111 protein-coding genes, 2 tRNA genes, 2 pseudogenes and 1 riboswitch (1 of these 116 running past the window's edge) are annotated in these 110405 nt (G+C 58.6%); of the genes and pseudogenes, 62 read left to right on the top strand and 53 right to left on the bottom strand.

Annotation, left to right across the window (positions count from 1 at the left end; all coding sequences use genetic code 11):
* Positions 1-956 carry the 3' portion of a SpoIID/LytB domain-containing protein gene (locus tag ACVWZ1_RS04185; RefSeq protein ID WP_457502601.1) on the top strand. The gene continues 724 nt to the left of window position 1, outside the view, so the window shows 956 of its 1680 coding nt (coding positions 725-1680); its start codon lies beyond the left edge, outside the window; it ends in the stop codon at positions 954-956.
* 85 nt (positions 957-1041) lie between these two features.
* Here the strand turns inward: ACVWZ1_RS04185 and ACVWZ1_RS04180 are convergent.
* Both ACVWZ1_RS04180 and ACVWZ1_RS04175 read right to left on the bottom strand, forming a co-directional pair.
* A pseudogene (locus tag ACVWZ1_RS04180) lies at positions 1042-1137 on the bottom strand (IS5-like element ISSoc13 family transposase); the annotation flags it as partial.
* 12 nt (positions 1138-1149) lie between these two features.
* Positions 1150-2427, bottom strand: coding sequence for a cysteine desulfurase (locus tag ACVWZ1_RS04175; RefSeq protein ID WP_457502600.1), 1278 nt, complete (start codon positions 2425-2427; stop codon positions 1150-1152).
* Between the two features lie 184 nt (positions 2428-2611).
* On the opposite strand from ACVWZ1_RS04175, the gene ACVWZ1_RS04170 reads away from it, so the two are divergent.
* Both ACVWZ1_RS04170 and psb35 read left to right on the top strand, forming a co-directional pair.
* Complete coding sequence (locus ACVWZ1_RS04170; protein ID WP_414374672.1) at positions 2612-2830, top strand: hypothetical protein; 219 nt, start codon at positions 2612-2614, stop codon at positions 2828-2830.
* A 137-nt stretch (positions 2831-2967) separates the two neighbouring features.
* A complete protein-coding gene (gene psb35, locus ACVWZ1_RS04165) occupies positions 2968-3276 on the top strand; it encodes a photosystem II assembly protein Psb35 (RefSeq protein WP_457466180.1) in 309 nt (102 codons plus the stop codon).
* A gap of 1146 nt (positions 3277-4422) precedes the next feature.
* On the opposite strand, the gene ACVWZ1_RS04160 is transcribed toward psb35, so the two are convergent.
* Positions 4423-5097 carry a response regulator transcription factor gene (locus ACVWZ1_RS04160; RefSeq protein WP_011433588.1) on the bottom strand — a complete coding sequence of 225 codons (675 nt, stop codon included), beginning with the start codon at positions 5095-5097 and terminating at the stop codon, positions 4423-4425.
* Between the two features lie 207 nt (positions 5098-5304).
* Between ACVWZ1_RS04160 and ACVWZ1_RS04155 the strand changes: the two genes are divergently transcribed.
* Positions 5305-6051: a rhomboid family intramembrane serine protease gene (locus tag ACVWZ1_RS04155; RefSeq protein ID WP_457466176.1), complete on the top strand. Its 747-nt coding sequence runs from the start codon at positions 5305-5307 to the stop codon at positions 6049-6051.
* A gap of 65 nt (positions 6052-6116) precedes the next feature.
* A complete protein-coding gene (locus tag ACVWZ1_RS04150; protein ID WP_457502599.1) occupies positions 6117-6713 on the top strand; it encodes a Uma2 family endonuclease in 597 nt (198 codons plus the stop codon).
* Between the two features lie 56 nt (positions 6714-6769).
* On the opposite strand, the gene ACVWZ1_RS04145 is transcribed toward ACVWZ1_RS04150, so the two are convergent.
* A complete protein-coding gene (locus ACVWZ1_RS04145) occupies positions 6770-8374 on the bottom strand; it encodes an NAD(P)H-quinone oxidoreductase subunit 4 (RefSeq protein WP_414331642.1) in 1605 nt (534 codons plus the stop codon).
* A gap of 234 nt (positions 8375-8608) precedes the next feature.
* Here ACVWZ1_RS04145 and ACVWZ1_RS04140 point away from each other — a divergent pair, with 234 nt between their 5' ends.
* The 3 genes from ACVWZ1_RS04140 to ACVWZ1_RS04130 all read left to right on the top strand — a co-directional run bounded on the left by ACVWZ1_RS04140 (position 8609) and on the right by ACVWZ1_RS04130 (position 11645).
* A complete protein-coding gene (locus tag ACVWZ1_RS04140; protein WP_414521817.1) occupies positions 8609-9487 on the top strand; it encodes an isoaspartyl peptidase/L-asparaginase in 879 nt (292 codons plus the stop codon).
* A gap of 127 nt (positions 9488-9614) precedes the next feature.
* Positions 9615-10649 carry an amidohydrolase family protein gene (locus ACVWZ1_RS04135; RefSeq protein WP_414357521.1) on the top strand — a complete coding sequence of 345 codons (1035 nt, stop codon included), beginning with the start codon at positions 9615-9617 and terminating at the stop codon, positions 10647-10649.
* A gap of 192 nt (positions 10650-10841) precedes the next feature.
* Positions 10842-11645, top strand: coding sequence for a M55 family metallopeptidase (locus ACVWZ1_RS04130; protein WP_457466172.1), 804 nt, complete (start codon positions 10842-10844; stop codon positions 11643-11645).
* Here ACVWZ1_RS04130 and mnmH read toward each other — a convergent pair.
* Positions 11638-12702: a tRNA 2-selenouridine(34) synthase MnmH gene (gene mnmH / locus ACVWZ1_RS04125; RefSeq protein ID WP_457466170.1), complete on the bottom strand. Its 1065-nt coding sequence runs from the start codon at positions 12700-12702 to the stop codon at positions 11638-11640. The two genes, ACVWZ1_RS04130 and mnmH, sit on opposite strands and share 8 nt — an antisense overlap.
* 191 nt (positions 12703-12893) lie before the next feature.
* Here mnmH and biuH point away from each other — a divergent pair, with 191 nt between their 5' ends.
* A complete protein-coding gene (gene biuH / locus ACVWZ1_RS04120) occupies positions 12894-13589 on the top strand; it encodes a biuret amidohydrolase (RefSeq protein WP_011430738.1) in 696 nt (231 codons plus the stop codon).
* A 59-nt stretch (positions 13590-13648) separates the two neighbouring features.
* Complete coding sequence (locus ACVWZ1_RS04115; RefSeq protein WP_414357519.1) at positions 13649-15193, top strand: ABC transporter ATP-binding protein; 1545 nt, start codon at positions 13649-13651, stop codon at positions 15191-15193.
* 51 nt (positions 15194-15244) lie between these two features.
* Here the strand turns inward: ACVWZ1_RS04115 and urtE are convergent, their stop codons facing one another.
* The 5 genes from urtE to urtA form a co-directional block, all read right to left on the bottom strand.
* Positions 15245-16009, bottom strand: a complete 765-nt coding sequence (urtE, locus tag ACVWZ1_RS04110; RefSeq protein ID WP_457502598.1) for an urea ABC transporter ATP-binding subunit UrtE — start codon at positions 16007-16009, stop codon at positions 15245-15247.
* Positions 16010-16043: 34 nt separating this feature from the next.
* Positions 16044-16811, bottom strand: coding sequence for an urea ABC transporter ATP-binding protein UrtD (urtD, locus tag ACVWZ1_RS04105; protein WP_414389525.1), 768 nt, complete (start codon positions 16809-16811; stop codon positions 16044-16046).
* Between the two features lie 170 nt (positions 16812-16981).
* Positions 16982-18190 (bottom strand): urea ABC transporter permease subunit UrtC, encoded by a 1209-nt coding sequence (urtC, locus tag ACVWZ1_RS04100; RefSeq protein WP_457502597.1) that lies wholly within the window; start codon positions 18188-18190, stop codon positions 16982-16984.
* 3 nt (positions 18191-18193) lie between these two features.
* Positions 18194-19351, bottom strand: coding sequence for an urea ABC transporter permease subunit UrtB (gene urtB, locus ACVWZ1_RS04095; RefSeq protein ID WP_457502596.1), 1158 nt, complete (start codon positions 19349-19351; stop codon positions 18194-18196).
* A gap of 104 nt (positions 19352-19455) precedes the next feature.
* A complete protein-coding gene (gene urtA, locus ACVWZ1_RS04090) occupies positions 19456-20730 on the bottom strand; it encodes an urea ABC transporter substrate-binding protein (RefSeq protein WP_457443472.1) in 1275 nt (424 codons plus the stop codon).
* Between the two features lie 397 nt (positions 20731-21127).
* On the opposite strand from urtA, the gene ACVWZ1_RS04085 reads away from it, so the two are divergent.
* Positions 21128-23056 (top strand): S9 family peptidase, encoded by a 1929-nt coding sequence (locus ACVWZ1_RS04085; RefSeq protein WP_457502595.1) that lies wholly within the window; start codon positions 21128-21130, stop codon positions 23054-23056.
* Positions 23057-23536: 480 nt separating this feature from the next.
* Positions 23537-24241: a Uma2 family endonuclease gene (locus tag ACVWZ1_RS04080; RefSeq protein WP_414342399.1), complete on the top strand. Its 705-nt coding sequence runs from the start codon at positions 23537-23539 to the stop codon at positions 24239-24241.
* A 43-nt stretch (positions 24242-24284) separates the two neighbouring features.
* Here the strand turns inward: ACVWZ1_RS04080 and ACVWZ1_RS04075 are convergent, their stop codons facing one another.
* Together ACVWZ1_RS04075 and ACVWZ1_RS04070 are read right to left on the bottom strand one after the other, a co-directional pair.
* On the bottom strand, positions 24285-24761 hold the full coding sequence (locus tag ACVWZ1_RS04075) for an urease accessory protein UreE (protein ID WP_457502594.1): 477 nt from the start codon (positions 24759-24761) through the stop codon (positions 24285-24287).
* The gene (locus tag ACVWZ1_RS04070; protein WP_011433606.1) at positions 24758-25096 is read right to left on the bottom strand and encodes a hypothetical protein; all 339 of its coding nucleotides are present in this window, start codon (positions 25094-25096) and stop codon (positions 24758-24760) included. The genes ACVWZ1_RS04075 and ACVWZ1_RS04070 overlap by 4 nt, the downstream gene beginning before the upstream one ends.
* Positions 25097-25138: 42 nt before the next feature.
* Here ACVWZ1_RS04070 and ACVWZ1_RS04065 point away from each other — a divergent pair, with 42 nt between their 5' ends.
* From ACVWZ1_RS04065 to ACVWZ1_RS04055, 3 genes are all read left to right on the top strand, one after another.
* On the top strand, positions 25139-25465 hold the full coding sequence (locus ACVWZ1_RS04065) for a phasin family protein (protein WP_011433607.1): 327 nt from the start codon (positions 25139-25141) through the stop codon (positions 25463-25465).
* A gap of 142 nt (positions 25466-25607) precedes the next feature.
* Positions 25608-26210: a 3-isopropylmalate dehydratase small subunit gene (gene leuD / locus ACVWZ1_RS04060; protein ID WP_457502593.1), complete on the top strand. Its 603-nt coding sequence runs from the start codon at positions 25608-25610 to the stop codon at positions 26208-26210.
* Positions 26207-27262, top strand: a complete 1056-nt coding sequence (locus ACVWZ1_RS04055) for an SAM-dependent methyltransferase (RefSeq protein WP_457502591.1) — start codon at positions 26207-26209, stop codon at positions 27260-27262. Before leuD ends, ACVWZ1_RS04055 begins: the two co-directional genes overlap by 4 nt.
* On the opposite strand, the gene ACVWZ1_RS04050 is transcribed toward ACVWZ1_RS04055, so the two are convergent.
* Positions 27259-27453 carry a hypothetical protein gene (locus ACVWZ1_RS04050; protein WP_011433610.1) on the bottom strand — a complete coding sequence of 65 codons (195 nt, stop codon included), beginning with the start codon at positions 27451-27453 and terminating at the stop codon, positions 27259-27261. The two genes, ACVWZ1_RS04055 and ACVWZ1_RS04050, sit on opposite strands and share 4 nt — an antisense overlap.
* 139 nt (positions 27454-27592) lie before the next feature.
* Between ACVWZ1_RS04050 and ACVWZ1_RS04045 the strand changes: the two genes are divergently transcribed.
* The 3 genes from ACVWZ1_RS04045 to ACVWZ1_RS04035 all read left to right on the top strand — a co-directional run bounded on the left by ACVWZ1_RS04045 (position 27593) and on the right by ACVWZ1_RS04035 (position 28508).
* Complete coding sequence (locus tag ACVWZ1_RS04045) at positions 27593-27832, top strand: hypothetical protein (RefSeq protein WP_011433611.1); 240 nt, start codon at positions 27593-27595, stop codon at positions 27830-27832.
* A 90-nt stretch (positions 27833-27922) separates the two neighbouring features.
* Positions 27923-28336 carry an NfeD family protein gene (locus tag ACVWZ1_RS04040; RefSeq protein ID WP_414346738.1) on the top strand — a complete coding sequence of 138 codons (414 nt, stop codon included), beginning with the start codon at positions 27923-27925 and terminating at the stop codon, positions 28334-28336.
* A 98-nt stretch (positions 28337-28434) separates the two neighbouring features.
* A tRNA-Pro gene (locus tag ACVWZ1_RS04035) sits at positions 28435-28508 on the top strand.
* Positions 28509-28677: 169 nt separating this feature from the next.
* Here ACVWZ1_RS04035 and ACVWZ1_RS04030 read toward each other — a convergent pair.
* The 3 genes from ACVWZ1_RS04030 to ACVWZ1_RS04020 all read right to left on the bottom strand — a co-directional run bounded on the left by ACVWZ1_RS04030 (position 28678) and on the right by ACVWZ1_RS04020 (position 31005).
* Positions 28678-28917, bottom strand: coding sequence for a hypothetical protein (locus ACVWZ1_RS04030; protein WP_457502589.1), 240 nt, complete (start codon positions 28915-28917; stop codon positions 28678-28680).
* 90 nt (positions 28918-29007) lie between these two features.
* Complete coding sequence (locus ACVWZ1_RS04025) at positions 29008-30666, bottom strand: TM0106 family RecB-like putative nuclease (RefSeq protein WP_457502587.1); 1659 nt, start codon at positions 30664-30666, stop codon at positions 29008-29010.
* Positions 30667-30726: 60 nt separating this feature from the next.
* Positions 30727-31005, bottom strand: a complete 279-nt coding sequence (locus ACVWZ1_RS04020) for a hypothetical protein (protein ID WP_457502586.1) — start codon at positions 31003-31005, stop codon at positions 30727-30729.
* Positions 31006-31469: 464 nt separating this feature from the next.
* On the opposite strand from ACVWZ1_RS04020, the gene ACVWZ1_RS04015 reads away from it, so the two are divergent.
* Positions 31470-32306 (top strand): ABC transporter ATP-binding protein, encoded by an 837-nt coding sequence (locus ACVWZ1_RS04015; RefSeq protein ID WP_187147284.1) that lies wholly within the window; start codon positions 31470-31472, stop codon positions 32304-32306.
* Positions 32307-32362: 56 nt separating this feature from the next.
* On the opposite strand, the gene ACVWZ1_RS04010 is transcribed toward ACVWZ1_RS04015, so the two are convergent.
* Positions 32363-33082 (bottom strand): response regulator transcription factor, encoded by a 720-nt coding sequence (locus ACVWZ1_RS04010; RefSeq protein ID WP_457502585.1) that lies wholly within the window; start codon positions 33080-33082, stop codon positions 32363-32365.
* Between the two features lie 458 nt (positions 33083-33540).
* Here ACVWZ1_RS04010 and ACVWZ1_RS04005 point away from each other — a divergent pair, with 458 nt between their 5' ends.
* The 11 genes from ACVWZ1_RS04005 to ACVWZ1_RS03955 all read left to right on the top strand — a co-directional run bounded on the left by ACVWZ1_RS04005 (position 33541) and on the right by ACVWZ1_RS03955 (position 43025).
* Entirely contained in the window at positions 33541-33921 is a 381-nt protein-coding gene (locus ACVWZ1_RS04005) for a hypothetical protein (protein WP_414342412.1), read from the top strand.
* Positions 33922-34147: 226 nt separating this feature from the next.
* On the top strand, positions 34148-34918 hold the full coding sequence (locus tag ACVWZ1_RS04000; protein WP_457502583.1) for an SH3 domain-containing protein: 771 nt from the start codon (positions 34148-34150) through the stop codon (positions 34916-34918).
* 299 nt (positions 34919-35217) lie between these two features.
* Positions 35218-36015: a DUF4382 domain-containing protein gene (locus ACVWZ1_RS03995; RefSeq protein ID WP_457502582.1), complete on the top strand. Its 798-nt coding sequence runs from the start codon at positions 35218-35220 to the stop codon at positions 36013-36015.
* 151 nt (positions 36016-36166) lie between these two features.
* Positions 36167-36676 (top strand): hypothetical protein, encoded by a 510-nt coding sequence (locus ACVWZ1_RS03990; RefSeq protein ID WP_457502580.1) that lies wholly within the window; start codon positions 36167-36169, stop codon positions 36674-36676.
* Positions 36677-36684: 8 nt separating this feature from the next.
* Complete coding sequence (gene cbiM, locus ACVWZ1_RS03985) at positions 36685-37362, top strand: cobalt transporter CbiM (RefSeq protein WP_414388354.1); 678 nt, start codon at positions 36685-36687, stop codon at positions 37360-37362.
* Complete coding sequence (gene cbiQ / locus ACVWZ1_RS03980; RefSeq protein ID WP_457502578.1) at positions 37349-38179, top strand: cobalt ECF transporter T component CbiQ; 831 nt, start codon at positions 37349-37351, stop codon at positions 38177-38179. Before cbiM ends, cbiQ begins: the two co-directional genes overlap by 14 nt.
* On the top strand, positions 38163-39647 hold the full coding sequence (gene rimO, locus ACVWZ1_RS03975) for a 30S ribosomal protein S12 methylthiotransferase RimO (RefSeq protein WP_457502577.1): 1485 nt from the start codon (positions 38163-38165) through the stop codon (positions 39645-39647). The genes cbiQ and rimO overlap by 17 nt, the downstream gene beginning before the upstream one ends.
* A 50-nt stretch (positions 39648-39697) precedes the next feature.
* Positions 39698-40414: a ribose 5-phosphate isomerase A gene (rpiA, locus tag ACVWZ1_RS03970; RefSeq protein WP_414342421.1), complete on the top strand. Its 717-nt coding sequence runs from the start codon at positions 39698-39700 to the stop codon at positions 40412-40414.
* A gap of 320 nt (positions 40415-40734) precedes the next feature.
* Positions 40735-42072, top strand: coding sequence for a UDP-N-acetylmuramoyl-tripeptide--D-alanyl-D-alanine ligase (locus ACVWZ1_RS03965; protein WP_457502576.1), 1338 nt, complete (start codon positions 40735-40737; stop codon positions 42070-42072).
* Between the two features lie 107 nt (positions 42073-42179).
* Complete coding sequence (locus ACVWZ1_RS03960; RefSeq protein WP_011433626.1) at positions 42180-42404, top strand: DUF3134 family protein; 225 nt, start codon at positions 42180-42182, stop codon at positions 42402-42404.
* Between the two features lie 288 nt (positions 42405-42692).
* Positions 42693-43025, top strand: coding sequence for a fasciclin domain-containing protein (locus tag ACVWZ1_RS03955; RefSeq protein ID WP_011433627.1), 333 nt, complete (start codon positions 42693-42695; stop codon positions 43023-43025).
* 132 nt (positions 43026-43157) lie between these two features.
* Here ACVWZ1_RS03955 and ACVWZ1_RS03950 read toward each other — a convergent pair whose 3' ends face one another.
* The gene (locus tag ACVWZ1_RS03950; protein ID WP_414357385.1) at positions 43158-43400 is read right to left on the bottom strand and encodes a hypothetical protein; all 243 of its coding nucleotides are present in this window, start codon (positions 43398-43400) and stop codon (positions 43158-43160) included.
* Between the two features lie 176 nt (positions 43401-43576).
* Between ACVWZ1_RS03950 and ACVWZ1_RS03945 the strand changes: the two genes are divergently transcribed.
* Both ACVWZ1_RS03945 and menD read left to right on the top strand, forming a co-directional pair.
* On the top strand, positions 43577-44485 hold the full coding sequence (locus tag ACVWZ1_RS03945) for a cyanophycinase (RefSeq protein WP_148202746.1): 909 nt from the start codon (positions 43577-43579) through the stop codon (positions 44483-44485).
* 10 nt (positions 44486-44495) lie between these two features.
* A complete protein-coding gene (gene menD / locus ACVWZ1_RS03940) occupies positions 44496-46307 on the top strand; it encodes a 2-succinyl-5-enolpyruvyl-6-hydroxy-3-cyclohexene-1-carboxylic-acid synthase (protein ID WP_457466131.1) in 1812 nt (603 codons plus the stop codon).
* On the opposite strand, the gene miaA is transcribed toward menD, so the two are convergent.
* Positions 46231-47295 (bottom strand): tRNA (adenosine(37)-N6)-dimethylallyltransferase MiaA, encoded by a 1065-nt coding sequence (gene miaA, locus ACVWZ1_RS03935; RefSeq protein WP_457502574.1) that lies wholly within the window; start codon positions 47293-47295, stop codon positions 46231-46233. The genes menD and miaA overlap by 77 nt on opposite strands.
* A gap of 265 nt (positions 47296-47560) precedes the next feature.
* Between miaA and ACVWZ1_RS03930 the strand changes: the two genes are divergently transcribed.
* Entirely contained in the window at positions 47561-48340 is a 780-nt protein-coding gene (locus ACVWZ1_RS03930) for a hypothetical protein (protein ID WP_457502572.1), read from the top strand.
* A gap of 149 nt (positions 48341-48489) precedes the next feature.
* On the opposite strand, the gene rpe is transcribed toward ACVWZ1_RS03930, so the two are convergent.
* A complete protein-coding gene (gene rpe / locus ACVWZ1_RS03925) occupies positions 48490-49200 on the bottom strand; it encodes a ribulose-phosphate 3-epimerase (protein ID WP_011433633.1) in 711 nt (236 codons plus the stop codon).
* Positions 49201-49305: 105 nt separating this feature from the next.
* On the bottom strand, positions 49306-49617 hold the full coding sequence (locus ACVWZ1_RS03920) for a hypothetical protein (RefSeq protein WP_457502570.1): 312 nt from the start codon (positions 49615-49617) through the stop codon (positions 49306-49308).
* A gap of 150 nt (positions 49618-49767) precedes the next feature.
* On the opposite strand from ACVWZ1_RS03920, the gene ACVWZ1_RS03915 reads away from it, so the two are divergent.
* Both ACVWZ1_RS03915 and ACVWZ1_RS03910 read left to right on the top strand, forming a co-directional pair.
* The gene (locus ACVWZ1_RS03915) at positions 49768-50178 is read left to right on the top strand and encodes a VOC family protein (RefSeq protein WP_414418673.1); all 411 of its coding nucleotides are present in this window, start codon (positions 49768-49770) and stop codon (positions 50176-50178) included.
* A 2-nt stretch (positions 50179-50180) separates the two neighbouring features.
* Positions 50181-51818, top strand: a complete 1638-nt coding sequence (locus ACVWZ1_RS03910; RefSeq protein ID WP_457502569.1) for an NAD(P)H-hydrate dehydratase — start codon at positions 50181-50183, stop codon at positions 51816-51818.
* A 23-nt stretch (positions 51819-51841) separates the two neighbouring features.
* On the opposite strand, the gene ACVWZ1_RS03905 is transcribed toward ACVWZ1_RS03910, so the two are convergent.
* From ACVWZ1_RS03905 to ACVWZ1_RS03885, 5 genes are all read right to left on the bottom strand, one after another.
* On the bottom strand, positions 51842-52684 hold the full coding sequence (locus ACVWZ1_RS03905; RefSeq protein WP_457502567.1) for an undecaprenyl-diphosphate phosphatase: 843 nt from the start codon (positions 52682-52684) through the stop codon (positions 51842-51844).
* Positions 52685-52906: 222 nt separating this feature from the next.
* Complete coding sequence (locus ACVWZ1_RS03900; RefSeq protein ID WP_457502566.1) at positions 52907-53425, bottom strand: DUF2808 domain-containing protein; 519 nt, start codon at positions 53423-53425, stop codon at positions 52907-52909.
* A 336-nt stretch (positions 53426-53761) separates the two neighbouring features.
* Positions 53762-53947 carry a photosystem II reaction center protein PsbZ gene (psbZ, locus tag ACVWZ1_RS03895; RefSeq protein WP_011433643.1) on the bottom strand — a complete coding sequence of 62 codons (186 nt, stop codon included), beginning with the start codon at positions 53945-53947 and terminating at the stop codon, positions 53762-53764.
* Positions 53948-54089: 142 nt separating this feature from the next.
* On the bottom strand, positions 54090-54782 hold the full coding sequence (locus ACVWZ1_RS03890) for a queuosine precursor transporter (protein ID WP_414522381.1): 693 nt from the start codon (positions 54780-54782) through the stop codon (positions 54090-54092).
* On the bottom strand, positions 54782-55438 hold the full coding sequence (locus ACVWZ1_RS03885) for a response regulator (RefSeq protein ID WP_457384811.1): 657 nt from the start codon (positions 55436-55438) through the stop codon (positions 54782-54784). The genes ACVWZ1_RS03890 and ACVWZ1_RS03885 overlap by 1 nt, the downstream gene beginning before the upstream one ends.
* A gap of 261 nt (positions 55439-55699) precedes the next feature.
* On the opposite strand from ACVWZ1_RS03885, the gene ACVWZ1_RS03880 reads away from it, so the two are divergent.
* The 13 genes from ACVWZ1_RS03880 (at position 55700) to ribB (ending at position 69065) form a co-directional block, all read left to right on the top strand.
* Positions 55700-56818 carry a class I SAM-dependent methyltransferase gene (locus ACVWZ1_RS03880; RefSeq protein WP_457502565.1) on the top strand — a complete coding sequence of 373 codons (1119 nt, stop codon included), beginning with the start codon at positions 55700-55702 and terminating at the stop codon, positions 56816-56818.
* 155 nt (positions 56819-56973) lie between these two features.
* Positions 56974-57435 carry a hypothetical protein gene (locus tag ACVWZ1_RS03875; protein WP_457387611.1) on the top strand — a complete coding sequence of 154 codons (462 nt, stop codon included), beginning with the start codon at positions 56974-56976 and terminating at the stop codon, positions 57433-57435.
* Positions 57436-57508: 73 nt separating this feature from the next.
* On the top strand, positions 57509-57853 hold the full coding sequence (locus tag ACVWZ1_RS03870; protein WP_414329330.1) for an MgPME-cyclase complex family protein: 345 nt from the start codon (positions 57509-57511) through the stop codon (positions 57851-57853).
* Positions 57854-58000: 147 nt separating this feature from the next.
* Positions 58001-59548 (top strand): MFS transporter, encoded by a 1548-nt coding sequence (locus ACVWZ1_RS03865; RefSeq protein WP_457502564.1) that lies wholly within the window; start codon positions 58001-58003, stop codon positions 59546-59548.
* A 139-nt stretch (positions 59549-59687) separates the two neighbouring features.
* Positions 59688-60857 (top strand): glycosyltransferase family 4 protein, encoded by a 1170-nt coding sequence (locus tag ACVWZ1_RS03860; RefSeq protein ID WP_414374574.1) that lies wholly within the window; start codon positions 59688-59690, stop codon positions 60855-60857.
* A gap of 96 nt (positions 60858-60953) precedes the next feature.
* Positions 60954-62669, top strand: coding sequence for a PP2C family protein-serine/threonine phosphatase (locus tag ACVWZ1_RS03855; protein ID WP_457502563.1), 1716 nt, complete (start codon positions 60954-60956; stop codon positions 62667-62669).
* Between the two features lie 471 nt (positions 62670-63140).
* On the top strand, positions 63141-63359 hold the full coding sequence (locus tag ACVWZ1_RS03850; RefSeq protein ID WP_414356446.1) for a hypothetical protein: 219 nt from the start codon (positions 63141-63143) through the stop codon (positions 63357-63359).
* A 153-nt stretch (positions 63360-63512) separates the two neighbouring features.
* The gene (argH, locus tag ACVWZ1_RS03845) at positions 63513-64946 is read left to right on the top strand and encodes an argininosuccinate lyase (RefSeq protein ID WP_457466105.1); all 1434 of its coding nucleotides are present in this window, start codon (positions 63513-63515) and stop codon (positions 64944-64946) included.
* A 119-nt stretch (positions 64947-65065) separates the two neighbouring features.
* Positions 65066-65362, top strand: coding sequence for a DUF6464 family protein (locus ACVWZ1_RS03840; protein ID WP_414329336.1), 297 nt, complete (start codon positions 65066-65068; stop codon positions 65360-65362).
* Positions 65363-65523: 161 nt separating this feature from the next.
* Complete coding sequence (locus ACVWZ1_RS03835) at positions 65524-66012, top strand: M67 family metallopeptidase (protein WP_457466103.1); 489 nt, start codon at positions 65524-65526, stop codon at positions 66010-66012.
* A 247-nt stretch (positions 66013-66259) separates the two neighbouring features.
* On the top strand, positions 66260-66541 hold the full coding sequence (locus tag ACVWZ1_RS03830; RefSeq protein WP_457466101.1) for a MoaD/ThiS family protein: 282 nt from the start codon (positions 66260-66262) through the stop codon (positions 66539-66541).
* A 2-nt stretch (positions 66542-66543) separates the two neighbouring features.
* A complete protein-coding gene (moeB, locus tag ACVWZ1_RS03825) occupies positions 66544-67713 on the top strand; it encodes a molybdopterin-synthase adenylyltransferase MoeB (protein WP_414374571.1) in 1170 nt (389 codons plus the stop codon).
* A 98-nt stretch (positions 67714-67811) separates the two neighbouring features.
* A complete protein-coding gene (gene ribB / locus ACVWZ1_RS03820) occupies positions 67812-69065 on the top strand; it encodes a 3,4-dihydroxy-2-butanone-4-phosphate synthase (RefSeq protein WP_457466099.1) in 1254 nt (417 codons plus the stop codon).
* Here the strand turns inward: ribB and ACVWZ1_RS03815 are convergent.
* From ACVWZ1_RS03815 to ACVWZ1_RS03805, 3 genes are all read right to left on the bottom strand, one after another.
* Positions 69054-69536, bottom strand: coding sequence for a hypothetical protein (locus tag ACVWZ1_RS03815; protein ID WP_457466097.1), 483 nt, complete (start codon positions 69534-69536; stop codon positions 69054-69056). The two genes, ribB and ACVWZ1_RS03815, sit on opposite strands and share 12 nt — an antisense overlap.
* 114 nt (positions 69537-69650) lie before the next feature.
* Positions 69651-70718: a GntR family transcriptional regulator gene (locus ACVWZ1_RS03810; RefSeq protein ID WP_457466201.1), complete on the bottom strand. Its 1068-nt coding sequence runs from the start codon at positions 70716-70718 to the stop codon at positions 69651-69653.
* 155 nt (positions 70719-70873) lie between these two features.
* Positions 70874-71965, bottom strand: coding sequence for an ABC transporter ATP-binding protein (locus tag ACVWZ1_RS03805; protein WP_457466095.1), 1092 nt, complete (start codon positions 71963-71965; stop codon positions 70874-70876).
* 301 nt (positions 71966-72266) lie between these two features.
* On the opposite strand from ACVWZ1_RS03805, the gene ACVWZ1_RS03800 reads away from it, so the two are divergent.
* Positions 72267-72845: a DoxX family protein gene (locus ACVWZ1_RS03800; protein WP_049749590.1), complete on the top strand. Its 579-nt coding sequence runs from the start codon at positions 72267-72269 to the stop codon at positions 72843-72845.
* A gap of 80 nt (positions 72846-72925) precedes the next feature.
* On the opposite strand, the gene ppk1 is transcribed toward ACVWZ1_RS03800, so the two are convergent.
* From ppk1 to ACVWZ1_RS03785, 3 genes are read right to left on the bottom strand one after another with little or no spacing between them, the layout of a single operon-like run.
* Positions 72926-75100, bottom strand: coding sequence for a polyphosphate kinase 1 (gene ppk1 / locus ACVWZ1_RS03795; protein WP_457502604.1), 2175 nt, complete (start codon positions 75098-75100; stop codon positions 72926-72928).
* Positions 75101-75158: 58 nt separating this feature from the next.
* Positions 75159-76118 (bottom strand): branched-chain amino acid ABC transporter permease, encoded by a 960-nt coding sequence (locus ACVWZ1_RS03790; protein WP_457502562.1) that lies wholly within the window; start codon positions 76116-76118, stop codon positions 75159-75161.
* On the bottom strand, positions 76118-76987 hold the full coding sequence (locus ACVWZ1_RS03785) for a branched-chain amino acid ABC transporter permease (RefSeq protein ID WP_457502561.1): 870 nt from the start codon (positions 76985-76987) through the stop codon (positions 76118-76120). Before ACVWZ1_RS03785 ends, ACVWZ1_RS03790 begins: the two co-directional genes overlap by 1 nt.
* 155 nt (positions 76988-77142) lie before the next feature.
* Here ACVWZ1_RS03785 and lptC point away from each other — a divergent pair, with 155 nt between their 5' ends.
* Positions 77143-78108 (top strand): LPS export ABC transporter periplasmic protein LptC, encoded by a 966-nt coding sequence (gene lptC, locus ACVWZ1_RS03780; RefSeq protein ID WP_457502560.1) that lies wholly within the window; start codon positions 77143-77145, stop codon positions 78106-78108.
* 83 nt (positions 78109-78191) lie between these two features.
* Complete coding sequence (locus ACVWZ1_RS03775; RefSeq protein ID WP_457502559.1) at positions 78192-79952, top strand: sulfatase; 1761 nt, start codon at positions 78192-78194, stop codon at positions 79950-79952.
* Positions 79953-79964: 12 nt separating this feature from the next.
* Here the strand turns inward: ACVWZ1_RS03775 and ACVWZ1_RS03770 are convergent, their stop codons facing one another.
* The gene (locus ACVWZ1_RS03770) at positions 79965-80459 is read right to left on the bottom strand and encodes a DUF3531 family protein (RefSeq protein WP_414331319.1); all 495 of its coding nucleotides are present in this window, start codon (positions 80457-80459) and stop codon (positions 79965-79967) included.
* Positions 80460-80780: 321 nt separating this feature from the next.
* On the opposite strand from ACVWZ1_RS03770, the gene fabG reads away from it, so the two are divergent.
* Positions 80781-81542 (top strand): 3-oxoacyl-[acyl-carrier-protein] reductase, encoded by a 762-nt coding sequence (fabG, locus tag ACVWZ1_RS03765; RefSeq protein ID WP_011433672.1) that lies wholly within the window; start codon positions 80781-80783, stop codon positions 81540-81542.
* 5 nt (positions 81543-81547) lie between these two features.
* Here the strand turns inward: fabG and ACVWZ1_RS03760 are convergent, their stop codons facing one another.
* The 6 genes from ACVWZ1_RS03760 to ssuE all read right to left on the bottom strand — a co-directional run bounded on the left by ACVWZ1_RS03760 (position 81548) and on the right by ssuE (position 86320).
* On the bottom strand, positions 81548-83191 hold the full coding sequence (locus ACVWZ1_RS03760; protein ID WP_457502558.1) for a gamma-glutamyltransferase family protein: 1644 nt from the start codon (positions 83189-83191) through the stop codon (positions 81548-81550).
* A 37-nt stretch (positions 83192-83228) separates the two neighbouring features.
* On the bottom strand, positions 83229-83921 hold the full coding sequence (locus ACVWZ1_RS03755; RefSeq protein ID WP_414350024.1) for an HAD family hydrolase: 693 nt from the start codon (positions 83919-83921) through the stop codon (positions 83229-83231).
* A gap of 100 nt (positions 83922-84021) precedes the next feature.
* On the bottom strand, positions 84022-84684 hold the full coding sequence (locus tag ACVWZ1_RS03750; RefSeq protein WP_414388296.1) for a YqiA/YcfP family alpha/beta fold hydrolase: 663 nt from the start codon (positions 84682-84684) through the stop codon (positions 84022-84024).
* Between the two features lie 12 nt (positions 84685-84696).
* Positions 84697-84936 (bottom strand): preprotein translocase subunit SecG, encoded by a 240-nt coding sequence (gene secG / locus ACVWZ1_RS03745; RefSeq protein ID WP_011433676.1) that lies wholly within the window; start codon positions 84934-84936, stop codon positions 84697-84699.
* A gap of 289 nt (positions 84937-85225) precedes the next feature.
* On the bottom strand, positions 85226-85399 hold the full coding sequence (locus tag ACVWZ1_RS03740) for a DUF4278 domain-containing protein (RefSeq protein ID WP_414350022.1): 174 nt from the start codon (positions 85397-85399) through the stop codon (positions 85226-85228).
* A gap of 79 nt (positions 85400-85478) precedes the next feature.
* A riboswitch (Glutamine riboswitch) is annotated at positions 85479-85560 on the bottom strand.
* Positions 85561-85792: 232 nt separating this feature from the next.
* Positions 85793-86320: an NADPH-dependent FMN reductase gene (ssuE, locus tag ACVWZ1_RS03735; RefSeq protein WP_414331394.1), complete on the bottom strand. Its 528-nt coding sequence runs from the start codon at positions 86318-86320 to the stop codon at positions 85793-85795.
* 233 nt (positions 86321-86553) lie between these two features.
* Between ssuE and ACVWZ1_RS03730 the strand changes: the two genes are divergently transcribed.
* Both ACVWZ1_RS03730 and ACVWZ1_RS03725 read left to right on the top strand, forming a co-directional pair.
* Positions 86554-86625, top strand: a tRNA-Gly gene (locus ACVWZ1_RS03730).
* A gap of 143 nt (positions 86626-86768) precedes the next feature.
* The gene (locus ACVWZ1_RS03725) at positions 86769-87212 is read left to right on the top strand and encodes a DUF29 domain-containing protein (RefSeq protein WP_414331397.1); all 444 of its coding nucleotides are present in this window, start codon (positions 86769-86771) and stop codon (positions 87210-87212) included.
* A gap of 5 nt (positions 87213-87217) precedes the next feature.
* Here ACVWZ1_RS03725 and nusB read toward each other — a convergent pair whose 3' ends face one another.
* From nusB to ACVWZ1_RS03705, 4 genes are all read right to left on the bottom strand, one after another.
* Positions 87218-88093 (bottom strand): transcription antitermination factor NusB, encoded by an 876-nt coding sequence (gene nusB / locus ACVWZ1_RS03720; protein WP_457502557.1) that lies wholly within the window; start codon positions 88091-88093, stop codon positions 87218-87220.
* A 41-nt stretch (positions 88094-88134) separates the two neighbouring features.
* The gene (locus ACVWZ1_RS03715; protein WP_457502556.1) at positions 88135-89328 is read right to left on the bottom strand and encodes an RNA-guided endonuclease InsQ/TnpB family protein; all 1194 of its coding nucleotides are present in this window, start codon (positions 89326-89328) and stop codon (positions 88135-88137) included.
* 173 nt (positions 89329-89501) lie between these two features.
* On the bottom strand, positions 89502-91661 hold the full coding sequence (locus ACVWZ1_RS03710) for an ATP-dependent helicase (RefSeq protein WP_457502555.1): 2160 nt from the start codon (positions 91659-91661) through the stop codon (positions 89502-89504).
* Positions 91662-91672: 11 nt separating this feature from the next.
* Positions 91673-92533 carry a Cof-type HAD-IIB family hydrolase gene (locus ACVWZ1_RS03705; RefSeq protein WP_414412972.1) on the bottom strand — a complete coding sequence of 287 codons (861 nt, stop codon included), beginning with the start codon at positions 92531-92533 and terminating at the stop codon, positions 91673-91675.
* Between the two features lie 201 nt (positions 92534-92734).
* On the opposite strand from ACVWZ1_RS03705, the gene ACVWZ1_RS03700 reads away from it, so the two are divergent.
* The 4 genes from ACVWZ1_RS03700 (at position 92735) to ACVWZ1_RS03685 (ending at position 96205) form a co-directional block, all read left to right on the top strand.
* On the top strand, positions 92735-93688 hold the full coding sequence (locus ACVWZ1_RS03700) for a DUF1517 domain-containing protein (protein ID WP_238376757.1): 954 nt from the start codon (positions 92735-92737) through the stop codon (positions 93686-93688).
* An 82-nt stretch (positions 93689-93770) separates the two neighbouring features.
* A complete protein-coding gene (locus ACVWZ1_RS03695; protein WP_457502554.1) occupies positions 93771-94526 on the top strand; it encodes a hypothetical protein in 756 nt (251 codons plus the stop codon).
* 76 nt (positions 94527-94602) lie between these two features.
* Positions 94603-95373, top strand: coding sequence for a peptidylprolyl isomerase (locus ACVWZ1_RS03690; protein WP_011433685.1), 771 nt, complete (start codon positions 94603-94605; stop codon positions 95371-95373).
* A 106-nt stretch (positions 95374-95479) separates the two neighbouring features.
* Positions 95480-96205, top strand: a complete 726-nt coding sequence (locus ACVWZ1_RS03685) for a HEAT repeat domain-containing protein (RefSeq protein ID WP_414418200.1) — start codon at positions 95480-95482, stop codon at positions 96203-96205.
* A gap of 422 nt (positions 96206-96627) precedes the next feature.
* Here the strand turns inward: ACVWZ1_RS03685 and bchM are convergent, their stop codons facing one another.
* The gene (gene bchM, locus ACVWZ1_RS03680) at positions 96628-97293 is read right to left on the bottom strand and encodes a magnesium protoporphyrin IX methyltransferase (RefSeq protein WP_457404286.1); all 666 of its coding nucleotides are present in this window, start codon (positions 97291-97293) and stop codon (positions 96628-96630) included.
* A 243-nt stretch (positions 97294-97536) separates the two neighbouring features.
* On the opposite strand from bchM, the gene ACVWZ1_RS03675 reads away from it, so the two are divergent.
* Complete coding sequence (locus ACVWZ1_RS03675) at positions 97537-97953, top strand: hypothetical protein (RefSeq protein WP_457502553.1); 417 nt, start codon at positions 97537-97539, stop codon at positions 97951-97953.
* Between the two features lie 42 nt (positions 97954-97995).
* Here the strand turns inward: ACVWZ1_RS03675 and ACVWZ1_RS03670 are convergent, their stop codons facing one another.
* The 3 genes from ACVWZ1_RS03670 to ACVWZ1_RS03660 form a co-directional block, all read right to left on the bottom strand.
* A complete protein-coding gene (locus tag ACVWZ1_RS03670) occupies positions 97996-98973 on the bottom strand; it encodes a D-alanine--D-alanine ligase family protein (RefSeq protein ID WP_414343651.1) in 978 nt (325 codons plus the stop codon).
* 69 nt (positions 98974-99042) lie between these two features.
* A complete protein-coding gene (ftsZ, locus tag ACVWZ1_RS03665; RefSeq protein ID WP_457502552.1) occupies positions 99043-100326 on the bottom strand; it encodes a cell division protein FtsZ in 1284 nt (427 codons plus the stop codon).
* A gap of 626 nt (positions 100327-100952) precedes the next feature.
* On the bottom strand, positions 100953-101528 hold the full coding sequence (locus ACVWZ1_RS03660; protein WP_414374622.1) for an ureidoglycolate lyase: 576 nt from the start codon (positions 101526-101528) through the stop codon (positions 100953-100955).
* Between the two features lie 202 nt (positions 101529-101730).
* On the opposite strand from ACVWZ1_RS03660, the gene ACVWZ1_RS03655 reads away from it, so the two are divergent.
* Positions 101731-101988: a TMEM14 family protein gene (locus ACVWZ1_RS03655; RefSeq protein ID WP_414356331.1), complete on the top strand. Its 258-nt coding sequence runs from the start codon at positions 101731-101733 to the stop codon at positions 101986-101988.
* On the opposite strand, the gene hypA is transcribed toward ACVWZ1_RS03655, so the two are convergent.
* The 3 genes and pseudogenes from hypA to argJ all read right to left on the bottom strand — a co-directional run bounded on the left by hypA (position 101985) and on the right by argJ (position 104240).
* Positions 101985-102368 (bottom strand): hydrogenase maturation nickel metallochaperone HypA, encoded by a 384-nt coding sequence (gene hypA / locus ACVWZ1_RS03650; protein WP_457502551.1) that lies wholly within the window; start codon positions 102366-102368, stop codon positions 101985-101987. The genes ACVWZ1_RS03655 and hypA overlap by 4 nt on opposite strands.
* Positions 102369-102371: 3 nt before the next feature.
* Positions 102372-102896, bottom strand: a pseudogene (locus ACVWZ1_RS03645) (arginase family protein); the annotation flags it as partial.
* Positions 102897-103022: 126 nt separating this feature from the next.
* A complete protein-coding gene (argJ, locus tag ACVWZ1_RS03640) occupies positions 103023-104240 on the bottom strand; it encodes a bifunctional glutamate N-acetyltransferase/amino-acid acetyltransferase ArgJ (protein ID WP_457502602.1) in 1218 nt (405 codons plus the stop codon).
* Between the two features lie 196 nt (positions 104241-104436).
* Here argJ and ACVWZ1_RS03635 point away from each other — a divergent pair, with 196 nt between their 5' ends.
* Together ACVWZ1_RS03635 and ACVWZ1_RS03630 are read left to right on the top strand one after the other, a co-directional pair.
* A complete protein-coding gene (locus ACVWZ1_RS03635) occupies positions 104437-105258 on the top strand; it encodes an ABC transporter ATP-binding protein (protein WP_457502550.1) in 822 nt (273 codons plus the stop codon).
* A gap of 266 nt (positions 105259-105524) precedes the next feature.
* Complete coding sequence (locus tag ACVWZ1_RS03630; RefSeq protein WP_457404989.1) at positions 105525-106322, top strand: ABC transporter permease; 798 nt, start codon at positions 105525-105527, stop codon at positions 106320-106322.
* Positions 106323-106580: 258 nt separating this feature from the next.
* Here the strand turns inward: ACVWZ1_RS03630 and ACVWZ1_RS03625 are convergent, their stop codons facing one another.
* The 3 genes from ACVWZ1_RS03625 to ACVWZ1_RS03615 all read right to left on the bottom strand — a co-directional run.
* Positions 106581-107594, bottom strand: a complete 1014-nt coding sequence (locus ACVWZ1_RS03625; RefSeq protein ID WP_457502549.1) for a phosphate ABC transporter substrate-binding protein — start codon at positions 107592-107594, stop codon at positions 106581-106583.
* A gap of 103 nt (positions 107595-107697) precedes the next feature.
* On the bottom strand, positions 107698-109758 hold the full coding sequence (locus ACVWZ1_RS03620; protein WP_457502548.1) for a ribonuclease catalytic domain-containing protein: 2061 nt from the start codon (positions 109756-109758) through the stop codon (positions 107698-107700).
* 283 nt (positions 109759-110041) lie between these two features.
* Positions 110042-110405, bottom strand: a 364-nt coding sequence (locus ACVWZ1_RS03615; RefSeq protein ID WP_457502547.1) for a transposase, incomplete at its 5' end; no start/stop codon positions are given.

Here is a 110405-nt window from a genome sequence, read left to right as displayed (position 1 = left end):
GCTACACTGTGGTCAATGCCGTGCCTCTGGAAACCTATTTGCGGGGGGTAGTTCCCCACGAGGTGGGGCCAGGGGCCCCTTTTGCCGCGATGGCCGCCCAGGCGATTTTGGCGCGCACCTACGCCCTCAAGAACCTCCACCGCTTTCAGGTTGACGATTATCAGCTCTGCGCCAATACCCATTGCCAGGTTTACAAGGGGTTGACCGGAACTCACCCACGGGCAGACGAAGCCATTCGCCAAACCAGTGGCCTGGTGCTCACCTACAATGGCGAGCTGGTGGATGCTGTCTATTCCTCTACCAATGGCGGCATCTCGGCGGCCTTTGAAGATGTTTGGGAGGGGGATCCGCGCCCCTACCTGCGCCGGCAAGCGGATATTGCCCATCAACCGGGTAAGCCCTTGGATTTGCGGCAGGAGAGCAGCTTCCAGGCGTTTTTGGCCCAACGAGAGGGCTTCAACGAAGCAGGGGTATCCCGCCTATTCCGCTGGGAGTTCTCCCTATCTCTGGAGGAGCTGAACACCCAGTTGCGCGCCGGCCAAGACTACCTGGGGATCCCCATGCCCACTTGGAGCAGCATCGCGGGAATGCAGATCCTGGAGCGCTCCGCCAGTGGCCGGGTGCAGGCGATGCAATTGGACTTGCAGACGGCAGAAGGGATCCACTCCATTCTTTTGCGCAAAGATCAGGTGCGCTTGGCTTTTCCCCGCCTGTACAGCACCCTGTTTCGGATAGAGCCTCTCAAACAAGGGGAGCGATTGGCGGGCTATCGCTTTATCGGCGGCGGCTTCGGCCATGGGGTGGGCTTGAGCCAGTACGGCTCCTATACCCTGGCTCGGCAGGGGTTTAACGCGGCGCAAATCCTCGCTTTTTACTACCCCGGCACCACCTTGGCCCCGCTGGGATCCCTCTCCCTGCAGTTGCCTGCCGTCTCAGCAGCCTACTCCGTCCGCTAGAGATTCAGCTAGAAGCCACAGGAGCCCTGCCCTCTGCCCACAGGGCGAGGGTCGGGAGGAATGCAAGGTTGTGTTGATCTTTATACTTGAGCCAAAAGAGAGCACTGACGAGATAGAGAAAACTCAAGAAGTTTCTTGCCAATTTGTCAAAACGAGAAAATAGATGTCGGTACTGCTTTAAGATCAACACGACCTAGCTTAGGGCAACGCTGAAGAACTCCACCGCTTCTGCCAACACGTCTAAAAAGCGATCCACCTCCGCCAACGTGTTGTACAGGTAAACACTGGCTCGGGCAGTGGATTGTACTCCCAAATAGCGATGGAGGGGTTGAGTGCAGTGGTGCCCCGCTCGAACGGCAATGCCTTGCTCATCCAGCAAAGTAGACAGGTCGTGAGGATGGACGGCCTCCACCGAAAAGCTAACCAGCCCTGCCCGTCGCGCCGGATCCTTGGGGCCATAAACCCTAATACCCGCTATGCGCTGGATCCCGTCCAACAGGTGGGCAATCAACCTTTGTTCATGGGCATGAACCCGCTCCAGACCGATCTGGCTCAAGTAATCTACGGCTGCCCCCAGCCCCACCGCCTGGGCAATCGCCGGCGTACCGGCTTCAAATTTGTGGGGGATATCCGCATAGGTGGCGTGATCCCAGTCCACATCGGCGATCATCTCTCCCCCGCCCAAAAAGGGAGGCATCGCTCGCAGCAGCTCCCGCCTGCCGTAGAGGACGCCAATCCCCGTCGGGCCACACATCTTGTGCCCCGAAAAGGCCAACCAATCGCAATCCAGCGCCTGGACATCCACAGGCATGTGGGGCACGCTCTGGCAGGCATCCAGCAAAACCTTGGCTCCGTAACGATGGGCCAGTTCAGTAATCTCCTGGACGGGATTGATGGATCCCAGCATGTTGGAGACCTGGGTTACCGCCACCAAGCGGGTGCGGTCGCTGAGCAAAGATTGGTAGTGCTCCAGATCCAACTCTCCCTCTGGCGTGATCTGGATGAACTTGAGGTGGGCTCCCGTCTTCTGGGCCACCCATTGCCACGGGATTAGGTTGCTGTGGTGCTCCATCACCGAGAGGACGATCTCATCCCCCCGCTCCAGATGGCTCAAGCCCCAACTGTAGGCCACCAGATTGATGGCTTCGCTGGCATTGCGGGTGTAAATGATCTCCTGAGGAGAAGGCGCGTTCACAAAACGAGCGATCTTTTCCCGCGCCCCCTCATAGGCATCTGTGGCTTCGTTGCTCAGCGTATGCACCCCGCGATGCACGTTGGCATTGCAGTGTCGATAGTAATGATCCATCGCCTGCAGGACTGCCAGTGGCTTTTGAGAAGTGGCAGCGTTGTCAAAGTAGATCAGCGGGTGGCCGTTGATCTGGCGCTGCAAAATCGGAAAATCTGACCGCACCTGGGCAGCCAGGTCGAAAGAATGATCAAGCTTGAAAGAAGAAAGGGGGGATACCGCCATGGTCTGCGCAAAAAGCCTGCTTCCCTCAGTATGACATCGCTTCCGGCCAGCCCTCGGCCAACCCCTCTGCCCAAACCGTTGCAACGGCCAGGGATCCCTTCCTCCCTGACCTGAAAGCGAAGCTTGTCACAAAATGTAACCTGATGTTAAGATTAGTTACAGCAATCGATATGAGGTATTGACAATGCAATCTTCTCCCAGGATCCCTTCTCGCTTGGACTCCGCTTCTGTTGCCCAGTACTACGACACCACCAACGACTGGATCCCAGGCTGGACAGAGCAAGCGGAGCGTTGGAATGGACGCTTGGCCATGTTGGGCTTGGTGATCAGCATCGCTACGGAAGCGGCGTTGGGCCACAGTGTTTTTGCCAGCACTCTCGCCCAGTGGCTAGGTCTGCAATAACCTGCAATAATTTGTCGAAGAACTTTTCGGTAGAGCCACATTGGACATCTCACAGACTTTCTCTTCGGCTTTGAGATGTTACAGCTCTACCCTTTTTGGGAGCTTTTTCACCCTTCAATCCCTATCTCGACAGTCCGATGATGCTTGACAATCCCTTCCTCCCCTACATTGCCGTCATGGTGGCCGGGCTGGTGGCCGCTGTTGTGATTGGCTCGATGGCTTTCTTCAACTCCAAGCGCCCTGCTGGCTGGGAAGGCGCTGGTCGCCCGCGGTACGTGCCGCAGTACGGTCAAGACGGCGATACCCCGCCGGAGTGGGAGATTGGCTGGACGGAGAAGGCCGAGCGATGGAACGGACGGCTGGCCATGCTGGGGTTTGCCATCAGTGTTTTGGTAGAGGCCATAGTGGGCCACAGCGTGTTTGCCTCTGCACTGGGGATCCGCTGATCCCAGTTGAAAGCTGTCCGGCGCCCAGTCGTCTCGAGGAAATAAAGGCGGAAGCTATGGAAGCCTGCTTTTTCCTCATGCGTGCTCTTTGTCTTTGCCGTGCAGTACTACCTTGCTTATCTCCTGGAAAGGCTGTACCCAAAGATCGGTGCCTCCTCCATTCGGTTGGTGTCTAGCCATCTGTTGCCTGTCTAATATGATTCTCTAATATGATTCTCAAAGGTGAGACGTGCTGGAAGCTCAGAAAGGTTCATAGGGATACCCACAAGCTTGAGTGTCTTAAAAAATAGATGGAGGTTATCTACCTTGTCACAGCGGAAGTAACAATCAGAGCTCTTTGTTGACCTAGACCCTGAGATAAACTCCAGGCGGAATACGTAACCATCCTCACTATCAATGCACAGCTTAATCTCTTTGATAGCCTGGATCCTAAATAACAATCGCTCTGAAGAACCGAAATCCTTGACTCTAACGTACTCCCTACTTATGGCAACGCATCCAAATGAAACCTCTTGTCCACGCTCAATTGCTTCTCTCATGCCTTTCCAGCGCGTGGAGCAAATGTAGCTGGCTACATACCTCATCAAAGGCAAAGACGGGGAAGATATAGATACGACAGGATTTCCTTGGCAATTGATGTAGTAGCTGTAGTATGGGTAGCATTCTGATTTGACAAAACCGACACTCTTCTTACTGAAGTCCACGTTCACAATGAAGCCATTGCTCAAAATAACAACCCTAGATTTATAGGGTTGATTTGAGTACCAATAGTACTAAAGAAGCATCGATAAACCACCCAACAATCCAGAAAAAGCCATAGCAATAGGAGGTATGCCACTGGCCAAAGTGCTAGGGATCCATGTCACTAAGGCAGAAAGTATTGCCGATAGAACTGCGAAGATAGGAAGTCCAATAAGTAGCAATGTAGATAAAGATACCGACACAACACGCATCAGCAAAGTAAAAGGGCTCCATTTCTCGATTGGCGTTTCTTCTGTTGCTACGAGGTATCCCAGTGACTTATCCCGTACCAGCTTTGTCTCGGCCTCTAATAACATCACTTATCCCCCCTCACTTCTTGGATAAGCTCCATTGGCAATCTATGCCAAAGTAGTGTTTAGAGACAAACTCATAATCTATTCTGTTTCACCACTGGATAATCTTTTTCTGAACGGCTGTCATACACATGGCAACGCGGGCGTTGATCTCATCCTCAGAGCCGAAAATATCTAGCTTTTCTTTGAGCCTTTGGATACAGTTTTGTACGGTCTTCTTGCTGGTGTGAATGCGATCGGCAATGGCTTGGTCGGTGAGGGCTTCTTTGCAGAGCAAATTCAAGACCTCAATTTCTCGTTCCGTCAGCTTCGTAAGACCGCGCAACTCCCGCGGCATGCGCAATTCTCCATTGAGGGCGCTTTTGGCCCCCTCCAGAAACACGGTGCGCCGTTCCATTTTGTTGACCGCGGCAAACCCACCCTGGTGTTTGCTGATCAGGCCCACCAATGGAGTTAGCAGCAGCGGCTCGCTGGAATAGGCCATCACATTTAGGGTGGGGTAGTTCTCAAAGATATGACGCAGGAACTCTAGGCCAGGCTCGGCAGACTGCTCCCCGCTGGTTTGACCGTAGAGCAGATCGGCTACAACCAAGTCCGGTTGTTCCCGCTGCAAGCGCAGGATGGCGTCCATAGGGTTGGTGACCGTAATGCACTGAGCATCGGCTGCAATCCGTTGCAGCCACTCACAGTTGTTCTGGGCCACCTCTGGATGATCTTCGACGATCAAAAACTTGAGCGGGGCAGTGGGGCTTTCAACCTCGGACATCAATCCACTCCTCTAAATCCTTATCTTGTAGTCCATTCTCTGCCGAGCGAGCTTGGCCGAGATGCGTTCGTCGGCAAGGGATCCGTCTGCAAGCATAGCTCCCAGCCGACTACCCCAGTGTAGCCTCAGGTAGGGGCTTAGAGGTGAGCCTGGGGGGGTGGGAAAGGACAGGTTAGGCTAGAGGGTGACGTCAACCGGATCTGAACTGTGGTACCCCTGCAAGATCGCAACCCAACCACCCGCACAGCCTATGTCACTTATGCCCTGGTGATCGTTAACATCTTAATTTTTCTGTACCAGCTAACCCTGTCGCCACAAGAGCTGGCAGCTTTTTTCCGGGAGTGGGCAGTGGTACCGACAGAGTTGACGGCCAGTTTTCGAGGGGAGCTCACCTCTTCGTCGCGTCCGGAATGGATAACCCTATTCACCTCACAATTTCTGCATGGGGGCTTTCTCCACATTGGCGGGAACATGCTTTTTTTGTGGGTTTTCGGCAACAACGTTGAGGATCGCTTGGGCCATGTGCGCTACCTCATCTTTTACCTGGCTTGCGGAGCTTTGGCTGCATTAACGCAGTGGTTTTTCGACATGGGATCCCCCATTCCTTCACTGGGGGCAAGCGGCGCTATTGCTGGCGTATTGGGAGCGTATATTTTGCGTTTTCCACGGGCCGAGATTCTGACCCTGGTGCCCTTGGGTATTTTCATCACAACCCTCTACGTTCCGGCTTGGGTGTTCCTAGGCTTTTGGTTCATCCAGCAAGCCTTCTACGGCATTGCCAGCCTACAGACGCCTACTAACATCGGTATGCAGGGTGGGGGGATTGCCTATTGGGCCCATGCGGGCGGTTTTGTGTTTGGGGCCATTTTGGGGCCGCTGATGGGGTTGTTTTCCGGCAAAAGCCCTTATGACCGCCAAATGACTTGGCAACAACGTGACAGGGATCTGTTTTGATTTGATCAGCTTTGATACTTTCTCAGTCTATTGTTAATCGGATAGCAGCGTGATGGGAGAAAGCCATGGTCAGTCTATCTGCCAAGCCTCTAACTCTGGAAGACTTTCTACAACAGCCGGAAACTCAGCCCGCCAGCGAGTTCATCAAAGGAGAAATTATCCAGAAGCCCATGCCACAGGGAAAACACAGCCGTCTCCAACTAAAACTGGGTAGCTTCATTAACGAGATGTTGGAGCCTTCTCAACTGGGAATGGCATTTCCAGAGCTGCGCTGCACCTTCGCCGGATACGCGATTGTGCCCGATATTTCTGTGATCCCCTGGGATCGGATCCCTGTAGATGAAGATGGCACCATTCAAAATCTCATCCCCTTTTGCCCGGATTGGATGATCGAGATTTTCTCTCCCAATCAAAATCAAATGAAGCTGGTCAAAAAAATCCTGATCGGTTTGGCCCACGGCTGCCAAATGGGGTGGGTGGTGGATCCCGAAGAAAGGGTTGTTTTCGCCTACCCTGCCGGGCAGCAGCCGACAGTACATGAGGATCCCCAAGAGGTGATCCCCACTCCTGCGTTTGCCCAAGGGATCCAACTGACAATTGCAACTTTGTTTGGCTGGATGCAAGTTCAAGCTGGTGAGGGCCGCAAGCCCAATAGGGGATAGAAAGGGAGTGGATCCCTTTCCGACCCTCAGTTCTCATCTCAATTCAACATTATTATTCAGTTGTTGTAGAGGGCAGGGGCTTGGGCAACCGTCTCACCAGTTTGAGGCAGCTCCTGCCGCAGCAGCGCCACCAAGGCGTTGGTGGATTGGTCGTAGAGGCTGGTCACCAGCTTGGGATAGAGGCCAATGCCGATGATTGGGATCAACAGGCAGGCGATGATGAACACCTCGCGTGGCTCGGCATCCACCAACTCTTCGTGTTCGGTGAGCTCTTTGTTCTCTGGGCCAAAGAAAATCTGCCGCAACATCGACAGCAGGTAGATGGGGGTCAGGATCACCCCAACTGCTGCCAGGAAAACCACCACCAGCCGGAAGGGGAGAGAGTAAGCATCGGTGGTGGCCATGCCGATAAACACCATGATCTCGGCCACAAAGCCGCTCATGCCGGGTAGGGCTAGCGAAGCCAGGGAGCAGGCGGTGAACATGGAGAAGATCTTGGGCATCTTCAGGCCAACGCCGCCCATTTCCTCCAGCTCCAGCGTATGGGTGCGGTCGTAGGTGGCCCCCACCAAGAAGAACAGGCTGGCCCCGATCAGCCCGTGGGAGATCATCTGCAGCATGGCGCCGCTCATGCCGATCTCCGTCAGGGATCCGATACCGATGAGCACGAAGCCCATGTGGCTGATGGAAGAGTAGGCGATCTTCCGCTTCAGGTTGCGCTGGGCGAAAGAGGTGAGGGCCGCAAAGATGATGTTCACCACCCCCAGCACGATCAGCACCGGCGCAAAGTAAAGATGGGCATCCGGCAGCATGCCCGCATTCATGCGCATCAGGGCATAGCCCCCCATCTTGAGCAGGATCCCGGCCAGCAACATGTGCACCGGCGCGGTGGCTTCTCCGTGGGCATCGGGCAGCCAGGTGTGCAAGGGGAAAATGGGCAGCTTCACCCCATAGGCAATGAGGAAGGCCCCGTACATCAGCAGTTGGAAGGTGAGCGGATAGGTCTTGTGGGCCAGATCCGTCATGTCAAAGCTGATGGGATCCCCGTAGAAGGCCATGGCCAGACCTGCCACCAAGATAAACAGGGAGCTGAGGGCCGTGTAGAGGATGAACTTGGTGGCCGCATAGAGGCGGTTTGCCCCACCCCAAATGGAGAGGAGCAAGTACACCGGGATCAGCTCCAATTCCCACATCAGGAAGAAAAGCAACATGTCCTGCACGGCAAACACCCCGATCTGCCCGCCATACATGGCCAGCATCAAAAAGTAGAAGAGGCGAGGCTTGAGGGTGACCGGCCAAGCGGCCAAGATGGCTAGGGTAGTGATAAACGCCGTGAGCAGGATCAGGGGCATGGAGAGGCCATCAGCTCCCACCGACCAACTCAAGCCCACTTGGGGTACCCAGGTGTAGCGCTCCAGCAGTTGCAAGCCCGTCTGGCCGGGATCGTAGCCGACATAGAAGCCGGCCAGCAGAATCAGCAGATCCGTGACCGCGATGAACAAAGCAAACCAGCGGATCCGCTCGGCCAACTTTTGTGCGTAGGCGCGGGTACTGGGATCCCCAGCCGGTGCTGGGATCAGGGGAATAAATAGGGCGGCCAACACAGGGTAAGCGATGACCGTGGTCAGCCAAGGAAACTCGTGCAAGCTGGGCAGCGCCATAGATGTAACCTCGCTTGTGCCATACCATCAGGGGGATCCCTGCCGGCTGCAATCCGACAGCCCTTTACCAGAATCGCCCTTGAGTATCTATGCTTAGCAAATCTACAGGATTATCTTAAGGCTCCCTCTCCCTTTGCGTTGGGATCCCTGGGATGGAGCAGATGCATTGGTGAATGTTGTACCCGAAAATCAAAAATAATCTCCCACTGTCCTCCCAAGGTAACCAATCTCATCATGCCTCAACCCAAACTGATCATCCACGGCGGAGCCGGCAGCGCCCTGGAAGGGGAAAGCAGCCTGGAAAAAGTGAGGGGATCCCTGCGGCAGGTGGTGGAGAGCACCTACGAGCTGCTGTTGGCTGGGCAGAGTGCCGAGGCGGCGGTGATGCATGCCTGCCAGTTGCTGGAGGATGATCCGCTCTACAATGCCGGGACGGGGTCGGTCTTGCAATCGGATGGGCAAATCCGCATGAGCGCCGCTCTCATGAACGGGGCCACCCAGTCTTTTAGCGGGGTGATCAACGTCAGCCGGGTTCAGCATCCCATCCTCATGGCCCAGGCTCTGCAATCAAGCCCGGATCGCGTGGTGGCCGAACAAGGGGCAGCAGAGCTGGCGCGGGAGCTGCAGTTGCCGGTCTATGATCCGGCCACTCTCAAGCGGGTTCAAGAGTGGGTGCAGTTGCGTCAAACCCATCCCCCGACCAGGGTTCTCACTGCTCTGGCCATGGGCACGGTGGGGGCGGTGGCCCTGGATCAACAGGGGCAAATCTGTGCCGGCACCTCCACCGGCGGGCGGGGGTTTGAACGGGTGGGGCGAGTAAGCGATTCGGCCACTCCAGCGGGAACCTATGCCAGTGCGGCGGCGGGGGTCAGTTGTACTGGTGTCGGGGAAGATATTTTGGATGAGAGCTTGGCGGCGCGGATTGTGATTCGAGTGGAAGATGGCCTCAGCCTGAAGGCTGCCATGGCCAAGTCTTTTCAAGAGGCCCGCCAACGTCGCCGCTCCTTTGGGGCCATTGCTCTATCGCGCTCGGGCGAGATTGCTTGGGATACCACCACCGACCTACTGCTGGCCGCCTATCACGATGGGCAGGGGATCGGCTTGACGATCTAAACTTCTAGCCGGGCTTGCGGGATTAGACCTGGACAAGCCTGAGGCGGTTGGATAAGAGTAGGATAAGAGTAGAAATAGTACTTAAACAAACCAAGTCTGCCCCCTGGCGGGCCACTGTAGAGCGTTTATGGCACTTCACGCGGAGTTGCACCGTCATTTGGGCGGTTCGGTTGTCCCCCGAATTCTGTGGCGCTACTTTCATCGCCAGGGATCCCCTTTGGCAGAGCGCTTTCCCACCTATGCCGAGTTTGAGGAGTTCTACACCCGCCCGCGCAACACCCTCGAGGATTACCTGGAGCTGCACACGCTGGTGGAACAGGTGCAGACCCTGGAAACCCTGCCCTATTTTATCTACCGCCTGCTGCGGGGAGCCTACATCTTTGAGGATCTGGCCTACCTAGAGATTCGCTACACCCCCTACCTGCGCACGGATCCCAGCCTGGATGAGGCGGAGCGCCTCAAGCAGATGCGCCAGGTAATCGAGACGGTGGGGCAGGCCAGCCAGCAGCGGGAGTATCCCATCGTCACCACCCAGATCGTCTGTTTGCATTCACGCCTGCCCAGCCACATCAACCGGGCCATGGTGGAAGCTGCCGCTGAGTCGGAGTATGTGTGTGCCATCGACCTGGCCGGGGGAGACAAGCCCTACGGCGAACGGATGGACGAGTGGATTGAGCTGTTCAAGTATGCGCTGGCCCGCGGCCTGAAAACCACTGCCCACCTGTACGAAACTTTGGATGGCTGCTACCCACAGTTGCTGCCCTATGTCTCGCGGATCGGCCACGGCATTCAGATCCCCCTCCACTATCCAGAATTGCTGCCGGAGCTGGCACGGCGAGGACAATGCCTAGAAGTTTGTCCCACCACCTATCTAAAAACGGGAACCCTGCCCAGTTTGGAGCCCCTCAAGATTGTCTTTGACCGCTGCTTTGAGGCGGGGGTGGATATCGCCATCTGCACCGACAACGCCGGCTTGCACAATGTGCGGCTGCCGTTTGAGTACGAAAACCTGCTAACCCACGACATTATCGATTTCGAGCAGCTCAAACACTGCCAGGAAGCAGCCTTTCGTCACGCTTTTGCCTGGCCCTACAAGGGGCGTCCGGCCTCATTGTTGTCGGAGTTACAGCAGGGGGTATCTGCTTCTTTGGTGGCTCTCTGATCCCCTCAGCGGGACGGAGTCTTTATTCTTCATCCGAGCTTCTTGAGAATAGGGAAGGGATCCGTAACAGAGACAGGGGCAGCTTTCGCAAGGGAAATAACCGCTTGGATCCCTTGCCCAGAGCGATGTTGAGCGGCATCTGAGGGTGGATAGAGCCCGACAGAATCCAATGCTGAGTCTACTGAGCCAAACATGAAGGTTTATATCAGCGCCGATATCGAGGGGATTGCCGGCATCAGCCATTGGGATGAGGCCACCATCGGCCAGCCGGGTTACGAGCCATTCCGAGAGCAGATGACCCGAGAAGTGATCGCGGCTTGTGAGGGATCCCTGGCTGCCGGAGCCATGCAGATCACAGTCAAAGATGCCCATGACTCCGGGCGGAACCTCATCCCCGAACGGTTGCCGGAGCCGGTGCAACTCATCCGCGGCTGGAGCGGCCACCCCTACTGTATGGTGCAAGAGTTGGATCGCAGTTACGATGCCCTGCTCCTAATCGGCTATCATGCCCGCGCCGGATCTGCTGCCAACCCCCTCGCCCACACCTACACCACCGAAGTTAGCCAAATCCGGCTGAACGGCCAGGCCATCGCCGAGTTTCACCTGGTCAGCCTCACGGCTGCCTATGAGGGAGTCCCAGTTGTGTTTGTAGCCGGAGATGCGGAGGTGTGTGCCGCAGCGAAAGCTTATGACGCCCAAATCGAGACGGTGGTCACCCACAAAGGGATAGGCCAGTCGGTCATTACGCCACATCCGCAGCAGGTTCTACAGGCCATCCGCCAAGGTGTAGAGGGATCCCTGAGGCGGCTGCCGGCCTACCGGCCTCGCCCACTGCCGGATCACTTTCAATTGGAAGTGGACTACAAGGATCCCGCTCGCGCCTACCGCAAGTCTTTTTATCCCGGCTGCCGGTGGGTTGCCGATTCCACGGTTCGGCTGGAAGTTTCCGACTGGTTTGAGGTGTTGCGGGCTTTGGAGTTTATTGTGCTCACCTAGCCAGGGATCCAAGCGGCATCTCGATGAGGCGAGCGGCGGCTTCCCTGAGGCTGGTCTCGGAAAGGTCAGACAGCTCAATCCGGGCCCGAAGGCGATTGAAGTTTTGCTGCAGCCCGTGTCGATAGGTGGGGTCGTAGTGCTGCTCCAGCAACTCCTGCACAAACTGCGGCCACTCTTGGGCGTCGATCAGCTCAAACCAACGCTGCAGGCGGGCCTGGCCAAGACGGGACTTCAGAGGCAGCAATTTTTCCTTCAGCGCTTGGGGGTGAGCAATCCAGTGGGGATAATGGGCGATCAGCCCCTTCACCCGCTCCTCTAGAGGCAACTGCACTTCGACACAGTCGGCTTGGGTGAGGGCTTGCCAAAGGGCAGGCGGCAGATGGAGCTGGCCCACTTTGGCACTCTCAGCCTCCACCCAGACTGGCTTGGCGGGATCCCACTGGAGAAAAACCTGCACCAGTTGACTTTCAAAGCTCTTCTGACTGGGCTGCGGCACCCCCCACTCGGCCCCCAGAAGGGATCCCCGGTGACAGGCCAGCTTTTCCAGATCGAGAACTTGGGATCCCTGTTGGCGCAGATGGTGAAGCAACTGGGTTTTGCCACTCCCTGTTGGTCCGCAGAGCACTCGGTAGGTAAATTCCTGGGGCAAGATCTGCAGCTGTCGGCGCACCCAGGCCCGGTAGGTTTTGTAGCCACCTTGCAAAACCGTAACCTGCCAGCCCACCTGGGACAACACCAATGCCAAGCTGGCAGAGCGCTGCCCTCCCCGCCAGCAGTAGATTAGGGGCCGGTAATCGCGATCTTTATCGGCAAAATGGGTTTGCAAGTGGCGACTGATGTTCTGGGCCACCAAGCTTGCCCCTCGTTTGCGGGCTGTAAAGGGATCCACCTGCTTGTAGAGCGTGCCCACCTCTGCCCGTTCTGTATCGTAGAGTACAGGCAAGTTGATGGCTCCCGGCCAATGATCCTCTGCGAACTCTGCCGGAGAGCGCACATCGATAATTTCGCTGTAGGTGTGCAGCCAGGGCTCTGCAGTGAAGTGAATCGGAGGAGACACAAACCTGCGGATAGAAATGGCAAGCTGTGTTCTATCTTGGCAGGGTTCTGGCCAAGGCTCACCGCCCCAGCTTTAACTTGGGAGAGCCGAGGTCAAGCGCAGGGTGACCCGAAGGCTTGGGTTGGATATCCCTCTTGATTGGGCTTTTGCTCTTTCTTTGCTCTTTATTGAATTGATTTGCCAGAGGTGCTATGGGATCCTATATTGCGGCAGAACCTTACCCCTATCCCTACAACGGTGACTTACGGCCTGAGAACACCGCCCTGATCGTCATCGATATGCAGACCGATTTCTGCGGGGTAGGTGGCTATGTAGACAAAATGGGCTACGACATTTCCCTCACCCGTGCCCCCATAGAGCCGATCCGACGGGTTTTGGCGGCAATGCGAGCCCTGGGTTTTTTCATCGTGCATACCCGCGAAGGCCATCGCCCCGATCTATCAGATTTGCCGGAAAACAAGCGCTGGCGCAGTCAACGCATTGGGGCAGGCATTGGGGATCCCGGTCCCTGTGGGCGCATCCTGGTGCGAGGAGAACCCGGCTGGGAAATTATCCCGGAACTGGCTCCTCTGCCAGGGGAGGTGATCATCGACAAGCCGGGCAAAGGCGCTTTCTATGCCACCGATCTGGACTTAATCCTGAGGCGCAAAGGCATCCAAAACCTGATCTTGACGGGCATCACCACCGATGTATGCGTCCACACCACCATGCGAGAAGCCAACGACCGGGGCTATGAATGTTTGTTGCTATCCGATTGCACAGGTGCCACAGACTACGGAAATTATCTCGCTGCTCTGAAGATGATCCAGATGCAAGGGGGGGTTTTCGGGGCAGTTGCCGATTCAGGTGCCCTGATAGCAGTACTTCAGGAACTCAAAACCGACTAGACCTCGTTTCTTTACGTGTCTTTACGTGAGACACCCAAACCAGGAGATCTTGACCAACCATGACTACCACTGCCCAAACTGAAATCTCAACAGCACGGAAAGCCCCCCCGGAACTGGAGGTCGTCAACCTCACCAAGCGATTTGGATCCCTGTTGGCCCTAGACCACGTCTCGATGAAACTCAAGCCGGGATCCCTTCATGCCTTACTTGGGGAAAACGGAGCCGGGAAAAGCACCCTCGTCAAGTGCGTGATGGGCTTTTATCATGCTGACTCTGGCGATGTTTGCATTGATAAACGAGCTCGTGCCATCCACAGCCCACGGGATGCCTATCACTACGGCATTGGCATGGTGTACCAACATTTCACCTCTGTACTCGCCATGACTGTGGCGGAAAACTTGGTCTTGGCCCGCCCAGATTTGCCTTTGGTGATTGACTGGAAAGAAGAGGAAAAAAAGCTGGCAGATTTTATGGAAACAGCCCCTTTCCAAGTCAACTTGCGGGCTTTTGTTTCCGAACTATCGGCAGGAGAAAAGCAGAAGGTCGAGATCCTCAAGCAGCTTTATTTGAACACCAAGATCCTGATCTTGGACGAGCCTACTTCTGTGCTCACGCCAGAGGAAGCCGACGAAGTCTTGGGCCTTGTGCGTCGTTCGGTGGAAGCTGGCGACCTGAGTGTATTGCTCATTACCCACAAGTTTCGCGAGGTGAATGCCTTTGCCGATGAGGTGACGGTGTTGCGACGTGGGAAGCTGGCCGGCCATGGACAAGTGAAAGATTTATCCACAGCAGAAATGGCCGAAATGATGCTGGGCCGGCAACAGGTGCAGATCCAGTTGGAGAAAGCCTTGGTCAAAGGGGGATCCCCTCTGCTGGAAATTGAAGGGATCCAGGCTGACAAGGACAATGGCTTGCCCGCTGTGCGGGGGGTGACCCTGACTGTTCATGGAGGTGAGATTGTGGGAATTGCCGGCGTTTCCGGCAACGGCCAGCGGGAGTTGATGGAAGTCTTGGCCGGGCAGCGGATGGCTACAGCCGGGCAGATCAAGATCAACGGGCAACTGTACAGGGCCACCCGCGCAGAAATGGTGCGCCACCGGGTTTGCTGTTTGCCGGAGGAACCTCTGAGAAATGCCTCGATCCCCAACATGAGCGTTGGCGAAAACTTGGCCCTGCGTCGTTATGACCGGGATCCTATGGCCAAAGGTTGGATGTTGATCTGGCAAGAGATTTGGCGCTCTGCCCGCGCGTTAATCGAGCAATTTAAGGTGAAAACGCCTGCAGCCCAAACTCCCATCAGCCACCTGTCGGGGGGTAATGTCCAGCGAGCCATTTTGGCACGGGAACTCGCCGGAGATCCACAAATTTTGATCGCCGCCAATCCTTGTTTTGGTCTGGACTTTGCGGCAGTAGATTACATTCACTCGCAGATTGTGGATGCTCGTAACCGAGGAGTTGCCGTCTTGCTGATCAGCGAAGATCTGGACGAGCTTCTCAAGCTCTCCGATCGTTTGCTGGTGATGGCGGGCGGTCGGATCGTCTATGAAAGTCCTATCAGCAGCGTGGATCTCAAAGAAGTTGGCCACAAGATGGGCGGACATTAAGCATTAAGTGATTTGGTAAGTAATCAGCAGTGAATATGACATGGCTTCCCCTCAAATGGAGAGGTGAGCCCGAACTTTTTCTTCGTCCATTTGGTCAGTCGGCCCCTCCATGATAAGGGATCCATTTTCCATAAGATAAAAGTAATCGGCCAGACTTTGGGCAAACTCAAAATACTGCTCCACCAGCAACACCGAAACGCCCCGCTCCTTTTGAATACGGGTGATGGCTTCTTCAATCTCGATGATGATGGAGGGTTGGATCCCTTCTGTAGGCTCATCCAGGAGCAAAAGTTTGGGCTCTGCCACCAAAGCTCTGGCGATGGCCAGTTGCTGCTGCTGCCCACCGCTCAAATCCCCACCCAGCCGTTTAAGAAAAGAACGCAGAATTGGGAATAGGTCATAGACAAACTCAGGTATGATCCGTTCTCTGTCCGGTGCCGCTTCTAGCCCCACCAGCAGGTTTTCCTCAACCGTTAGGCGGGGAAATATCTCTCGACCTTGGGGTACATAGCCGATACCGGCGCGGGCTCGCCAATTGGGAGGGTAATGGTTGATAGGACGGCCCTCAAAAGCAATTTTGCCTGTGCAGTCTTTCAGAAGTCCCATCAGGGCTTTAAGCGTGGTGGTTTTGCCCATGCCATTGCGACCCAGAAGGCAGACCGCTTGGCCGGGAAAGATCTTAAAAGAGAGATCCTTCACAATTAAACTCTGACCATAGTAAACCCTCAAGTTGGAGACCTCCAGGAGAGGCCCGGATCCATCTCGGGATAAGTTTTGTGTTGCGGTCGCGTTTTCCGTATTCATAGACCTGCGCATGAGTCGATTAGATACAGAACTATAGCCTCTTTGCTTAGTTTTTCCCCTTGTGGGATCCGAGATAGACCTCAATCACTCGCGGGTCGTTTTTCACATCCTCAAAGGTACCTTCGCACAGCACCGAGCCTTGGTGTAAAACAGTAACCTTACGGGCAATTTGCCGGACAAATACCATGTCATGTTCAATCACCAAAATGGTGTGGCTTTGGGCTAAGGATTGAATTAACTCTCCTGTAGCTTCTGTTTCTTTATCTGTCATCCCGGCTACGCATTCATCGAGCAGCAGCAAATCCGGATCTTGAGCGATCACCATGCCGATCTCCAGCCATTGCTTTTCTCCGTGGGAAAGCAGCCCTGCCGGAACCCGATCCTTACGGCTGAGGCCAATGGTTTCCAAAAGAGCATCCGTTTTTTCTCGCAGATGCTTTTTGCCCAATAGGGTGGAAAAAACCCTTTTGTCAGGGTTGAGGGATAGCTCCAAGTTTTCTCGCACGCTCAAGTTTTGATAGACCCGCGGCGTCTGAAACTTGCGCCCAACACCCAAAATCGAGATCTCGTGTTCCTTGAGCTTGGTCAGATCTTTTCCTTTAAACAGCACCCGGCCTCGAGTAGGCTTAACCTTGCCCGTCAGCACATCGAGAAACGTAGTCTTGCCTGCCCCATTGGGACCGATGACCACCCGCAGCTCCCCTTCCTCCAGAGAGAAGTTCAACCCATCTAAAGCCTTAAAGCCGTCGAAGCTGACGGTGAGATCCTGAGTTTGTAAAATTTGTCGGGTGGCGGTGGGAGCTGCAGTGAGCATAGGGATCACATCCAAGAACGGAAAGGCCAAAGGTCAAACCGGATTCTCAACCCATCAAATAAACCCATCAAATAGGAGAGGAAACTTGGCATCGCTGGCTCACCCATGGGATCCTCTTACCTTAAACTTATATCTTGCACATAACTGACATCCTCAAGAGAAAGCCAGATTTAGGCTGGAGAAGTATTTGCCAAACGCCTGCGCCAAAGCTGAACGGTGACCCAAAGTTGCCTGCCTTGGGTGCGCACCCAACCCACCAGTCCATCCGGCAGCACCAGCACCACCAACAGGAACAATCCCCCCTGGAAAAACAGCCAAATCTCCGGAAAATTTTCGCTCAGCAAGCTCTTGGCAAAGTTGACCAACAGAGCCCCCAGCACTGCCCCCACCAAACTGGCCCGACCGCCCACCGCCACCCAGATCACCATTTCAATGGAAAAGGGAACGGCCATCGCATTGGGAGAGATGATCCCGGTTTGCAAGGTAAACAAAGCTCCGGCAATGCCTGCCAGGGCAGCAGACACGGCAAACATCAGCACTTTAAAGCCGGTGGGATCGTAGCCGGAAAAACGAACCCGTGGCTCGTCATCTCGAATGGCTACCAGGATCCGACCGAATAAGCCGCTGGTGAGCCAACGACAGAGAAGGTAAGCCAAAACCACCGCCAGAACTGTAGTGACATAGACAGCAAAGCGCATTTCGGACGAGTTGACATCTAGGCCAAACAAAGTCTGGAAGTTGGTCAGGCCGTTGGTGCCGTTGATTAAGCGCTGTTGGCCGTTGAAGAAGTTAAAGAAAATGATCGTGGTGGCCTGAGTTAAAATGGAAAAATAAACCCCTCGGATGCGATTTCTCACCACCAAATACCCCAGGGCTGCCGCCACCAAAGCCGGGATCAAGACCACAGCAACAGCCGTAAACGGAAATGAATAAAAGGGATACCAAAACCAGGGCAATTCCGTTACCCCGTAGAGGCTGAAAAACTCCGGTATCTGACCTTCCGGCAATTGCAATTTCAGGTGCATCCCCAGAGCGTAGCCCCCCAAGGCAAAGAACACCCCATGCCCCAGGCTGAGCATGCCGGTATAGCCCCAGATGAGGTCGATTCCCAAAGCTACAATGCTGAGGGCCAGAAACCGCCCCAACAAGTTGAGCCGAAAGCCAGACAGCACAGTTGGGGCCACAAAGATCAAGGCCAGCACCAAAACGATGAGGATCCCGGCCTCCCACAGAAGCTTGCGAGAAGAATTGGGATCCCCACCCGCGGCGGGAGCAGCCACTTCATGATCAGCACGGGGGGAATGAACCAGTTTCATGGGCTTTGTGAGGGAGTAGAAGATGGAGAGTCTGGTCCTAGAGTTTTCGCCAAGCGAGATCATTCCCTAGGCATCTACCATACGACCTTTTTCGGGGAAAAGGCCCCGAGGTCGCACCTGCAAAAAGGCCACGATCAAAGCAAAGACCATCACCTTGGCCATGCTCGTGGTGGCAAAAAAGTTGAGGGTATCGGTCAGGATGGGCACGTTGGGAAAAATCAAAGCCAGCGTCCCTGAGCCGATGACAAAGTTGGCAATCCCGATCCCAAGCGCCGCCACAATACTGCCCAAAAGCTTACCGACACCCCCCACCACGACCACCATAAAGGTATCCACGATGTAGTTTTGGCCGGTGTTCGGCCCCACGGATCCCAGCAGGCTGACCGCTACGCCGGCCACTCCCGCCAGACCCGAGCCGACGGCAAAGGTAAGGGCATCCACCTTTTGCGTAGGGATCCCTACACAGGCACTCATGGCCCGATTCTGGGTAACCGCCCGGATGCGCAGCCCCCAGCGGGTGCGCTGCAAGAAGAAGTACAGCCCTAGGATGCAGAAGACAGTGAGGGCGATGATAAACAGGCGGGTATTGGGCAAAAACAGGCTGCCCACCGGGATCCCACCCCCCAGCCAACGAGGAGCGGTCACATCTTTGTTCTGGGCTCCAAACCAGGGTTGAGTGACTGCTAAAGCATAGGTTTGCGCCAGCACCCGCCCCCCCACCGCTGCAATTGCCGTGGAAAGCACCAGTAGCAGCGCCAGCGTCCACCCTTTGAGGCGCGGCCAATCCGTTCGCCTGGCCAAGAGCCACCAGCCGCCAAAAAAGAGCACCGCGAAGGCCCCCAAGCGGAAAGCCAGCACCCAATTGACGCTGCGCACAAACTGCTGCAGGATCAGGCTCACGCCCCAGGTGGCCAAAAGGGTCTCCAAGGGTCGGCCATACAAAAAGCGAATCACCCCCCGCTCCAGGGCTAGTCCCACCAGAGCCGTGACGGCAAAGGCAGCTACCAAAGCTGGAAAGATGTACAGATCCCGCCAGGGATCCCCCAGTGGCCGGAAAGCATTTTGCACGACGAAGGTGGTGTAGGCCCCCAACATCATCAGCTCCCCATGGGCCATGTTGATGACCCCCATGAGGCCGAAAACAATAGCCAAGCCCAGAGCGGCTATCAGCAAGACGGTGCCGATGCTAAGGCCGTTAAACAAGCTATCCAAGAGCAAGGTCATCGGCAGGGGATCCTCCTTCCAACTTGACCGGGGAAGCTTCTTAAGCGGCAGAGCGGGATCCCCGACCCTATCCAAACGGCAAGGGATCCCAGCCCTGGCCAGGACTAGCTGACTTTGTAGCGACCGCCCTTGGCCGGATCTGACCAATCGCAGGCAAAGCCCTTGGTCTCTGCCACAAACTGGTTCCAGGGCTGTGGTTCCACGGCATCCGTAGAAAAGATGACATCAAACAAGCCATCGGAGCGCACCTGGCCGATCCGCACATATTTGGTCAGGTGGTGGTTGGTGTTCATGGTTACCAAGCCTTCAGGGGCATCGAAGGTCTGGCCGTAGGCTGCCTGCCGCACGGCGTCGATCTCCACCGTTCCCGCTTTTTCTGCCGCCTGCTTCCAGATGTAAACCATGATGTAGGCGGCTTCCATCGGGTCGTTGGTGACGCGGTTTTGGCCGTATTCTGCCTTGAAAGCTTCCACAAACTTCTTGTTGGCAGGCGTATCCACCGTCATAAAGTAGTTCCAGGCGGCGAAGTGCCCTTCCAAGAATTCGGGGCCGATGGCCTGTACCTCTTCTTCGGCAATGCTGACGGACATGGAAGGATAGCGATCTGGCCCCAGCCCTGCCCCTTCCAGTTGTTTGAAAAAGGCCACGTTGCTGTCGCCGTTCAAGCTGTTGTAGATCACACCGCCATTGGGAAGAGCGGCCCGGATCTTGCTGATGATGGGGGTAACTTCTGTGCTGCCCAAAGGCAGATAGTCTTCACCCACCACCTTGCCCCCCAGGGCTTCCAACTGGGCCTTGATGATGGTGTTGGCCGTGCGGGGGAACACATAGTCGGATCCCACCAGGAAGAACTCTTTGCCCTTGTTCTTGAGCAGCCATTCCACCGAAGGCTCGATCTGCTGGTTGGGGGCAGCGCCGGTGTAGAAGATGTTTTTGGAGCACTCTTGTCCTTCGTACTGCACGGGATACCAGAGCAGGTGCTGCTTGGATTCAAACACCGGCAAAACCGCTTTGCGACTGGCCGAAGTCCAGCAGCCGAATACCGTTGCCACCTTGTCCACATCGATCAATTTGGTGGCTTTCTCGGCAAAGGTTGGCCAATCGGAAGCCCCATCCTCGATAATCGGCTCGATCTGCTTGCCCAAAACCCCACCGGCGGCATTGATCTCTTTGATGGCCAGCTTTTCCGCATCCACCACGCTGGTTTCCGAAATGGCCATGGTGCCGCTAAGGGAGTGCAAAATGCCAACGCGGATGGTCTCTCCCTGGGCGTAGGCGGGCACGGATCGCTTCACCCAGATCTGCGGCCCTAGGGCAGCCCCGGCTCCGGCCAGAGCGCCCATTTTCAGCACTTGACGACGATTAAAAGATAGAGCCATCGGTGATCTCCGAAACGAAGTGAGTGCAAAGGGTATTAAGAAGTCCAGTTGTTGCAGCAGCCCGGCCAACAGAGGGAAGCACTTAGCTCATCACCTCGCCCATGTGTTAAATTTGCCCAACTGCAGTCGGCTGAGGCTTTCACCGAATGCCTTCCCAACATCAACAGAGGAAAAGGCTAATCCTGCAGTCGAGAAAGCGTCGTGCGTCCCTGTTGCCTTAACGTGTTCCATCAAACCCATTCAGCCCGGAGAGAATTGTATCGCGGGATACCTTTTCCCAGAATCCGAGCTTGTTCTCGGCTCCCTTTCCCCACAGGCTGTAGGCAAAGGCAGGGATCCCTTGCTGCCGGCATAATAGGGGTTCTGGGGTCGAGAATTAGTTGAGAGTTAACAGCTTATGGTGCAACAGGCCGGCTATGGATCTTGGCGATCCCCGATTACCGCTGACCTGGTGGTGACGGGATCCCTGCGCTTGGGACAGATGGTTTGGGATCAGGGGGATCTCTACTGGACGGAGGGCCGCCCGCAAGAAAAAGGGCGCAATGTGTTGATGCGGCGCTCTGCCGACGGGATCCTGGTGGAGCTGACACCGGCACCTTTCAATGTGCGGACACGGGTGCATGAGTATGGGGGTGGAGCTTATTGGGTGTCGGCAGGGGTAGTGTATTTTTGCAACTTCGCTGACCAACGGCTCTACCGCCTGCTGCCGGGTTCGGATCCCCAGCCCCTGACAGAAGCAGGCCCCTATCGCTACGCCGACGGGGTGGTGGATCGGGCGCGTGGACGCATCCTCTGTGTGCGGGAGGATCACAGCCGCCAGGGAGAGCCGGAAAACAGCCTTGTCTCGATTGACTTAGCAAGTGGATCCCAGCAGATTTTGGCTTCTGGGCACGACTTCTACGCCAGCCCGCGCCTCAGTCCAGACGGCCAGACCTTGGTATGGCTGACCTGGGATCACCCCCAAATGCCCTGGGACGGCACAGAGCTGTGGCGGTCTGAGGTGAACCCTGACGGCAGCTTGGGAGAACCTCAAAAGCTAGCCGGTGGCCCTGCCGAGTCGATCTTCCAGCCCCAGTGGTCACCGCAAGGGGATCTCTACTTTGTTTCCGATTGCAGCGGCTGGTGGAACCTCTATCGCTGGGATCCCCAGGGCCCCATTCCCCTCTGCCCTATGGAAGCGGAGTTTGGAGAGCCGCAGTGGGTGTTTGGCCTGAGCACCTACGGCTTCTGTGGCGATGGGCGCATCCTGGCCTGTTATGAACAAGACGGGCTGTCTCATCTGGCTTATCTGGATCCCCATTCAGGACAGTTGGCAGGGATCCCCTTGCCCTACACCCAGATCAGCGGTTTGCAGGTGAGTGGGGAAAAAGCCGCTTTCCTGGCCGGATCCCCGACGGAAGCCACTGCCTTGGTCTGCCTAGACTTACCCTCCAGCCAAGTGGAGGTGGTGGCCCGTTCCAGCAGCGTGGCGGTGGATCCCGACTATCTGTCGATCCCAGAGCCCATTGTTTTTCCCACCGGTGGCGGCAAGGAAGTGGCCTACGCCTTCTTCTATCCCCCCAAAAACCGAGACTTTGTTGCCCCTGCTGGCGAAAAGCCACCCCTGCTGGTGAAAAGCCACGGCGGGCCCACCGGGGCGACGGCAGCCGTGCTCAACCTGGGGATCCAATACTGGACCAGTCGGGGGATTGCCGTTTTGGATGTGAACTACCGTGGCAGCAGCGGCTATGGGCGGGCCTATCGGGATGCCCTCAAAGGCCGGTGGGGCCTGGTGGATGTGGAAGATTGCATTGCCGGATCCCAATTTTTGGCAGAACAGGGCAAGGTGGATGGGGAACGGCTGCTCATTCAAGGGGGCAGCGCTGGCGGCTATACCACGTTGGCGGCCTTGACCTTCCACAGGGTCTTCCGGGCGGGTGCCAGCTACTACGGGGTGAGCGATCTAGAAGCCCTGGCCCAGGAGACCCACAAGTTCGAGTCTCGCTACTTGGACAGCCTCATTGGCCCCTACCCAGAGCGGCGGGATCTCTACCGGGAGCGTTCCCCCATTCATCACCTGGAGGGCCTCAATTGTCCGGTTATCTTCTTCCAAGGGTTGGAAGACGCCATCGTGCCCCCCAATCAGGCGGAGAGGATGGTGGCAGCGCTGCGGGCCAAAGGGATCCCAGTGGCCTATGTGCCCTTCGAGGGAGAGCAACATGGCTTTCGCCAGGCGGCCAACATCAAACGGGCCTTGGAGGCAGAGCTTTACTTTTATGCCCAGGTGCTGGGGTTTCCGCTGGCAGAACCTCTTGAGCCGGTTCGGATCGAGAACTTGGACACCTGATGATGACTGCTCAATGGGTCGAATAGAAAGGGATCCCGTCCCATCTATGGCCCATTGTTGCTCCACAACGCTGTCGCGACAGAGCAGCCCCTCTATGATGGACTTACCAGCCAACCCGGATGGAGCATGACTCTAGTCAATAATAAGCTCAACTATACTGAAAATAATGTATAATATGTTCAGTACGGATTACTACCAGTTGATCTTTCTGTTTACTTTCGAGTCTGCCAACATGGTAGCCAAAGCAAAGCAGAAAATTGGTAGTAAGACGACACGGAAACTGCGCTTTGGGTATTCTACTCAAAGCTTTGCGGGATACCGCCATTCTGTTTGGACTCCGTCCCGCTAACGCGAATGGAAACAAACAGAATGCTATCGCTGCATAGTTGAACAGTGATGTTCAGCAGTGTTCAGCGTAAATGTATCAGTCATCGATATTGCTCCGCAACACTGTCGCGACTGCTGGTAAGAGAGCTGGTCATGAGCGTCAGTAGCCCTTCCTTCCGTGAACTGCCCATCTTAGAAAGCGGCGATCGTCTCACCCGCGATGAGTTTGAACGGCGCTATCAAGCCATGCCTCAGCTCAAAAAAGCCGAGCTGATTGAGGGAATTGTTTACGTGGCATCTCCCCTCAGATATCGCCGACATGGCAGACCACACAGCCACATCATGGCCTGGCTGGGAGTTTATGAAGCAGCAACGCCGGGGGTTGAGTCGGCGGGCAATCCAACCGTTCGCCTGGACTTGGACAATGAGCCGCAGCCAGATGCCATATTGCGGATGCACGAATCTTGTGGGGGACAGTCCCGCATTAGCGAGGATGACTACATTGAGGGTGCACCGGAGCTGATTGTGGAGATTGCCGCCAGCACAGCTTCCTACGACCTGCATGATAAGCTGCGGGCCTACCGGCGCAACGGCGTGCGGGAATATCTGGTCTGGCTAACCCAAGAGCAAGCCTTTCGCTGGTATGTCTTCCAGAATGGAGAGTACGTGCTGCAACAGCCCAATGAGTCGGGCGTCTTGTACAGTCGAGTGTTTCCGGGGTTGTGGTTAGCCGTGGACGCGCTGCTGACGGGCAACATGCAGCAGGTGTTGGGTGTGCTGCAAAGGGGAATTGAGTCGGAGGAACACCGAGAGTTTGCAGCGCGGTTGGTAACCAGAGGAGCAGAGGGTGGGGCCTAGGCCATAGGTCTGAGGGACGGGTTTGTGCTCAGAAAGGCCCAGGTTAATGGCTGTGGGCCAACAGGTTGGGCTCGAAGACAGCTATCTCCAACCGAAACGGGATCCCCATGTGGGCCAGCCAGTCCTGCAGGGGATCATCGGCCAGCGCCAGGATCTGCCCTTGGGGGGAAACGTGGGCCGGGCGGTGCCAGTTGCCCAGTTGATGAATCACTTGGCCCATCTGGATGGGGTTTTCAGGTTGAATCAAGAGCACCGGTTCGGGTTGGGCTCTGACCCGAATGTGTCGCTGCGCATCCGCATAGAGCAGATCCCCATCGTGAAGATGGGTGCCGCGGGGCAGCATCAGCTGGATCTCGGTGCCCCAGTCGCTCACCAGCCGTTGCCGGGATCGCTGGCGGTCGTGCCAAGTGAGGGCAACCACTTCCAAGTGGCCGGGGATCCCCTCTGGCGGCTTGTCCAGCAGTTGCGTCACCGTAATGGCCGCGGGCTCCTCCCCCGCAGCATGGGCATCTTCGCTCATGTTAGGGACTCCAGATACTGGCTGAGGTCTTCTTGAAGGCGAGAGAACTCCACTTCGGTGGAAAGGCGCAGCACCTTGGTTTTCAGAGTCACCAGCACCTTGGCTGCGTGGGGGCCAGCCCAGATGTTGGGGTTGCAGAACATCTCCAAGCTGAAATCTTCAGTAGGGTAACGAAACTCAACCGGCTCCTGAGGCTGCTGTCGGGAACGGATCTTGAGTCGCTCCAAGAGGATTTGCAGAGCCTTGTGCCATTGTTGTGCCGCCTCAGGCGAAAGGGAGAAACTGGCCGAGCCGGTTGCGAAGTTGAGGGCAAACTGAGGAAAATGGGTAGTCATGGAGGCCCGTACCGTTCGCGAAGCGTCCTTTGGAGGGCAGCATTGGACAACAACAGTATCTTACGTCAGCTCTTGCTAATGGGCGTGGGCACAACCACTCTGCTGGCAGAACAGTTGAGAAAGGCTGCCGACGACTTGGTGCAGAAGGGGCAGCTCAACCCAGAAGAGGCATCCAATGTCATCAACAACCTGCTCAACCAGGTGAAGGCCGAGCAGAGTAACTTTGAATCCTACGTTCAGCGGCAGGTGCGCAACGTCCTGCAGGATCTGGGCGTGCCCCGCCAATCGGAAATGGACGAGCTGCGGGGGCGGCTGGATCGGCTGGAGCGGCAGGTGCGCAATTTGGAAAATCAGGTTTACCGCCGGTAGCCGAGCTGAGCCTTCCCCTTTTGTCGTTGAGGCTGGCCCATCTGCAGCCGGGCAGGGTTTTGCCGAGCATTCCAGTCCCCTGAAGCCGATCTCCAGATAGATCAAGTCCAAAGATCGAGTTCAGAAGTTCATCGAAGTTCCCATGCCAAGCGAAGTTTTGACCGTCACAGGCCGAGGGATCCCCCTGCTGGGCAACGACATCGACACCGACCGAATTATTCCGGCCCGCTTTTTGAAGTGCGTCACCTTCGACGGCTTGGGCCAGCACGTGTTTGCCGACGACCGCGCCCAGGATCCCGGCCAGCACCCCTTCGATCAACCCCAGCACCAGGGAGCCCAGATCCTCTTGGTCAATGCCAATTTTGGCTGTGGCTCCAGTCGGGAGCATGCCCCCCAAGCGCTGGCCAAATGGGGGATCCGCGCCCTCATTGGCGAAAGCTTTGCCGAGATCTTCTTCGGCAACTGCTTGGCTCTAGGGATCCCTTGTGTTACGGCACCCCCGGCTGTGATTCAAGCCCTGCAGAAGGCGGTGGCGGAAAATCCCCAGCTCCAGTTGACGCTGGATCTGCCCAACAAACAGGTGCGCTGGGAGGCAAATACCGCTGCTGTGGAGATCCCCCAGGGAGCCTGGCAAATGCTGGTGCAGGGCACCTGGGACGCCACAGGACAACTGCTGGCCGCCCAAGCCCAGATTCAGCAAGTAGCCGCTTCTTTACCCTACGTGCGTTGGCAGCGAGCCCGTTGAGCAATCCTCTCCCCCCTGATACCCATACATGGCTGGGCAGTGCTGACCCAGATTTTCTGGATTTGGCGATCCGGGAGATAGAAGCTGCGGATCCAGAGGCTGCCGTGCAGCGGCTAAAGGAAGCACCTGGCTTGGTGTGGGTATGCAGCCAACGCTCATTTGCCGACCTGGCTGGGGCTTGGCAAGCTGACCCGCCCATTTTTTTGCGCCACATCTGCCCCATTCACCAAGAACGGCGGCTATCTGGGGGATCCCCAGTTGAATTGCGCCTTGATGGGGAAATGTTGGCAGCCATTGACCCCGCCCTCAGCTTTTCGGTTCAGACGCGCCTGTTTGGAGAGCCGGCTCTCAAGCCCTTCCAGGTCAATGAAACCCTGGCCGAACAGGTGATGGCAGCGGTGGGATCCCCCCTGGAGGTCAAAGACCCACAGCAGGTGATCTCGGTGGTGATCCTGGCTCAACCGATGGGCATTCGCGCTTGGCTGGGCCTATCCTTGGCTGCCCAGAACCTCTCCAACTGGGCCGGTGGGATCCATCGCTTTCGGCGGGATCCAGAGCAAATCAGCCGCTCCGAGTTTAAGCTGCTGGAGGCCATCCAGGTGTTTCAGATTCCCTTGGTGCCGGGGGGACAGGCTCTGGATCTGGGGGCAGCGCCGGGGGGATGGTCGCGCATTTTGCGTCTATATGGCCAGCAGGTCACGGCAGTGGATCCGGGGGACTTGCACGAGCGCCTCAGCCAAGATCCGGGGATCTGCCACCATCGCCTCAGCGCCCAAGCCTACTTGGCCCGTGGCCCAGGCCGGTTTCACCTGATCCTCAACGACATGCGCATGGATGGCCCGGCTTCCGCCCACCTGATGGTGGCTTTTGCTCCCCATCTGGAGCCACAGGGGAGAGCTGTGATGACCCTGAAGTTACCTCGCCAACACCGCCTGCGGGTGCTGCGGCAAAGTCTGGAGATTTTGGGTAGTGCCTTCCCCCTGGTGAGAGCCCGCCACCTGTTTCACAACCGCAGCGAAGTCACCCTCTACTTGGGGATCCCTGCCCCTTAATCTGCCGTTTCCACCACCTGAATCTCCCGACGGAGCACCATTTCGCGAATGGACTCCAGCAAGCCTATCTCTTCGGGGGAGATTTTGCCGTCCGACCGGATGGCGTTGACGATTTGATCCACCTCTGTGCGGGTGAGCTTTTTGTCTTCCAGCGCTCGATCCACCAGCGCTTGCAATTGCGAAAACTCCATAAGGCTCCTCTTGCTTGAACAGGTCTTGTCGCCTCATCTCCTCATCCAAGCTACCCGCCCTGACCCAAATCTCCTGCAAGCGCAAGATTCTCTTCAGGTATCCTAAAGAAAACGTGAAACCCACCGAGAGGAAGACATCATGGCTGGCCCGGATCCCAGGAGCACTGCGCACGATTGCGCCACCCTCTGTCGAGATGGCTGTGTCTTGGGAGAGGACTGCCCCCACCGAGAGGCAGCTCGCCAAGCCGTGGCCTTTGTCATGAGCACCGACTGGGAGACCTTGATGCGGATCGCCGAATCCAAGAACCTACCCAAAAGCTCCCCTCAGGAAGAGATGGATCCCCTGCAGTTTTTGGAGAATTACCGCTTGGGCGGGTAAGCCCCAACCAGTCTCCCTAAGGACAAGGGATCCCTGCTGAGGATCCAGGGGTTTTGAGCCATACTGAGTTAGGTGGGATCCCTGGATTCTATGGTTTGGCCTTGGATCATCATCGGGTTAGTCCTAATTTCTGCCGAATTGTTTTTGCCAGAATTGGTTGCCGGCTCGGTGGGGCTGGCGGCGCTCTTGGCGGGGCTTTTGGCTTATTTGGGGCTGCCGATCTGGGTACAATTTGCCAGCTGGATTGGGGCATCGGTGGTGTTGATTATCCTCAGCCGCCGTCTGGTGCCCCATGGATCGGTTCAGGTAGAGGAATCTCGCGAGGCGCGGGCAATCACCCCCATTCCCCCAGGCGAACGGGGGCGGGTTTCTTATCTGGGTTCCACCTGGAACGCCAAGTGCAGCATTCCCAACCTGGAAATCCAAGCCGGGCAGGAGCTCTACGTGGTGGAGCGACAGGGGAATACCCTCATTGTCATGCCGGCCAAGATGCTCAAGTCCTGACCTGGACAAATGTTTGTTTCCCTTGTTGCCTTGAGCGAGGGATCCCTGCTTGGGTGTGCATCGGAGGCGGGGATCTGGCATAATCACAAAAGTTAAGCCGGGATGTAGCGCAGCTTGGTAGCGCATCTGCTTTGGGAGCAGAGGGCCGCAGGTTCAAATCCTGTCATCCCGATCCTGACTGCGACGGGAATTGAGCCGTTTACGCTATTGACCGAGAGTTTCCCACCTATCCAGAGCCCCGCAGCCAAAACCCGCATCTATCGGCAGGGGTGCAGTCTTTGTCTTGAAGGCGCAAGAAGCAAACTCTTCGATTCTTCGATGCCATGAAAGAAATGGGCGGATCAGGCAGCCAAGCGGGATCCCTCGTAGCCAGGCTGAGGGAAAAAAGAAGCAAGCACAAAAAAGGCAGGGTTGACTTGCCCCTGCCGAGAAGATCGAGAGCTGAGAGCCTGCTCTCCTTGTCGCAATCGTTGCATCAAGGCGCGGTTCCGTTTGTCCAGTTGGCGCTTGCGTGCCGATCCCCCACGACCGCGACGGTTTCTGCCCTGCTGGCGAGGAGATTCATGAGATTTCAACAGCATGGGATTCCCCTGATAAACTAAACAGTCCTGCCTGATTCTAAACGAAACCTCAGCAACTGGCCACAAGACTGGCGGCGCAAGCTGCGGCATTCATGGCTGGGGACAGACCACCTTCGTCAACTCATTCGGATGGAGAACTCCACTTTGGGACAACCAGTCTTTTAGCCGATGGGTAGCTCGACAATCATCCTCGTTGTAGATGAGCGAGTGCTCCAAATATCTGCGCTCCCGAGTTTCCAGCCATTGGCTATACCAATAAATGGACTGGGCGCCATTGGCATCAGGCAGACGCCACTGAAACCCCAACCAGCGGGCGATGTTTTTCAGGGAATAGCTCTCGATCGGCAGCACCACCGAGCGTTGCACCCAGGCCTGTAAATCCACAAAGCGCTGCAACAACTGCCTCAGCTGTCGGGGATCCGTGCGGTACTGCTCCCCCAGCCGTCGGCAGGTCTGCACCTCAAAGCCGTGAAAGTGATAGATGGGAGCGTCGGGATAGCGTTGTGCCAGTTGCAAGAATTGCTCCCAAGCTTGCCTTTCTTCCCGCGGCTCGGCGGCCAGGCAACTGTGATAGCTCGCAACCTTTTTCCCCTCGGCTTGCTCCACCACCAGCAGGCCCAGCAGATAGGCGACGTTGTGGCGGGGATCCGCCTCGATATCGAAGTACAGCTCTACGGGTGTGGTGGGCAGGGTTTCCGGGGGGGATTGAATCCAGAGAGGCTGCCGGCTGAGGGTGGCACGGGCTTGCAGCTGCAGTTGCAGGGCCACGCCGGATCCCAACTTGGGAATGGCTTGCAACCTATCCAACTGAGCGTTGGCCAGGGCTTCAATCGAGTGGATCCCCGCCTCTTGCAAAAGGGGATAGCGGGATCCCGTTACGCCCGGCAGCAGGCTGAGGGGTTGAGCGGCGGCGTTCAACTGGCGACAATGCTCCCGCCAGTGGCAAAGATGGCAGCGGCTGCGGGCCATGAACACCTGGGGCGGTTCCGGCTGGTTGAGGGAGTGCAGGTACTCCTGCAGCAATTGCCGCACCTGTGCTCGTCGGCGGCTCAGGTGGACGGGGTGCCACTTCCCATCTTTCAGGATCAAAATGCCCCGCTTGGGAACGTTTCCCTGCAGGGATCCGAGCAACTCTGCCTGCAAAGCCAGCAACAATTCGTATTCCGGTTTGGGGCGTTTGCCGATACGAATATGAACCGGCAGGTAAGAGGATCGGGCGGCGTGGCGACTTCTGCCAACGAGAGCGGGATCCCGAATCAGCAGATCCAGGGAGCTGCTCACCCAAACTGAACGTCTCTCTGGAACAGCTTCAGGCGGCAACGCAAGAGCGGGCACCATCTCGTAGTCTTCTGGGGCAGGGATGGGATCCCTTGGAGAGGAGGAGTGAGGGACAGGTTCAGAAGCAAGCTGCAACAGCTCTGCCTCAGCAGTACAGTTGAGATCTTCCTGCGGTTGCCAAAACAGCTCTGCGGCAATCCGTCCGCCGTAGATCCGCTCCGCCCCGTCGGCCATGGCTGCCAAGAGAGCTTCATTGCCCGGCGCAACCCGTTCTCCGGGGAATCGCTCAAACACAGCGGCTGCCAGGGCTTGGCGATCCCGCCGCCATTGCTCCAGCAGGTTGTCCGGCGGCAGCTTGGCCTCTTGAGGGCCAAAGCGATCCAGGTAAGGCAAGCGTCGGCAACGAAAGAAAGCAAGCAGCTCCTCAGCCTCAACAGAACCCTGTCCTGCTGCTGCAACCTGGCACTCCAACGGTGGACAACCTCAGCTCTGCTGCCATTGTGGCACGCCCCCAGGTTGCTCTCTGATCCTTCAAGACTTGGGATCCTGAGCGGGCAGGAGATGGGCGATGATCCGCTCAATCGTCTCAGATTGGCGACGAGCTGTATCGGCTTGCTGTTGACATATCGTCTTTAACTCTCCCAGCCAGGTGTTGTGCTCCTGGGATATCAGCACCTGTTGTTGAACAATGGCTTTCAGATGGGTCAGGTCATCCTTGACGAAGCTGACGGTCTCGGCCAGGGTCAACACAGCCCCAACCAGGCGATCCAGCCGGAACTCAATTTGGTCGAATCGGTCTTTGCTCTGCATTTTGCTTAGATTTGTCGGTAGAAGCTATCGGCCAATGCTAAAGGGGAGTCGCTTCGCCCAGGGAAGGCCCCCCGCCGAACAGCTAGCCCCCTCAAGCTTGTGTCTTTATTGTTACCCATACGTACAGATACGTACAGATATGCCATGAGCTATCCAGCCCAATTTCCCCTTCCAGAGTCTGTACAGGTGTTGTCTTGGGAGTGCGGTTCACCCTTCAGACGCAATGTGTACTATTTTGCAAGATCCAGAGAAAAACCACAGGGAACGAGATCACAGCCACGGAAGACTTGAAGGGATAGCATAAACTACTGCCAAGGGCAGGGATCCCTGATAAGACCTGCAGCTTGCTGACACGGCTGGCGTATGCTGGAGAATAAAGGTTTCTTTACACTTTACCGGAGCGGACTGTGACAGCTCTTTCGACGGCCCCAACCTTGTCCCAAACCAAGACGGCGGCGGTGGAAATGCAGGGGGTGTGGAAACGCTTTGGGCAGCAGGTTGCCGTTCAAGATTTGAGCCTGCAGATCCCCCAGGGGGAAGTGTTTGCCCTGTTGGGGCCCAACGGCGCCGGCAAATCCACCACCATCCGCATGCTTACTAGCCTTACCCGACCCAGCCAGGGATCCATCCGGGTGGGGGGGTATGACGTGGTGCGGGATCCGGTGGCGGTGCGGCAGCAAATTGGCGTAGTTCTGCAGCCTATCACCCTAGAGGCAGAGCTGACCGTTTGGGAAAACCTGGAGTTCCACGGGCGTATGCACCACATCCCCAACCCAGAGCGGCAACGGCGCATCGATGAATGGCTGGAGTATGTGCGGCTGGCGGATCGCCGGCAAGACAAAGTGAAAACCCTCTCAGGGGGAATGAAACGACGCTTGCAGGTGGCCAGGGCGTTACTGCATCGCCCCCAGATTTTGTTTTTGGACGAGCCCACCGTCGGGTTGGATCCCCAGGCGCGGCGGCTGTTGTGGGAGATCTTGCGGGATCTCAATCGGCAGGGCATGACCTTGCTGATTACCACCCACTACATGGAGGAGGCAGAAGAGCTGTGCGACCGCATCGGCATCATGGATGGGGGAAGGTTAATCGAGTTGGGCAGCACCGAGCAACTGCGGGCCAAGTATGGAGAGGCCCTGCTGGTGCGATCCTGTCCTGGCCGGGAGGTGGAGTACACCTTTTTCCCCAGCTTGGCGGAAGCTCAGCGGCAGTTGGAAGCTGAACCTGACAAAACCGGCCTCATGGTGCGCCCGGCCAACTTAGAAGACATTTTTGTGCGTTTGACAGGCCGCCGCTTGGATTAACGGGCCCTCACCCCTGGCCCCTCTCCCAACGTGAAGAGGGGAGAGTTATTTGGGGGTTAAGGTTTTTCCTCTCCCCATTCCTCTTTCGGAGCGGGGGGCTCAAACTTGTAGCCAACTCCACGCACGGTGCGGATCAACTCCGGTTGGCTGGTATCAGTCTCTAGTTTCTTGCGAATTTGGCCGATGTGGACATCGACCACCCGTTCATCTCCCTCGTGGTTAAAATCCCACACCTCTTGAATCAGCTCAGCCCGTCGCCAAACCCGCCCCGGATGTCGAGCCATAGCATAGAGCAAATCGAACTCCAGTGCTGTTAAGTTGATCAGGCGCTGCTCGCGGATGACTGCTCGGGTTTCCGGGTCGATTACCAAAGAGGCAAAGGTCAAGACCGGTGCGCTGGCAACTTCGGTCTTCATACGTTGCCGCCGCAGGATGGCCTGCACTCGCGCCTGTAACTCCGGCAGGCTGAAGGGCTTGGTCAGGTAGTCATCTGCCCCCAACTGGAATCCGTGCAACTTATCAGCAGGGCTGACGCGGCTGGTCAACATCAACACGTACACGCCGGTCTCTTTTTGCATTTGCTGGCAGAGATCGTAGCCGCTCACATCCGGCAAGTTCAGATCCAAAATTACCAAGGCCGGCTGAAAAGCGCGCAACTGCTGTAAGCCCTCGGCCCCCGTCATCGCCACCTCAACCGAATACCCCTGCCGCTGCAAGTACCGCTGCAGTAGAGCACAAATGCTGGGATCATCATCGATGATGAGGATGCGTGACATGGCAGCTTGGCACTCTCGAAGTCAGCAGGAGACAAGGTTGCAGGGCGTTGGGGTGCGGGGATCCCTTCGGCAGCTCATGGGCAACAATCGTGCAGAGGCGATGGGCCCTCGGCTCGCGGGTGAATAAAGAGCCCTCTCAACAAGGCAAGCTTGACCCCAACTCGGCTGGAAAGGGCCACAGGCGCAGGCAATTCATGAGTGATTGAACACTTAAATCTTATTTCAAGTCTTTACGTGTGGGGTCGCGCGGGGAGTTTATCCTTGCCGAGGCCGCCCTCCTGTGCGTAAATCAACGGAGGCTTATCCAAGAATCTTGGGCATTATCTTACTGAGTTGCCTGAATGGCAGAGGAAATCCGTCAAGCAGATCCTTGCACCTGGAGTTAATCTGGAAGCCGTGGCGCTTCCGTTCCTGTCTCGAGGTCTGGCCTTAGTGTGGGCGGTTTATCCCGGAGGCTTATGTACACCAATCCCGATGAAGTCTTCCGCAAAGATGTCTGGTTGGCCCTCTTCACGTGGGGGATCCTAGAGTTGGCTTGTTTCGTGATTATCCCCTTTACCGGAGCCTACGCATTCTCGCAAGTGGAGGCTTGGCTGTGGCCCTCTTTGGTTTTGGGGCCGGTGGGGGCGGTGGTGGTGGCTTTTTGTTCTAAAGTGGTGCTGGCTGCCAACAACATCCCGGATCCCAGGAGAAAACAAGCCCAGCGGCAAGTGGCTCAGGTGGTCAGTCTTTTTGGCTTTCTGGGCTTGGCATTGCCCCTCCTTCTGGCAGGATGGGTATTTGGCCGAGAGATTTTGACGACCGACTGGCAGAATAAGTTCACCAACACCAATAAGTAGAAGCTAATCTCCGACGCCCTTGCCCTCTGGGGTCGCGTCGCCCCGTCAGCGTTGCGGTTCCTCTGCACAGGCCTAGCAAGAGCGCTGCGGAACACGATACATTGGGATGCAATCACGTCAGCGTTGCGCAGCAGTCGTGCTCTGGCTTTCGTAAATCCCCGGTTTTGACGGGGATCCCATCTTCTCTGCGGATTCTTGCCTGCAGCATTGCGGGAAGGTATTTCGGATGGCTAACTACCCGATGCGAGGCCGTTCTTCTCCTGCTTCTGGCGGTTTTCCCTTGGGCACCTTGGTGGTGGTGAGTGTCTCGGTTGGGGCTCTGGCCGCCTTGGCTTGGCAGTTGTGGCAGCTCGTCGCCCCCATGTTGGCCCCCCCTGCCCCGCCTCAATTTCCGCAGGCGGTGCGCTTGGATCCCTTGCCCCGCCCAGCCAGTTTTCCCTCTCCCCCCTCTGGCCCTGCTGCAGGCACTGTTGACCCTGAGGGATTTCCCCCCGGCAGCCGTGGGCGGGTGATCGAGCCCATTGGCCTGGCCATCCGCAGCCAGCCCTCTGTTGATGGAGCCTACCAAGGGGGAATTGTGGTGGGGGAAACGGTGACGGTGTTGGAGTACAGCGCCGATGGTCGTTGGCAACGGGTGCGGCGGGAGCTGAACGGACAAGAGGGCTGGGTGCGCGCCGGCAATTTGGGCCCTGTGGATGGTGCTTCAGCTTCAACTTCTACAGCTCCCACGGCTGAACCCAACCCTGAATCAACTCCTTTGCCGACTCAACCCCCCACGGCAGCAGTGGTTTCCCCAGGTGAGCGGGGACGGGTGATCGAGCCCATTGGCCTGGCGCTGCGGGCCACTCCAGAGCGGGAGGGAACCTACATTGGCGGTGTGCCCATGAACGAGGTGGTGACGGTGCTGGGCCTCAGCGAAGATGGCCGTTGGCAGCGCATTCGCCGTCAGAATGGGCAGGAAGGTTGGGTGCGGGCGGGGAATCTGGCGCAGGAGTAGCCCTTGCCATAGGCATAGCCCTACAGATGCCCTGGTGGGGGATTGTAACACCAGGGAAGCCTGTGTTTCGGTAGAGCAGTGCCGTTTGCGTCATCGGGACCGAGTCCTTGGCAGGGGAACTGGTGAAACACACTCCATTTCGGCTTGGTGCTTCAACAAGGGATCCCTGGGGCAAGGGGTTAGCTTTACCCTTTCTGGCCCTTGGGTTGGCCTTCTCTCTAGGCGCCTGCCGACCGGCTTCTAACGCTGGAGCGGAAAAGGTCAGGCAGGAAGCACCCCTAGCCCAAGCAAAGGCAGAGATGGGTACTCTGGAGTTCTGGGCCAACGGCGAGGACTTCATTCGGGAGGGGTTTGTCTCCAAAGACGGCTGGGAACTGATCTTTGAGCACGTGTACGTGACGCTGGCGGACATAACCGCCTACCAAACCGATCCGCCCTTTGATCCGGAAGGAAATGCAGATTTGCTGGCACGGGCATTGGTCAGCCTCTCCGGCCCCATCACGGTTGATTTGATCACGGCTCCCCCGGCGGAGCGGGCCTTACTGGGATCCCTAGAGGCACCCCCTGGCCACTACAACGCCCTGGGGTGGCGGCTGGTGCCAGCACTGGAGGGGCCGGCAAAGGGCTATTCCCTCTGGATCGAAGGCCAAGCCCGACCGACAAAGGAAGGGGCTGGGGAGATGCCGTTTGTGCTCAAGTTCAGCCCTGAGGTGGCCTTCACCTGCGGAGAGTATGTGGGGGAGGAGCGCAAAGGCTTTGTGCGCGTCGGCCAGGTGGCAGATCTGGAGGTCACCTTCCATTTCGACCACCTGTTTGGAGATGGAAGCTTGCCCCCCAACGACAGCCTCAATCAAGCAGCTCTGGGGTTTGCCCCTTTGGTGAAGTTGGATCCTGTCTCCCTGGAGCAGCGGCTGGCCGCGTCAGCGGCGCGGAGCACTGGGGGGGGATCCGACCTTCTGGAAGTGGACTGGGGGGATCTGCAGGAGGGATCCCCTGCGGCTAAGGCCGCATTGGAGCTCCTGCACCACTTGGGCCATGTGGGGGAAGGCCACTGCCGCGCTGCCTCTGGCCCTGCCCAGACAGAGTCTTCGCCCTGAAGTCTTGGCTTTTCTAAGACCGGTCGCCTGCAGAGCGTAGAGATTGTCGTCTGTCCTCAGCTAACCAATGAACCGAGTCTGGCCAAAACTTTGGATCCCTTCCTGCCGACTGAGCCTGATTGCGGCGTCGCGTCAGCGATGCGGAGCACGGTTGAGCTTGCTGGCTTTCGGCCTGCTCCTGTCTGCTCCCGCTTGGGGCCACGGGGTGGAGGCCTCTTGGCGGGCAGTTCCCGCTTTTGAGATCCAGGCCCGCTACGATTCTGGCGAACCGATGGGATCCGCCCGGGTGACGGTATTTGCGCCGACGGATCCCACTACCCCTTGGCAGGAGGGACAGACGGATGCGCGGGGACGATTTCTGCTGCAGCCGGATCCCAACCTGACGGGCCTCTGGCAGGTGCGGATTCGCCAGGCGGGGCATGGGGTGTTGGTCAACGTGCCGGTGGGCGAGGAGTTCCCTCAGACAGAAGGGATCCCCAGCGCTTCCCCACCCTTTGGGCCTTTGCAGCGGGGGGTTATGGCCGCCTGTGTCATTTGGGGCTGTCTGGGCACAGCTCTCTTCTTCTCCAGGCCCCGTCAATCTGGTTACGCAGCGGTGGAGAGCCCACCGGTTTCAGCATCTCCAGGGTCATCCCAGGTTAGCTCCTCTGCTCTGGAGTAGGACTGACCATGCACATCAGCGATGGCATTTTGCCAGCACCGCTTTGGCTAGGGGGTTATGGCATCACCGCCCTGATCACCAGCTACAGCTTGCGGCTTCTCCGTCGCGCCAGCGTTGCCGAGCAATGTCCTTGGTGGGAACGGGATCCCCGCCATCAGTTGCCCAAAGCGGCTTTGCTCACGGCTGTCTTTTTTGTGGCCTCTTCGATTCACCTGCCCTTTCCCCCGGCCAGCCTGCATCTGGTGCTGAACGGGTTGATGGGTCTGATGTTGGGGGCTTTGGCCTATCCGGCGATTGTAGTGGGCTTGTTTTTTCAGGCGGTGGCCTTTGGCCATGGGGGCCTGACCACATTGGGCATCAACGCCGCCATTATGGGGATCCCGGCGCTCCTAGCCGGTGGGATTTTTCGGGCAGGCCGTCGGGTGATGGGGGCCGGAGTGTCTGCCTTCTTGGCGGGAGCGGTTGGGGTGGGTCTAGCAGTGCTGTTGTTTTACGGGGTGGTCATGGCTGCTGTGGTTGACGCTGGCAGCGGGATCCTCTCCACAGAAGCCGGTCGCCTGGCTCTTGGGAGCTTGGTGGTGGCCCACATCCCCCTGATGGTGGTGGAGGGGTTGTTCGCCAGTTGGGTGGTGCTGTTTTTGCAGCGGGTACAACCGGCGCTGCTGGGAGAGTATGGCAAGAGATGAAGCCGGCTCAGGGATCCCTTGCTGCTGGCGCGGTCAACAATCCCATCCTCACCCCTCCAAACCCCTTTCCTGGCTGCACCGGTGGCAACCTCTGCCCAAGGTGCTGGGCCTGATGGCGCTGATGGCAGCTTTCGCTTCGGTGAGAGGCTTGGCCCTACTGCCGCTCATCTGGGCGCTGGTGGCTGGACTGTGGAGCCTGTCGGGATTGCCTTGGAGCCTCGGGCTGAGGCGGCTGGCAGCCCCAGGGCTGTTGGTGGCAGGGTTGATGGGGATCCTTCCCTTCTGGGCGGGGGAAACCATCCTGTGGCGCTGGGGATCCCTGGCTCTGCGTTGGGAGGGGCTGCAGATGGCGCTCCGCATTGGGGGGAGAGGGCTGGCCCTATTTGCCCTCACGATGCTGCTGCTGGAGACCACCCCCACATCGGAACTGTTGGCAGCTTTGCGGGCCCTGGGGATCCCAGACCTCCTGCTGGAACTGGCCTGGCTCACCCAGCGCTATTTGCAGGAGGTGGCCGCTCAGTGGCAGCAGATGCAACGGGCAGCCCGGCTGAGGGGTTGGCGACCGCGGGGATCCCTGTGGCGTCCTGGGCCGGCTTTGAGGCAAGACCTACCCTTCCTGGCTGCTTCGGTGGGCACCCTGTTGGTGCGCAGCTACGAGCGCTCGCAGAGGGTTTATCAGGCTTTGCGCCTGCGGGGCTACGGACAAGCGCCTCTGTTTCCGACGGCGGCTGGCAGGGATCCCTACAGTTGGGCGGCCACCGCGTTGGCCGTGGCTACGGCTCTATTGCTCCGCAACGCTGATGCGGCCCTCAACTAGAATAGATAAGCCTCTGGCAAGCTGCCCCCTTTTTGATGCTCAGTCCATGAATGGGTTAGAAGCGACCGTCTCCAGTTTCCCATCCGTTAAGGACTCCGTCCCGCTTACGCGAACAGCGGTGCAGCGTACAAAGGCGTCGGTTGCCGTTTTACACCTGGGCTGTGAGAAAAACCGGGTGGACACCGAGCACATGCTGGGCTTGCTGGCTCAAGCAGGCTACCGGGTGGATGGGGACGAAGAGAGTGCTAACTATGTGATCGTCAATACCTGTAGCTTCATTGAAGCAGCGCGGCGGGAGTCGGTCAGCACCCTGATGGAGTTGGCAGTACAGGGCAAGAAAATCGTTATTGCCGGCTGCCTGGCGCAACACTTCCAAGAGGAGCTGCTGCAGGAGATCCCGGAGGCGGTGGCTATCGTGGGTACGGGCGACTATCACCAGATCGTCCAAATCATCGAGCGGGTGGAGCGGGGAGAGCGGGTCAATGCCGTTACTTCCAGCTTGGATTACATTGCCGACGAGACCGTACCTCGCTATCGCACCACCCATGCGCCTGTGGCCTACCTACGGGTAGCCGAGGGCTGTAACTACCGCTGCTCCTTCTGCATCATTCCCCACTTGCGGGGCAACCAACGCTCCCGCTCCATCGAGTCGATCCTACGGGAAGCAGAACAACTGGCCGAAGAGGGGGTGCAGGAGCTGATTTTAATTTCCCAGATCACCACCCACTACGGGATCGATCTCTACGGGGAGCCGCGGCTGGCAGATCTCATTCGCGCCCTGGGCAAGATCCCCATCCCCTGGATCCGCATGCTCTACGCCTACCCCACCGGCATCACGCCTGCAGTGGTGGAGGCCATCCAAGAAACTCCCAATTTCTTGCCTTACCTGGATTTGCCCCTACAGCACAGCCATCCGCAGATCCTCAAGGCCATGAATCGCCCCTGGCAAGGGCAGGTCAACGACCGGCTGATCGAGCGGCTGCGCCAGGCGTTGCCCAATGCTGTGCTGCGCACCAGCTTCATTGTCGGGTTTCCCGGGGAAACGGAGGAGCATTTCCAGCATCTGCTGGCCTTTGTGCAGCGTCACCAATTTGACCATGTGGGGGTGTTTACCTTTTCTCCCGAAGAGGGCACCCCTGCCTACCATCTCCCCCATCAGGTTCCAGAGGCCGTCAAACAGGAGCGCCGTGCCCGCCTGATGCAGGTGCAGCAGGGGATCACCTTCCGCCGCAACCGCGAGCAGGTAGGCCGGGTGGTTCCCGTTCTCTTGGAGCAGGAAAACCCCAGAACCGGCGAGTGGATTGGCCGTTCCCCCCGCTTTGCCCCCGAGGTGGATGGAGTGGTGTATGTGCAGGGGCAGGGATCCCTGGGATCCCTAGTGCCGGTGCAGATCACCCGCGCCGAGCCCTATGATCTCTTCGGTCGGGTGGTGGCAGCGCCGGAGGGTTTTAGCTGGAGCGGGCGGTAGCGGTGCAAAGCACTTTGGTAGGATCTTCATCCACGGGAGAGGAGCTGGGAATGACTACCCTTGGCGGCAGCGGGACCGAGTCTTTAGATGAGCTGAAACAGGCGGCAGCCCGGGCTGCAGTTCAAAAGGTGCAGTCGGGAATGGTGGTGGGGCTGGGCACGGGATCCACAGCCGCCTTTGCTGTCAGCGCCCTAGCAGAGCGGATGCAAAGCGAGGGTCTGCAGATCCTCGGTGTGCCCACCTCCGAGCGCACGGCTGAACAGGCCCGCTCCCTGGGGATCCCGCTGGCTACCCTAGAAGAGCAGCCGCGCCTGGATCTGGCCATCGATGGGGCCGACGAGATTGAAGTGGGATCCCTGAACCTGATCAAAGGGGCAGGAGGGGCCCTGTTGCGGGAAAAATTGGTGGAGGCCAGCGCTGCCGAGCTGATCATCATCGCCGATGCCTCTAAAAAAGTCCCGCAGTTGGGCATTCGCTTCCCGGTGCCGGTAGAGGTGGTGCGCTTTGGCTGGAAAACCACCTTGGCGCGGGTAGAGGCTCTGGGGTGCACAGCCACCTTACGGCGGAATGCCAACGGGGATCCCTACTTGACGGACGAGCAGCACTACATCCTCGACTGCCAATTCGGCCCCATGGCGGATCCTGCCAAGATCGCCGATCAACTCAAAGGGACGGTGGGGGTTGTGGAACATGGCCTGTTCATCGGCATGGCCAAAGAGGCAATCATCGCCCTCCCGACTGGGATCGAAACGCTGCAACCCAGCTGACAACTTCCTATACCCAGTCGTGTATTGGCGTTGCCCAGGAACTGGGTTTACAGCTTTTTCCGACTTCATGGGAGTTCCGTAGCCAAGCGGGAGCCTTCCCACGCAAGAGATTGATTGACACTGGCTGTGGTAAACAACGCTGAAAAAAGCTGTACAGCTATCCCCAACTCCCCTCTCCCCCTGGGAGAGGGGCTGGGGGTGAGGGCTGACTCCCCCTGGGAGAGGGGCTGGGGGTGAGGGGGAGCGCTTGGGAAATGTCTCAATCGGGTCTGAAATGACCATAGACGAAGAGGCTGTAGGCGAATTGGAGTTTCTGCCCGATGCTGACCTTACGAACTGTGGCTGACCTGCTGCAAACTCCCCTGAAGGGGGATCCCCATTTGTTGGGTCTTCCCGTCCAAGCCATTTGCACCGACAGCCGCCAATTGCAGCCGGGGTCAGTCTTTGTGGCGCTGCGGGGGGAACGGTTTGATGGACACAACTTTATTCCACAAGCTTTGGCAAGGGGGGCCGTTGCCGTCATCAGCCAGCGTCCGGTGGCTGGGCCCCATTTTCAAGTCTCAGATACCCTAGCTGCCTACCAGCGCATCGCCAGAGGCTGGCGGGAGCAGTTTCCCCCCCCCATACTGGCCATCACGGGCTCAGCAGGCAAAACCACCACCAAGGAAATGTTGGCGGCTGCCCTATCCCGCTACGGCACAGTTCTCAAAACTGAAGCCAACCACAACAACGACATCGGGGTTGCTCAAACACTGCTCCAGATGCAACCGGAGCATCAGTTTGTGGTTCTGGAAATGGCCATGCGCGGCCCCGGAGAAATTCGCCGGCTGGCTCAGATGGCTCAGCCCACCCACGCCTTGATCACCCATATTGGCACCGCCCACATCGGCAGACTGGGATCCCGCGCGGCCATTGCTGCTGCCAAGTGCGAGCTGCTGCAGGAGCTAGGGCAGGGGGTGGCTCTGCTGAATGGAGAAGATCCCTTGCTGTTGTCTACCGCCGCCAGCCTGTGGTCGGGACAAACCCTTACCTATGGTCTGGATCGGGGGGACTTACGGGGAGAATGGGATCCCCAAGCCCAAACGGTAACTGTGGAGGGCCTAACGCTGCCGGTGCCCTTGCCGGGAAGACACCATGCCCTCAACTGGATGGGAGTGCTGGCTGCTCTGTGCAGCTTGGGGCTGGATTGGGAGCGGCTCCGAGAACCCATTGCTTTGCCTACCCCTCTGGAGGGGCGCAACCGACATCTCAAGCTGGCAGGAGATGTGGAAATCTGGGACGAAACCTACAACGCCTCGCCGGAAGCGATGATCGCGGCTCTACACCTGCTGGCCCAAACCCCGGGAAAACGGCGCTGGGCCATTCTCGGCCCGATGCGGGAGTTGGGAGAGCATGCGCCTCAGCTCTATGCAGAGGTGGGTCGGGCGGCTGCCCCTCTGGGGCTGGATCGGATCTTGCTCTTGGATCCCGAAGGAGAAATGCAACCGCTGCTCGACCAAAAACCGGCAGCCCAGACAGAACGCTGCGAGGAGGTATCCGAACTGCTGGAAATCTTGCTCCATCACGTGCAAGCCGGGGATCGGCTGCTGTTCAAGGCAGCGCGGGCTGTTGAACTGGAGCGGGTGCTGCACCGCTTTTTGCAGGAGTGGCAGGCATAGGCTAAACTGAGGGATATATCGATGGAAAGCCCGCGTCCCTCGGTTGAGAGGAGATCAATCCAAGCCGAGTTCATTCCTCGTCGATAACTGCCCTTTTTCCGTACGGCATGTACTACCACAATCCCTCTCTGCGCGAAGAGCCCCGCGATCAGCCGCCAACGGTGGTGCCCTCTCCTAGCAGCCTCTCCATTCTTGACTGGTTGCGCAAAGAGGGCCGGTTGATCGAGCAGCCCATTGAGGTCCCTGAGATGATTTTGGAAGAAGACATCGACGATATCGACGATTTGATCGGGGACGACTACGACGAAGACTTCGAGCCGGAAGAAGAGTAAGCACAACTGCCAGGATTATTACGAGCTCGTTAACTCATTTATCCCTTTGCTCGGCACCGTGAGGGTGTTATTTTTTGTGCTGCCGCTGGATAGACAGCTCGAGCAAACAAAACAGTACAGTCGTTTCAGGTTAGAGTGAGACGCCTGAGCTACCAAGAAAAGTCTTCCAGCCCCGCGCATTCAACGCTTCAGGTGTGGGTGCAGCGTTTTAGTTTGAATCAGAATGACTATAGATGCAGACAAACGTAACTGATCCCTCAGCCTCAAGGGATCCTTTTTCAGCCTGTTTTGGATTGCTCACCACCACCCTGCGATGATTGTTGCAAATCTAACCTTAGTGGAAGATACCCCCGCAGCCTTTGTAAGAAAGCATCTTGGGGCAGTAGAAACATCTTTTTCGGGGACTTTTTTCGATTTCTCACTTACCATGCAGTGCCCGGCAAAGTTCTCTCTACCTCTTTGGAAGCTGGGGAAGTGGTTACGGTCGAAGGATCTCCTGTGGAGATCTCTTTGGCTGATGGTGTCAAGGTCAACGATGCTAATGTGGTAACAGCCGACATTGAAGCTTCCAACGGCGTGATCCACGTCATCGACAAGGTGATCCTGCCCCCGCAAAGCTAACCTGTCGGTACTGAGGTTCTAAATCCTGCGGGGTCTAGTCCTCTGGCAGCCCCTGCCCCTAGTGGTGGGGGCTTTGCGTTGTCAGCCCGGCGATACTCAAGGGATCCCTGACCTTGGTCTGCTCTATAGGCTCTATAGGTCGATGCCAACGCTGGAAGCGTAGATTGCCTCCACCGATACAGCGGACACCCGTTGAGGACGCACGATCATGTACTCATTGTCCATTTGCTTGGGCAAGGTGATGAACTCTTCGCCGCCCACCATGAGGTTGTTGATCAACTCCGTGTATTCTCTGGCTTCTTTGACCCGTACCTGCATGGTTTGTCCACCTTCCAGCATGATGTGGACAAGATATCCGTCAGGTTTTCTGGCCATGGATGCTCCTACTGGGTGAACCGAAGGGTGTTCTCACGAACATTATTCCCCCTTTCGAGACCCCTAACCAACCCCTGACTCTTCCGTGAAATCTGGAATTGAGCTGCGCCAAACCGAATTCCAAGCCGTAGCATAGTGAAAGTGAAATGTGCCCATTTTAATCTTCCTCGCGCTCCATGCCCCATTTGCCTGATGTTTCTGCTGCCCACCGTGAGCTGGAGTGGAACGGAGTTCCTTCCACGCCGACAAACGACGCCCAACCCCTGAGCCGCTCTACCGTGAAGGATCCCATCACCGCCCGTTCCGACATCATCGCCGTCGGGGGAGCAGAGGATAAGGAAAATGAGCGCCACATCCTTTGGGAGTTCTTCCGCCGAGCGGGGGGAAAGTCTGCCCACATCACCATCGTGCCCGCGGCTTCTGGGATCCCGGCGGTGCTGGGGGAGATCTACGCCAACATTTTTCAGCAGATGGGGGCAGCCAGCCTCCAAGTTCTGGATATCCGCAGCCCGATGGAGGCAAGGGATCCCGATAACGTCGAGAAAATTCGCTTCTCCACCGGCATCTACTTCACGGGTGGGGATCAGGAGCGGCTGGCAGAGGTGCTGGCCCACAGCGAGCTGATGGAGGCCATTCGACAGCAGTGGCAGCGGGGGCAGACGGTGATTGCCGGAACCAGCGCCGGAGCTTCTGCGTTGGGGCAGCAGATGATCTCCCGCGGCTACAGCGGAGAACCGCCCACGCCGGCAATTGTAACGGTGAAGACGGGCTTGGGCCTTTTGCCTCGCGTCATCATCGATCAACATTTCCATCAGCGCAATCGCCTGGTGCGGCTGGTTACGGCGGTGGCCCACTACCCCCAATGTCTGGGCATCGGCATTGATGAGAATACGGCGGTGGTGATCCAGGCCGACGATGTGATGGAGGTGATCGGCTTGGGCACAGTGACAATTGTGGACGGGACACAACTGTACTCGACTGTTCAGGAGGCGGCAGCGGATGAGTATTTTCGGCTGCACAATGCCCGCATTCACTTTTTGCCGCCGGGATCCCGATTCGATCTCAACACCTTGTCTCCACTCTGACTGCTGAAATGTGACTGCTGAAAACTTTGTCCTGCCAAGGCGGCTGGACTGGCGCAACCTCAACACCCTCTGGGGATCCCTGTTGGCCGAAACCTTGAGTCGGCTGGGTTGCCGTTTGGCGGTGGTGTGTCCGGGATCCCGCTCAGCACCCCTGACCTACGCGCTGGCCCAGCACCCCGACATCGAGGCAATTCCCGTGCTGGATGAGCGGTCGGCAGCCTTTTTTGCTCTGGGGTTGGCCCAGCAAACCCGGCAGCCCATCCCCCTGGTGTGTACTTCTGGCAGTGCTGCCGCCCACTTTTTCCCGGCTCTCCTTGAGGCAGCCGAAAGTGGCTTTCCCCTGTTGATCCTGACGGCGGATCGGCCTCCAGAGCTGCGCCACTGTCGCGCCGGCCAAGCAATTGACCAAGTGAAGCTCTACGGCCATTACCCCAACTGGCAGGCGGAATTGGCCGTGCCCAGCGCGGCTCCAGAAGCCCTGGCCTACTTGCGCCAGACCCTGGTTCACGCCTGGGAGCGCACCCTTTACCCCTTCCCCGGCCCTGTGCATTTGAATGTGCCCTTCCGGGATCCCTTGGCTCCCATTGCCGATGGCAGCACTGCGCCGCTGCTCCATCTACAGGAAGATCCGGAGTTTGAGAAGACCTTTTTTCGTGGGGTTGCTCCTCCATGCACCGGCTCTTCCTTGCAGGCGGTGCGGAGCCCTTTTCAGACGGAGACGGTTTCTTTTTGGCAGGAGTGGCGCAGCTGTGAGCGGGGGGTGATCTTGGCGGGGCCGGCTCAACTGGCGGATCCCCAGCGTTATGTGGAGGCAGTGGCCCATTTGGCGACGGCTTTGGGGTGGCCGGTGCTGGCGGAGGGGCTCTCTCCCCTGCGCAACTACGCTTCCCTCAACCCCTATCTCATCACCACCTACGATCTCATCCTGCAGCGGGATCGGCCCCAGCTTTGGCCGGAGCAAGTCATCCAACTGGGATCCCTGCCCACCAGCAAAGCGCTGCGGCAAACCCTGGCCAAGGTTGCTCCCCGCGTTTGGCGGTTGGATCCCCGTCCCGACAATGGGGATCCCCTGCACAACCCCACCACCCACTTGCCTTTCGCCGTAGAGGAGTGGGTCGCCGGGATCCCGGAAGCGCCAGCCAAGCGAACAACTTTTCTGCAGGGCTGGCTGACAGCGGAAGCACAAATCCGTGCTGCCCTAGACCAGGCCATGACTGACCTATCGGAGTGGTTTGAAGGCAAGGTTGCCTGGTGGCTGGCCCACCACTTGCCCCCAGAGACTCCGCTGTTTATTGCCAACAGCACGCCGGTGCGGGATGTGGAGTGGTTTTGGCCCCCCAACGACCGCCGCATCCGTCCCTACTTCAATCGCGGCACCAACGGCATCGATGGCATTCTCTCTACCGCCCTTGGAGTGGCCCACGGCTCTCACAAACGCCCAACGGTGCTGCTGACCGGGGATCTGGCCTTTCTCCACGACAGCAGTGGCCTACGGCTCGGCCAACAGGTGCGGGGATCCCTGACCATTCTCCTCATCAACAACCAGGGGGGTGGGATTTTTGAGCTGCTGCCCATCGCTGAGGTGGGCCCACCCTTCGAGCCCTATTTCGCCACGCCCCAGGCGGTGGATTTTGCCCTGCTCTGTCAGGCCCACCACATTCCCCATCGCCGAGTGGAAAGCTGGCAGGAGCTGGCCGAAGCTCTGGATCCCTTACCTGCCCAAGGGGTGCGGGTGTTGGAGATCCTTACGGATCGAAAAGCCGATGCTCAGCGGCGGCGGGACTGGTTTCAACAGTGGTCGGAGCTGCCATCCAAGCCTTGACCTGCTTCCAGATCTGCTCCGGCAAATCCTCAGCTTCGCAGTCCAGCCACAGGGCCACGCATCGACCCCTTCCCGACAGGGTGCCGTAGGCATGGCCCTTTTGGATCCCCAGCATGGCTCGAAACCAAGTCATCTGCCGTTTGGCAAATTGGCGGGTGCGCCGCACAATCAGGGGTTGCAGTTCGGCTTCCGGGATCCGCCCCTCCAGATAAGCGCCGATTTCCGCGTAGCCCAAAGTATTCAAAAGGGGCAGGTGGGGCCCATAGCGCTCCCGCAGGGTTTTCACCTCCTCGATCCACCCCCGCTCCATCATCTCTGCCGTGCGCCGGGCAATGCGTTGTTCCAAACGGGGCATTGGGCAGCTCAGACCCAAGATCAAGATGGGGTAGTGGGGGGGATGGGCCTGCCGTAGGCTGGAAGCCGGCTTCCCGGTGGTGTAAACGATCTCCAAAGCACGCAGCGTGCGCACTGCGTCATGGGGATGAATGTGCTGGGCGGCAACGGGATCCAACTGCTGCAGCCAGGCGTAGCGGATCTCAGGGGGCCAAGTTTCCAGTTGTCTTCTCAGTTGGGGCTGCGGGGGTACAGCAGGGATCCCTAGGCCAGTAGTCACCGATTGGATGTAGAGACCGGTGCCCCCCACCAAGATGGGAGTCTGTCCCTGCCGATGGGCCTCGGCGATGCGGGCCTGGGCCGCCTGCTGAAACTCGGCCACCGTGTAGGTGTGGCAGGGATCAACAATGTCGATCAACTCGTGGGGCCAAAGGGCCTGCTCGGCGGGGGTAGGCTTGGCTGTGCCGATGTCGAACTCGCGGTAGACCTGGCGAGAGTCCGCATTCAACAACGGGGATCCCAGCCGTTGGGCCAAAAGCAGCGCCTGTCGAGATTTCCCGGTGGCCGTGGGGCCGGCAATGACGATCAATCCCGGCCATTCTGTCCGGTCAGAAGCTGCTGCAGCGGGAATGCCGTTCTCGAGAGTTGCACTCATTTCGTTCGCGTCAGCGGCGCGGAGTACCTTAGTTTCGAGACATTCAGGATCTGCAAGAAAATTCACACAAGGCAACAGGTTAAAATTTTCAAGAGGCTTTGGCTCTTTGGCTACAATAGAGCTTCCATCGCGTCAGCGGTGCAGAGCACTCTAGCTTCACCTTTTTTCTGGCTTTTCGGGGTTCTCGGTGATCTCATCTTACGTCCCTGCTTCTACTGGGTTGGGCGGCAGTTGCCCACAGCTCAGGCTACCTCTACAGATACAGATGCTCACCCCTCTGCTGCTTGCTTCGGCAAGACGTGGTCTTAGCTGTCTTGGCCGGGCGGTTGGGGCAGGGATCCTGACAGTTTTGTTGGCGTGGGAACCTTGCCCGGCGCTGGGGGAAACCTTGGTGCTCAAGCAGGGAGAAGTGCGCACTCTGCCCCTGCTGCAAACCCGGGCTCGGCTGCCCTTGCAAATGGAAATGCTCTATCTGGGCATGGTCGAGGAGCGCTTCTTGAGCTACGCCCGCGCCAACAATTGGGAGACCATTTCCAGCGACCGGGAGGATCCCCGCTGGAGCCGCTGGCAACTGCGTCCTGGGGGTGAAGCCCTTTACCTGCCCGATTCCCCTTCATCTCAGAACTCCTTGGAGCCCCCCATCTATGCCCGTGGGTTTTATGTGCAAGCCTATTTTGTCGGCGGGCGCCTGGCGGGAATGCACCTGATTCGCAACCCTGAAGAGCCGGGCTTCAACTTGAAGGCCCTGCAAAGGCTTATCCGCGCCTGGTTTCCCGATAATCGCCTGATGTTGTATTACCAAGTGTTGCCAGAGGATCCCGAGCAGCAGGTGCTGGGCGCCTATCTGGGCACCATTCCTCCCCCCTACCTTGCCGATATTCGGCGCAACCGCGTGCCTTTTTGTCAGACTTTTCTCAGCCCCACTTCGCCGCAGCCGATCATCCCCCCCTCCGTCGATGGGCCTCCCCATTGCTTGGGCACGACTGCTGCCAACAGCGGGACGGGGCCTCACGCTGCCCAGAAAGAGACTGCGGCTATGCGCTAGTTGCAACAGTGTTGCGTAGCAATAAGGTTGTGAGGCTAAAACCATTCCCCCTCTGTGGACGAAGAGCCGGGAGTGGGGGGCCAGATTAAGTCAGCGGCGCAAAGCGCCAGGGCCAAGCTGGATTTTAGAAGGGAGCAATTTCCTTCAAATCAAACTGTCACCAGCTCGGGACGGCGGCTGTTGCGAATGCTGCGAATGGCTTCGGCATAGTCTTTGGCTTTGAACACTGCCGAGCCGGCCACAATGGCGTTGGCTCCTGCTTCAATCACCTGCCAAGCGTTGCTGGCTTTGATGCCGCCATCCACCTCGATCCAGGGATCCAGGCCGCGCTCATCACACATGGCCCGTAACTGGCGAATTTTGGGCACCACTGCTGGAATAAAGCTCTGGCCGCCAAAGCCGGGGTTGACGCTCATGATCAGCACCAGATCCACCAGATCCAGCACGTATTGGATCAGCTCCAGGGGGCTGGCCGGATTGAGCACCACGCCCGCTTGCTTGCCCAGATCCTTGATTTGGCTGAGGGTGCGGTGCAGATGAATGGTGGAGCTGGACTCTGCGTGCACGGAAATGATATCGGCCCCTGCTTTGGCAAAATCCGCCACATAGTTCTCCGGCTCCACGATCATCAGGTGGACGTCCAGGGGCTTAGCCGTCACCGGGCGCAGGGCTTCCACCACCAACGGGCCGATGGTGATGTTGGGCACAAAGCGGCCATCCATCACATCCACATGGATCCAGTCGGCCCCCGCCTCATCCACTGCCCGTACTTCCTCCCCCAACCGGCTGAAATCGGCTGAAAGGATGGAAGGGGCGATGACAATCGGCTTCTGCCCAGAGGTTGCTGACGGCTGCACCATGGTGAGTCCTGGGGATTGAAAACAGAGAAACGGAGAAACCTGCTCCTCTATGGTACGGGGTTTGATCCCCTTTGCAAAGCGTCATATCCCCTCTCAGCTTGGCACTCAAGGCTCCAGGGGGGACGTGGACTCTGGCGACAGGATCCCGTTCGCGTTGGCGGGACGAAGTCCTTTCAAGCTCGCATCGCCGAGCCGCAACCCCTGCAAAACTTGGGCAACACGACGCCAGGGATCCAGCCGTTCCGTTCGCGGAAGCAGGACGGAGTCCTGGCTGCTTTGAGGCTCTGGAGAAGACTGCTCAGAGGGGGCGGGATCCCTTTCCTCCAGCCTCAGGGAAAGCTGCTGCAACTGCATGTAGATGCTGTTCACGGCCAGCATGGCCAAGACCGTGCCGAAAAACTTGGTGCGGGATCCCATAGGTCAACCCCTGTGCGAGAACAAGAGTAGGGTCGTCGCCGGTGCGTTAGCTCCACCTTAGCTCACAGGTTTGGCTGGCTGTTGCGAGAAAATAAACCTGTTTGCACCAGATCCTGCAAAGCCCTCGGGTCAAGATCCGCCGCCAAGACGATGACTACTCCACGAAAGCCAACCTACCAGCACCTGCACACCGCCCTTTGGGTAAGCGATCTGGCCAGAGCCGAACATTTTTACGGGACAGTGCTCGGGCTCCCCAAGGCGGAACGCTTTGCGTTTAACTTTCCCGGCGCTTGGTATCAAGTAGGTTCCTCCCAAATTCATCTCATCGTGGCTGAGGAGCCGATGGATCAAGGGCACCACTTGCCTTGGCGGGCCGGAGGATCCTGGAAGTGGGGGCGCAACCCCCATGTGGCGCTGGGGGTAGATGACTTGGAAGCGGTGAAGGCTCGCCTCTTGCAGGCAGGCTACGAGGTGCAGCCCAGCGCTTCCGGGCGGGCGGCAGTGTTCGTCCGGGATCCGGATGGGAATGTGATAGAGCTAAGCTCGATTAGCGCAACTTAGCCATGAGCCATCTCCCCTCAGCAATGCCGCCGGTTGCAACAGCGTTGCGTAGCGATATGGGTTCTCGTTGCCAGTTCGATCCGGCCATCAGCCTGGTCAGTTCCGCACAGATGCAGCGCATTGAGGAGCAGATCTTCTCTGCCGGCATGCCCGTTGCCGCTCTGATGGAGAAGGTGGGGCTGGCCGTTGTTGCTCAGTTGCAGAAGGATTTTCCGCAAGCCCATCGCATTGGGATCCTCTGTGGGACAGGGCACAACGGTGGCGATGGGTTGGTGGTTGGGCGGGAGCTATGGCTGGCCCAAAAGTCGGTGAAGGTGTGGCTGGGCAAGCCGGATCTCAAACCCCTGACGGCAGACCACGCCCGCTATCTCAAGGCGCTGGGGGCAGAGTTTGTGGAGAGTCTTGAAGAGCTGGCCGATTGCGATTTGTTAATTGATGCCCTGTTTGGGATCGGTCTGAACCGGCCTTTGGGGGAGCCTTGGGCGGGGGCGGTGGGGTGGGCCAATGGCAGTGGGATCCCCATCCTTAGCCTGGATTTGCCGTCTGGCCTCAACGACCAAACCGGGGAAGTCTGGGGCTGCTGCATTCGCGCCAGCCATACCTATACCCTTGGCCTTTGGAAACGGGGGCTGTGGCAGGAAGCAGCTCTGCCTTGGGTAGGACGGTTACATCGCGTTGATTTTGGGATCCCCGCTTGGGCCTGCCCAGAGGATGAGGTTCCCCGGTTGTTGCTGCGGCCTTGGCAGCACTTTCCTGCGGATCCCCCTTTGGATACCCACAAATACCGCCAGGGATCCCTGTTGTTGGTGGCAGGCTCGGCAGCCTATGCTGGAGCAGCGGTGTTGGCGGGGCTGGGATCCCGCGCCAGCGGGGTGGGCATGGTGACGATGGCGGTGCCGGCGGAGTTGAAAGGAGTGATCCACAGCGCCCTGCCGGAAGTCTTGGTCTATGCCTGGGAGGGGATCCCCGCTTTGCCCCAGGTGGCCGAGAAACCCTTTCAGGCGGTGGCCGTGGGGCCGGGCTTGGGAGAAACCCGTTTGCCCCTGCTGGAGATCCTGCTGCGGGATTGGGCCGGGATCCCCTGGGTGATCGATGCGGATGGCCTCAATGCTCTCGCTGAGATGGGGGTAGAGCGCTTACGAGAAAAAGGGATCCAAGCCATTCTCACCCCCCACCTGGGGGAATTTCGGCGGCTCTTTCCAGGGATCCCGCTCCAGGATCGCCTTGAGGCGGCCCAAAGAGCAGCAGCCCAGAGTGGAGCTGTAGTGGTTTTGAAGGGGGCGCGGACGGTGATCGCCTCTCCCACTGGGGAATGCTGGGTGAACCCGGAAAGCACACCGGCTTTGGCCCGCGGTGGCAGCGGCGATGTCTTGACCGGCTTAATTGGGGGGCTGGTGGCCTGCTCCCTGGGCCGTGAGGTGGGATCCACTCTGGACAGGTTGCGGGCGTCAGCAGGGGGCCGCAGCGTTGCCTCAGCAATGCACAGTACAATCCTCTCCAACTGCGCCTGTGCAGGAGTGTGGTGGCATGCCCAAGCGGCTATCCATCTGGCGCAGGAACGGGGCCTAACAGGGGTGGATCCGGCCCACCTGGCGGAGCACCTGCCCAAGGCGCTGCAGAGCCTGCGGGAGCAAGGGTGAAGGAAGGAGCTGCAAAACCCAGCCTAGGGTTTCAGGAACCCCAGGGCCAACCCCAAGAAAATGAACAGGCCAAAGCCAATCCGATAGACGATGAACAGCCAGGTGCTGCTGCGCTGCAAAAACTGAATTAGCCAATCGATAGACAAGTAGGAAAAGACGAAGGCCGAAAGCGTCCCCAACCCCTGCGGCAGCAGGGCCTCTGCCTCGAACTCGGAGATAAACTCCACAACCCCCGCCAAAAATAATGCCGGGATCCCCAGCAAGAAGGAGTAACGGGCGGCAGCCGGGCGTTGCAAATGGAGAAACAGCCCTGCCGTCAGCGTCGAGCCGGAGCGCGACACCCCAGGGATCAGGGACAAAGCTTGGGCCAGCCCTACCCAGATCCCATCCCAAATGCCTAAGCTGTGAAGGTCTCGCTGGCGTTTGCCCGTTTGCTCTGCCCAGCCCAACAACACAGCCAAGCCGATGGCTGCGACGGCGATCACCCACAACTGGCGGGGCGGGGATCCCCAGATCACTTTGACAGCCAACCCCACCACCACAATCGGCAACGTTCCCACCAGGATCCCGACCAACAGCCGCCAGGATTCTTGGTGAAAATCCCGTTTCTGCCAGGCTTGCCAAGCAGAGAGGGTGAGTTGCCGCAGGTCGGAGGCAAAGTAGATCAACACCGCCGCCAAACTGCCCAACTGGATCACCGCAGTAAAGGAGGCTCCGGCATCTGGCCATCCCACCAAAGCCGGAAACACCCGCAGATGAGCCGTGCTGCTAATGGGCAGAAATTCGGTGATCCCTTGCACCATGCCCAAAATTAGAGCCTGCCACCAATCGGGATACCAAGTGTCAGCAAGCAACAAGGTAAACACTCCCCCACCCAAACTTGCCGGATTTGCACAATCCCCATTCTTAGAAAAACTCAGAACTCCGGCTTTTTCCAGCAGCCCATACCAGGGCGAACAAACACTTGCAGAGGGATCCCACCCCAACTGGCTGGGAACTTGGGTGTCGCTGTCCCAGACCCGCAAAAGGGCTGTGCCTATAGGATCGCCGCAAAGATCAACAGTAGGTCAGATCATCGGGTCAATAGATCAGAAGCCAATCCGCTCTGGGTCTTCAATGGTAATCAGCCAGTTGCCCACATTCCGGAAGAGGGGGTTGGGTTCCGTACCCCGTACCCGCGCCTCCACACGGTAGATACCGGCAGATGAAGGGTTGCGCACGTTGGAGAGCACCAGACGGATCTCCTGACCGGCAGCAATGGGTTGACGGGCCACCACCTCCAGAGAGCGAAACTCCTCGTTCCAGTACACTTGATCCAGCTCTACGGGCCGGCCTTCCACCTCCAGGCGGATATTGTTGGGGTCGATGACGGCGTCAAAATTCCTGTCCCCGTTAATTTGCACTTCTGCCACTGCCACATTCTGGGGGGGGATCGTCAGGCGGTAGCGATCCAGGCGACCGCGAATGCCGCGAAAATCCAGCCGGTAGCTAAGAACAGGCACCCCCTCACTGCCGGTGATCACCAAACCCGACTGCGCCTCTGCAGAATGGGGCACCATCAGGGATCCCAGGCTCCCCATCAACAGGCCCGCCAAGGCCAGCCTCATGCCTCGCCGAGCAAGGCCAAGTTCCTGCGAACATTTCCCTGCTCTCATCACTGCTCTCAACACCCAAACCTCCGCCGGTTGAAACACCTCAGCACCTTCAAAGCTCACTAGCGCGGCCTGTAGACAGCCTGACCGATGGCAAGCAAGGCCGACGCCTCGCCGTCCATTGTAGGGGATGGGATCCCCTCTACCGAGAGAGCCTAGGGCTCACCGGGGTGCGCAAGTACGCAGTTCTGGCAGAGATCTCAACAAGAACTTTGGGCCACCATACCCACAGTGCAGCCCCCCACAGCGCCGATTGTAACGGCAAGATGCCCCTGCCCTTCTACTGCTTCTTCACTTGAGGAAACTCAGCACCCCCACCCCAATCACCATCAGCACCCAGAGCAGGGATCCCACCAAAATCACATTCTTGGCCCGGCTCCAGTCGCTGGCTGAGCTGTAGAGCACTGGCACCGCCACCACCAAGAGCAAGCTGTAAAGCACCAACACCAACAAAGCAATTTGGAAAACAAGCATCATCTTGCGGATCCCTCACAAAAGTCTTGTCTTGGATAAAAGCTCCCGGTAACACCGGATGGCAGCAGGATAAATAGGATGACGCTCTGACTATACCAAAATAGGATCCCTCCCAAGGCCAGATCCGTTGAGGCGGCTGATGAATTCATCTAGACACAGGCTGGAGGCGGAAGGGGTTAAAGTCGGTTGCCACATCGAAGTAGTCTTCTTGTTCTTGCTGCTTTAGCCAGCCGGTAATGGCATAGGTCAGGGGCGTGAACGCCGCCTCAACGGCACACTTGAACACATAGTTGGAGAGTATTAAGCTGCCCAGGCCAGGGAACACCCCCCAGAAGGCCAAGGTGACAAACAGTCCAGTATCCACCGCTTGGCCCACCAGGGTAGAGCCGATGGTGCGCGTCCACAGCCACCGTCCCCGCGTCCACACCTTCATCCGGGCCAGTACGTAGGCGTTGGCAAAGCTGCCTCCCCAATAGGCGATTAAGCTGGCCAGGACAATGCGGGGCGTCAGGCCCAGAATCTGGTCGTAGGCTTCTTGATAGGGCCAGTCGGGGGCCGCAGGCAGGGATCCCACGATCATGAACGTTACTGACATGAGGGCCGCCGAGATAAATCCCAGCCAGATCACCCGTCGCGAGCGGGCATAGCCATAGACCTCCGTGAGGATGTCGCCAAAGATATAGCTGAGGGGGAAGAGAATGGTGCCCCCGTCAAAGGTAAAGGGCCCCAGAAGAACGATCTTGGTCGAGGCGATGTTGGAAATCAGCAGCACGGCCACAAATAGAGCCGTCACCGCATCTAGGTGTCGATAAGCTCGCTCAAAAACCCTCTCAGACATCAGGATCCCCCCAACAACTTACGGATGTGCCGCAGCTCCTTGACGATCAAGGCCAAGCCTTGGCTATGCCGTTCCACTTCGCCGGCGAGCTTACGGATTTGTTCTTCCAGGTTAGCGCTGTGGGATTCCTGACGGTCTAGACGCTGGCTGAGGCTGGAAAGCCGCGTCACCACCTCCCGCTGGATCAGGTTTTCCGTGCCTTGAATCAGCAGCGTCTCGATAGCAGTGAGCTTGTTCAAGAGCAATTGGGTGTTGGTTTCCCCTCCAGCCTCCGGGGCAGCTACGGGGGCCACTTGCAGAGCCTTTTGAATTTGTGCAAGGAGAGCCTCCGCCTCAAACGGTTTTTCGATAAAGTCGAAATCGACAAAAGGCTCAGGGATGCGGGCCGTCACCTGCTCCTTCATCCCCGACATCATGATGATGGGGGTATTTTTCAAACTGTCTTCGCGGCGAATAGCCTGCAACGTGTCATAGCCATCCATCTTGGGCATGACAAAATCCAGCAAGATCAGGTCGGGGTGATGTTTTTTGGCCGCCTCCAAACCTGTCAACCCGTCTTTGGCCTCCACCACTTGGAACTGATCGGCCAAGATGCTGGCCACCATCTTGCGAATCATGATGCTATCGTCAATGACCAACACCGTCTTGGTTGTCATGCTGAGGCGCTCCCTCTTCCCATTATCAAATCGACCTGATCAGCCCCTTCCTCCAGCTCATAGGGCAATCGAGGACATCCTTTTGAGGACACCACTAGAGTACTCCCCTGCTTGGCCAGATAGGGTGTGCTCAGGGATCCAATTCCGCCAGGTTTTCCCCGCGCCCAGCGGCTGCCGGCCCGGCGTGGCCGCCTTGCTATAATTAAGTGTAAGTGTAAACAAACGTTAAGCCTTCATTCTTCATTCGCACCTTGCAGGGTTATGAGCCTACAACTAAGTCCTGAGCTGTCGCTGCCGATCCCATCTCCAGTCGGAGAAGCTGCCTACCGCGCTTTTCAGTGGGGCAAAAACATCTTTGGCTTTGCCCACAAAGCGCTCTCCACCCAAGCTTCAGATCTGATGCTCTCCGTGCTCAGGGATCTGCAAAGCTTCTCCTCCGGGAGGACCCCGCCGCCGCGGGCCAAGGTGCGGGTGAGCGCTGACACGCTACAGGTGTTGCGGGCCCGTTACGAACAACTCCTGCAAGCGGACTGGCAAGATGCTGAGGCAGGGTACTACCCTCACGCGCTCCTGTTCGACAACCCCTGGCTGGACTTTGCCCGCTATTACCCACAGGTGTGGTTGGATTTGCCGCAAATTACTCGGCGGGTTCACAGCAAGCGTTACCAAGAGTTTTCTCAAGACATCTCCACCGAGGGCTATCCGAAATACTACCTGCAAAATTTCCATTACCAAACCAACGGCTACCTGAGCGACAGCTCGGCTGAGCTTTATGACCTGCAGGTGGAGCTGCTGTTTGGGGGCACAGCGGACGCGATGCGCCGTCGGGTGATTCGCCTGCTCAAAGATGCCTTGGATCCCACCTTGGTCAGCCCCCACATCCTCGATGTAGCCTGTGGCACGGGGCGGATGCTGCGCCTACTGCGGGGATCCCTGCCCAAAGCGGCTTTGTACGGTCTGGATCTTTCCCCCGCCTATCTGCGCAAGGCCAACCGACTGTTGCAGGAGCTGCCGGGGGAGCTGCCCCAGCTTATCCGCGCCAACGCCGAGGCCATGCCCTATGCCGATGCCACCTTTGACGCCGTCATCAGCGTTTTTCTCTTTCATGAGCTGCCTGGCCCGGCCAGACAAAATGTCATCAACGAGATGAGTCGGGTGGTGAAGCCAGGGGGCGTGGTGGTCATCTGCGACTCGGTGCAACTGCTGGATTCGCCAGAGCTGAAGGAGACGATGGAAGCCTTTATGCAAACCTTCCACGAACCCTACTACCGCGACTATATCCACGACGATTTGGGGGCGCGCCTGCAGCAGGCAGGCTGTGCGGTGCTGCGCCGAGAAACTCACTATGTCAGCGCCTACACCCTAGCCCGTAAAGGTTGAGCGCCCCTTCCACAAGCTAAGGAGTAAGTCGGCGGCCACTTGTCCAGAGGGTGTATAGTAGTTTTAGACACGAAACCTTGGATGAGAAGACGGGCCACTGACTGGATAACCTTCAGGTGCAAGTCCGTCCGAACTCTTTTCTTGTACTTAGGCTCATGTCTCACCCTCATGGATCCCTCCGCGCCGGCATTACTGCTCTCAAGCAGGAGCGCTACCTGGAGGCGATCAACCTTCTCGAGTCCTTCTGCTACTGCTGTTCCATCCAAGAGAGACAGGAGCACCGCCTGAGCGAGCGCAATGGCTCGAGGGCAAATCCGGAAGAATGCGTTTTGGCTCGTGTGGCTCTGATTATGGCTTATCAGGGCAGCGGCGACTTGGAGCGGTCAACCGCCCTCTGCCAAGAGCTGTTGGAGCAGAAGGAAACTCCTGAGTCCGCTCCTTGGGCTCGGGAATGGGCAGCTCAGGCTCTACCTACCCTCAAGCAGGCTTCAGAACACTCCATGCCCCCTGAGGAAGTCATGGCGCGGCTACCCGTTCTCCGGCAGTTGGAAGACTGTCAGCCGCTGTGTAGCTCCCGCGATCCGGCTCCGCATCTGCTCAAATCTGCCTCTCTCTGAGGGAGAGGATCTGCAAGGAGCGGTGGACGCCCGGCTCTAGCCTTTATTCTCAACACAGTTCCACAGCAATCTTATGTCTGCTGCCGAACCGACTACCTATCATTTTGTCGTTGCCAGCCTGTCTTTCTTACGTTCTGAGCCTCTGGAAGAGGTGCTGGAGGAGCGTCGTCGATACTGCGAGGAGCGCCATTGCCCTGTCGATTTCTTCTGGGTGCCCCAGCCGGCCTTCATGGAAGCTCCAGAGTTAAAGCCCCTGCGGGACAAGTTGAAGGAGCCCCTGGGGGCAGTGGTATCCACCAACGCGGATTTTATTCGTTGGCTGAGCCTGCGCTTAACCTTTGTAGAGAAGGGCAGCTTTGTGGCTCCCAGCGAGTCGATCCCGGATCCCTTGCGCTCCTTGTCTGCCGCAGGAAGCTAGGCCTGCCGATTCCCAAGATTTGGGTTGGTGGATTGGAAGGCGGGCCAAGATAAGATCGGGGCACCCCATTTCCACTTTTGTTTGCTGACGGGATCCCATTCTGTTGTGGGGCCGACGTCGGGGAAATGGGCAGGTCACCTGGGGAGCATGATGACTTTGGAGCAACGATGGGGCTGGCCGGAGGGAGGGGCAGGGATCTGCCACCCCAGTTCCCCTCTCCAGAATCCCCCACCTGCGTCAACGCCAACTTGGGGGCTGAAGTCAGAAGCTCTCTTGCCTGAGCCGACAGCAAGCCCCGCCCTCAGCTCGCCGGAGTGTTCTCCTGGGGATCCCTTGCCGGAGCCACCTCCTGAGGATCCCGAAAAAGGGCAAAAAGAAGAGAAAGAAGATCAAGGTCTATCTGAGCCGGGCCTGAGCAACTTTGTGGCCGTGCTGCGCCGGCGCAATTTCCTGCTGCTGTGGATGGGGCAGGCGTGTTCCCAGTTGGCGGACAAGGTGTTGTTGGTGCTGCTGATTGGGTTGGTTGCCCGCGAATTTCAGCCGGAAGGGGCTTCCATCAGCGGTTGGGTCTCAGCCATCATGCTGGCTTTTACGCTGCCGGCGATGCTATTGGGCAGCCTGGCAGGGGTATTTGTGGATCGCTGGCTGAAAAAAGGGGTGTTGGTGCTCTCCAACCTGGGGCGTGGGATCCTAGTGCTGCTGTTGCCGCCGCTGCTCTGGCTCACTGCCGGGCGCGACCTTTGGCCGGGGATCCCCTTGGGGTTTGCGGGGCTGTTGCTGGTGAGCTTTGCCGTCTCGGTTCTAACCCAGTTTTTTGCTCCTGCCGAGCAGGCGACTTTGCCGCTGATCCTGCCGAAAGGAGAGTTGCTGGCGGCCAACTCCCTGTACACCACCACGATGATGGCTTCGCTGATCGTCGGGTTTGCTGTGGGGGAGCCGCTGTTAACCCTGGCGGATCGTTGGATACGCCATTGGTTGCCGGGCTGGGAAGTGGGGCCGGAGCTGTTGGTGGGAGGAGCCTACCTCTTGGCGGGATCCCTGCTGTTGCTGCTGCAACCCCACGAGAAGCTGGAGCCCCGGCGTTGGGAAGTCCCCCACCTCTGGGAAGATCTCCGCTTGGGCCTGCAATATGTCAGCCAGATGCCCCTGATCCGAGCTGCCTTGGTGCAGGTGGTGGTGCTCTACTCGCTGTTTGCGGCGCTGGCAGTGTTGGCGGTGCGCATGGCAGAAGTGATGGCAGAGCTGAAGCCAGATCAGTTCGGGGTGTTGTTGGCCGCTGCCGGCCTGGGCATGGGGATCGGCGCCTTTTGGGTGGGCCATACGGGCCGACGGGTGAGCCGCCGCGCCTGGATTGGGCTGGGATCCCTGCTGCTCTGTGGGGCTCTGGCAGCCCTATCCTGGACGACCCACTGGTTGCTGCCCAGCTTGGGCTGGATTGCCCTGTTGGGCTGTGGGGGGGCTTTGGTGGCGGTGCCGATGCAAACCTTGATCCAAGAGGAAACGCCTGACCATCTGCGAGGCAAGATCTTTGGGCTCCAGAACAACGCCGCCAACATTGCCCTCAGTTTGCCGCTGGTGTTCACGGGATTGGCAGAAGCCCGCCTTGGCCTTCCCTGGATGTTTTTGGCCCTGTCTGTTCTGGCGGGGCTGGCGGGGCTGTACACCTGGAGCCTATTGGGCAGAGAGGTCTCGTAAATCCTGCCGCAGCGCGAGGTTGGATATCCTCTTCCGAGGGGACGGGCCAAGGCAGGAGCTAACTCTGCTACTCTTGTAGAGGCTTGAGCATCGAGACTCCCTTTGCAGCTCAGCGTTTTAGCTCCGCGGGGATCCGCCCATGCACATCGCCTGGATAGGCAAAAAAACACCTTTCTGTGGCAACGTCACCTATAGCCGCGAGGTGACCAACGGCCTTTTGGATCGGGGACATCAGGTTAGCTTTTTTCACTTCACCAACGACGGCCAATCGCCCGCTCTGGATCCCGGTGGTGAAGGCTGGAGGGCGGAGCTGGATCGTCGAGACGTTTCCCTCCCCTGTCTGTACAAATCGCAGATTTACACGATCCCGGCCCCCAACGCCAAGCGGTTGCTCACCCAGGCTCTCAAGGAATTGCAGCCGGATCTGGTGCATGCCTCCTTGACCATTTCTCCCATCGACTTTGTGTTGCCGGAGATCTGCGCTGAGCTCAACCAGCCGCTGGTGGCTACTTTCCACCCTGCCTTCGACCGACGGCGGCGCAACATCGCCTCTCGCACCCAATACTTGGCCTACCAGCTCTACGCACCGTGTTTGGCCAACTATCACCGCACCATCGTCTTCTCGGAAACGCAGCGGGAGATCTTGGTCAAGCTGGGGGTGCGCCCCCAACAGGTGGTGGTCATTCCCAATGGGGTCGATGTGGACAAGTATGCGCCTGGGCCCTCCACCCTCAAACAGCGGTTGGGACTGGAGCGGATCTTCGTCTATCAGGGGCGGGTTTCGCCGGAGAAAAACCTGGAGGCCCTGCTCAAGGCTTGGAAACACTCCCAAATGGGGGAGAAGTGTGGTCTGCTGATCGTGGGGGATGGGCCGCTGCTCAACACCCTCAAGCCCTTCTACACCCTTCAACATGGGATCCACTGGCTGGGCTATATTGCCGACGAGCAGCAACGCATCGAGATCTTGCGAGGAGCCGATGTGTTTATTTTGCCCTCTTTAATCGAGGGGCTCTCTTTGTCCCTGTTGGAGGCGATGGCCTGTGGGCTGGCAGCAGTGGCCACCGATGTGGGTGCCGATGGCGAGGTTTTGGCCGATGGAGCCGGGATCCTGCTGGATCCGACACGGGTGACGGCGGAGCTGCAAACGCTGTTGCCTTTGCTGCGGGATCAACGGGAGTTTACCCAACTGCTGGGGATGAAGGCCCGCCAGCGGGTGCTGGAGCGCTATACCCTCAGCCACAACATCAACCAGGTGGAACAGCTCTACCGGGAACTGTGCCAGGGATCCCGTCAGCCTCGCCGGGTGTGAGGGAAAATGAGGATCTTGATCTTTGTGTGATAAAGCTTGTGAGATTTTTGCTAAGCTGTTTCGTTACGTTTCCAAGGGATTAAGCCAGCCTTCCCGATGGATGATCACAGCCCCCAAAAGGCCGTTTCAGGGCAGCCCTCTGCCGGGCTGTCGAGCTCTTTGGGGTCAGAGTCCTTGCTGGCCCAGGATTCAGGCAAAAGTCCCTTTCCCCCCAATGCTCCGTCGCTGCCGCCTACGGACACTCCGGGGGACTTGCGCTCAGCTCAGGCCAGCCAGGATGGGGATCCCACCTCTTCAGGTGCCGTTGCGTCCGATGATAGAGAGCTGCCGGAGGTCAAGCCGGCCATTGTGCCTGCCCCTGCAATGCCGGATCGCGTGGCAGAGCTGGGGAGAGAACACTATCGGATGCAGTATCTGCTGGCGTGGTTGGCTTTTGCCCTGCGCTCCTTTAACAACTTGAACCAGATCCTGGAGCTGACGGCTTTTGTGGCCAGCCAACTGACCGATGCCGAAGGGGGAGCCCTGGTTTTGTTCAATCCCAACGGCACCATCCAGTTGGATCAACTGCATTGCTCTGATCTCAATCACCGCGAGCAGATTCGGGCTGAGATGGAGCAAATTACCCAGACCCTCTCGGCTCAAGAGCCCATCCTCAAAACGGAGGGATCCCTGTCTGTTAAGATCCCTGCCCTTGAACACCTCTTGGACGAACGGTTCCGCCAGAGCTTGGGGCCGGATGTACGCCTTTTCGGCACGCCGCTGCTGATTCGCAACTCTGTCCAGGGTCGCTTGTACGTCTTCAGCCGTCAGCCTGGCTACCACTGGGATGAACGTCGCCAACAACTGTTGCGCTTGGTCGCCGATCAGGCAGGGGTGGCCATCGAAAATGACCGCTTGACGGCAGCCTTGCGCCGCAAGATGGCCCTGGAAAAAGAGATGGAGATCGGCTCCTACATCCAGACCCAACTGCTACCTCGGGAGTGCCCTCAAGTCAAGGGGATTCGCTTGGCAGCCCGTTGCCGGGTGGCCAGCAAAGTGGGGGGTGACTACTACGACTTCATCAAGATTCCCGGCGAACGACCGGAAACATCGGATCCGGCTGCCCCTCCAGCCTCATTTGAAGAAGCTGAAGACTTTCGCTTGGGTATTGTCATTGGAGATGTAATGGGTAAAGGGGTACCTGCCGGCCTGTTGATGAGCATGACCCGGGCCATGGTGCGGGCGGAAGCCCTCAACCGCCATTCGCCGGCCCATGTTTTGCAGCGCTTGAATCGGGCCATGTACAGCGATCTGGAAAACTCCAATCGCTTCATCAGCCTGTTTTATTCGGAGTACGATCCCCGCTCCCATCGCCTCTGCTTCAGCAACGCGGCCCACAACCCCACCCTGTGGTGGCAAGCCCGCACCCGGCAAATTCAACCCCTGGACACAGAGGGGGCGCTGATCGGCTTGGAGGGGAACAGCCACTACTCGGAAAGCTGCGTGCAACTGCAACCGGGGGATGTGGTGGTGTACTACACCGATGGCTACACGGAGACAGCCAACACCCGCGGCGAGCGCTTGGAAACCTCTGGGCTGATGGACGCCATCCAGTATGCTGCCTGTCGCTACGACTCCCCCGAAGACATCTTGGAGAGCTTGTTTGAGCAGATGGATGCCTTCCGAGGCCGCCGGGGATCCCACCCTCTTCCCCTATGGCTGCCCGAGGATCCAGAGCTCCTGTTGCAGGACGAGATTTCCCTGCGGCCTGAGCCCGTGGACGATACAACGCTGGTGGTGTTGAAGGTGTTGCCCGACTCCGAGCCAGCCTAGCTAAAAAAGTTCAAACTCAGGGTTAATGACAGCAGGCCGCAACGCTCACAATAGCTCAAGCAAGCTACTCAACGCTACTGGGCTGGGCAGCAACGGTGGGTTGGTTGACGTGGTTTTGCCGGACTACTAGGCTAGTTGGTTAGTTCTGGCATGCGTTCTGCATGGGCTAAAGCCTGCTCCAGCTTTAGTCTGTGTGGCTCTCTCAGAGAGCAAGGAGCGGCTACCTGCAGCTTGCGGGGAAGTCACGCCTGTGGAGATCCCTCTGGCGGGGCAGTGGGGGTGATCTCTGCTGCCAGCCATAGTTCGTTAAGGCAGGAAGAAAGCAGAAGCGCGGCAGACGCTGAGCACTCCGCGCCGCCGGTGCGAGTGGAAGTGTTTGTTGGCGTTTCGTAGGTCTTTCAGAGCGGTACGCTCTAGCTGGTGGAGCTACCAGGTTGGCTGCACTGTGTTATCTACACCTGAGGTACAACCATGAACTTCTCTCCTTCTGGGTCTGAAACCGCCTCGGTTTACTTGCCGGCCCCCGCGGCTTTCCAGACGGAAATGATTGTCGGGCAGGTGTTCCGACAGGATGTGCTGGGCGATATCCGCAAGGGTTGGAATGGCTTTGTGGAATCGGGCCAAATTTGGGCGCTCTTGGCAGGGATCGTAGTGGGCTACATGCTCAAGAGCATCACCAGCTCCCACTAGGGCCTTGTCACCATTGCTCTAGCTGGATCCATTGGGCCTGGGCCGGCGGGGTTTTGGCCGTCGGCGGTCGGTTTCTGTGTTTTTTCTCCACAACTGCAGTGGGGTCTTCCTACGGTGGTCAATCCTTCTCCCCATTCTTCCGGTTCCCAGCCGATGTCTGAGCCGACGGTAACTTCCACCCCTCGCCCCTGGAGCCAACGCTTCGAGGGATCCCTGCATCCTGCCATCGCCCGCTTCAACGCCAGCATCGGCTTCGACATCCGCCTGCTGCCCTACGATGTGGCCGGATCCCTGGCTCATGTGCAAATGTTGGCCGCTTGTGGCATCCTGACCCGGCAAGAGGCCGACCAGATCCGGCAGGGATTGGAGCAGATCCAACAGGAGGCGGCTGCCGGCACCTTCCGGCCCGATCCAGAGGCAGAGGATGTCCACTATGCCGTCGAGCGTCGTTTGGTGGCTTTGGTGGGGGAAGTGGGAAAAAAACTGCATACCGGGCGCTCCCGCAACGACCAAGTGGCCACCGATCTGCGCCTCTATCTGCGGGATCAAATCGATCACCTTCGTCAAGCTCTCTGGGAGCTGCGCGGAGTTTTGTTGGACTTGGCCGAGCGGCATCTGGAGACGATCCTGCCCGGCTACACCCATCTGCAACGGGCTCAGCCGATTAGCTTAGCCCACCACCTCTTGGCCTATGAAGAAATGCTCTGGCGAGACTGGCAACGGCTGGGGCGGGTGCGGGAAGAGGCGAATGTCTGTCCTCTCGGATCCGGAGCTTTGGCCGGCACTTCCCTGCCCATTGATCGGCAGCTCACCGCCCATCTGCTGGGATTTGAGCGGATCAGCGCCAACAGCTTGGATGCCGTCAGCGACCGAGACTACCTGGTGGAGTTCCACGCTGCCGCCAGCTTGATTTTGGTGCATCTCAGCCGCCTCTCGGAAGAGGTGATCCTCTGGGCTTCCCAGGAGTTCGGCTTTGTCACCCTCACCGATGCCTGTGCCACCGGCTCCAGCCTCATGCCCCAGAAGAAAAATCCCGATGTGCCGGAGCTGGTGCGCGGCAAGGCGGGGCGGGTGTTTGGCCATCTCCAGGCTTTGTTGGTCACCTTGAAGGGGCTGCCGCTGGCCTACAACAAAGACCTCCAAGAAGACAAAGAGGGGCTATTCGACACGGTCGATACCCTGAAAGCCTGCCTAGAGGCGATGACCCTTCTGCTGCGGGAAGGGATCCAATTTCAACCTGAGCGCATGGCCGCTGCTGTGCAGGAAGATTTCTCCAACGCCACCGATGTGGCCGACTACCTGGTGCGCAAAGGGATCCCCTTTCGCACAGCCCATGATTTGGTGGGGCAGATTGTGCGCATTTGTTTGGCAGAGGGGATCCTGCTGCGGGATCTGCCCTTGGAGCGCTGGAAAACCTTCCACCCGGCCTTTGAGGCGGACATTTTGACGGCCATTGAGCCCCGCCAGGTGGTGGCCACGCGGCTCAGCGCCGGGGGAACGGGCTTTGCTGTGGTGCGAGAAGCCCTGCAACGGGCCCAGGCCCGCCACCAGCAGCCAGAGCCATCGGGAGGAACGCCACAAACTTAAACCAATCTATAGGAGAGTTTACAGTTCTTAGGTTCTCCTCGCCAGAGTGTGCCATCCTGAGGTTCTCAGCCATCCAACGCAACTCCCAGCCTGTTGGCCTCTTCCCTGGGTATCGTTCCATGTTGGATAACCTCACCGCCCACGTCCTCGAAAATGCGGCCAAGCGTCGCTGGCGGGAACGCGCCTACAGCCGATTTTTGCAAGATTGGCGACGGCAAGTGGTGCTGCTGCGCCGTCAACGGGCCGGCGAATTTGGCCCACCCCTGGGGGATCCCTCTTGTGTTTTCAGTGCCCACTCGGCTTGGTTGCGCTGTGCCGTCCATCCCCAAGGGCCGTGCCAGGGTTGCCCCCACTATGCCCCCGTCACCCCTCCAAAGCCAGAGCCACCTCTGGGTTCACTCGATGGACGGGTCTGACCGCGCCACACTGGTGGCCGAACATTTTCAGCAGCGGCGGCCTCTGCGGAACGGCCTGCCCGTTGCGCCCCAATGGCATCCGCTGTAGCTAAGTTGAGGGATCCCCGGCCAACTTGTGCCAGAATAAAAGAACGGTAACTCCATCGGCAAAGGCGAGATTCATGGCCCTCTACCTCTCGGCAGACCACCTTCACAGCATCCGCCAGCACGGCGAACAAGCCTTTCCCCACGAGAGCTGCGGCATTTTAATTGGGGAAATCCGGGGATCCGACAAGATCATCCACGAGCTTTGGTCGGTGACCAACACCTGGGATCAAGCGGAAAACCCTCTGGCAGACGGAGAATCCAGCCGCCGCCGCTTCTTGATCGATCCGGCGGATTTCAAGCGGGCCAACGACCATGCGGTGCGCAAAGGGCTGGGGATCCTGGGCACCTATCATTCCCATCCCAACCATGCGGCCATCCCCTCCGAGTTTGATCGGCAGCATGCTTTTCCCTGGGGCTTTTCCTGTGTGATCGTCAGCGTGCGCGATGGCAAGGCAGAAGAGGTGGTGAGCTGGGTTTTGGATGAGCAGGAGCAGCCCCAACGGGAGCCGATGCAGATGCTGGAAGACATTCGCATCCCCTCGCTCCCGGCTTTGGCAAGCTAGAGTCGTTTGGGCTTTGCCGCTGTTTGAGGCTGAAATTCACGGCTAAGTTCAGTTGGGATCCTTGAAAGCTGGGATGGGTACCACCGGAAAAAGCGGTAGTCTAGTGCTGAACCTTGTCTGTAACATAGCTGAATCATCGAAATCCGTAGACTGCTCCAACCAGATCGGCCAGACGGATAGGTCAGCCCAGATCCTCTGGATCCTCAAAAGTCTCCAGTAGATACCCAAGATCTCTCCCCGAACTCCCATGGCAACCAAAGTTCTGATCCCCTCTCCCCTGCGCCCCTACACCGACAACCTGGAGGCTGTCGAGATCGAGGGCAGCAATGTCGGCGAAGTGATGAGCAACCTCATCGCCCGCTACGGCGAGCTGAAGCGCCACCTCTACACCGAGGATGGGAAGCTGCGCAATTTTGTCAATGTCTACCTCAACGACGAGGATGTGCGCACGTTGCCCCAAGGCAACAACACCCCCGTGGGAGAACAAGCCGTCATCAGCATCGTTCCCGCTATTGCTGGAGGGTTGTGAGCATGTTGAACCTGGATACCAGCCAAGTTAGCCTCTCCCGCGAAGAGATGGAGCGGTTTTCTCGGCATTTGATCCTGCCCGAGGTGGGCCTAGAAGGACAGAAGCGGCTGAAAGCGGGCAAAGTGCTGTGCATCGGCACAGGCGGCCTTGGCTCGCCCCTGTTGCTGTACTTGGCGGCAGCCGGCGTGGGGCGGATCGGCATTGTCGATTTTGATGTGGTGGATGTGTCCAACCTGCAGCGGCAGGTGATCCACGGCACCTCCTGGGTGGGCAAGCCGAAGGTGGAATCGGCCAAGAACCGCATCCTGGAGATCAACCCCCACTGTCAAGTGGATGTTTACAACACCGCCCTGAAGGCCCACAACGCACTGGAGCTGTTTGCCAACTATGACGTGATTGTGGATGGCACCGATAACTTCCCCACCCGTTACCTGGTGAACGATGCCTGTGTGTTGACGGGCAAGCCCAATGTCTACGGCTCGATCTTCCGCTTCGAGGGACAAGCGACGGTCTTCAACTACGAAGATGGGCCCAACTACCGGGATCTCTACCCCGAGCCGCCCCCACCAGGACTAGTGCCCTCCTGCGCCGAAGGGGGAGTGTTGGGGATCCTCCCCGGCATCATCGGTGTTATTCAAGCTACCGAAACCGTGAAGATCCTGCTGGGCGTGGGCACAACCCTAAGTGGGCGGCTGCTGCTTTACGATGCCCTGAACATGAGCTTCCGGGAGCTGAAGCTGCGCAAAAACCCGGCTACTCCGCCCATCACTGAGCTGATCGACTACGAACAGTTCTGCGGGATCCCGCCAGCCCAAGCCACAGAACAAGCTGGCCAGACAGAGATCCCCGAGATCACTGTGGCCGAGCTGAAAGCGCGGATGGATGCTCACCAAGACTTTGTGTTGGTCGATGTGCGCAACCCAAATGAGTGGGAGATAGGCCGGATCCCCGGTGCTCACCTGATCCCCTTGCCCCAAATTGAAAATGGCGATGGGGTGGAGCAGGTGCGTCGCCTCCTTAACGGCTCAGAGCTGATCGTCCACTGCAAGAGTGGGGCACGCTCGGCCAAAGCCCTGAAGATCCTGCAAGCTGCCGGGATCCAAGGAAAAAACCTGCGCGGGGGGATCCTCGCCTGGGCGGAGGCTTACGATCCCTCGATTCCCAAGTACTGACCCTGCCTTGGGATCCCTACCTGTCGCCCGGTTTGCTCTAGCATAGATCCGGTAGATCCGGTGCGCAGGGCCGGTTGCGCCAGATTCTCCCTTTTTCCATGAGTGCCATCCCGCAGGCCGAGACAGAAACGATCTTCCACTCCATCCCCGAAGCCCTCGAAGACCTCAAGTGTGGTCGCATGGTCATCGTGGTCGATGACGAAAACCGAGAAAACGAAGGGGATCTGGTCTGTGCTGCCCAGTTTGCCACGCCCCAAGCTATCAACTTCATGGCCACCTACGGGCGGGGCCTTATCTGCCTGGCCATGCAGGGATCCCGCCTCGATGAGCTGAAGATCCCGCTGATGGTGGGGCAGAACACCGACAGCAACCAAACTGCCTTCACCGTCAGCATTGATGCTGGGCCAGAGGCTGGAGTTTCCACCGGCATTTCCGCTGCCGATCGCTCTCGCACCATTCAGGCGGCCATTCACCCGCACACGCGACCGGAAGATCTGCGCCGGCCTGGGCATGTCTTTCCGCTGCGGGCACGGGAGGGCGGAGTACTCAAACGGGCTGGCCATACGGAAGCAGCGGTGGATCTGGCGATGTTGGCCGGGCTGTATCCGGCAGGGGTGATTTGCGAGATCCAAAACCCGGATGGCTCCATGGCCCGCCTGCCCCAGTTGATCGAATATGCCCGTCAGCACGATTTGAAGATCATCACCATCGCCCACCTCATCGAGTACCGCTTGCGCACCGAACAACTGGTTCACCGAGAGGCTGCCGCCACCCTGCCAACGGAGTTTGGCCAGTTTCGGGTTTACGGCTACCGCGATAGCCTCAACCAAGTCGAGCACCTGGCCTTGGTGAAAGGGGATCCGACCCAATTTGCCGCTGAGCCCGTCCTGGTGCGCGTGCATGTGGAGTGTCCCCTGGGGGATGCGCTGGGATCCCTGCGCTGCGATTGTCGCCGCCAATTGACCGCCGCCCTGAAAATGATCGACCACCAAGGCAAGGGGGTACTGGTGTACCTGCGCCGGCAAGAGCAGGAGCTGAGTCTCATCGAGCAAATCAAGTCCTACGCCCGGCAAGATCTGGGCCTTTCTGAAACCGCGCCGCCGGTGGTCATGGATTTGCGCGATTACGGCATCGGAGCCCAGATCCTACGGGATGTGGGGGTGCGCAAAATGCGCCTGATCAGCAATACCTCTCGCCACATCAGCGGCTTGAAAGGATTTGGCCTGGAAGTGGCCGAGCGCGTGCCCCTGCTGGTGGAAGAGCCGGATCTCAATTTGCATGTGGAGCCGTCCTGTTCCCTGAAACTGTTGCTGCACGACGCTGGCGCAACCGATTCCGGCTCAAGCCTGTAGCGCGTTGTAGGGCCGAGGGCTATGGTGGAACAAAGACTGGGGTGCAGCCGGCTCGCCATCCACCACATAAGCCTTGGATCCCCAGCCCCAGAAAGACCAGAAAGGACGTTCGGGCCCCGATGGAGCCGTCATTGCTATGCGACGCTTCCGCGCTGGTGACAGGGGTGCGGAGCACTGGCGCGCCGGCGAGACGGAGTCCCTGGCTGTGGGGCTCAAGAGTTGCTTCGGCAAGACGGGAATGTCGGATCCCACCTGCGACCACACTTCATAGCCCTGAGGGCGCACCACCACCAGGCTGATCAGGGATCCGTGATCCATGTCGTAGCGGCAACTGGCGATGGCCTCTTGCAGCTGAGAAAAGCCCCGGTTGAAGACGTAAAAATGGTCTTGGAAGCGGATGGCCTCCCAGAAACCTTCCCGGGTGACCGCCACATGGTCATGATCGGCGGAGGCGTAGTCGAGGATCACCATACGTGTAAAGACTGATCAGCGATAAATCAAAGTGAGTAAGCTTTTACCGTATTTCCACTTAAACACGATATCGGGCAGCCTGTCATCCGCAAAATGGCTCACCTGCAACAAGGCTTAATGGGTTTCTTTGCCTTGCAAACTGCTACTGCTTGCGTCCCCATCTCCTCCGGCTCCAGGGATCCCACCCAGTTCCCGTCTCAGCTCGGCCATAGCCGCTTCTCCGATGTGGGGGGTGGCGCAGACTAGGTTGGGTGTGCGGATTAGATCGGCTCGGGCTTGGCGCACCAAGGCGCGCAGGGTAGGGTAGCTGGCCTCATCGCAGATGAGGGTATGGGCGCGGCGGATTAGGGATCCCACCCGTTCCGTATCCGAGATCACTGCCGTCAGCACCAGCAGGTCTCCCCGCAGACTGTAGACAATCACCTCGGCAACCTCCAGCAGGGCAGTGCTGATGCTCACCAGCCCCAGACAGGCGTAGGAAGGCAATTGGCGGATCAGGGCAATTTCGCGGGCGTAGTCGGACACCTCCACTGTCAGAACACGGGCCCCCCGGGGTTGGGCAATGGCCTCGACGGCGCTGAGAAAATAGTGCAGCGTCACCACAGTGCCGGAATGGATCTGATCCAGAACGGTGGCCAGATCCTCCAGGGGCACCAACTGTACCCGGATGCCCAGAGTTTGCTGGATTTGCTGGGCCATCAGTTGTCCTGTACCCAAATCCCGGTTGGGCACACACACCAGCACTTGAGCACTGCAGCGCAACCGCCAATCGATCTCCGCCAGCAGCAGATCCCGTACCTGCTCCAGAGAAAAGCCTTGCTGCTGAAGCTGATCGATGCCCTGACGCACCTGTTGCAGGGCCTGTTTGGATCGATCCAGATTTGGGTTGAGAAAGTGCTCCGCACCGCTGACGCGAAGGGGGGAGGCGGTGACCGCATGCCGGGCAGTGCCGCTCACGTAGATGCCGGAGGCGGCCCGAGTTTCCACCAGGCCCATGGCCTCCAATTGGCGGTAAACCTTGTGGATGGTGTTGCGATGCAGGCCCGTTTGCATGGCCAATTGACGGGTGCTGGGCAGGCGGCAGCCGGGAGGAAACTGCCCACAGGCAATGGCGAAGCAGAGCAAATTAAAGAGCTGCACGGAGCCAGGGATCCCGCTCCCCGGCTGGATGGAAATGCGCATCATGGCCCGTTTTTCTCCCTTTGACAACGCCGTTGCGAGCCCGTTTCTGGGCTACGTAAGAATCCCTCGACTTCAGTCGGCGGGAGTGTCAACTGCCTGCAAGATAGCGCCGACGCCGGATAGACAAGCTCCAGAGGAGATCGGGATTGAGAGCCCTATTCGGGGATGCGGTGCATCCGGCTGGGATCCCAACTCAAAGTCACCTCCATCCCTTCCGGTAGCTGCCGCAAATTCAGGCCGGGGTTGGGTTGCACAGCCAAAAGTTTCATCTCAAAGCCGGACACCCATACCTGATAGCGAATGAAAGCCCCTAGATAAGCAGTGTCGCAAATCCGTCCCCGCAAGCGGCAGTGGCCATCGGGGATCCCTTCTTCAGATAAGTCAATCCGAATGTGCTCCGGGCGCAAAGCAAACAGGGCCGCTTCTCCCACGCATCGTTCCGCCAGGGATCCCTCGATCAAGTTGGTTTGGCCGATAAAACCGGCTACAAACCGGGTGGCAGGTCGCTCGTAGAGCTCTGCCGGGGATCCCACCTGTTCGATGCGCCCGCGATTGAACACAGCAATACGATCGCTCATGGTCAGGGCCTCTTCTTGGTCGTGGGTGACGTACAAAAAGGTGAGACCAAGGCGGTGTTGTAGGGCCTTGAGTTCAAACTGCATCTGTTGGCGCAACTTCAAATCCAGCGCCCCCAAAGGTTCATCCAGCAAGAGCACCTGCGGTCGGCCAACCAAAGCCCGCGCCAAGGCCACCCGTTGCCGTTGCCCCCCTGAAAGTTGGCTGGGTTTACGGGATCCCAGATCGGGCAGTTGTACCAGCTCCAGCGCCTCTTGCACTCGCTTTTGGCGCTCCTTCGGCGGTATGCCGCGGATCATCAAGCTGTAGCCAACGTTCTCCGCCACCGTCATGTGGGGGAAGAGAGCATAGTCCTGAAACACCGTGTTCACAGGCCGTCGGTAGGGCGGCAGACCCAAAACATTCTGGCCGTTCAATTCGATCTGCCCCTCATCCGGACGCTCAAAGCCCGCGATCATCCGCAAACAGGTGGTTTTGCCCGAACCCGACGGCCCCAACAACGTAAAAAACTCCCCCTGCTGCACCTCCAAATCCACCCCGTCCACCGCTTGGATCCCGGAAAAGTTGCGGCTGACCCTCCGCAAACGAATGGCAGGTGGGGATCCCTCCTCTCTCCCGGCTTGGGATTTGGCGGAGCTGACATCAGAGGCGAGGACAGATTCGGCAATCATAGCGACAGGGTCAGCCAATGAACCCATTATGAGGGATCCATTTACAGAGGTTGACAGGTCTCAGCAAGGCCGGAAAAGTCCCAGGCCAAGAGCAGAGGTGGTGTGCGAGGGTGAAAGCTCGCCGGAAACCCACCCGACCGGTCGCGAAAGCGGGCCGGAGGCCTTGTTTTTGCATGGGATCCCTGTTTTTGCATGGGATCCCTTGACCACTGGGGATCTGAACCCCATCTTGTTACAGAAATTTAGAATCGTTACAATAAGTTAGAATCTTTGCTCATCTTTGCATCGCAGGTTTTATCCTATGGCACCCTCTCAGCAGTTTCCCGTGCTACTCGCCTCAGCTTTGCGTCACGACAGCGTAACTCCGCGCTGGTCTCAAGTGGCGTGGACCGTTTTGCGGGTGGTGGCAGGGCTATTCATGATTCACAACGGCCTTGACAAACTGGCAGATATTGAAGGGTTTGCGACGGCTTATGTAGAAGTGATCGGGTTGCCCTTCCCGATCTTCTTCGCTTATGTGGCTGCCTATACCGAGCTGATCGCAGCTCCGATGGTGGCGTTGGGTTTGTTGACCCGAGGGGCAGCACTGGGCTTGTTCGCCACGATGGCGGTGGCCATGTTCCATCACATTAAGGTGGCCGGCTTCAGCGTTCCCTACTTGGAGCTATCCGCCATCTACGCAGCGATCTTCCTGGCCTTTGCGGTGAATGGGGGGGGCTGGTTCTCTGTGGATCAGCTCTTGGTGAATGCAATCGAGTCGTGGCTGAACCGCGCCAGCCGGGAAAAGTTGGAGAGCTTGCAGTCTTCGTTGCAGGCCACGGAACGGGTAATTGCGCTGGGCGAGGAAGAGGCCGAGGCCGCCAAGACCACCGGATCCTGAGCTTTGGTGGCCATTCCCGATAGCGGCGAGGCTGCTCCTCTCTCCCTCTGAGAGAGAGGTTAGCAGTGAGAGTCATCCTGCTAAATGCGGCTGGCGGCCCGCTCCATCAGGCGTTGGTGGGTGGAGCGCACAGGCTCTCCTGGCTTGGGTTGCCGCTGCACGTAGGTGCCATCAGGGCGCAACTCCCAGGCTTGCCGGTTGTCCGTCAGGCAGATGTCCAAGATCGCCTTGAGCTCCTGCTGCAACACGGGATCTTCTACGGGGGTGACCACCTCAACCCGTCGATCCAGGTTGCGGGTCATGTAGTCGGCGCTGCCAATGAAGTATTCTTCCTGGCCGTTGTTATAGAAGTAAAAGATGCGCGAGTGTTCGAGAAAGCGGCCAATGATGCTGATGACGCGGATGCGATCGCTCAGGCCTGGGATCCCGGGCTTGAGGCAGCACATGCCCCGCACGATGAGATCGATCTCCACCCCGGCTTGGCTGGCCTCGTAGAGCAGCCGGATCATTTCCGGGTCGGTGAGAGAGTTGATCTTGACGATGATACGCCCCTGGCCCCCCGCTTGGGCATGGCGCATCTCGCGGCGGATCAGGGCTTCCATGCCTTGGCGTAGGGTTCTGGGGGCCACCAAGAGCTTGCGGAATTGCCGTTGCCGTGAGTAGCCCGTCAGTAGGTTGAACAATTCCGTAACATCGTTGCAGAGGGTCTCATCGCAAGTGAACAGCCCTAGGTCGGTATAGATACGGGCGGTTTTGGGGTTGTAGTTGCCGGTACCGATGTGGACGTAGCGGCGCAGGGATCCCCCCTCTTCCCGCACCACCAAAGCCAGCTTGCAGTGGATCTTCAGCCCCGGCAGGCCATAGGCCACGTGTACCCCGGCTTTCTCCAGCTTTTTGGCCCAGAGGATGTTGTTTTCTTCGTCGAAACGGGCTTTGAGCTCCACCAGAGCGGCCACCTGCTTGCCGTTTTCGGCGGCCTGAATGAGGGATTTCACCACCGTCGAGTCGCCGGAGGTGCGGTAGAGGGTTTGCTTAATGGTGAGCACTTGGGGGTCGTTGGCGGCCTCCTCCAGAAACCGCTCCACGCTGGCGGCGAAGGAATCGTAGGGGTGATGCACCAACAGATCCCCTTCCCGGATGACGGAGAACATGTCCACCGGCTCATCGCTCACCGAAGCGGTACGCAGGCGAGGGGGAGTAACCGGCCCCCAAGGGGGATCCTTCAAATCGGGCCGATCCAGGCTGAGAAACGCCATCACCCCCCCCATACTCAAGAGGCCATCCACTTCGTACACCGAGTCACTGTTGAGGCGCATCTCTTCGCTGAGCCGTTGTCGGATGGCTGCCGGAGTTTGGCTGGCAATTTCCATGCGCACCACTGAGCCGAAGCGGCGCTTGCGCAGCTCTTCTTGAATGGCAGCCAGCAGATCGTCGGCCTCGTCCTCTTGGATTTCTAGATCGGCATCCCGGGTGATGCGGAAGGGGTAGTACTCCAGCACCTGCATGCCGACAAACAGCGCTTCCAGATGGTGGGCAATCACCTGATCCAGCGGCACAAAGCTCACCCCATCCCGCAGCGGCACAAAGCGGGGCAAGGTGTTGGGCACCTTCACGCGAGCAAAATGCTCCTTGCCAGTCTCTGGATCCCGCACCACCACCGCCAAGCTGAGGCTGAGGTTGGAGATGTAGGGAAAGGGATGGCCTGGATCCACCGCCAAGGGGGTGAGCACTGGAAACAAACGCCTCTCAAAGTAGTCCCGCAGCTCCTGCCGTTCCGACTCGGCCAGCTCGGAAAAATCGCGGATGTGAATGCCCTGTTCCGCCAGCTTGGGCACCAGTTCCTGCCGGAAGCAAGTGTGCAATTTTCGAATCAGGGGGCGCAGGTGGCTCGAGATCTGCTGCAACTGCTGCTGCGGTGTAAGGCCATCCGGGGTTAGCACCAACACGCCCGTTTCCAACTGACGACGGATCACCGCCACCCGCACCATGAAAAATTCGTCCAGGTTGCTCTCAAAGATGGCCAGAAACTTCAGCCGCTCCAGCAGCGGTGTGCGCTCATCCAGGGCCTCGTGCAAAACCCGGGCATTGAATTCAATCCAGCTCAGCTCCCGGTTGAAATACTGCTCCGGCAGAGCATAGCCCTCTTGGATGGGTGTAGTCCGGATCCCTGGTTGTCCGGCATCCGGGGGGCAGCCCGTCGTGTCAGGGTTGCAAGGTGGCCAGGAAGGGTCGGTTTCCTTGGGGCGCGGAGTCATGGCGGCAGAGGGCTGGGTTGTCTCAAACACGTCAACAACGGCTGGAGCCGACCCAATCCTATCCTGCTGGGTTCTGCTGAGGCGAAGGGGAAGGGCCCAAAACGGGCTTGGGCGGACGTTCAGGCAGCAATCCTTGAGAGCGCGTCAGAAGAATCACCTGGAGCAGGATCCCGATCAACAAAATGCGCAAAGGGCCGGCTCGGGTGGCCCACTGGGGCGGCAGACGGTTGGTGAGCCACTCGCTGCCCGACCACACCCCCCAAATCACCAGCGCTCCCAGCAAGGCGCCGCGATTGTTGCCACTGCCCCCTGCGATCAACATCACCCAAACGATGAAGGTGGCAAACTCCGGTTGAAAGGCTTCTGGGCTGATGAAATTGACAAAATGGGCGTAGAGGGCCCCCGCCAACCCCATCAGCATGGATCCCAGCACAAACGCCTGCAGGCGAAACTGGAGCACATCTTTGCCGGCGGCCAGGGTTGCCGGTTCATCCTCGCGAATGGCCCGCAGCACCCGCCCCCAGGGGGAGCGATAGGCCCGCTCCGCAGCCCAATAGACCACCGCCAAAATGACCAGCACCAAGCCCAAGTAGAGAAGGGTATCCTGACCTGGGATCCAGCCGCGAAAGGGTCGCGGAATGCGGGTAATTCCCCGCACACCGTTGGTGAGCCAGCCCTCATTCCTCAGGATTTGGCTGATGATCTCGGCAATGCCGATGGTAGCGATGGCCAGGTAGTCGGAACGCAGCTTCAGGGTAATCAACCCGATCAAAAAGGCAATCGCTCCGGCGACGGCCACAGCTATGGCAAAACCCACCCAAAAGGGCAGATTGAAGCCGCCCAGATGTTCGGCACTTGGGGGTGTGGTGACAATGGCGCTGGCATAGGCTCCCATGGCAAAAAAAGCTCCCACCCCGATGTTGAACATGCCGGCGTAGCCCCACTGGACATTGAGGCCCAGCACCAGCACGCCGTAGATCCCCACCAAAATCAAAAAGAAAATGCCGTAGCTCAACATCAGACCTCTCCCCCACCTGGGGATCCCAGTAATCCTGTGGGTCGGAAGATCAGCAGCAGTACCAAAATGGCGAAGGCCACCCCGGTTTTATAGGCCGGGTTGATCACCAAGGTCGAGAATTCTTCCGCCAGGCCGATCACCACTCCTCCGGCAATAGCCCCGTAAGGGCGACCGATGCCGCCGAGAATGGCCGCTGCAAAAATGGGCAACAATAGCCGCCAGCCCATGGTGGGGTGCAGCCGGGTATCCATACCCAGGAACACACCTGCTGCACAGGCCAAGGCTGCGCCAATGGCCCAAGTCCAGAGGACGATCCGCTCTGTATCAATGCCGGTAATCTTGGCCAGCTCAAAATTGTCGGCCATGGCCCGCATCGCTTTGCCCACCCGCGTGCGTTGTAAGAAGAGATGCAGGGCCACCACCAACAGGGCTGTTCCCGCCAGGATTACCGCCCAATCGGGCTTAATGCGCAGCTCTCCAAGCCGCCACGGCAACTGGATCCCGCTGCGGTACACCTGATTGTTGGGCCCCCAGATGATCTGTACCAGGCTGCGCAGAATCAGGGCGGTGCCAAAAGAAGAAATGAGCAAGATCACTGGTGCCTCCTGGCGCAGGCGGCGATAAATGAGTTGGTCGATCCCAACTGCACAAAGTACCGTGGCCAAAGCTGCCGGGAGCAGGCTGACCCCAATTGGCCAACCCAACCCAACAAATGTCAGGCCGAAGTAGGCCCCCAGGGTCATCAGATCCCCGTGGGCAAAGTTGGCAAAGCGCAAAATGCCAAAGGTCAGCGACACCCCAATTGCTCCCAGGGCGTAGATGCTGCCCAAGACAAGGCCGTAGATGAAAAGTTGCAACAGTTGGGTCACGCTTGCCCCCAAAAACACTTTGCCCTGATAATGCCACGGGTTTGCCGAGAGCGGGATCCGGCTCAGCGCAGCGGAAGGATACGGCTGATCGCGCCAGCGGGACGGAGTCCTAAGAAAGCTAGGGTAGGGGAGAGCGCCCACAAGGAAGAAGATCCATGCAGTCCAGGTCTTTGTCTGTCCTCCGTTTCCTGGCCGTTTTGGCCCTGCTGAGCGCGGGCTGTGGCGGGCCGGAGTGGGATCCCGATGCGCCTTCCGAGCCTATCTCCACCCCCCAGTTGATCTACGAAGACATCACCCTCACCCAGGCCAGACCGGATGGTGCCATTCTCTGGCGCTTACAGGCTCGCCTGGCCGAATATGAGTCCCCCCCAGAAAATGGTGCCGCTCCTGTGCAGTTGGGATCCGCCCATTTGCAGGCCGTTGAGGGAGAATTTTTCGACGAAGACAACCGCGCCATCCGCACCCGCGCCGAGCGAGGATCCGCGTACCCCGGCGAACGACGGCTGGAATTGAGGGGTCAAGTCGAGGTGGAATCGGAGCGAGACAACCTGCGTCTGGAGGCCCAGCGGGTGGAATGGCTGCCGGAACAGCGCCTCCTCCAAGCTGAGGGCCAGGTGAAAGTGGAGCTGTTGGAGGGCCAGGGATCCCTGCAGGGGGAGCGGCTGCTCGTCGACTTTGGCCAAGCCCAGATGCAGCTGGAGAACTGGGATCCCACTCAGCCGGTGCGGGCAGAGTACCGGGATCCGGATCTGGAGCTGGCTGCCAGCCGTTTTCTGTGGCAATTTGGCGTCGGGGAAGTGCAGGCAGTAGGGGCTGTAGAGGTTTACGCTCCCTTACAAGCTTTGCGCCTCAGGGGCGAGCAGTTGCGGGCTCCCCTGCCTCTAACCGAGTTGCGCATATTGGGCAACGGGCAAGCCAAAGCCGAGCAAACCGGTCAAGAGCTGCAGGCCCAGGAGATCCGCTGGCGCATCGGCTCCACCCAGCTGCAGGCCCAGGGCAACGTGCGCTACCGCCAGCCCGGCCAGGCTTTGACTGTCAGAGGCAACCAAGGGATCCTGGATTGGCAGGCCAACACTGCTCGGATCCAAGGCAACAGCCAAACCCAGCTCACTTTGCCCTAAGGGGGGCTGGGGGGAAGCAGAAAGCTGGCCGAGAGCATGGCAGGATAGGGATACCTTTAAGGAAAAGTATCGGGTGAGTTGTGGTGAGCTTTGAGGACTCCGTCCGAGTGGCGCAAACAGGACATTCCCCCGCCAGGGCCGGCGCTGCTGCAGAACGCCCCAACATCCTGCTGATCGTGCTGGATACCCAGCGGGCAGATCGTCTCTCCTGCTACTGGTCGGAAGCGGAGCGTGCCCGCCAACTGCCCACCAGCCCCAACCTGGATCGGCTGGCTGCCGAATCCACCCTCTTCGAGCGGGCCATCGCCCCTGCCCAATGGACCATCCCCTCCCACGCTTCCCTGTTTACGGGGGAATATCCCAGCACCCACCAGACTGTCCAAGCAGATCTGGAGCTGAGCCCCGCCCTGCCCACCCTGGCAGAGCTGTTGCAGCTGAGCGGCTATACCACTGTGGGCTTTTGCAACAACCCTCTGGTGGGGATCCTGAAAAACGGCTTGCGGCGCGGCTTCGAAACCTTTTACAACTACGGTGGCGCTCTGCCCACCCGCCCCCCCGAAGGCACCCCCTTGCCCGCCCCCTTGAACCGCTGGCTGGCCGCCTACACCCAATTTTGGCGGCGGCTCTCCTATCCGGTGCAAAACGCCTTTGCCCGCTCCGACGCCCTCTTCCAGCTGGCGCTGCACCCCTGGTTTGCCTCCCTCTGGACCCGCCTGCTCAACTTCAAAGGCAACACCGCCGCCTCGATTGCCGACCTCAACCGCTACCTGCAGCAGATGGCCCGCCGCCGGTCGGATCCTAGAGCACGGCCCTTCTTTTGCTTTGTCAACCTGATGGAGCCCCATCTGCCCTACTGGCCGCCGGAGCCCTTTGTGCAGAAATACGCCCCCTATTTCAAAAGCAACCGCGAGGCCCGCGACTTTTTGCGCCAATACAACGCCCAGCCCTACCGCTGGATGGCGCCCCTGCCGCAGCCCCTTTCTCCACTGCAAGCGCAGGTGCTGCGGGATATCTACGATGCTGAGGTGGCCTACCAAGATCACCTACTGGGATCCGTCTTCGACACCCTGCGCCACACCGGCCTGGAGCAGAACACGCTGGTGGCCATCGTCGCCGATCACGGCGAAGGCCTGGGAGAACACGACTTCGTCGGCCACGCCTTTGTGGTCTACGAAGAGCTGATCCGCGTGCCCCTCATCCTGCGCTATCCCGGCCACTTCCCGGCAGGAAAACGCATTGCCACCCCCGTTTCCACCCGCCGCCTCTTCCATACCCTCCTGGAAGCTGCCGGCTTTAGCCCCAACCTTTCCCCCAACGGTGCCCCCTGTGTCAGCCTCAAGCTCCGCCGCGAGGTCGCCCGCCTCAGCTTGGCCCGCACCTTGGCAGGGGAAGATCCCGAGCAGGGAACAGTGCTCAGCGAAGCCTTCCCGCCCCACCTCCTCATTCGGGCTATGGAAAGCCGTAACGACAGCCTGCTGCGGGCGCGTGCCTGTTACGACATCCGCCGTGCCCTCTATGAGGGGATGACCAAGCTCATCCAAACGGGGGATCGTCCCAGCCTCTACAACTTGGAGCAGGATCCGGCGGAGCTGCGGGATCTGCTCTGGGTCGGCGACGGGGATCCCGTGTCCTCTCTCCCTGATGCTGATCCGCAACGCTGTCACGACGGGTCGGCGGTGGAGACCGGCTGGCCCCAGGCTTGGCTGGCTCGCCTGCAGCAGGGGCTGAGAACGTGGGTGAGCTGGGCAGAATCCCGACAGCCCAGCACGGCTCCTCGCAAGGTGAATGTGGAAAGCGATGCCGACTTGGTGCGGCAGATGCAAGAGCTGGGCTACTTGGAGTAGGCAGGGATCCCGCTATTCCAGCCCTCCTTCCTCCTCCCTGTGATCCCGCACATAGCCGTTTAGATCGTAGTCATCCATGTCATCCATCTCCTCCGGATCCGCCGTTGGCCAATCCTCATTTTGCCCGCCGATAATCACGCGGCTGAGGCCGATGTATTCCAGGCTGAGGGTGCGCAGGGCGTTGATCAACACATCCAGCGCCATCGCATCGGCGGTGCCCAGATCAAACCAGCAGCGGGCCCAGTTGTCCTTCTCTTCCAGGGATCCCATGTTGTGCATTAGGGAAGGCAAGGGCTCCGATTCGTTGGGATACTCCAGATAGCTCAGATCCACCTCGGCCTCTTGGGCCACCAGACGCTCGGCGTTAAATCCGCCCAGCTTGCCCAACACGTACCACGACTCCAGCACCTCGTTGAGGTACTCCAGCTCAGCTTCGACCGGCGGCTCCGCAAACTCAAACCAGATCCACAGATTTCCCGGATCGCACTCGCGAAACTCCACTTGCATGGACAGTTCCTCTGCAAGGCCTACGGCCCGCTGACGCGATGGGGCCCAGCTTCTGATCTTAATCTGGCTCTGCTCACCCATTGGTGCAACGCCCAAAGCTCCTGCACTTTTGTGCCATGCGAATCCCTCCAGCAACAAATCTTGCCGTCAGGGTGGCCGCTTGGAACCACGGGATCCCTCCTGCCGAGGCCATCGGCGGTTAGGACGGACATGGCGCAGGCGGTTGCCGGGAAGTCCGTGGCAGCCAGACGGCCCCAAAGCATCCTATACTGTTGCGGCTGTCCTAATCACGCTGTCCGAATCACGAGGAACCTGCCGCTTATGTCTGAGCTTCTCCCTTTGCCTTCCCTCCAAGACCGGGTGGCTGTGGTCACCGGAGCCAGCCGGGGCATTGGCCGGGCGATTGCCCTGCACCTGGGGGCCATTGGAGCAAAAGTGGCGATCAACTACGCCCGCTCCGCTGCCGAAGCCGAGTCCCTGGTGGAGGAGATCGCGGCCCTGGGGGGAGAAGGGATCCCTGTGGCCGCCGATGTGTCTTGCCCAGAGGCGGTGGAGAGCCTGTTTGCCCAGGTGATGGAGCGGTGGGGTCGGGTGGATGTGCTGGTGAACAATGCCGGCATGGCCCGCGACACCCTGCTGCTGCGCATGAAGCCAGAAGATTGGCAGGCGGTGCTGGATCTCAACCTGACGGGGGTCTTTCTCTGCCTGAAGGCAGCCGCCAAGATCATGGTGAAGCAGCGCCAGGGGCGCATCATCAACATCACCTCGGTGGTGGGCTTGGTGGGCAATGCCGGCCAGGCCAACTACAGCGCCGCCAAAGCAGGGGTGGTGGGCCTCACCAAGACAGCAGCTCGCGAGCTGGCCAGCCGCAACATCACCGTCAACGCCGTGGCACCGGGGTTCATCACCACCCAAATGACCGAAAAACTGGATCCTGGCCCGATTTTGGCGCAGATCCCCCTGGGGCGACTGGGATCCCCGGCAGAAGTGGCGGGGCTGGTGCGTTTTTTGGCGGCAGATCCGGCGGCGGCCTACATCACGGGACAGGTTTTTGCCATCGATGGTGGCATGGTGATGAGCTAGGCACTCTACCACGCCAGGGCTAGGCCATCGGCACGGGGTTCGGAAGCCGCAATGAAGTGATCCCCATCCCGCAAGAGGATCTGTCCCCGGCCAAAAAGACCGCAATCCTCTTCTGCGTCCACCACCTGCACTGCATGGCCGCGGGCGGAGAGTTCGCGCACCACCTGGGGCGGCACCGTGCTCTCCAGCGCCACCTGCGGGATCCCCTGATCCCACAGCACTCGCCAGCGGGGCGCATCCAGAGCCGCCTGGGGGTTCAGGCCGTAATCCACCAAGTTCACCACCACCTGCACATGGCCTTGGGGCTGCATTGCCCCCCCCATGACACCAAAAGGGCCGAGGGGGATCCCTTCTCTGGATAGAAAAGCGGGGATGATCGTGTGGTAGGGGCGCTTGCGGGGGCCCACCTGGTTGGGATGGCCGGGCTCCAGGGTGAAACCCGTGCCGCGGTTGTGGAGAGCAATGCCCGTGCCCGGAACCAGCAGACCACTGCCGAAGCCATCGAAATTCGACTGAATCAAAGACACCATCAACTCACCATCAGCTGCAGCCAGGTAAACCGTTCCCCCCTCCGGCAGCCCTGGCTGGGCCAGGGGGATCGCCTCCCTCCCGATCAACTGCCGCCGCCGCTGTGCATAAGCCTTATCCAGCATCTGGGCAGGACTGACCCGCACATACTCCGGATCCGCCACCTGTCGGCTCACATCGGCAAAGGCCAGCTTCATTGCCTCAATCTGCAGGTGATAGCGCTCGCCGGCATCGTAGGAGATCCGACCCAGCTCAAAACCCTCCAAAAGGTTGAGCGCCATCAAAGCGGCAATGCCCTGCCCGTTGGGGGGGATCTCCCAGACGGTGTAGCCGCGGTAATCCGTATGGATGGGTTCCACCCAATCGGCCCGGTGCTCAGCCAAGTCGGCGGGGGAAAGAAAGCCGCCGCTGGCTTCCGAGAAAGCCAGCAACTTCTCCGCCAGCTCCCCCCGGTAAAAACTCTCCCCACCGCTACGGGCAATCTCTTCTAGGGTTTGAGCATGCAGGGGGCTGCTCCAGCGCTCTCCAGCCCGTGGGGCACGCCCTTGGGGAAAGAAAACGGCCTTGAAGGCCTCGTGGCGGGGATCTGGCAGGGGCAAATAGATGGACTCCGCCGCCTGCCACAGTTGGGCCACCCGGGGAGAGACCGGAAATCCCTCTTGCGCCAGACGAAGGGCAGGCACAAACAGACGCTCGAACGGCAGCTTTCCCCAGCGCCGGTGCAAGGTCTGCCAAGCGGAAACTGCCCCCGGCACCGTCACCGCTAACCAATCGTAGGGGGGGATCCGCCCATGGTCCCGGTACCGCTCCGGCGTCAGGGCGGCTGGGCTGCGACCGGAAGCATTCAACCCGTACAGCTGACCCTCCTCCCCCCCCTCCCACACCAGAGCAAAGGCATCGCCGCCAATGCCATTGGAGGTTGGCTCCACCACCGTCAAAGCCACCGCCATTGCCACGGCTGCATCCACAGCATTGCCGCCCGCCCAGAACATCTCCATGCCCGCCATTGCCGCCAAAGGTTGGCTGGTGGCCACGGATCCCTGTCTGCCCATTACCACCCGTCGCCGCGAAGCAAACGGATAGCAATCCAGGGCCTGCCGCAAAAAAATGGGTGCTGGCATATCGCTACGCGACGCTCTCGCGAATGGGCTGTGCTTCCTACACAGGCAGGTTATCGCTACGCGACGCTCTCGCGAACAGGAGTGCGGCCAACTCCGCAAAGCTGTCCACCACCACATCTGCCCCGGCGTGGCGCAGTTCCTCGGCGGTGAAAGCCGTGGTGAGGCCCACCGCAAAACAGCCAGCCCCCTTAGCGGCGCGGATCCCATGGGTAGAATCTTCAATCACCCAACACAACGCCGGATCCAACCCCACAGCGGCAGCCGTTTTCAGGTAAGGCTCTGGGTCGGGCTTGGCCCGCTGAATGTCTTCGGCGGTAATCACCGCGTCAAACCAGCGGTGCAGGTCGAAGCGCTGGAAAATCTGCGCTTGATCCCGGCGGATGGCCGAAGTGGTGACGGCCAGGGCAGAAAAGCGCTGGCGGCTGGCCGCCAAAAACTCCAGCACCCCCGGCACCAGGGGTACCTCTGCCAGCAGCTCGCCAAAAGCCTTGGCCTTTTCCTCGATCAGGCGCTGCACCAGCAGGGGCCGTTCCGCAGGCGGGGTGTCCGTCTGGTGTTGGACGAGGTACTCGAACATGTCGCGGTCGGTGCGCCCCTTGAACTGCAGGGAGATGGGGGCCAAATCCAGGGATAGGTGGCAGCGTTGCAGGGCAATGGCCCCGGCGCGGGCATGGATTGGTTCCGAATCCACAATCACCCCGTCCATATCGAAGAGCAAGCCGGCAGTCACGTCAGCCTTCCCCTGTTGTAGGCACAGCACTTTGGATTGCATAGACATTATCGCTACGCGACGCTTTCGCGAATGGGCAAGCACGGGACAGGGATCCCCTTTAACAACCATACTGCCCCGTCTCCATCCCCCACCCGCAGAAGCGGCTGGTGATCTGCCAGATGGGATCCAACACATCCGTCAGGGCGTGGTCGCTCTCCACCGCCACCAGTTGGGCCCAGGGGCGACGGGCCACGTAGTCTCGGCTGGCTTGAATGGGGATGGTGTCGTCTTGGATCCCGTGCACAATCAAGGTGGGCACAGGCCGTCGTAACCCCCCATCCGGGTAGCGCTGGGCATCGGCGACAAAGCCGTACTCCAAAGGGAGAGGGCGGCCTTCTCCGTAGTGAAACACCATGAGTTGTCCGGTTCGCTGCCAAGTCTCCACCGCCTCTGCCCCCAGCCGCGGCAGCCAATGGCCTAAAAAGCCAAAAGCCGGCGCCAAGAGCACCAAGCGCTGCACACAGGGTTGTCGTTCGGCAACCCAAGCAGCCACCAGGCCCCCCAAGCTAGAGCCGATGAGGGTGACAGGGGGGTAGTTCATCTCGGCAAGCTGGCTGGAAACCTGCTGGATCTGGCGGGTCAAGGTGAGCTGGGCAAAATTGTCCTGGTTCAGATCAGGCACCTGAACAGGGATCCCCACCTGCTGCAGCCGCTGCCGAAAGAAAGTTGCCTTGGCCGACTGCGGCCCAGAGCCGAATCCATGCAGGTAAATCGCCAACACGGAAAGGGATCCCTATGGCCCTGTGGCTGCCGAGAGCCAGCCCGCCCCCAACACCACGCTGATGGAGAGGAAAAGGGTCGCTACCGTCCAGGTGATGCGGTTGAGGTTTTGCTCAGCACTCTTGGAGCTGGAGAACAGCTGGGCCTGCCCGCCAATGCCCGCCAACCCATCCCCCTTAGGGCTGTGCAGCAGCACCAAGATCACCAGCAAGATGGCCGAAGCCGACCAGAGAAACTCGAAAAACGCTTCCATCGCAGCGGATCCCTGTAGGGCAAGTTGCTAAGGCCATTATCGCTTGGAACCGCATCTTAGCGCACCCTGTCTCGGCATCGCTCCCATTTCAAACTCAACTCGTTCAAACTCAACTCGGCAGGCCCAGACCCATCTACTTGCTTCTCAGGTGGAACGGGTGCTGCTCCTTCTGGGGGTGTTGCTTTGCCTCAAAAAACGACCCCAAACGGGGCCGCCCGGTCTTTATCCAGCCCTTATGGAGATTTCCAGGGGATCCCCACCTCACCTACAAGGGCAAACAGTATTCACCTCAGTAGCTTACGCCCCGGTAGGTCAGGGGCTGATGAGGGTGAGGCACCGCTTTCTTGCTGGTGTGATGCACCCAGAAGGTTTGACCGCGATACTGAGCTTGCAACTCCTCATCACTGAGCTGAGTATGCGCGGGAACGTAGTCAAAGGTGTTGCCACGGAAAGAGAGTTTCATATATCGCCTCCATCAACGAAGGGTTGAGTTTGTTGTCGTTGGGCCCTACGCCACGGAAAGAGTGGCGCGATTCAGTTGAGGCGCGTTCCTTCGGGAAGACCCCTACTTCCGTCTCTGCACAGCTCCAGGCCACTGGTGAGCCAACTGCAGAGGTGAACGATTTATCCTATGTCTGTATCATAACTTACGGTTTTGCAGGTTTTTTGGGGGATTTATAGAAATTTAATCCGGCCATACCCGCAAAAGGGATCCCTTGCCGTCGGCTCTTCCGCGGCTTCTCGGGCCTGACTGGGCAATCACCTATGCACTTTTCGGAATAGATTGCCGCAACCGGTTCCGGGCCCAGGGCACCAATCCCATATTCGGCCAGTCTCCGCAAAATTCTAATTTCTTCTATTTCACCGCCTGCGCAAGTGCCTGCAGCCCTGCTCGCAGACGTTCCTCGATGTCGGCCTCTAGCTGTAGTGTTCCGGCAGCGTCCAACTGAATTTGAGAACTCAGGATATAAACCCCTCTCAGGATGTGGGTTGCCCCCATCACCGCCAGCACAGGTTTCATCGCAAAGTCGATGGACAGCAGATGGGCCAGGGTTCCCCCGGTGGCAATGGGGAGAATCACTTTACCGGTAAAGGCGTCTTGATCCAGCAAATCCAGCAGTGCCTTCAACACACCTGGATAGGAGGCTTTGTAAACGGGAGCAGAGATGACGATCCCGGTAGCTTGGGCCACCTTTTGCTGAATTGCCTTGAGTTGAGGGCTATCGAACTTGGCCAGTGCCAGATCCTCTGGGGGCAAATCCCGCACCGAAACAAACTGAGTGGTCAATCCCAGATCGGACAGGATCCCGGCAGCGTGATGTAAAACGGCTTCTGAGCGAGAAGGAGTGCTGGGACTACCGGAGAGCAGGAGGATGCTGGACATAGGCCGCAGACAGAATACTGCCTCAGTTGTACCAGGAATCCCATGTGAAAGATGATTAACCCACTCTCGCCCTGCCCCAGCATGCACGATAGCTTTGTCTCTCGACGTCATTCCCTGCTGGTCAAATTGCGGGCAAAATATGCCCCCCGACTCCCCACCTACTCAAGGGGTCGGGAACGTGATAGGTTAGATTCAGCAAGGGTTTCAGCTTGCTAAACTTGAGATTGATTTACGCGGGCGTAGTTCAGTGGTAGAACGCTAGCTTCCCAAGCTGGATGTCGTGAGTTCGAGTCTCATCGCCCGCTTTCCCCAACCAACCGGCAAAACCCGCTTTCCGCAAGCATTCCCGGACTTGGCCTAGTCCGGGAAATCAATGAGCTCAAGGTAAAAAGGGGTAGTTCGGGGTCAGTAAGATCTCCTTGGCCAGTGCCCAGTTAGGCAATGAAGCATGCAACTTTACGAGTACGACTTCTATGCCTGGACGCAAAAGCAAGCCGCACTGCTGAAATCGGGGCAGTGGGATCAACTGGATATCGCCAACTTGGTGGAGGAAATCGAGGCTTTGGGCAGGCAAGAACGCCGGGAATTGCTGCACCGGCTGGGGATCCTGGTAGGGCATTTGCTGAAGTGGCAATTGCAACCCCACCTGCGAGGCAAAAGTTGGCGGGCAACGATTACTGAACAACGCCGCCAGATCCAGCGATTGCTCAAAGACAGTCCCAGCCTCAAGCCCGATCTTTCGGCAGCCCTGCAAGAGGCTCACCAGGACGGGATCCTGTTGGTGGTGAGAGAAACGCCATTGTCTGAAGCAGATCTGCCTGCCCAGTGTCCCTACACATTTGAGCAGGTGATGGATCCCGACTTTTATCCTGGCAAGGAAGATCCGCAGTGATCTGCTCAGCCCCCGGAACCCGGAGCAGGGAGGGAGGGATCCCGACCCCGGTGGGTCTCCATCTGGCTGTCCACTACCCGTCGCAGCACTCCGTTGACGAAAGCGGCGGCCTCAGGATCCCCGTATTTTTTGGCCAATTCTACAGCTTCGTTGATGGCAACCTTCACGGGGCTGCTGGCCAGTATTTCCATCTCCACCACCGCCAGGCGCAGGATATCTCGTTCGATCCGACCAACCCGCTGCAATTGCCAACCCACCAAAGCCTTTTGCAAACGAGCATCGATCGCCTCCTTGTGGGTTCGCAGAGCGGTCAGCAGTTGCAAAGCGTAGGCACGCACTTCTTGGGATTGGGCAATGTGCAACAGTTCCGGCATGGACAGGGCAACGCCCACCCGGTTGACTGCTCTTTGGGACAACTGGACAACCTCATCCAAGATGTGGCGGACGCTGTGCAGCCGCTGTTCCAGGTGTTCTAAGGCTTGGCCGGCGTTGCCGAGGGCCACTTGCACCTGCTGGATTAGCTCCAGCAATTCCCCCCGTAAGGCATTGGGGTCAGGAACGTCCGCCTCCTTCAGAGTGATTTCCAGGCGCTGCAGGTGTCGTTGGGCCTGCTGAAGGCGGAGGGTGACGGAGCGGGATCCACCCTCTTCCTTGGGATCCGAATCGGCCAACAATAGAGGATCGCTCTCGTGCAACAAACGGTCGCTGCGCTGGATTTCCGCCGCCGCTGTGGAGAGGGTTTCATGGGTCTCTTCACTCAGGGCGCGGATGGCTGCCAGCAGCAAGTCCTCCAGTTGTTTTTCGCTCAGTTTGGCCGCCGTGGCTGGCAGTTGATTGACCCCCAGCAGGGCCAGTTCGCGGGCAATACGCCGAGGTTGCATTGCAGAATATCCATAGCTTGTAAACTACCCGGCTCCGACCGCTAAGCGGTACGGAGCGGGCTTTCAGTAGCCCTGAGCCTGCTCTGCTCTACCAGAGAACAAAACAAGCCCGGACCTCTAGGCTGGTTTACGGCAGCTCCCAAGAGCGCAATTACGTTTGCACCATTCAAGTCCGCATCTCCTTCCCATCCACAGTGCCCACACTTGAACGACTTACCACTGCGATAGGATTGCGCAGGGTCGGGATGGATGTGCAAACACCGGTGGCAGGTCTGCGACGTGTAAGCAGGCGGCACAAGAATCAGAGAAACCCCTGCAACCCTCGCCTTGTATTCCAGAAACTGACGTAGTTGGTAGAACGCCCAACTGTTGGCCCTGCGCCTTTCGGTTTTGCTGCGTGGCTGTTGATTGACCCTTTCCCGGATCCCTGTCAGGTCTTCCAGAGCAAGAGCGCTGTTGGTAGCTTTTGCCCTAGAGACAATAGCTTTGGAGATGCGATGATTGACCCACGCCTGAAAGCGTCTCTCCTTGCCAGACAGCCGTTGCAACAGTTCTCTGCATCTGCGCCGCGAACTGCGGGTGCCCTTACTGGCTTTGCGTTGGAGTACCGCCCTCAACCGGGAGTAGTGGTCGCGGACTCTGTTCAACTGCTGTCCATTCCAGTTGTCCCCCTCTGACGTATGAGCAATATCCGTCCTTCCCAAGTCCACCCCGATCACCTTGTCGGTATCTTGTTGCTTGGGTGGTTTTTTCTCTACGCAAATCTGGATGTAGTAGGAGCCATCTTTGCGCTTGACCAGGGTGGCAGATTTGGGGTTGGAACCAGCCAGCATCCCACGCTGGTAGTTGCCAATGGCCAGTTCAAAGCGTTCTCTCCCTTCCACCGTGGTGAGCGACACCGTCCAGTCTTTTTGACGGAACGAAAAGATGCGAGCGTCGTAGGTAACAAAGCCGCTCTTAAACTCCTTGACGGGACGCTTTTTCTGCTTAGCCACTTTGCGGGAACCCGCTACCCGTCTGCACACCTGTTGAGCCAAGTTACTGGACAAGTCGAACCGGGCGCGGATTTCGCGGTAGCACAGAGACTGAAGCTTAACGGCGTTGGCGACTTTCTCCGGCGTGTTCTGGTTGACCCAATTCAAGGCTTGGCCAAAAGCCTCCAAAGTCGCGTCCAATTTGGCGGCTTGCGACTGGGCTACCTTGAGCTTGCAGGAGACGGTCAGGACTTGGGTCATGGTTCTATTGTAACCTCGCATTCCTCACGGCACTGACCCTACGGGTACAGTGCGGGGCTCCTGCGATTTCTAGCTGAAAGACTGCCCCATTGCCGCAAGGCGGCGCGCAAGCGCTATCGGGCTTAGCCATGCTAGCAGGTTGCCAATCCATGAAGAACGAGAGACTCACCCGGTCAACCGGCCCTAAAACTGCGACTTAACACCCGAAACACCAAAGATGAACTCTGCTCTGTGCCAAAGCGAGATTGGCTGGATACCGAGAGGGTGAGCCGTCGTTTGCTGCGGGTGATGCCCACATACAGCAGCCGCAGCCGCTCCGCTGCCAAATCCAAAAAGGCTTGCTTAGTGGCCGAGTCGGCCTGCAGCTCCCAGCCGCCTTTGGGGCTGAGCTGTCGCAACTGAGCCAGGGCCTCTGCCTGCATATCCACTTCATCCAAAAACTTCAGCCCCAGGGTTCGCTCCCCGTACTGGGTGGGAAACTCGTAGGCCGACACCTGGGGGATGAACACCTGATCCCATTCCAGCCCCTTGGCCCGATGCAGAGTCGTGACAGTGATGCTGCCCGGCTCGGGGTCGAAGGCGAAGATCTCCGAAGGCAAGTTGTTGAGGCGGTGATCCAGAATCACTTGAAATTCTTGGGCGATCTCCTGCCAATCGGTTTCGGGCAGGGATCCCAGCACCTGCTCCAGTTGATCGATCACGTAGCGACCCACAAACAGCTCTTCCGGCTTGCGGTAGAGGCTTTGAACGATCACATTCAGCACCTCCGGCCAAGGGGATCGCCCGGCCCGCAACCAAGCCCCCAGAGTGCGCAGCAGCTTGCCCAAGTTTTGCCAAGAGGGACCATCGGGCAGAGCGGGAGCCTCACCAAAGTTGGGAAATAGCAGCCGCTCCGGCAGAGAGGCGCGGATCCAGCTCAACATCGGTCCCAGTTCAGCACGTGGGATCCCCGCCCAATCCGCCAAGCAATCCATAGCAGCAGCCAAGCGAGGGGGGGCAGTGGGACGGGCAAACCAGTCGATGATTCCCTTGAGCTGCAACAACACCCGCCGCTGACTGGGACTGCCCCGCAACAGATCGATCACCCGCTCCGCTCCCATTTCCTGGAGATAGCTGAGGGCTTTGCCCCCCAGCTCGTTGGTGGTGACCAGAATGGCCACCGTTTGGCCGGGAAAAGCTTGGGCGGCTGCAATGGCCTGCCGCGCCACCTGTTGCAGCTCCTCTTCCGGGGATCCGACAACCCGCAGAAAGTCCACACCACCCTCGCTGGCCGGGGGGTTTTGGCCACCGGAGGTGGCCAGTTGAATGGGCTGGGGGGCCAGAGCGGTGCGCAAAGCCGGGATGGGGTGCTGCTGATTCACCCACTCCACCAGGCGGTTGGCCAAAGCGATGATCTGGGGGGCGCTGCGGCTGGATTCATCCAAGAGCACCACCTGAGGACTGGCCTGGCAAAAGGCGCGAAACAGCCGCGGCTCGGCGCTGGTAAAGGTGCCCATGATGCTCTGGTTGGGATCCCCCACCCGCACCAGGTTGCCGGTGCGTTGGCTGAGCAGCCGCAGCAGCTCTTCCTGCAGGGGGGAACTGTCTTGGGCCTCATCCTCGAACAGGTAGTCGTACCAGTTCTGCACCTGCTCCCGCAGCTCTGGACTGCCCTCGATCAAATCCACTGCTTGCCAGCCCAGGTCGTCGTAGTCTAACTTGCCCAGGCGACGCAATTCCGCTTGATAACCGGCGTAGATGGGAGCAGCCCAGCCCAGATAGCCCTCGCTGGGGATCACTTCTGGCCCCAGGCGCAGATTCTTGGCCCTGCTGATGACCACCTGCACCATCTGCTGGAAACTGCGCCGGAACTGGGCTCGGTTTTGGGCGATCTTTTGCGGGTTGTTGTCGCCGGGGATCAGCGGCTCCCAGAGCTGAGTATGGCGGACGAGCCAAGCGCGGCACAGGCGGCTGAGCAACCGCTCCTGTTCGTATCCCTCCAAAATAGACAGCTCCTCCCAACGGCTGGGGGCCTCCCGCAACACCCGCAACGACAAAGAATGCAGGGTAAAGGCCTGGGTAAAGCGATCCGGATACCCCGCCCGTTGCAAACGTTGATTGATGCGGCTGATCAAGTTGCCCCGCGCCGAACGCATGTAGGTGAACACCCCGATGCGCTCCGGTGGGATCCCCCGATTGAGAATTAAATCGGCGATCAACAGCTCCAGAATAAAGGTCTTGCCGCTCCCCGGAACGGCGGCGATCCCCAGCGGCCCCGATTGGTAGGCCAACGCCTGTTGCTGCGCCGGACGCAGGTTGACCTCAGGAAAGGGAGAAGAAGCCAGACCCACCATGGGATCCCTGCCTAGCTGAGGATGAAGGTCTCGATGGCTGCCGCCACCCCGTCTTCTGTTACAGAAGGGGCGATCCAGTCGGCATGGGGCAACAGAGCAGGCGAGGCATTTCCCATCGCCACCCCGATCCCCGCATACCGCAGCATCTCAATGTCGTTGTCGCCATCGCCAATGGCCATCACCTGCTCCGCCGACAACCCCAGCATTTCCTCGGCCAAAAAACGAACGGCATTGCCCTTGTTCACCGCCGGATGGGTAGCCTCGAGAAAAATCGGCTCTGAACGGGTGAGGTAGAGCTGGTCAGGGGAATACCGCCGCCGTAGGGATCCCTGCAATTCCTGGAGGAACTCGGTATCCTCAGAAACAGCCAGGATCTTGGTGGGGCTTCGTCCGTATTGGGCGGAAGAGAACATCTGGAACGGCACCTGAGAGCGCTCAGCATAGGCCTGACTGAGAGGGCTCAGCTCCCGTAAGTAGAGCTGGTCATCGATGTAGAGGTGAACCCCCACCGGCTGATCCTGCAACGCTTGCAACAACTCCTCGGCCAGCGGCCAGTCCAGGCTCCAGTGCTTTAGGGTCTTTTGGCTATCGGGATCCCGAATTAAAGCCCCCTGGTAGCTGCATAGGGGCATATCGGCCCCAATCGCGTAGTGGAACCGCTCGGCAGAACGATGCATGCGACCCGTAGCGATGGCTACTCGCACCCCTGCTGCTTTGGCCTTCTGAATGGCCTCCCGAACCGGCTCTGAAACCTGGTTGGAAGGCCCGGCAATCGTGCCATCGATATCCACCACCAACAGCCGAATCTGGGCACGGGGTGGAGAAGATGCCCGCTCTCTTTCCTCGGCTTGGACGTTAGCCTGAGTTTGCATTGCTGTTGTTTGCCCTCCTCCTGGCAACCTTCCAGACCGTAGCATGGCTCTGCCTCGATTGGTTGACGGTCATTGGCCGGCTCAGTACACAAAGAATCAACACAGAAGAATTGAACAAGTGAGATGGCCGGGTGGGGGATCGGTTTCCGCCCCTATTCCCGCCAACGAGAAAGCGTAGAATTAAGAAAGACTAGCCCCGTGATGGACGAAAACATTGTGATCATGCTGAAACGAATCGGTCGCGTCTGCCGGCCTCTGCTGGCCATTGCCCTGGCCTTGACCTTGGCCCTGGCTCCCATAGGCGCTGTTTGGGCACGCAGTGGCGGTCGCATTGGCGGCGGATCTTTCCGGTCTCCGACGTTCTCTGCCCCCCGCTCGATTGGCCCGCACTACTCAGCTCCTGTCTACCCCAGCTATGGAGGCGGCTTTGGTTTTCCGCTGCTGGTGCCCTTTTTCTGGGGAGGGGGGGGTGGTGGCCTGCTGACGCTGCTGCTCTTGGTTGGGGCAGGTAGCTTTTTGGTGCAGACGCTGCGCTCGGGGATCAGATCCGAAGAAGGGGACGATAGCATTGGGGTTCGCGATCCCCAGGTAACTGTTGCGCAGGTAAAAGTGGGACTGCTGGCCAGCGCCCGGCAACTGCAAAAAGACATGAACGCCCTGGCTCTGGAGGCGGATACTCAGTCGCCAGAAGGGCTGAGCCAACTGTTGCAAGAGGTCACCCTTGGCTTGATGCGCTACAGCGACTACTGGGCCTATGGCCATGCCCAAGCGGAGAAGCTGCCCCTCTCCCGCGCCGAATCCCTGTTCTATCAAGCCTCTTTACAAGAACGGAGCAAGTTCAGCGTCGAAAGCCTCAGCAACCGCAACAACCAGATCCAACAAGTCTCCCAAGCGGCGCTGCAGCGATCTGCTGCTGGGATCCCAGATGTTGGCGAGTACCTGCTGGTAACTCTACTGGTTGCGTATCGTGGTAACTTGGGTACACTACCTGTAGTTAACTCCATGGCGGATCTGCGGCAGTGCCTGTTGCAGCTGGCTTCGATTCCGGCAGATCGGATTGTGGCCATCGAAGTGCTGTGGACGCCGCAGTTGGAGGGAGACACCCTGTCGGCAGAGGCGCTGTTGACCGAGTACCCGGAAATGCGGCTCCTTTGAGAGCCTTTGGGCGATAGACGGCAACTGTTGGCTGAGTGTCTCAACTCCTCGGGATCCCCGCCGCTCAGGCTAGGGAGGTTGTATGTCCGGGTTAGATGCTTCAGCGGGCAGAGGCCGTCGTTCCCCTTGGGCATGGTCTGGCCAAGTCAAGCAGGCAGATTCTCTGTTGGATGAGCTGTTCGAGGATTTGGAGAACAGCTTGGAAGAGGGGCTGTCAGAAGCCGGCGAATATCCTTACCTCGGCACACGGCCCCCACTGCCTTCCCGGCGCTTCTCTGCTGCCGGAGGATTACTGCTGGGTATGGCTTTGGCCGCTACCTTGGTGGCAGGGCTGGCTTTTTGGATGACCCTGCGCCCGCGGGCGGTGGTTTTTTCGCAGGCCACTCGGGATCCCTTGGCTGAGGCACCCAATTCTTCCCATTCCGATGCTCACCAGGAGCCCTTGCTTCCCACTGCTGCTGATGTGGATGAAAACCCCAAAGCTCCACCTGAGGATTCTGCAAAGGCTGTCTTGGTCGAACCGGCAAAACCGCCGACTGTTGCCCCTCCTCTTGCTTCAAGAGGGGCTGGTCTTCCCTCTCCCCCCAGGGTACCTGCGCCTCCGGTGCCAGCGCGGATCCCACCCCAGCCTCTGCCGCAGATGAAGCTGGTGGGATTGATCCACGATCCAGGTGCCCCCAAGGCTCTGATTTTGATCGACAACGTGGTGCGGCAGGTGGCTGTTGGCCATGCGGTAAAAGCAGAGTGGCGGGTTACCGCCATCAGCCCCTACGGTGTGAGGGTGAGCAATGGCGCTCAAAGCGTTACCTTGCAGTTGGGGCTGTCGCAGCGGATCTGAATCACCTGGATAGGGATCCCTGCTGGGTTGAGCAGCGCCTGGAGGGTGGGAGATTGGATTGAAGGAGAAGGGGCAGATGAAATTCGCCAAGCTGGGGCGAATGAGCCGCTGCAGAGTGGGAGTGGGCTTAGTTCTGGGATACCTCTGTCTCGGGCTGTTGGCTTGTCGCAGTACACCCCCCCTCTCAGAATCCCCCTCTGGGATCCCGGCGGCCTATGCTAGCCGCCCGCAACTGCAAGGGAAGGCAGTGGTGGAGATGGAGGTGCAAACTGCTGAGGGGGTAGGCAAGGTGATCTTGGCGATCCACGGGGAAGCGGCACCCCTGACCGGCGGCCAGTTCGTGGATTTGGTTCAGCGGGGCTTTTACAATGGCCTCACCTTCCATCGGGTGGAAAAGGATCCGCAGCCTTTTGTGGTGCAGGGTGGGGATCCCCGTGGTGACGGTACAGGGGGTGCAACAGAGCCGGGGAGCAACCGCCTGCGCACCATCCCCCTGGAAATTCAGCTGCGTGGGGAACCCTACCCCCGCTACAACACCTTGATCCAGGATCCCGCTGCTCTGAGTAAGTTGCTCTTGCCCCATCGTTTGGGGGCGGTGGCCATGGCCCGTTCTAGCCCACTTGACTCAGCCTCTTCCCAGTTTTACATCACCCTCTCTGCTCTGCCGATTTTGGACGGGCGCTATGCCGTGTTCGGCTACGTCACCGAGGGGATGGAGTGGGTGGAGCGCATCCAGGTGGGAGATGTGATCCGCTCGGCGCGGGTGTTGGAAGGAGCGGACTTGCTTAGGGTGCCGGGATCCCAACCGGAAAGAGCAGATCAGATGGAGGATCCCGGCAGTTTATGATGGGCAGCAACTCTGCTGCTGGTTTGGTTGTTGTGGCTCTGGCTTTTGCCTTGGGGAAGGGCAAGTTTTGCCCCCGTCCCCTCCGCCAACACCTGGGCACCCTTTCATGCAAGAAGACGCTTTTTCCCCCCTTGAGCCCCTAGACGAGCTGCCACCTCACTCACCGCCGGAGGTGGATGTGGAGCTGATGCTGCAGCAGTTGCAGGATCCGGATCCCTATTTGCGGATGCAGGCGGCCCGCGCCTTCTGTGAGATCGAAGAACCCCGCGCCGTTAAACCCCTGCTGGCCCTAGTCCGGGATCCCTGCCCGTTGGTGCGGGTGGGAGCAGCCTATGCCCTAGGTCGGAATCCGGATCCCGCTGAGGTGGAGGTGCTGATCGAGGGCTTGCGCTGGGATTGGAACGGCTATGTGCGCAAAGGCTTGGTGTGGGCGTTGGGCAATGCCAAGGATCCGCGGGCGTACCCGGTGTTGCTGGAAGTGTTGGCCGGGGATATCGCGGCAGTGCGATTGTGGGCTGCCAGTGCCCTCGGACAACTGGCCCAGGCGCAGGCGTTGCCTGGCCCGGCATTGGATGAGGTGGTCGCAGCTCTCTGCCGGGGCTTGGCTCAAGATCCAATCGCAGCGGTACGCGGCAACTGTGCCTGGAGCTTAGGGATCCTGGGGCAACAGGTGAAACTGGCTCTCGAGGATCCCATTGTTTACACGATGCTAACAAGGCAATTGCTGACCAGCGCCAGTCGCGATCCCGATTGGGGGGTGCGGGATGACGCGCGGCTTGCCCTACAAAAGTTGGCGGATCCCGATTTGCTGGAGCATGACTCTAGTCAATAATAAGCTCAACTATACTGAAAATAATGTATAATATGTTCAGTACGGATTACTACCAGTTGATCTTTCTGTTTACTTTCGAGTCTGCCAACATGGTAGCCAAAGCAAAGCAGAAAATTGGTAGTAAGACGACACGGAAACTGCGCTTTGGGTATTCTACTCAAAGCTTTGCGGGATACCGCCATTCTGTTTGGAAACAAACAGAATGCTATCGCTGCATAGTTGAACAGTGATGTTCAGCAGTGTTCAGCGTAAATGTATCAGCAACTGGATAACCTCAGCTGATTGTTATAGTCATTTTTAAACTAGATTGAGACACTCCCCAAGCATTCCACGCTGCTGCCCCTACTCCCAGCCTCGCTGCCAGAGGGAGAGGGGAGCTAGACGAAAATGTTTCATTCCCGTTTAACGAACCAGATCGAGTGTCACCGAACCAGATCGAGGAGCCAAGCAAAGTAGAAGCGGCTGCGAATGGTTTGTCGCTGCTGCACTTTCCAGCCCCATTCGGTTAATTGGCTCACCAAGGTCGCCTCTCGGTGTTGATAGGCGCGGGTGGTTTTGCTGGGGCCGGGGAAGAACTCTCCCACTTTCTTCAGCAGCGTCAGCCAGGGGGTTTTGGGGGCAAAACTGAAGATCAGGCGGGACCGAGCCAGGCGGGTCAGGTGCTTTAGCATGCGCAGGGCCTCGGCTTCAGGGTAGTGGATCATCACATCGAGGCAGATGACGACATCGTATTCCCCCGTCAATTCCTCCAGATCCGAGACCCAAAATTGGGGGTTGTCTGTGGATCCCAACTCCATTTGCTGGCGGCGGCGTGCTTCGTTCACCATTTGTTCCGAGATGTCGCTGGCGAACACCTGCGCCCCTCTGGTGGCCAAGGGCAAACTGAGGCTGCCCACCCCGCATCCGGCATCACAAATGCGTAAACCCGAGGGATCCCCCAACCACTGCAACACCGTCTCTACTGTGCGAGCATGGCCAAGGCGGATGTCTTTTTGGACGAAATTGACTTCTTCTTCACCATAAATGCGCCGCCAGCGCTCGAAGCCAACGGAGTTGAAGTAATCGCGGACAATGGTTTTCTCTTGCATAGAACTTCCAGCTAGGGATCCGGCGAGAGAAAAAGATGAACGCTCTGCTTTTCTTCGCCAACGCGCATCCCATTCTACCCCGAGGCCCCGTAACCCTCTGCATCGTTGCCCTAGGATTGTATTAGAATTAACTCGCATGCCTTGGATGTTGCCCCATGACCGAAGCTGAGATTGCCCAAGCGTTGCAGGCTCGGTTGGCTGCCCCGGTCAAAATCGCGGTCAAACGCCGCCAAGGTCATCTGCATGTTCTTCTTTCTTCTGAATCGATCCTCCTCGGCCCGAGTGGACTACCCCCATCTCATGGAACGGGTGCAGGCGGAGCTCAGAGTGTTGGGCTTGCCCGGCTTAGAGCAGGTCACGGTGTACGGGCGTGAGTCGGGACATTCTGAATACGAGTGGGAGCAAACGGCCCCCTTGTTGAACCCGCTGCTGGCCTCAGAAGAAACCACAGTTCTGTTGGAAAAAAAAGGCGATCGCCTACTGCAGGATCTGACAGTTGTTGCCCCGGATTCGGTCAACTCAAAGCCTGAACCTGCGCCGGAGAATCCTGTCGGGAAAACCGACATAGGCAGCAGGTCCCGCATCTCCTGGGTGTGGCTGGGGGGAGCTGTACTGATTGTTGGAATTGGGGTGATTCTTTTGCTGGTTGCCCTTCTCTGAAAGAGCTGGGTAAAGGTTCTTGTTCTTGTCTTGGGAAAAGCCTCAGGGAGCGTTGCCGAGGGTCGCCGATGGACTTTGAGAACGCCGGGATCCGGTCAATTGGGCTTTTTGCAAGGCATCCTGCAGCATTCGCTCCACCAACTCGGTGAACGTCCACCCCAGAGCTGCCGCCGCATCGGGACAGAGGGAAGTGGGGGTCATGCCGGGCAGTGTATTCACCTCCAACACCCAAGGATTTTCCTCGGGATCCACCCGCAGATCCACCCGCGCCAAGCCTTCGCACCCCAACGCCTGGTAGGCCTTCAGACCTGCCGCCTCACAGCGGGCCAACCCTGCCGGGCTGAGGGAACAGGGGATCAAATGCCGCGAGCCACCGGGTGCGTACTTGGCTTCGTAGTCGTAGAAGTCGCCTTGGGCGGGGATGATCTCAATGGCCGGAAGAACTTGGCCGGACAAGATCGAGAGGGTGATCTCCTTTCCGGGAACATAGCGCTCCAGAAAAATCCGCGACGAGACTGAGCGGGCCAACTCCAGCCCCTGAGCAAATGACCTCTCATCCCGGACAATGCTGATGCCCACCGTCGAGCCGTTGTTGCTGGGCTTAATCACCAGTGGGGATCCCAACTCTGCCGCACAGTCAGCCCAAGTGAGGGGGCTTTGGTCGTCCCAAACCTGCCAATCGGGGGTAGGGATCCCCGCGGCGCGAAAGATCTGCTTGGAGACCAGCTTATCCATGGCCAGAGCACTGGCCAGCGGCCCGGATCCCTGGTAGGGCAGGCCCAGCCAGTCCAGCATTCCCTGTACCACCCCATCCTCGCCACCAGGGCCATGCAAGGCAATCCAAACGAAGTCGCAGCCGGCTTGCCGTTCCTGCCAAAGGCGCAGAGGCAGATCCTCATCTGGGTCGATTACCTTGACCCGATGGCCCAGGTCCTCCAAAGCCCGTTTGCAGGCTTTACCCGTTACCCAAGAGACTTGACGTTCTGCCGAACGCCCCCCCGCCAAGACAACAATGTTCATGGCCTAACCCCAAAGCACTCCCCACCCTCAACAACCGGCACCAAGATACCAGCATACCTTCACCCTACCCTACGAAGGGGGCCGTCGGCGGCGCAAGAACTCGGGAATATCTAAGCCTCCAGACATCGGCGGCTCAGGCTCCGGAGGCTGTCGAGGCGGCAGCCCAGAGCCCGTGGGAGTGGGCTTGGGAACCCCCGACTTGTTGGAGGCAGAAACTTTGGTTGCAGCAGGGATGGCGGCTGGACGGGCTTTCTCTTGGAAACCGGTGGCGATGACCGTGATGCGCACTTCCCCCTGCATGCGCTCGTCTTGGACGGTGCCGAAGATGATGTTGGCCTCGGGATCCACTGCCTCGGCGATGATCTCGGCAGCCACCGTGACCTCATGCAAGGACAAATCCGGCCCACCGGTAATGTTGAAGAGGACACCTTTAGCCCCTTCGATGGAGGTTTCCAAAAGCGGCGAAGATACAGCGGTAATGGCGGCTTCGCGGGCGCGGGACTTGCCGGATCCCATGCCAATTCCCATCAAGGCAGAGCCGGCATCGGCCATCACGCTGCGCACATCGGCAAAATCCACATTGATCATGCCGGGAATGAGAATGATATCCGAGATGCCCTGCACCCCCTGCCGCAGCACATCATCCGCAACGCGAAAAGCCTCTTGGACAGGGGTTTGCTCGGAGATCACCGAAAGCAACTTGTCATTGGGAATTACAATCAGGGTATCAACTGCCTCCCGCAGCGCTTGGATCCCTTCCTCGGCCTGCTTGCTGCGGCGCTTGCCCTCAAAGGAAAAAGGCCGTGTCACCACTCCCACCGTCAGGGCACCACTGGCTTTGGCAATTTGGGCGATGACGGGTGCTCCACCCGTGCCCGTGCCTCCCCCCATGCCGGCGGCAATGAAGACCAGATCTGCCCCTTTGATGGCTGCTGCTATTTCTTCGCTGGATTCCTCTGCAGCTTTCTGGCCAATGGCCGGGTTACCACCTGCACCCAAGCCTCGAGTCAGCTTCTGCCCAATTTGCAAGCGGTTCACTGCCGAGGACTGGGCAAGGGCCTGCGCATCGGTATTGACGCTCCAAAACTCAACGCCCACAAGGTTGCTGGCCGCCATCCGACTGACCGCGTTGCCACCCCCACCCCCCACGCCTACTACCTTAATCTTTGCGGCATTGCTCGGCATGATCTCCTCTGGACGATCCGCCGCTCTGGTCTGAGATCCGTTCCTCTCATACTCGGCATGAGAGCCTTCTCCCCTGTGGCGCTCATTCCAATGGGAAGGCTCAGACTGGGCTGAACCCAACCCTTGCCCAGGATTGAGAGGATGGATGTCTGACCAATTGGATGGCATGTCAGCTCTCACAATAACTTAAATTCTGGCAAATATCGAATATGCTAGCTGATTTAATATAGAGCAACTCCCTCCAGATGCCAACGCTGCCGACATTTGTGAATCTTCCCGCTGAATACGGCCCTCCTAAAGACGCCTGTCGGCAGAATCTCAGGTAGCCTTTCTTGCCTAGAGGCATTTCTCTCTGAACTTGTCTCGAAGCTTTTGTGTGTAAGAATAGGTGTTCTCGAATACTTAGACCCTTGCAGGGGAAGAAGGGTCCAAAGGGAGGTTTCGGTACAAGAGTCTGGCCCTAGTTAAGGCCCAGTTAAGGCGAAGAGTCCCCTATCCAGCCAAAGGCTGATAGAGCGCCACTTTGTAGAACTGAGGCTTTGGCATCCTGTAGAGATTCAGGGATCCGGACTTGCATTCAGCTAGAAATTGCAGGAGCCCCGCACTGTACCCGTAGGGTCGATGTCGGGAGGAATGCTATAATAATGCTGCGGACACCAGAAACGGTTGTTTAAGGCACTGGTAACGGTCGATTGGGGGTGCTGTAAACCACCCCAGAGGCTCGTGGTTGGCTTGCCAACTGCAGGGCTACTAAAAGCCCGCTCCGTACCGCCTAGCGGTTGATGTCGGGTAGTTTACACCAGCTCTAGGTGGATCTCCGCTTTTAGCCGTTGGGGGAGGGAAATTTTGAATACATCTCCCTGATTCATTTCGTGAGCATCTTCCATGCTGGCCAGGGCTTCCACCACTTCTTCGGAGTTGGCGGTTAGCACCACAACGGGGCGCTCGCAGGCAATGGGGAAATCGTGCCACGTGCCGAGGTGCAGCAGCAGCCCATGCCCGGCAGGGAATCGCAGGGCTTGTACTTTGTCGAGATCGGGAGCTTCTTGGGGATGGTTGGGAGGAGCCATCACCATGATGAACGGCTCTTGCCCCAGGCCGACAAACAACTGGGTCATACGCATGTGGCGCTCCAGCCAGAGCACAGGTGGATAGCCGGGCAGGATCTTGGCGGTACGGATAACGGCTCTACCGGTGTACTGAAAGTCGATGTTTTGTCCTTCCAGGACACGCTCCTGATAAAAGGGGATCCCCAGGCCAGGATTGGTCACATCGTCCCCCAAAAGTTGGCCGAAGGGTTGCACATTTTCCGGGGTGGCATCCACAATCGGCACCCGGACAACGGTGGTGGCAGTTGCAGTCGTACTCATGGTTGGCATCCTCGCTCTTTCTTGGACTGGGGTCAATTGGATTGGAGTCAGACTTTTTATCTTATTGAGAGCGACAGGAAAGAAACGGTTTTCCCGGTAACGGTCTATGCGTCTCTAATTCTTACCTTGTCCTTCTTGAGGGCACGTACTAGGTCTCGAATTGAGTACCGAGGAGCGAGGAGTGAGAAGTGAGAAGAGAGGAGTGAGAGGAAGAAATCTCTCCTCCTTCCTCTCTGCTCTTTGCTCTCTGCGGCTGGTTGGGGCCGCACTCAGCGGAGTCAGCTATGGGCTGCTGGGGGTGGATCCCCACTGGGGGCTGGGCTTGGGGACGGCGGTGCTGGGGTCTATCCTATTTGCCCTGCGCTACCGCAAAACCCGAAAGTTGATGCCTGCCAGCTTGATGTTCATCCTCAGCTTGGGAGCGGCTGTCCTTCTGGGGCTTAGCTTTGGATCGGCTTAGGCGACCTCTGGTCGCGCCGGTGGGGCGGAGTCAGTCAGACATTCGATGTAGTCGATCTTCAGCTCTCGGCCCGAGCGAATCTCCTCCATCGGGGATCCACAGTTGGGGCAAGCATAGCGCCGGCCTATTTCTGGCTTGTATTCTTGGCCGCAGGGATGGCAATAGGCAATGAGCGGCGTTTCCCGGATGACCAACTGGGATCCCTGTAGGAAAGTACCCTGGGTTTGTGCGGCATAGGCAAAAGTTAGGCTGGCCGGCTCTACACAGGTGAACTGTCCTACCACCAGGTGCACCCGAGCGATCTGAGGCTGTCCCGGCTGACTTTGCCACCAGTCACGTAGTGTTTGGATCAAGGCGCGGGTCATGTCGGTCTCGTGCATCTCTTACCTCCAGTCGCCGGCCATTTCTGGCGTCGCCTCCGGGTGGATGTAGGCGGGCTTTTCTCGGCGCGGCAGTTGCCCAGATACCACCAAATGCGCCAGCGTATCGCAAATAACTCGGGTGGCCATTAGAGCTGTGATATCGCTAATGTCGTAGGGGGGAGAGACTTCCACCACCTCCAGGCCACAGATCGGTGCTTCCCGCACAATGCGCTTGAGCAAGTAGAGCGCTTCCCGCGGCAGCAGCCCACCGGGCTCCGGCCAGCCTGTACCCGGCACAAAGCCGGCATCGATGCAGTCGATATCGAAGCTGATGTACACACAATCGGTGCCGTCTAGAGCTTTTTCGAGGGCGAAATCGGCGGCTGCATCCAAGCCCATTTCGGTGATGTCGGTAACGGTGAGGATGTGGGTGGCCCGCTCCCGGCACACCTTCACCCCTTGCCGTGGCACTTGCCAGCCACCAATGCCCAGTTGCACCAGGTTGTGGGCCGGTGCGTTGCGGATGTTGGTGGCATGAAACCAAGGCTAAGCCTCGACTCATTGTTGCCAGCCGGATAGGGAAAGCCTCGCTTCTTTGGCCAAAGCCGCTTGGGCTTCGGTAGAAAAGCCGTTATTTGCGTTCGATTCGGTGGTCATGGCTGGGATCCCCCATTAGGTGGTGTATTCGGCGTTGATGCGCACGTAATCGTAGCTGAGATCGCAGCCCCAGGCCACGCCCTGGCCGGATCCCTGATGGAGATCCACGGTGAAGGTCACCGGATCCCCTTTCAAGTACTCAGAGGCTGCCTTGCGATCGAAAGCCAGGGGCATTCCCGCCTGCATGAGCAGAAAATCCCCCAGACGAATATCCAACTGGCGGCTGTCAAAAGGGATCCCGGCTCGGCCGGCGGCGGCTGCCACCCGTCCCCAGTTGGGATCGTTGCCAAAAGCTGCCGCCTTCACCAAGGGAGAGCTGGCGATCACACGGGCCATATGCCGGGCTGCCCCATCATCCACAGCCCCACACACCCGAATTTCCAGCAGCTTGGTAGCTCCTTCCCCATCGCGGGCAATGGCCTTAGCCAGATGAATGCAAACTTGGTTGACCATCTCCGCCAAAGTCTGGGCAGCTTCTGTGCCGGCTTGCAGGGTTGGGATCCCACTTTGGCCGTTGGCCAGAGCCAAGAGCATGTCGTTGGTGCTGGTATCCCCATCCACCGTGATTTGGTTAAAGCTGAGGTCGGCAGCTTGCTTGAGGATCTGCTGCCACAGGCGGGGATCCACAGCCGCGTCGCAGGTTAAAAAAGCCAGCATCGTGGCCAAGTTGGGGTGGATCATGCCGGATCCCTTGGCAATGCCCCCGACCCTGACGGTGTACCCGTCGATCTCAGCTTGCAGGGCAACGCTTTTGGTCACCAAGTCGGTGGTGATGATGGCGCGGGCGGCGCTCTCCCCCCCCTCTGGAGAGAGGCTGTCGATAAGGCCAGGCAGGGCTGCTTGGATTTTCGGCATTTCCAGTTGTCGCCCGATGACCCCTGTGGAGGCCGTGAGCACCTGATGGGCCGGGATCCCCAACCGTTCTCCCACCCAGAGGGCCAGTTGGGCGTTGTTGCGCTCTCCTTCTTCTCCGGTACAGGCGTTGGCTTGCCCAGCATTGCAGAGGATGGCCCGCACCGGCTGCTGTTGGGCGAGGATCCCTTGGTTGTAGGTGACACAGGCTGCTTTGACCTGATTGGTGGTGAAAACGCCTGCCCCAACCGCATCGCACTCGGAAACGATCAAAGCCAGATCCGCAGCTCCTGAGGGCTTGAGGCCAGCGGCCACTCCAGCGGCTCGAAACCCTTGCGGGGCTGTAACAGCACCTGCAACCGGTTTAAATGGGGATCCCATGTGTTCCTTGGCCAGAGGGTGGTCGGCAACATCATACCGACTTGCTGCTCCGATTTGGGTCATCGCAAGCTTTCCGTGAGAAACTCTCTGGAAACCGGTTCTGAGGGAAAGAGTTGTAGTTACGCCTACCAAGCAGAGGCGGCAGAGAGGGTTATTTTGAAAGTGTGTGCTTCCTCTGCTCCGGGAATTGCCAGCCATGCCTGCCCCTGTCATTACCCTCAACCATGTCAGCAAGGTCTATTCCAATGGCACGGTGGCTTTGCAGGACATGAATATGACCATCCAAGAAGGGCAGTTCGTTAGCTTGGTGGGGCCATCCGGCTGTGGGAAAAGCACAGTGCTACGGTTGGTGGCAGGTCTGGGGCATCTGACCACAGGCTCTATCGAATGGGGGCAAAATCTTGAGAAGGATGCTCCCCAAGGGGAACCCAAGTTGGCCTTTGTGTTTCAGGAACCGGCCCTTATGCCTTGGGCAACGCTGATGGACAATGTGGGGCTACCCTTAAAGTTGGCAGGTGAGCCCAAGCCAAAAGCCGATCGAGATGTCTTGGAAGCTCTGCAACTGGTGGGCCTGCGGGGGTTTGAGCGCAGTTTTCCCCGCGAGCTATCGGGCGGCATGCGCATGCGGGTTTCCATTGCTCGCGCCCTGGTAACCAAGCCCCAAGTGTTGCTGATGGATGAACCCTTCGGAGCTTTGGATGAAATCACCCGCAGCAAGTTGAACAGCGACCTGTTGGAGCTGTGGCAAGAAAAGCGCTGGACGGTGCTCTTCGTTACCCACAACATTTACGAGGCCGTCTACCTGTCCAACCGCGTGGTGGTGATGGCGGCTCGCCCAGGGCGGGTGATAGCCGATATTCCCATCGATGCGCCCTATCCCCGCTCGGAAGACTTTCGCACCTCTTCCCTTTACAACAACTACTGCCGTGAAGTGTCGGCCCGTCTGCACGAGGCCATGCACGGCTCAGCTCAGGATCCCCCCTATTTGCGCCCCCTCTCTGCTGGACGTTTGCGCTGATGGGATCCCTGGCTTAGCGGTGTTCTCTCTGTTGCGTAAGTCCCTTGATGCCCCAACCTCACGATATGTTCGACCTGTTTGTCCAGCTTCTCGAGCCATGGCGCCGCTGGCTGGGATCCCTTGTTGGCTTGGGGGAGAGCTGGCCTCTCCATTGGCCAGATTGGTCTCTGCCCAAGCTGACCGGCGCAGTTGGAGAAAAACTCGGATCCCAACCCACGGATGAGGCAGACATACCGAGTGCCGGCTCAGGGGTGCCTGCAAAGGGGTTGAATCTGGGCCGTTGGTTCAACCTGGAAGTGATTGCCCCCCTTATCGTCGGGATCCTCTTCTTGGTGGGCTGGGAAGTGGCGGTGCGGGTAACGGGAGTGCCCCACTACCTCTTGCCGGGGCCGATTTTGGTGGTGCAAACCCTCATCCGCGACTGGGGAACGCTTTTTCCTTCCCTGTTGATCACCGTGCAAATTACGGTGGTGGCCTTTTTGGCTGCCACAGTATCGGGGCTTTTGGTCGCGATTGTGTTCACCCAGAGCAAGTGGATTGAGCGCAGCTTTTTCCCCTATGCGGTGATTTTACAGACGATGCCCATTGTCTCCATCGCCCCGCTGATCATCATTTGGCTGCGCAACAACACCTTTGCTGCGATGGTGGTGTGCGCCTGGATTGTGGCTTTTTTCCCGATTCTTTCCAACACCACTCTGGGGCTGAACAGCGTCGATCACAACCTGCTCAACCTGTTCCAACTGTACAAGGCCAACCGCTGGCAAACGTTGATCTACTTGCGGCTACCCAGTGCCATGCCCTATTTCATGGGGGGCCTGCGCATCAGCGGTGGCCTCTCTTTGATTGGGGCGGTGGTGGCAGAGTTTGTCGCTGGTACTGGCGGGCAGCGGGCCGGGATCGCCTACCAGATCTTGATCTCCAGCTTCAACCTGCAGGTGCCCCGCATGTTTGCGGCCTTGATCTTGGTCACCGGCTTGGGGATCCTGATCTTTATTTCCTTAAGTGCTCTATCCGACAGGGTGTTGGGCAAGTGGCATGAGAGCGCTGTGCGCCGAGAGAACTGAAAAATTGAACTTTGGTGAAAATTAGGGCCCCCTCTCTAACATCTAGGGTCATTTGGATTCAAACTAGGACGCTGCACCCACCCCTAAAACGTTGAACGCACGCGGCCAAAGGCTTTTCTCAATAGCTCAGGCGCCTCACTCTAACCTGAAACGACTAAGTGCCTTGAATAGGAGCAGGTGGAAGGCGTCTTCTGGAAAAGCCCAGAGATATCGCTGCGCTTGCTGTCGGCGGCTATCTCAGATGCTATTTTTGGGTTGCTATCGGAGGGGGATGAACTCAGTGCGGCCAATGATTTGCTGGCCTTGATCCGAGAGCGCGTAGTTGATGAAATCGGCCACCACAGGGCTAGTCCTCTGAGGTGCCACCAAAAACACATTCCGCGCCAAGGGGTAGCTGCCCCTCTGGATGGCCTCACGGGTGGGCATCTGGCCGTCGATGGGCACAATCCGCACCGTTTGCTGGTTCTGCACCTGATCGACAGTGCTGTAGGTGATGCCATCTTCTCCCAAAGCCCGCAGCAGCGGGGTGGTGACATCTTCTGTGGCGGTGGTGAAGTAGGGAGGGTTATCGGGAGCAAAGGGCGACCCCAATAACACCAGCTCTTGGAAAACGCTGTAGGTGCCGCTCTGGGGGGCGCGATTGAGGACCCGAATCCGCCGATCCGGGCCGCCCACCTGGCTCCAATTGGTGATCCGACCCTGGAAGATATCGGCCAATTGCTGCAGCGTCAGTCCTCCTTTGTAGGGGTTGTTCACCCCCACCGCCACCGCCAGGGCATCTTTTGCCACCGGGATCGCCTGTAGACCCGCCTGCACTTCGCTGGCATTGAGGGGGCGGGAGCTAGCGGCCATCTGGATGCGACCTTCCATCAGGGCCTTCAGGCCGGCATTGGATCCATTGGGCTTGCCATCCGGGATCCCATAGGTGAGGGGAATGCCGGGGTTGCGCTGGGTGTAGCCTCCCTTCAGGGCCAAGACGATCCGGATCATCGTGACGCTGCCATCCACCTGGAGCACTGCTGGGTTGGGCAGAGAAGTATCCAGATTAACGGCGTTGGCAGGCGGGTTGGGTACCTGGGCCTGAGGGGGGTTGGGCGCTGTTGGGGCTTGGGGCCGGGCAGCTGGAATCTGGCTGGGGATAGGAGGCGTGTTCCCTCTATTCAGGAATGAGTCCAACAGGCCGGAACGATAGGCATACCAGCCGCCGCCTCCCAGTATCGCGAACAAAAGAATGTAAACGATTGGAGGCGGGCCGGAAGGTCGTGCGGTCATGGGATCCCCCCTAAAGAAAATTCACGATCCAGACTTTTGAGACTTCCCCCTCTGTTGTATCAGCTATCCACGCAGATTGGGTGAGCAGCAGGTTAAGGTGCATCTATCCGCACATGGCCGCCTCTCGTCCCACCTCGCGCAGCTCAATTACGTCCGCACGGGGATCCGCCTGCACAACTTCCAACTCGATCCAAGCCCCCAGAGGAATCTGGCGTTCTAGGCGCACCGGCACCCGAAAGGCAATCTCATCCAGCATGGCCAACACCAAGTTTTCCTGCTCGCGCAGGTAGCCCAAGACCAGAGCCCGCCAAATTTGCCCCGGTCGCAGGCGCAGGTATTCGATGCTCCAGTAGCGCTTGGATTTCCGCTCCACCTGGTTGGCCTCAGCGGTGCCCGGCTCAATCCCCAGCAGCAGCTGCTGCACATCCGCCTCCGTCAACGGCAAGGGATCCCCGCGCAAAAAGGCCTTGATCTGGTAGTGGGCCACCAAGTCCAGGTAGCGCCGAATCGGGGAGGTAACCTGACAGTAGGCCTCAAGCCCCAGCCCTGTATGTCGTCCCGGCTGGGTGGCTACTTCCGCCCGCGATAGACAGCGCATGATGGCAAAAGACCGAACTGGCCCCTGGGGATATCTATCCAGCACTTCGGGAGGAGGTAAGTCGGGAGCCGGCTGCAGACGATAGGGCACCGGGATCCCATTTTGGCTGGCGAAGCGAGCCGCCACCTCGCCGGTGAGCACCATCATTTCCGCCACCATCTGCCGCGCCGGCGTATCCTCGATCACCCGGAGATGGGGGATCTCGTCGATGACCTTGATATCTTGCTCGGGCAAGCCAATTTGGATTGCCCCTTGAGCCATCCGCCAGGCATAACGCCACTGGGCTGCCCGGGCAATAGCCGTCAGTTGAGCCTCTGCCCCCAACTCCAACATTTCATCGGCATCTTCGTAGGTGAGGCGGTAGGTCACTTTGATCTGGCTGAGGCAAATCTTGGAATCGCGGATCTGGCCGTCGGATCCCAGGAGGATGCCAAAGCTAAGGGCAGGCCGCACCTCTCCCTGCACCAAGCTCATCGGGCCGGTGGACAACTCCGGTGGGAACATCGGGATCACCCGCTCCGGCAAATAGACACTGGTGCCACGCTTGCGGGCTTCCAAATCGAGGGGATCCCCCCACTGCACCCAACAACTGGGATCGGCAATGTGGATCCAGAGCTTCACCGCGTCATCCGACCAGAACTCGACGCTGAGGGCATCGTCAATGTCGCGGGTGCTGGCATCATCGATGGTGTAGGTGTGGAGGTGGGTGAGATCCCGCCGCAGGTGGGGATCCCAAAAGGAGGGAGGCTGGCTGAACAGGGCTTGGGCGTATCGCTCCACCGCCTTCGGGAACTGGGTTGGGATCCCGGTGAGGCGCAGGGCCAGGTTCTCGTGGCGGCTCCACAGGCCCAGGGCCACCAAAGCTTCAAAAGCCCCCTGCGGAGTGTCAGGAAACCCCATCAGCTCCAGCAGTTGCGAGGCCCGTTCCCGATCCGACGGGTTGAGATTGGAAGAGAGATCCTCGTGGCTGCGAATGGCTGCTGCTGCTCCCTGCAGGGCCAGGCGCTCCAGCAACTCCAAACGGGCCCGTTCGGCAGGAGTCCAGGGATACCCTTGACCGGGATGAGCCAGAGCCTCTCGCAGATGGGCCTCAAACTCTGCTTGTTCCTGCTGCCGTTGTTGGGCAACGGCCATTTGATGGAGGATCTCCTTCACCTGAGCCGGAGTGCGGGGTTCGTAGCTCTCCCCCTTTTGCTTGAAGTAGGTGCGATCCTCGCTCAAGAGGCGGTAGGCGGCATAGGTGGAGACCGGGGAATCATCAGAAAACAACAGCCGAGCCATCTCCGCCAAGCTCAGGGGCTGACGCTCCTCCTGCACCAGTTCCCAGGCCAACGCCAAACTTTCGGGATCCAACTTTGCTTGCACCGCCTGCCAAAAGCCGGGGATGTCGGAAGCCGTGAAGCTGGATCCCCCGTTCAAAGCAAAGGTAATCTGGCGAGGGTGAACACTGTGAACCTGCCCGGAAGGCACCCCCAGCAGTAGGTTCTTCTTGCCCTCGGTGCCCTGAACCACTGCCAACACACGGTCGTTATTGTAACGAAACTCCACCAGTGTGCCCTTTTCCACCCGTTCTCCTTATGTCGGCTGTCGTCAGATTGCAGGCTTTCTTCCATTCTCCATCAGCTCTGCCCGCCTGCCTACCTGGAAACCCCGGCCAGAAGACATACGGACACTATGAACAGGTAGCAGATGTTAGATATATCGGTACTTAAGCATATAGGTATGTGATATATAGACACACGAGATACAAATTTTTGGGTAGATTGCGGTTATGTGTTGGGCACTGCAATGCCAGAGCAGAGGCCAGCTCTGCCAGGTTTGTGGGATAGGGTTACAGCCTGTTAAGGACTCAAGGGGTACAATAGCAGCACTTAGCAAACCAACTTCGGAAGGAGGATGGATTGATCAGTAGTAAAGAAGTCTTCACTATCTGCTCCATGCTATATTTCCCAATTCTGCAAAGCTGCCGAATAAAATGCTTCAACACCGACCACATCATCTCAATGGGATTCAACTCCGGCGCATACACAGGCAGGTATAGGATTCGTGCTCCTGTCCCCCTAATCAATTCCTCAACTTCCCAACTCTTGTGGATATTTAAATTGTCCATAATCACAACCTTCCTCGCATCTAGCTTCGGACATAGCTCGCTTCTCAAAAACTCCAAAAAGTCTCCTTTCTTCATCCCACCCTTGATGACACGACAGCCAACT

It is taken from the genome of Thermostichus sp. MS-CIW-25 (assembly GCF_054060015.1).
This window is presented reverse-complemented; position numbering and strand designations above follow the sequence as displayed.

Excerpts from the sequence above, each read along its gene's own strand:
- ACVWZ1_RS03870 (WP_414329330.1), top strand. The coding sequence starts at position 57,509 with ATGTCTGCTGCCGAACCGACTACCTATCATTTTGTCGTTGCCAGCCTG.
- ACVWZ1_RS04050 (WP_011433610.1), bottom strand. The coding sequence starts at position 27,453 with ATGGAGTTTTCGCAATTGCAAGCGCTGGTGGATCGAGCGCTGGAAGAC.
- rpiA (WP_414342421.1), top strand. The coding sequence starts at position 39,698 with ATGACTACCCTTGGCGGCAGCGGGACCGAGTCTTTAGATGAGCTGAAA.
- ACVWZ1_RS04170 (WP_414374672.1), top strand. The coding sequence starts at position 2,612 with ATGCAATCTTCTCCCAGGATCCCTTCTCGCTTGGACTCCGCTTCTGTT.
- ACVWZ1_RS04015 (WP_187147284.1), top strand. The coding sequence starts at position 31,470 with ATGCAGGGGGTGTGGAAACGCTTTGGGCAGCAGGTTGCCGTTCAAGAT.
- secG (WP_011433676.1), bottom strand. The coding sequence starts at position 84,936 with ATGGAAGCGTTTTTCGAGTTTCTCTGGTCGGCTTCGGCCATCTTGCTG.
- ACVWZ1_RS03860 (WP_414374574.1), top strand. The coding sequence starts at position 59,688 with ATGCACATCGCCTGGATAGGCAAAAAAACACCTTTCTGTGGCAACGTC.
- ACVWZ1_RS03945 (WP_148202746.1), top strand. The coding sequence starts at position 43,577 with ATGCCCCATTTGCCTGATGTTTCTGCTGCCCACCGTGAGCTGGAGTGG.
- ACVWZ1_RS03670 (WP_414343651.1), bottom strand. The coding sequence starts at position 98,973 with ATGAACATTGTTGTCTTGGCGGGGGGGCGTTCGGCAGAACGTCAAGTC.
- ACVWZ1_RS03880 (WP_457502565.1), top strand. The coding sequence starts at position 55,700 with ATGAGCCTACAACTAAGTCCTGAGCTGTCGCTGCCGATCCCATCTCCA.
- psbZ (WP_011433643.1), bottom strand. The coding sequence starts at position 53,947 with ATGATGCTTGTTTTCCAAATTGCTTTGTTGGTGTTGGTGCTTTACAGC.
- rpe (WP_011433633.1), bottom strand. The coding sequence starts at position 49,200 with ATGGTGCAGCCGTCAGCAACCTCTGGGCAGAAGCCGATTGTCATCGCC.
- ACVWZ1_RS04175 (WP_457502600.1), bottom strand. The coding sequence starts at position 2,427 with ATGGCGGTATCCCCCCTTTCTTCTTTCAAGCTTGATCATTCTTTCGAC.
- ACVWZ1_RS03885 (WP_457384811.1), bottom strand. The coding sequence starts at position 55,438 with ATGACAACCAAGACGGTGTTGGTCATTGACGATAGCATCATGATTCGC.
- ACVWZ1_RS03635 (WP_457502550.1), top strand. The coding sequence starts at position 104,437 with ATGCCTGCCCCTGTCATTACCCTCAACCATGTCAGCAAGGTCTATTCC.
- ACVWZ1_RS04000 (WP_457502583.1), top strand. The coding sequence starts at position 34,148 with ATGGCTAACTACCCGATGCGAGGCCGTTCTTCTCCTGCTTCTGGCGGT.
- urtD (WP_414389525.1), bottom strand. The coding sequence starts at position 16,811 with ATGCTCACTGCAGCTCCCACCGCCACCCGACAAATTTTACAAACTCAG.
- ACVWZ1_RS04135 (WP_414357521.1), top strand. The coding sequence starts at position 9,615 with ATGGCACTTCACGCGGAGTTGCACCGTCATTTGGGCGGTTCGGTTGTC.
- ACVWZ1_RS04145 (WP_414331642.1), bottom strand. The coding sequence starts at position 8,374 with ATGGCGCTGCCCAGCTTGCACGAGTTTCCTTGGCTGACCACGGTCATC.
- ssuE (WP_414331394.1), bottom strand. The coding sequence starts at position 86,320 with ATGTCCAGCATCCTCCTGCTCTCCGGTAGTCCCAGCACTCCTTCTCGC.
- psb35 (WP_457466180.1), top strand. The coding sequence starts at position 2,968 with ATGATGCTTGACAATCCCTTCCTCCCCTACATTGCCGTCATGGTGGCC.
- urtC (WP_457502597.1), bottom strand. The coding sequence starts at position 18,190 with ATGATCTCGCTTGGCGAAAACTCTAGGACCAGACTCTCCATCTTCTAC.
- ACVWZ1_RS03700 (WP_238376757.1), top strand. The coding sequence starts at position 92,735 with ATGGACGAAAACATTGTGATCATGCTGAAACGAATCGGTCGCGTCTGC.
- ACVWZ1_RS03840 (WP_414329336.1), top strand. The coding sequence starts at position 65,066 with ATGTTGGATAACCTCACCGCCCACGTCCTCGAAAATGCGGCCAAGCGT.
- ACVWZ1_RS03660 (WP_414374622.1), bottom strand. The coding sequence starts at position 101,528 with ATGAGTACGACTGCAACTGCCACCACCGTTGTCCGGGTGCCGATTGTG.
- cbiQ (WP_457502578.1), top strand. The coding sequence starts at position 37,349 with ATGGCAAGAGATGAAGCCGGCTCAGGGATCCCTTGCTGCTGGCGCGGT.
- leuD (WP_457502593.1), top strand. The coding sequence starts at position 25,608 with ATGCCAAGCGAAGTTTTGACCGTCACAGGCCGAGGGATCCCCCTGCTG.
- ACVWZ1_RS03960 (WP_011433626.1), top strand. The coding sequence starts at position 42,180 with ATGTACTACCACAATCCCTCTCTGCGCGAAGAGCCCCGCGATCAGCCG.
- ACVWZ1_RS03830 (WP_457466101.1), top strand. The coding sequence starts at position 66,260 with ATGGCAACCAAAGTTCTGATCCCCTCTCCCCTGCGCCCCTACACCGAC.
- lptC (WP_457502560.1), top strand. The coding sequence starts at position 77,143 with ATGCAGTCCAGGTCTTTGTCTGTCCTCCGTTTCCTGGCCGTTTTGGCC.
- ACVWZ1_RS03910 (WP_457502569.1), top strand. The coding sequence starts at position 50,181 with ATGAGCCATCTCCCCTCAGCAATGCCGCCGGTTGCAACAGCGTTGCGT.
- ACVWZ1_RS04030 (WP_457502589.1), bottom strand. The coding sequence starts at position 28,917 with ATGCTGTTGAAATCTCATGAATCTCCTCGCCAGCAGGGCAGAAACCGT.
- ACVWZ1_RS04045 (WP_011433611.1), top strand. The coding sequence starts at position 27,593 with ATGGCTGGCCCGGATCCCAGGAGCACTGCGCACGATTGCGCCACCCTC.
- ACVWZ1_RS03770 (WP_414331319.1), bottom strand. The coding sequence starts at position 80,459 with ATGCAAGTGGAGTTTCGCGAGTGCGATCCGGGAAATCTGTGGATCTGG.
- bchM (WP_457404286.1), bottom strand. The coding sequence starts at position 97,293 with ATGCAAGAGAAAACCATTGTCCGCGATTACTTCAACTCCGTTGGCTTC.
- ACVWZ1_RS04150 (WP_457502599.1), top strand. The coding sequence starts at position 6,117 with ATGGTCAGTCTATCTGCCAAGCCTCTAACTCTGGAAGACTTTCTACAA.
- fabG (WP_011433672.1), top strand. The coding sequence starts at position 80,781 with ATGTCTGAGCTTCTCCCTTTGCCTTCCCTCCAAGACCGGGTGGCTGTG.
- ACVWZ1_RS03900 (WP_457502566.1), bottom strand. The coding sequence starts at position 53,425 with ATGAGGCTGGCCTTGGCGGGCCTGTTGATGGGGAGCCTGGGATCCCTG.
- ACVWZ1_RS03710 (WP_457502555.1), bottom strand. The coding sequence starts at position 91,661 with ATGGTGGGTCTGGCTTCTTCTCCCTTTCCTGAGGTCAACCTGCGTCCG.
- ACVWZ1_RS03865 (WP_457502564.1), top strand. The coding sequence starts at position 58,001 with ATGATGACTTTGGAGCAACGATGGGGCTGGCCGGAGGGAGGGGCAGGG.
- ACVWZ1_RS04075 (WP_457502594.1), bottom strand. The coding sequence starts at position 24,761 with ATGAGCGAAGATGCCCATGCTGCGGGGGAGGAGCCCGCGGCCATTACG.
- ACVWZ1_RS03855 (WP_457502563.1), top strand. The coding sequence starts at position 60,954 with ATGGATGATCACAGCCCCCAAAAGGCCGTTTCAGGGCAGCCCTCTGCC.
- ACVWZ1_RS04070 (WP_011433606.1), bottom strand. The coding sequence starts at position 25,096 with ATGACTACCCATTTTCCTCAGTTTGCCCTCAACTTCGCAACCGGCTCG.
- urtB (WP_457502596.1), bottom strand. The coding sequence starts at position 19,351 with ATGACCTTGCTCTTGGATAGCTTGTTTAACGGCCTTAGCATCGGCACC.
- ACVWZ1_RS04080 (WP_414342399.1), top strand. The coding sequence starts at position 23,537 with ATGAGCGTCAGTAGCCCTTCCTTCCGTGAACTGCCCATCTTAGAAAGC.
- ribB (WP_457466099.1), top strand. The coding sequence starts at position 67,812 with ATGAGTGCCATCCCGCAGGCCGAGACAGAAACGATCTTCCACTCCATC.
- ACVWZ1_RS03890 (WP_414522381.1), bottom strand. The coding sequence starts at position 54,782 with ATGTCTGAGAGGGTTTTTGAGCGAGCTTATCGACACCTAGATGCGGTG.
- cbiM (WP_414388354.1), top strand. The coding sequence starts at position 36,685 with ATGCACATCAGCGATGGCATTTTGCCAGCACCGCTTTGGCTAGGGGGT.
- ACVWZ1_RS03950 (WP_414357385.1), bottom strand. The coding sequence starts at position 43,400 with ATGGCCAGAAAACCTGACGGATATCTTGTCCACATCATGCTGGAAGGT.
- nusB (WP_457502557.1), bottom strand. The coding sequence starts at position 88,093 with ATGCAACCTCGGCGTATTGCCCGCGAACTGGCCCTGCTGGGGGTCAAT.
- ACVWZ1_RS03685 (WP_414418200.1), top strand. The coding sequence starts at position 95,480 with ATGCAAGAAGACGCTTTTTCCCCCCTTGAGCCCCTAGACGAGCTGCCA.
- ppk1 (WP_457502604.1), bottom strand. The coding sequence starts at position 75,100 with ATGACTCCGCGCCCCAAGGAAACCGACCCTTCCTGGCCACCTTGCAAC.
- ACVWZ1_RS03930 (WP_457502572.1), top strand. The coding sequence starts at position 47,561 with ATGCTCACCCCTCTGCTGCTTGCTTCGGCAAGACGTGGTCTTAGCTGT.
- ACVWZ1_RS03810 (WP_457466201.1), bottom strand. The coding sequence starts at position 70,718 with ATGCGCATTTCCATCCAGCCGGGGAGCGGGATCCCTGGCTCCGTGCAG.
- ACVWZ1_RS04160 (WP_011433588.1), bottom strand. The coding sequence starts at position 5,097 with ATGTCCGAGGTTGAAAGCCCCACTGCCCCGCTCAAGTTTTTGATCGTC.
- ACVWZ1_RS04020 (WP_457502586.1), bottom strand. The coding sequence starts at position 31,005 with ATGCAGAGCAAAGACCGATTCGACCAAATTGAGTTCCGGCTGGATCGC.
- ACVWZ1_RS04130 (WP_457466172.1), top strand. The coding sequence starts at position 10,842 with ATGAAGGTTTATATCAGCGCCGATATCGAGGGGATTGCCGGCATCAGC.
- ACVWZ1_RS03920 (WP_457502570.1), bottom strand. The coding sequence starts at position 49,617 with ATGGGATCCCGCACCAAGTTTTTCGGCACGGTCTTGGCCATGCTGGCC.
- ACVWZ1_RS03875 (WP_457387611.1), top strand. The coding sequence starts at position 56,974 with ATGTCTCACCCTCATGGATCCCTCCGCGCCGGCATTACTGCTCTCAAG.
- ACVWZ1_RS04085 (WP_457502595.1), top strand. The coding sequence starts at position 21,128 with ATGGTGCAACAGGCCGGCTATGGATCTTGGCGATCCCCGATTACCGCT.
- ACVWZ1_RS04115 (WP_414357519.1), top strand. The coding sequence starts at position 13,649 with ATGACTACCACTGCCCAAACTGAAATCTCAACAGCACGGAAAGCCCCC.
- ACVWZ1_RS03965 (WP_457502576.1), top strand. The coding sequence starts at position 40,735 with ATGCTGACCTTACGAACTGTGGCTGACCTGCTGCAAACTCCCCTGAAG.
- miaA (WP_457502574.1), bottom strand. The coding sequence starts at position 47,295 with ATGAGTGCAACTCTCGAGAACGGCATTCCCGCTGCAGCAGCTTCTGAC.
- ACVWZ1_RS03850 (WP_414356446.1), top strand. The coding sequence starts at position 63,141 with ATGAACTTCTCTCCTTCTGGGTCTGAAACCGCCTCGGTTTACTTGCCG.
- ACVWZ1_RS03995 (WP_457502582.1), top strand. The coding sequence starts at position 35,218 with ATGGGTACTCTGGAGTTCTGGGCCAACGGCGAGGACTTCATTCGGGAG.
- ACVWZ1_RS03715 (WP_457502556.1), bottom strand. The coding sequence starts at position 89,328 with ATGACCCAAGTCCTGACCGTCTCCTGCAAGCTCAAGGTAGCCCAGTCG.
- biuH (WP_011430738.1), top strand. The coding sequence starts at position 12,894 with ATGGGATCCTATATTGCGGCAGAACCTTACCCCTATCCCTACAACGGT.
- argJ (WP_457502602.1), bottom strand. The coding sequence starts at position 104,240 with ATGGGATCCCCATTTAAACCGGTTGCAGGTGCTGTTACAGCCCCGCAA.
- ACVWZ1_RS03815 (WP_457466097.1), bottom strand. The coding sequence starts at position 69,536 with ATGGTGATCCTCGACTACGCCTCCGCCGATCATGACCATGTGGCGGTC.
- ACVWZ1_RS04140 (WP_414521817.1), top strand. The coding sequence starts at position 8,609 with ATGCCTCAACCCAAACTGATCATCCACGGCGGAGCCGGCAGCGCCCTG.
- ACVWZ1_RS03625 (WP_457502549.1), bottom strand. The coding sequence starts at position 107,594 with ATGACCGCACGACCTTCCGGCCCGCCTCCAATCGTTTACATTCTTTTG.
- ACVWZ1_RS03690 (WP_011433685.1), top strand. The coding sequence starts at position 94,603 with ATGAAATTCGCCAAGCTGGGGCGAATGAGCCGCTGCAGAGTGGGAGTG.
- urtE (WP_457502598.1), bottom strand. The coding sequence starts at position 16,009 with ATGCGCAGGTCTATGAATACGGAAAACGCGACCGCAACACAAAACTTA.
- urtA (WP_457443472.1), bottom strand. The coding sequence starts at position 20,730 with ATGGCTCTATCTTTTAATCGTCGTCAAGTGCTGAAAATGGGCGCTCTG.
- ftsZ (WP_457502552.1), bottom strand. The coding sequence starts at position 100,326 with ATGCCATCCAATTGGTCAGACATCCATCCTCTCAATCCTGGGCAAGGG.
- rimO (WP_457502577.1), top strand. The coding sequence starts at position 38,163 with ATGCGGCCCTCAACTAGAATAGATAAGCCTCTGGCAAGCTGCCCCCTT.
- ACVWZ1_RS03835 (WP_457466103.1), top strand. The coding sequence starts at position 65,524 with ATGGCCCTCTACCTCTCGGCAGACCACCTTCACAGCATCCGCCAGCAC.
- argH (WP_457466105.1), top strand. The coding sequence starts at position 63,513 with ATGTCTGAGCCGACGGTAACTTCCACCCCTCGCCCCTGGAGCCAACGC.
- ACVWZ1_RS03915 (WP_414418673.1), top strand. The coding sequence starts at position 49,768 with ATGACTACTCCACGAAAGCCAACCTACCAGCACCTGCACACCGCCCTT.
- ACVWZ1_RS03790 (WP_457502562.1), bottom strand. The coding sequence starts at position 76,118 with ATGTTGAGCTACGGCATTTTCTTTTTGATTTTGGTGGGGATCTACGGC.
- ACVWZ1_RS04040 (WP_414346738.1), top strand. The coding sequence starts at position 27,923 with ATGGTTTGGCCTTGGATCATCATCGGGTTAGTCCTAATTTCTGCCGAA.
- ACVWZ1_RS03675 (WP_457502553.1), top strand. The coding sequence starts at position 97,537 with ATGTTCTTCTTTCTTCTGAATCGATCCTCCTCGGCCCGAGTGGACTAC.
- ACVWZ1_RS03805 (WP_457466095.1), bottom strand. The coding sequence starts at position 71,965 with ATGATTGCCGAATCTGTCCTCGCCTCTGATGTCAGCTCCGCCAAATCC.
- ACVWZ1_RS04005 (WP_414342412.1), top strand. The coding sequence starts at position 33,541 with ATGTACACCAATCCCGATGAAGTCTTCCGCAAAGATGTCTGGTTGGCC.
- moeB (WP_414374571.1), top strand. The coding sequence starts at position 66,544 with ATGTTGAACCTGGATACCAGCCAAGTTAGCCTCTCCCGCGAAGAGATG.
- ACVWZ1_RS03725 (WP_414331397.1), top strand. The coding sequence starts at position 86,769 with ATGCAACTTTACGAGTACGACTTCTATGCCTGGACGCAAAAGCAAGCC.
- ACVWZ1_RS03760 (WP_457502558.1), bottom strand. The coding sequence starts at position 83,191 with ATGCCAGCACCCATTTTTTTGCGGCAGGCCCTGGATTGCTATCCGTTT.
- ACVWZ1_RS03740 (WP_414350022.1), bottom strand. The coding sequence starts at position 85,399 with ATGAAACTCTCTTTCCGTGGCAACACCTTTGACTACGTTCCCGCGCAT.
- ACVWZ1_RS04010 (WP_457502585.1), bottom strand. The coding sequence starts at position 33,082 with ATGTCACGCATCCTCATCATCGATGATGATCCCAGCATTTGTGCTCTA.
- ACVWZ1_RS03705 (WP_414412972.1), bottom strand. The coding sequence starts at position 92,533 with ATGCAAACTCAGGCTAACGTCCAAGCCGAGGAAAGAGAGCGGGCATCT.
- ACVWZ1_RS03695 (WP_457502554.1), top strand. The coding sequence starts at position 93,771 with ATGTCCGGGTTAGATGCTTCAGCGGGCAGAGGCCGTCGTTCCCCTTGG.
- ACVWZ1_RS03800 (WP_049749590.1), top strand. The coding sequence starts at position 72,267 with ATGGCACCCTCTCAGCAGTTTCCCGTGCTACTCGCCTCAGCTTTGCGT.
- hypA (WP_457502551.1), bottom strand. The coding sequence starts at position 102,368 with ATGCACGAGACCGACATGACCCGCGCCTTGATCCAAACACTACGTGAC.